The sequence below is a fragment of the Myxococcus sp. CA056 genome, assembly GCF_013336715.1.
In the GTDB taxonomy this organism is placed as follows: Bacteria; Myxococcota; Myxococcia; order Myxococcales; family Myxococcaceae; genus Myxococcus; species Myxococcus llanfairpwllgwyngyllgogerychwyrndrobwllllantysiliogogogochensis.
Genome location: NZ_JABUMT010000022.1, coordinates 55,917 through 164,413 on the forward strand (window position 1 = coordinate 55,917; position 108,497 = coordinate 164,413).

The window sequence follows — 108,497 nt, forward strand, 5'->3', positions numbered from 1 at the left end:
TTCTCGCGCATCTCCTCGCGCAGCCGGTTGAAGTCCAGGTTCAGACGGCTGGGGTCCACGCCCGAGCGCTGCAGCTGCTGCAGGGCGCCACGCAGCATGGAGTCCATGGCGCGCTCCACCATGGCGCGGGGGACCTCGAACGGATTGCGCTCCACGAGCACCTTCACCAGGGCCTCGCGCTCGTCGTTGTCCGCTTGCGAACGGCGCGCCTTCTCCATGTCGGTGCGCAGCTTGCCGCGCAGCTCCTCCATCGTCTGCGCGATGCCCGTCTCCTTGGCGAACTCGTCGTTGAGTTCGGGGCTGATCTCCTTCTTCAGCGCCTTGAGGGTGACGTGGAAGCGGCCCGTCTTCCCCTTCACCTCTTCCACCCGGTAGTCCGCGGGGAAGGCGTAGTCGATGTCCTTGGACTCGCCCACCTTGACGCCTTCCAGGGCGGCGATCTTCGACTCCACCAGCTCGCCGGGCTGCACCTGGACGGTGATGCCCTCGGCCTTGCTGCCGGTGAACGGCTGGCCGTCCACGGTGGCGTCATAGTCCACGGTGGCGTAGTCGCCGGAGGCCGCCGAGTCGCGGTCGGCCACGGGCTCCAGCCGGCTCAGCGACTGGCGCATGCGGTCCAGCTGCTCGTTGACCTGCTCGTCGGTGACGGCGGCGTCCGACTTCGTCAGGGGCAGCTCCGCGTACTCCTTCGCCTCGACCTTGGGCTTGACCTCCACCCGGGCCTCGAAGGTGAACGGGGCGTCGGCCTTGAGGCCCGCGTTGGTCACCTGCGGGCTGGCGACGACCTCCACGTTGTGCTCGCGCACGGCGTCCAGGTAGGCGGTCTGCACCACGCGCTGGATGACCTCGTCCTCGACCTGGTCCTTGAAGCGCTGCTCCAGGATGCGCCGGGGAACCTTGCCCTGGCGGAAGCCGGGCAGCTTCACCTGCTTACTCAGCGCGGAATAAGCGCGGTTCAGCTCTTCCGCCACGCGGGCGGACTCGACCTCGATGGAGAGCTTCTTCTCAACGGGAGAGAGCTCCTCGACCTGGACCTTCATACGGGCCTCGCTCGCCGCCGCCTCGGACAGTCGTCCCGAGCGGCGCCGGTTAAGTGGGACGTGCGCCTTTAGGGGATAGGCACGAACGGGTCAACGCGAAATGGGCGAGGAGGGACTCGAACCCTCACACCTTGCGGTACCAGATCCTAAGTCTGGCGCGTCTACCAGTTTCGCCACCCGCCCGGATGCGCCGCGTGCCGTGTTCCGTACATACCGCGAAACGTCCGCTGGACATCAGCATGCGGCGGCTGCGCGGAAAAACAAACGGGGCCTCTCCATTGCTGGAGAGACCCCGTAATGAGAGCGGAGGGAATCGAACCCACAACCTATGGATTAAGAGTCCATTGCTCTGCCAATTGAGCTACGCTCCCGGCACTGCGCTTGGCCCGTCGGCTGCGTGACGTCCAAGTGGCGGCGGTAACTATAGAAGGCCGGCCGCGCTGTCAAAAAGTATTTTCGTCCCCCCTGCATTACCACGCTGAGCGATCACCTCTCGGAGACGCCGAGTCCGGGTGACGCCGCGCCGCCCGCCCCACGGGCTGGCGCCACCGTGGGTCCTCGCGCGGATGAAACAGACTCCCAGCACCTCTGTTGAACGAGGCCACGTCGGGCCTTCCTTCCCAGTCCACCGGGACGGCGGGCACGCACGGCCCCCCATTCGGGATTCGCACGGGTGCACCGCCGAGGCACAGGCGGGCGGACGGAGGTCGTCCGCCCTTTTCGCGCAGGACGTATGCAGGAGACGACAGTGACGGAAGCCAACATGTCCCCGAAGGTGGAGGAAACGGGCTCAGCCCTCGGCAACTGGAGCCGGGAGCGCATGGAGCTGATTCGACGCACCATCTGCCCGCGGGGAATCAGCGAGGACGAGTTCGCCCTCTTCATCGAGCAGTGCAAGCGCAGCGGGTTGGACCCCCTCCTCAAGGAGGCCTTCTGCGTGGCCCGCCGGCAGAACATCGGCAACCGGGAGCGCCCCAACTGGGTGAACAAGTACGAGTTCCAGCCCTCCGAGGCCGGCATGCTCGCCCGAGCGGAGCGCTTTCCGGACTTCAAGGGCATCCAGGCGAGCGCGGTGTTCGCCGAGGACGATATCGTCGTGGACCAGGGCAAGGGCGAGGTCGTGCACCGCTTCAATCCGGCCAAGCGCAAGGGTGCGCTGGTGGGAGGCTGGTCTCGCGTGGTGCGCGACGGAAAGCTGCCCGTCGTGGTGTGGCTGGACTTCAGCGGGTACGTCCAGCAGACGCCGCTGTGGGCCAAGATTCCCACGACGATGATTGAAAAGTGCGCCCGGGTGGCGGCGCTGCGCAAGGCGTATCCCGAGGCCTTCGGGGGCTTGTACGTCCGCGAGGAGATGCCGGCGGACGACTTCGAGCCGGTGGCCACAAGCCACGCGGAGCCCCCGGGCGCCTACGAGGTGCTGGGCGCGCGTCCCGGCCCGGTGAAGGCGTCCTTCCCCACCCTGCCGGCCGCCGCGCCCGCCAAGGAGGAGAAGCCACAGAGGCTCGACGTCGACGTGCCACTGGCGCCCCTTCCCCCCAAGGAGTCGGCGAAGGCCGTGGAGGTGGATGCCGCTGAAGCACCCCACTCCGCCGAGCCGTCCGCGCCGCGCGCCAGCCTCAAGGCCAGCGCCGTGGTGGTGGCGTTCGGCCCGTACAAGGGGAAGACAGCCTCGGAGCTCTCCGACGAGGAGCTGAGCGAGAGCATCGAGCTGGCGAACGAGAAGCTGATGGAGCAGCCCCGAGCACGCTGGGCCAAGGCGATGCGAGACAACCTGCTCGCGCTGGAGGCGGAGACGGAGCTGCGCTGCCGGGTGCCCACCGCCGACAAGGGCAACGGCGCCTCGCACGGAGCCTGATCCGCACCCGGACGCGGTGAAGTCCTCCTCCGCCGGAAGAGCCTCGGCGGAGGACGGGCCACGCGGATCCACGGGTGCGAAGGGGCGGGCGTCTCTCCGGAGGCGCCGTTGCTCGGGCACGGATCATCGGAGGGACAGGGTACTGGAGCGCGCTCGGAGGGACTTGAACCCCCAACCCCTGGGTTCGAAGCCCAGTGCTCTATCCAGTTGAGCTACGAGCGCAGAGTACGGAAGGGAAAAACGTGGGCGGCCAACCGGGGTCGAACCGGCAACCTCTGGAGTCACAGTCCAGCGCTCTAACCAGTTGAGCTATGGCCGCCGTTCCGCAACGGCGTTTGAAGCGTGGCTTCCCTACCGTGGAAAGCCGGGCCAGTTCAAGGCCCAAATGTCACGGCAGCCAGGTTGGCGCCCCAAGCAGGACTCGAACCTGCGACCCCCGACTTAGAAGGTCGGTGCTCTATCCAGCTGAGCTATTGGAGCTGGCCGGGCCGCCTGCTTCCACTTCGCTACTTAAAGTCGGGGCGAGAGGATTCGAACCTCCGACCCCCTGCGCCCAAGGCAGGTGCGCTACCAGGCTGCGCTACGCCCCGAAAAGTAGAGTGCGGCATTGTTGAACCATCGCGGACGGACGCGCAAGGACAACGTGTCTGACCAGCTCGCTCAAGTGCCCGTGGTGAGCATCAGCAGCCTGGGCTTCATCTTCCGGAAGGCCGCGCCCCGGTGCGACACGGCGGACTTCTCCTCCGGGGTCAGCTCCGCCATCGTCCGGCCACTGTCCGGAAACATGAAGATGGGGTCATAGCCGAAGCCATGCGTCCCGCTCGGCGCGTGGCCGATGCGGCCCTCGCACCGCCCCTCCTCCACGTGCGTCCGGCCGTCCGGCCACGCCAGCGCCAGCGCGCAGCGGAACGACGCCGTGCGCTTCGCGTCGGGCACCCCGGTCAGCGCGGAGAGCAGCTTCTGGTACCGGGCCTTGTCATCCCCCAGCGCGTACCGGGCGGACAACACGCCGGGCTGGCCATCCAGCGCGTCCACGCAAAGTCCGGAGTCGTCCGCCAGCGCGGGCAGTCCCGTGGCCCGGGCATACTCCAGCGCCTTCTTCACCGCGTTGGCCTCGAAGGTGTCGCCGTCCTCCTCGGGCTCGGGGATGGGCGGCAGGTCCCCAAGCGACACCACCTCCACCGAGTCCCCCACCAGCTCCCGCAGCTCGCGCAGCTTTCCCTTGTTGGTGGTGGCGAAGAGGAGCTTCGACGTGCCCGTCGTCATTCGAGGGCCTTGGCCTGCGCGACGACGAGCTGCTGGATGGCGGCGAGCCCCCCGTCGAGCATCGCGTCCATCGTCTTGCGGTCGAAGAGCTGGTGCTCGGCGGTGCCCTGCACTTCCACCATGCGCCCGTCCCCCGTGGCCACGATGTTCAGGTCCACGTCCGCCTTCGAGTCCTCCTCGTAATCCAGGTCCACGCGCACCTCGCCCCCCACCACGCCCACGGACACCGCGGCCATGGGCGTCAGCTTGGGCGTCTTGGTGAGGGTGCCCGCCTTCTGCAGCGAGCGCAGCGCGAGTACCAGGGCCACGTAGGCGCCCGTAATCGAGGCGGTGCGCGTGCCGCCGTCCGCCTGAATCACGTCGCAGTCCAGCGTGAGGGTGCGCGTGCCCAGGGTGGTCAGGTCCACCGCGGCGCGCAGGGAGCGGCCGATGAGCCGCTGGATTTCCATGGTGCGGCCGGTCTGCTTGCCCTTGGCCGCCTCGCGGTGGCTGCGCGTGTGCGTGGCCCGGGGCAGCATGCCGTACTCGGCCGTCACCCAGCCGGTGCCCTTGCCCATGAGGTGCGGGGGAACGCGCTCCTCGGTGGAGCACGTGACGAGCACCTTGGTGTGGCCGAACTCCACCTGCACGGAGCCCTCCGCATAGCGGGACACTCCGGGGGTGATGATGACGGGGCGAAGGTCCAGCGCACCACGTTGGAAGGAACGCACGGCGAGCTCCTGGGGAAGTGAGGCGAGCGTCCCTTCTCTACCAGAGCCGCGCGGCGCGCGTGGCGTCCCCATCGCCCGCCTGTCCACTCAGGGGGAGACGGGGCCCGCCACCTGGGCGGGCCGGGCGGCGTCCCGCCGACGCGTCTCACGCAGGAAGGCGAGCACGCCCTCGCTGATCGCCTCGGCCAGCTTCTCCTGGTAGTCGTCCCGCCCCAGCCGCATGCCCTCCTCCGGATGGGAGATGTAGCCCACCTCGACGAGCACGGCGGGGCACTCCACGCCGGAGAGCACGAAGAAGGGCGCCTGTTGCACGCCCCGGTCCGCCGCGCGTGTGCGAGCCACCAGGCGGGGGTGGATGGCATAGGCCAGCCGGGAGGAATCCGAGTGCGCCTCCGTGCGGACCAGGTCCTCGAGGATGAGCGCCAGTGTCGAGTCGCCGCGTGCCACGCGGGACATGGGCGCCTCCGCGTTCTCCCGGTCCGCCACCGCGAGGGCCGCCTCACCCGAGGCACTGGCGGACAGGAAGTAGGTCTCCACGCCCTCGGTGCGCGCGCGCATGCGGGGCGTGGGCATGGAGTTGGCGTGGATGGAGATGAAGAGGTCCGCGCCGTGGTCGTTCGTCATCTCCACGCGCTCGGTGAGCGTCACCAGCGCGTCGCGCTCCCGCGTCAGGTAGACCTCTCCACCCGCCGCCTCCAGCTTCGAGCGAAGCCGGTGGGCAATCTGGAGCGCCACTTCCTTCTCGCGCAGCGCGCCCGGCCCCTTCGCGCCTTCCTTGATTCCACCGTGCCCCGGGTCGATGACGATGCGCGCGGGGCGCTCGCCGGCACCGGCGGTGACGGGGACGAGCCAGAGGAAGGCAACGAAGGCCAGGAGGGGGCGGGGGGACAGCGGCATGCCGGGGTGGAATGCTAGCGGAGCCCCACCCCGGGCGCGAAATCCCAGCCCGGCCCGGGTTCGGAAGCTCGGCGGTCCGGCGGTTCAGCCGATGACTTCGATTGCGGGGCGCCCCGCCCGGACTTCACCGATGAGGGCCGCATCCACGCCCGCCTTCTCCAGGGCCTTGAGGGCCTTGAGCGCGTCGCTCGCGGGCACGCTGGCCAGCAGCCCACCGTTGGTCTGCGCGTCGGCGAGCACCCACTGAATCGCCTCCGGCAACCCCTTGGGGAAGCGGACCTTCTTCTGGACGTGGGCCAGGTTGGACCGGGTGCCACCGGGCACCACCCCCGCCTCGGCCAGCGCGGGCACTTCGGCGATGAGGGGGATGCGCTCCAGGTCGATGGCCGCGCGCGCCTTCGCGCCCGTCATCATCTCCAACAGGTGGCCCAGGAGCCCGTAACCCGTCACGTCCGTGAGCGCGTTCACCTTGAACCTGCCGGACGCGAAGACCTCGCCCGCGGCGCGGTTCAGGGTGGTCATCACCGCGACCACGCGCTTCTGGAGCTGCTTCGAGGCGAGCCCGCGCTTGATGGCCGTGGTCGCGATGCCCGTGCCCAGCGGCTTGGTGAGCAGCAGCACGTCGCCCGGCTTCGCGCCCGCGTTGGTGAGGACCTTCTTCGGATCCACCACGCCGGTGACGGCCAGGCCGTACTTGGGCTCCGGGTCTCGAATGCTGTGGCCCCCGAGGATGGAGATGCCCGCCTCCTCCACCTTGGACTGGCCCCCCGCGAGAATCTTCGACAGCACGGACAGCGGGAGGCTGTCCGGGAAGCCGACGAGGTTGAGCGCGAACAGTGGCTTCGCCCCCATCGCGTAGATGTCCGACAGCGCGTTCGCCGCGGCGATGGCCCCGAACTGGAACGGGTCGTCCACCACCGGCGGGAAGAAGTCCACCGTCTCCACCACGGCGAGGCTGGGCGAGAGGCGGTAGACGGCCGCGTCGTCGTTCGTGTTGAAGCCCACCAGGGCCTGAGGGGCACGGGAGGATTTCAGTCCCCCCAGGATTTTCGACAGGTCCCCGGCCTTGAGCTTCGCCGCGCATCCCGCGCAGTGACTCAGCTCGGTGAGGCGCAGGCGCTTCACCGACTTCGCGTTCGCCACGGCGTGTTCCCCTTTTCGGACCCGCCCGGATGAGGGGCGGGCCAGGTGTCCGACTCAGATGATGCGCACGTACTCGCGCTTGAGGAGCTGTACCAGACCCTCCGCCGTGACGACATCATCCGCATCCGCGCGGTCCAGCACGCCCACCAGGGTGCCCTGGTTGATGACCAGTTGGAGCACGTCCAGGAGCTCTGGCGTCAGCTCCTTGAGCGGCGCCGCCAGCGGGACGACGAGCTGGAGCATCGCCTCCGGGGGCGGCAGGCTCGGCTGGAGGCGCTTGAGTTCGTCGAGCTGACGGAGCGCATCCATCAGCAGCGCCTCCGTGGACGAGTCCAGCTCCACCATGAACTCCTGGCTGTCCGCCGGACGCAGCTCGAAGTCGCCCTGCTCCCAGGTGATGATGCGGTTGAAGCTCTTCTGCGGCCCCAGGTTGTGGTTCTCGTTGATGACCGCGTAGTACACGCGACCCTGGCGCAGGTAGATCTTCCCCTCCTGGGCGCTGTTGACGACCAGCACGCCGTTCTTCTTGGAGGTGTGGAAGAGCTGGAGCAGGTCCGGCAGGGGGATTTCCTCAATCTTCCCCGTCATGGAGCTGCCCTTGGTGGTGGTCCGCGCGGCCTGGGCGGCGGCGGCCTCCTCCAGCTTCAGCTTGGCCATGCTCTCGTCCACGTTGGCGCCGTCAGCGCCCTGGTGCACGAGCTTGAGGATGGAGGTGCCAATGAGGATGCGGTCCCCCTCCTTGAGCCGGGCCTGCTTCACCTTCTCGCCGTTGACGAAGGTGCCGTTGGTCGAGCCGAGGTCCTCGATGGTGATCTTCCCATCCGAGAAGCTGATCTTCGCGTGCTTGCGAGAGACCATGTCCTCGACGAGCACCATGTCCAGCTCGCTGGAGCGGCCGATGACGATCTGCTTCTCCGCCTTCAGCGGGAACTCTCCGCCCTGGTACTTCCCGGAGATGAACTTCAGGGCATAGGTCTTCGTAATATCCATGGTCATCAACCCGCCTGCTCCACCTTGCCGGGGTCCTTCACCAGGTTGAGATACATCTGCGCGCTCTTGTTGTCCGGGCTGCGCGCCAGCACGTCCTCCCACACCTGCACCGCCTCCGCCCTGCGACCGGCGGAGTACAGCGCCACGCCGTACTGGATACGGCCTGGGATGAAGGATGGGTTCTGGGCGATGACCTGCTCGTACTCGGCGATGGCCGCCACGTTGTCACCCGCGTCGCGCAGGGCGTTGCCCAGCTTGAGGCGGATGTCCACGAACTGGGGACACAGGCCCAGCGCGCGACGGTACTCCTCGACGGCCTTCTGCCAGGCGCCGCTGGACGCGTACACGTCGCCAATCTCGCCGTACATGTTGGCGATCTTCTTCTCGACGTAGGGGTCCAACTCACCGGGGCCGGTCTTCTGCCGGGACAAGGCGGCCTGGTAGACCTCCTTCGCCTCGGCGTACTTCCCCATGTCGTTGTAGATGACCGCCAGGTTCAGCGCCGCTTCGGTGTACGCCGGATTCAGGTTCAGCGCGGACTCGAACGCCCGCTGCGCCCGGGCGAACTGGCCCTGGTCGTGGTAGATGATGCCGAGCATGTTGAATACGTCCGCGAACGTCGGATTCTGCTCGACGATTTTCGCGAGGTACTGCTCGGCCTGGGCGTACTGCTTCTTCTCGAAGTAGCCGCGCCCGAGGGTCAGTAGCTGCTTGAGGGGCTCTTCCATGACTCGGCCCGTCCTCGGGCCCTGCCTCCGACGCAGGTAGCCTACATGAGCCCGGGCGAAAACAAGAATTCATCACCGTGAAGCGTGAGCGACAGCGACCGTTGGCCCCGGGTGTCCACCGGCCTCGACGGGAGAGAGCCCTGCAGCCGCCAGTGCTCCGTGACGACCGCCTCCTCCCGCTCCAAACGGATGTACCACGCCTCCGCCCGATAGACGCGTCCTCGCATCATCTTCAGCTCTTCCCATTCGGGTCCCGCCACTCCGGGATTTCCCGGCACGGTCAGCCGACTCAGGGCCTCCGCGTTCGCCGTCTCGAGCGCGCGGCGCCGGGCCTCCAGCGCGGCCACCACGGCGACCAGTCGGGGGGCGGCGGAGGGCTCGGGTTCCCAGTCTCCATTCTTGAAGACGAAGGGCACGCGCTCCACGCCGGCCGTGCCCACCTGGGTAGGGCCCAGCGTCCCCTTGAAGTCGAGGGTGGCGAAGGCCTCCGCCCGCTTCGCACCGGGCTCCACCGTCACGGTGATGCGGGCGAAGTGGTGCTCCTGGGAGACGAGCGGCACGGCCGCGTGGGGGATGGGCAGGGAAAGCCCGTAGGCCTCGGTCTGCTTCAGGACGGTGATGACCTCCGCCTCGGGCCCCGCGGCGAAGCCCAGGAGCCGGGGGACGAGCACCGCGCAGGCGGCGAGCACCGCCAGTCCGGCGATGAACAGGCCGCCCAGGCGACTCCACTGCTGCGTCGTCCTCACGTGCCCAGCATGCGCTGGGCCTTCTCCGCGGCGGGAGTCCCGGGCAGGCGGCGCAGCACCTGGCGCAGCGTCTCCTCCGCGCGCTTCGGGTCATTCAGCTTCACGTACGCCTCATGCAGGTCGAAGAGCGCCTCCTCCTCGAAGGGCGTGCCCGGGTACTTGGTGAGCAGGGCCTCCAGTCGCTGGGCGACGGCCTTCCAGCGCTCGCGCTTCGTGTAGAAGCGGGCCACGTACAGCTCGTGCTCGGCCAGCCGCTTGCGCGCCTCGTCCGCATGCTTCTTGGCCTCCGGGGCGAACTCCGAATCGGGGTACTGGCGGAGGAACTCCTCCATGGTGGACAGCCCCGCGCGAATCTCCACCTGGTCCTTCTCCTCCGAGGGCGGGAGGGCGAAGAAGTCGGAGGGATACTCCTCCACGTGGGTGAGGGCGGAGCGGAAGGCGGCGTAGTCCACCTTGGCGTGGGTGGGGTGGAGCTTGATGAAGGACTGGTACTGGTCCCGGGCCTCCGGAAAGGCCTCGCGAGCGAAGTCCAGGTCCGCCAGTCGCAGCTCCGCTTCGCGCGCGGCCTCCTGGTAGGGGAACTTGGCGCGGACGTACTCGAAGTACTTCTGGGACTTGAGGAAGTCCTTGTTCTCCAGGGCCTCGCTGCCGAGTCGGAGGTTCTCCTCGGCGGTGACGGCGTAGTCAGGGTCTCCGCCCTGCGTGCCGGAGAGGGCGGCGCAACCGGAGGTGAGCAGCAGGACGGTGGTCAGGAAGGCGACGGCGGAACGCATCGGCGCCACGCTATTCGTCCGGCCCCGAGGGGTCCAGCGAAGGTTCTCCCAGGAGCTGATGGATGACGTCCTGGGAGAATCCACGACCCGACAGGAACCGTGCGGCGCGGGCCCACGCCTTCCCGTCGGGCGGGCGAGCCGACAGCCCCCGCTTCTCCAGGGCCGTGCGCGCGGCGGCCACCGCGTCGAACTCCACCGCGTCCCGGGCGGAGTCGAGCGCACCTTGGGCCTCGTCCTCGGACAACCCATGGGAGTGGAGGCGATGGAGGACGGCCGCGGGCCCCTTGCCGCCCTTCAGGAGGGAGGCGGCGCGCTCGCGGCCGAAGCGGGTGTCGTCGAGGTAACCCCAGCCCTGGAGCCGGGCGAGCGCGGCGGCGCGCACGGAGGACGGGAAGCCCTTTTTCTCCAGGGCCTGGAGCAGCTCGTGGCGGGTGCGGGCGCGGGCCGCCAGGAGCTTGAGGCCCGCATCCGTGGCGCGCTGGACGGCCTCCGGTCCTTCATCCTCCGAGAGCATGGCGGGATACGTAGCATGTGGTAACAGGCGCGGGCATGCACCCTGTCCTCGCCCGCTTCCTCACGGCCGATGTCGCGAAGGAGACGCTCCGCAAGCAGCAGGCGGGAGAGTCCCTCGCTCCGGAGGAGAAGTCCTTCACCGAGGCCGCCAAGGCTCACCCGCGCCAGGCCTCCATCCTCATGGACGTGGGAGGCCGCGTCCTGTCCTCGGATGCCCAGGCCGCGCTCGTGCTGCTGGCGGCCCATGCCTCGGCGCGCGCGCTGATGGAGGACGCGGAGCTGGCCGAGCCGGCTCGCAAGGCCCGCGAGGCGCTGGCCGAGGAAGGCGCCAGTGAGGAGGAGACGGACGCGTTCATCGCCTCCATCCTCCTGGAGGAAGCCTTCGGCTACGCGCAGGACGTGGATTCGTTCGACCGGGACTACGTGAAGGAGTCCCTGGGCGAAGTACCCGCGCTGGCGGGGCTCACCAAGGAAGCGGTGGACGCCCTCTTCCTTGGATTCGTGAAGGGCGCGCCGAACGACGGCGAGCGCAAGGTGCGGGAGACCATGGCCCGCGCGCTCTTCGACATCGCCTGGGAAGAAGGGCCCGCGCCCATCAACCCCGAACACATCGATTCACTCTTCGACGCGGAGATCGCCAACAAGCCCGAGGAGGAGCAGGAGGCCAAGGTGCACGCCACCGCGCAGTTGCTCCAGGTGCTCTCGCGTGAGGGACTCATGGGGCCGCTGCGCCTGTCGCGGCTGCGCGCCATGCTCGGTGAGGAAGACGCGTAGAGACGAAGCTCGCGGCTGAAGGGCCCGGGGCGACTGGAGGGGCGAGCCCCCTGCCCTGCCTCAACGTCAAGCGCTCGGACGGTCCTGGTCAACCGCTGAACCGGCCGAAGCCACCGCTCGGAGCGAGCCGGCCCCTCTGGACGATGCGGCTCCCGCTCCGCGCGACTCACGCAGGCGAACCGTCCAGTCGGCGGGTGCTGACGGGCTGCCGTGCGGGGCGACTCACTCAGGCCAGCGGGCCCATCCGTTCGATTGGATGGGCACCGCTGTCACATCAGAAGCGTTCGATCTGGAAGTCGTCGTCGCCGCCGGCCGCCGGTGCGGGCGCGGGGGCCGGAGCGGGAGGACGTGCAGCGGGCGCGGGGGCCGGTGGACGCGCGGCCTGGGCGGGCGCGGGCGGGCGGGCGGCGGCGGGAGCCATGGGCGGGCCCGGACGCTGGGCCTGGGCGGGCACCGGCGTGGGCGGTGAAGCCGGAGGCGGCGCGGCGGCTCCCGTGGGAGCCCCCTTCTGCGCGAAGGCGGCCGAGCCGGGAATCGGGCGGGCATCGCCGGGCTTCGCGTCGAAGTTGTCCCACTTCGAGTCGGACGTACCGCTGATGCCGGAGAAGCGCAGCGCGAAGTCGTCCGGGTTGGACGCCTGCCGGTGGGCCTCCTCGTAGGTGACGAGCCCCTGTCGCACCAGGCTCATCAACGACTGGTCGAAGGTCTGCATGCCGTAGGAGTCGGTGCCCTGGGCGATGGCGTCGTGAATCTCCTTCGTCCGGTCCTTGTCCTCGATGAGCTCGCGCACGCGCGCGGTGACGCGCAGCACCTCCACCGCGGCCACGCGGCCCTTGCCGTCCGCGCGCGGCACCAGACGCTGGCTGACCACGCCCTTGAGCACGCTCGCGAGCTGGATGCGCACCTGCTTCTGCTGGTGTGGAGGGAAGGCGGAGACAATGCGGTTGACCGTCTCGGTCGCGTCCAGCGTGTGCAGCGTCGACATGACGAGGTGGCCCGTCTCCGCCGCGTGCAGCGCCGTCTCGATGGTCTCGTGATCTCTCATTTCGCCCACGAGGATGACGTCCGGGTCCTGCCGCAGCGCGCTCTTGAGCGCCTGCGCGAAGCTCATCGTGTCCACGCCCACTTCGCGCTGATTCACGATGGAGCGCTTGTCCCGGATGAGGAACTCGATGGGGTCCTCAATCGTCATGATGTGGCTGGTCTCGTTGGCGTTGATGTGGTCGATCATCGCCGCCAACGTCGTGGACTTGCCCGAGCCCGTCGTCCCCGTCACCAGGACCAGGCCGCGCTCCTCACCACAAATCTTCGCCAGCACCTGGGGCAGCAGCAGGTCCTGCATGGTCATCACCTTGAACGGGATGACACGCAGCACCGCGCCCACCGTGCCGCGCTGCTGGAAGACGTTCACGCGGAAGCGGCCCAGGCCCGGCACGCCGTACGCCAGGTCCACCTCGTTGCTCGACTTGAACTTCTCCTTCTGGAACTCGTTCATGATGCCGAAGGCCATGCGCGCCACCTCCTCCGGAGGGAGGCGACGACCGTCCTTCAACGGCACCAGCGAGCCATCCACCCGGAACATGGGAGGCAGGCCTGCCTTGAGATGAATGTCGGAGGCACCGCCGCGCAGGGCGATCTGGAGAATCTCATTCAGTTCCATGGGCGCCTGGAATCGTAGCAGACGCCCCCGCGCCGAAGCGACCGAGGGAAATGGTGAGTCCCGGAAAACACCACGGCGGAGACCCTCGTGAGAGAGCCTCCGCCGCGGGAGACAACCGAGCAACCAACCTGAGCGGTTAGCGCTTGGAGAACTGGAACCGGCGACGCGCGCCCGGCTGACCGTACTTCTTGCGCTCGACCGCGCGAGCATCGCGGGTGAGGAAGCCGGCCTTCTTCAGCGCCGGACGGAACTCCGGGTTGAAGGCGCACAGGGCGCGAGCGATGCCGTGACGGATGGCACCGGCCTGACCGGAGAGACCGCCGCCGCGAACGTTCACGGTGACGTCGAGCTTCCCCTTCTGCTCGAGGATCTCGAGAGGCTGATTGAGCACCATCTTCGAGGTCTCACGACCGAAGTAGTCGTTGATCTCCCGACCGTTGATGGTGACCTGACCCGTGCCGGGACGGAGCCACACGCGGGCGGTGGCTTCCTTGCGGCGGCCGGTGGCGTAGAAACCGAGCTCTTGGTGAATGGGCATGGACGTTGTCTCCCTTACGCCTCGACCGCGAACGCGGCCGGCTTCTGGGCGGCGTGCGGGTGGGTGTCACCTGCGTAGACCTTCAGCTTCGTCATCATCTGCCGACCGAGCGCGTTGCGGGGCAACATGCGGCGCACGGCGTTGAGGATGACGTCCTCGGGGTGACGCTGGCGGAGCTTCTCCAGGTTGGTGATCTTCAAACCACCGGGGAAACCCGCACGGGAGTGCCGGTAGTAGAGCTTGTCCTGCTCCTTCGTTCCCGTCACCTTCACCTTTTCGGCGTTGATGACGATGACGTGGTCGCCCGTATCGATGGACGGCGTGTAGATGGCCTTGTGCTTACCCTTGAGCAGGGTGGCAATCTGGCTCGCCGCGCGGCCCAGCACCTTGTCGGACACGTCGATGACGTGCCACTGGCGCTTGATGTCCCCAGCCTTCGCGCTGTAGGTCTTCTGCGACATTTCTTGCACTCCAAACTTCTCGCGGCCGCCAGGTGCATGCCGGGGAACCGCTGAACGTGCCTAACCAACCGCAGGTCCGCCGTTGAAACTCCACGGAGGCCTGGAAAGGCCGACCCTCCTAGTCGGCATGGGGGATCAAGTCAAGGTTGGTGGGGCCTCGCCCCTGGAAAGCCTGTCTGCCGCCCCCACCCCACCCTACCGCCCAGGCACCCCACCGCCCCCCGGAGCCCCGGGCGCCGGCTTCTTGAAGCGCTCCTTGAGGTTCGCGAAGAAGTTCTTCTCCTCCGGCGTGGGGTCGCCTTGACGCGGCGCGTCCATGGCGACGTGCTCGGCGACCTCCGGAGGGAGGTCCTCCAGGAACCGGGAGGGCGTCCGGGGGGCTTCCTTGCCGCGCTTCACGCGGGTGACGGCGCGCGTGAGGTACAGCGTCTCCTTGGCGCGGGTGATGCCCACGTAGCAGAGGCGGCGCTCCTCCTCGAGGTTCTGCGCCTCGCCCTGCATGCCTCCGTGCGGCATCAGGTCCTCCTCCATGCCGATGAAGAAGACGAGCCGGTACTCCAGGCCCTTGGACGCGTGCACCGTCATCAGGGTGACGCGGCGGTTGGCGCCGGGCACGTCGTCATCCTCCTCCTGCTTCGTGTCCAGGCTGAGGCGGTTGAGGTACGTCAGGAGGCTGGCCTTGGGGCCCTCGCGCTTCTCGAAGCGCTCCAGCGAGCCGAGCACCCCATCCACGCCCTTGAGCTTCTTGTCCGCGCTGGTGGCGCTGGGCGCGTGGGCGCGCGTGGCCTCGCGAAAGCCAATCTCCTCCAGGAGCTTGCGCGTCACGGTGGCCAGCTGGCCGTGCTCGTACGCGGCGCGGTAGCGCTCCACCAGCTCCACGAACTCGCGGACCTTCTCGCCGGCGCCGGGGGGCAAATCCTCGTACTCGGTGGCCTTGCGCATCACCGTCCACAGGGTGACGCCCTCGGAGCGCGAGTGCCCGTGCAGCCGCTCCATCGTCACGTCGCCGATGCCCCGGGACGGGACGTTGACGATGCGCATCAGGGAGATTTCATCCAGCCGGTTCACGATGACCTTGAAGTACGCGATGACATCCTTCACCTCGCGCCGGTCGAAGAACTCGCTGCCGCCCACGACTTCGTAGGGGATGCCCTTCTCGCGCAGCATCTCCTCCACCGGGTGGGACTGGCCGTTGGTCCGGTAGAGCACCGCGATGTCGTCCTCGGGGACGCCCAGCGACACGTGCTTCTGGATTTCGTGCGCGACGAAGCGGGCCTCCTCCTCGTCATTGGGGCACGCGACGACCTTGACCTTGGGGCCGCCCTTGCGGTCGGTCCACATCTGCTTGGCCTTGCGCTCGGGGTTCTTCGCGATGACGGCGTTGGCCGCGTCCAGCACCATCTGCACGGAGCGGTAGTTCTGCTCCAGTCGCACCTCCTTCCCACCCGGGAAGAAGTGGTCGAAGTGGAGGATGTTGCGCACCTCCGCGCCGCGCCACGAGTAGATGCACTGGTCGTCGTCACCCACCGCGCACACGTTGCGCGACTCGCCGGCCATCAGCTTGAGCACGTCGAGCTGGGCCATGTTGGTGTCCTGGAACTCGTCCACCAGGAGGTAGCGGAAGCGGCGCGTGTACTTGACGTAGAGGTCCGAGTGCTCGCGCAACAGCCGCGCGGGCAACAGGAGCAGGTCATCGAAGTCCACCGAGCCCTGCGCCTTCAGCGCGAGCTGGTAGCCCGGGTACACCATGTGGGTGATGAGGTCGTAGTCATCACCGATGCCCTCCGGCTTGGGCTCCGGGGCCTTGCCGGAGTTCTTCGCCTTGGAGATGAGGTTGAGCACCTTGCGCGCGTCGAAGGCGCGGTCGTCGATGCGGTGCTCGCGCATGGCGCGGCGGATGATGGCCAGCTGATCACCCATGTCCGCGATGGCGAACTTCTTGGGCCACCCCAGGCGATGGATGTCCTCGCGGAGCATCTCCGCGCCGAAGGCGTGGAAGGTGCACACCAGCACGCCCTGCGCGCGCGGCCCGGCCATGTGGACCAGGCGCTCCTTCATCTCGGTCGCCGCCTTGTTGGTGAAGGTGACGGCGAGGATGTTGCGAGCCAGGATGTGGTCTGGTCGCTCGTTGAGCAGGTGGACGATGCGGTGGGTGATGACGCGAGTCTTGCCGCTGCCAGCACCCGCGAGAACCAGCAAGGGCCCCTGGAGGGTAACCACGGCCTCGCGCTGAGGAGGGTTGAGCTTCGAGAGGTCCATTGCGCGCGGGCCGGGGATACCCTTTGATTCGTCCGTGCGCGACAACTTTCTCCTCCGCCTCACCGCCGCCCTGCTCGCGCTCGCTCCAGGTGTCGGATGCCTGGACCGTGACGGCGCCTCACGCGAGGTGGAAGCCTCCGTGCCCGCCGCGAGCGCGCCCTGCGTGTACTTCAAGACGCTGGCCCCCTTCCTCCCAGAGACGCTGGAGGGGTTCACCGTCGCGCGCACCCAGGGCTCCACCGGCAAGTACGGCGAGGTGTCCGTCTCCGAGGCCGAGCGCCTGTTCACCCGAGGTGAGGGACGAGAGGTGAAGGTGCGCATCGTGGACACCACGATGGGCGAGAAGATTGGACAGGCCATCCGCGACGCGGCGGAGCGGGCCAAGGACCGGGCACCCAGCGACCCGGCGGCCCCCATCCACTGGAAGGACGCGGTGGGCTTCGTGAGGTACGACGCGGAGGAGTCGCTGGCGGAGGCCAACCTGCTGGTGGGCGACCGCTTCGTGGTGGCCGTCACCAGCCGGGGTTTCCCGGGTACGGTGGAGGTGCGGCGGGTGGCGCGTGGAATCGACCTGGCCGGGCTGGCCCGGCTTCAGTGAGCCCCGACAATGGGCAAGGAGTGTCCCGGGTGGTGAAGGAGAAAGGTACGCGGCCCGACGCAGTGGATCCGCTCGCCGCGGAGAAGGCCGCACGCGCGTTGGTGGCGACGCTCGGCAAGCGGGAGTTCCTGGAACAACTCCAGAAGCTCACCAAGAGCTTTGCGTCGGACCCCGGCAACCCCGGCTCCTACGCATGCGAGGGATGTCAGCGCTGCGCCAACTGCATGTTCTGCAAGGACTGCGACAGCTGCTTCCAGTGCACCCACTGCACGCGGTGCGAGCTGTGCAACAACTGCTCGCACTGCGTGGAGTGCAAGAGCTGTCACGCGTGCGCCTACTGCCTGCAGAGCGAGAACTGCACCACCAGCGCGTACCTGGTGCTCTGCCGCAACCTGCAGGACTGCAACTACTGCTTCGGCTGCGTGGGGCTGGCCAAGAAGGACTTCCACATCCTGAATGTCCCCTTCCCTCGAACCGAGTACTTCAAGGTCGTGGGCAAGCTGCGCAAGGAGCTGGGGCTGTCGTGAGCAGCCCCGTCGTCCCCGTGCGCGCGCGCTGCTAGAGGGCGCGCACGTAGAGGGCCTTGAGGTACTCCGTCTCCTGCAACCCACCGAGCACCGGGTGGTCCAGGCCCGCGCCCCGGCGCTCCAGAATCTGAATCGGGCGCTTGGCGTCCGCCGCGGCGCCGAGCAGCATCTCCTCGAAGCCCGCGCGGTCCAGCTTGCCGGAGCACGAGCAGGTGACGAGCAGTCCGTCCGGCTTCAAGCAGCGCAACGCGCGCAGGTTCAGCTCGTGGTAGGCGCGCAGCGCGGTCTCCAGGCCCTCGCGGCGCTTGGCGAGCCCCGGCGGGTCCAACACGATGGTGTCGAAGCGCCGGCTCTGTGAGTCGAAGCGCTTGAGCACATCGAAGGCGTTGGCGTTCTCCACGCTGACGTTCGTCCGGTTGTTGGCGCGGGCGTTTTCGCCGATGCGCGCCGCGGCCTTCTCGTCCTGCTCCACCGCGAGCACCGACTCGGAGTTGCGAGCCAGGGCCAGCGCGAAGCCACCGTGGTAGCTGAAGAGGTCCAGCGCCTCGCCGCGCGCCAGCTCTCCGGCGCGCAGGTGGTTGTCCACCTGGTCCAGGAAGGCGCCCGTCTTCATGTCGCCCAGCAGGTCCACTTCGAAGCGGTTGTCGCCCTCGTGGTACGTGAAGCGCGATTCGCCCTCGCCGTGCAGGAAGCGCGACTCGCGCGGAAGGCCCTCGAAGTCGCGGCCGGAGGCGTCGTCGCGGCACACCACGTGGGTGGCGCCGGTGAGTTCCACCAGCATCTTCGCCAGGGACTCCTTGCGGGCGTCCATGCCCTCGGAGAGCGTCTGGAGCGTCAGGCCCTTGCCGTAGCGGTCCACGAAGAGACCGGGCAGTTGGTCCGACTCACCATGCACCAGCCGCAGACCGTCGCGCCCGGACAGCGAGGACCTGCGCGCGAGCGCGGCCTCCAGGCGACGACGGAAGAAGAGGTCGTTCACCGGCTGCTCGCGAGGAGGCTTGCGCGTCAGCAGCCGCAGCGCCAGCGGGGAGCGCCGCGCATAGAGGGCCTGGCCAATGGGGTTGCCCTGCGAGTCCACCACCAGCACCACCGCGCCAGGGCCCGTCACGTCGGGCGGGGCGGCCAGCTCGGTGCGGTACAGCCAGGGGTTTCCGGTGCGCAGGGACTTCGCGCCCTTGGGAGTCGTACGTGCCACGGGAAGCGTTACGTTGATGGCCATTCGCGTCACTCCAGGCCGCGCGCGGCCAGTTCTTCATCGTCCTCCCCTCGCAGATGCCCGATTTCGTGCAGCAATGTCACGCGAATCTGCTCGTGCAGCTCCGCCGGCGTGCGCACGGCCCTCGCCAGGTTGCGTCGGTAGAGCACCACGGAGCGGCACGGTGTCTCCGTTCCGTCGCACGGCGCGCCCAGCGGCGGCCCTCTGAACAATCCAAGGATGGTGGGCGACAGCGGAGGCTGGTTGGCCAGCAAGTCACCCTCGGCGGGCAACTCCTCCGCGGTGACGGGCACGCCCTCCAGGTCACCCCGCATGTCCACGGGCAGCTCCGACACGGCCCGCGCCACGTCCAGGCGGAAGGCGTCCTCGCCAGGCAGGGGCGGCGTCGGGAAGTCCTCCGGCGCCAGGCTCCGGGCCTTGTCGAAGTGGACCTGCGCCTGCTTCCACTTCCCCTCTCGCTCCAGCAGCAAGCCCAGGTGCTGGTGCGCATGCGCGGCGCGCTCCGCGTCGGACACGAGCCCCTGGAAGGCCACCTTCGCCTCGGCGAAGCGACACAGCTCGAAGAGGGCCAGGGCCCGCTCGTAGAGCGCTTCCCTGCTGCCCGGCTCCCGGGCCAGGACGATGGCCGCGCGCGCCAGGGCCTCTTCCGACTGGCCCAGGTCGTTGAAGGCCATGGCCGCCACCAGCGCCAGATGCGGAATCAGCTCCGGAGGCGTGCCGGGCTGAGACAGGCCGCGCTCGGCGTAGAGCGTGCCCAGTTCGTCTCGCTCGCGCGTGGAGGGCAGCTGCACGGCATAGAGGTGCGCCGCGCCCAGCAGCGCATCCGAGTCCCCCGGGTCGATGGCGAGCGCCCGCGCGAAGGCGAGCTGGGCCTCGGGCTCGCGTCCCAGCGCGGCCAGCGCCACGCCGCGCTCGGCATGGGCCGCCGCGAGGTCCGGCTCCAGGGCCGCCGCCTGCGCCGCGCACGACAGCGCCTCCTCGAAGCGACCTCCGTCGTAGTACCCGCGCGCCGCGTCCAGCGGAGAGCTGCCCTGCGCGCGACACACCGCGAGCGGCTGCACGGGACGCGAGGCGACGTCGGCACCTTCCGCCGGGGAGGCATTGGCCGCCGGGGCCTTCACCGAGGACACCTCCGGCGGACCGGCGTCTCCCGTCTCCGGGGCCGAGGCGTTCCGCTTACACGCGGTGAGGAGAAGGCAGAGGGCGAGCAGACCGCGCCGCGACATGGGGCGTCAGGCTACGGCATCACCTCGTGGCCGGGAAGCGGGGACGTGCATGCTCGCTCGGCAGGCGGCATCCCCGCGCGCGCTCGGGTGAACTAGGGTGGGAGCCCCATGAGAGACTTGATTCTGGCGTCCACGTCCAGCGCCCGCCGAGCGCTGATGGACGGCCTGGGCCTGCCCTACCGCACCCATTCCCCAGGGGTGGACGAGACGGTGGCTCCCCACCTGTCCGCGAAGGAGGCGGTCCGGGAGCTGGCGGCCCGCAAGGCCCGCGCGGTCCACGCGCGCAACCCGGACGCCTGGGTGCTGGGCGCCGACCAGCTCGTCGAAGTCGCCGGCGAGACGCTCACCAAGCCCGACAACCGCGACGCCGCGCGCGGGCAACTGGGCAAGTTGCTGGGCCATACCCACGACATCCACACCGGCGTCTGCCTCGTGGGCCCCGGAGGCCACGTCAGCGAGGCCGTGGAGACCGCCCGACTCACCTTCCACGCCGTGACGCCCGACGAGTTGGAGCGCTACCTGGACCTGAACGAGTGGGAGGGCTGCTGCGGCAGCTACCGCGTGGAGGGCGCGGGACAGGCACTGCTGGCGCGACTGGAAGGAGACCGCGCCAACGTGCAGGGCCTGCCCATGGTGACGGTGGTGCGACTGCTGCGGCTGGCCGGCTTCTCGTTCTTCGAGCGCCGGTAGTCCGCCCCTCCGTCAGCCCGCGGTGGACAGCTCCGCGAGAATCTCCTGGTACGCGGCGCGGGCCTTGTCGGACTGGTCCGCCTTGAAGCTGGCCGCCGCCACCACCGGATGGCCGCCACCGCCGAACCGGCCGGCAATCGCGGACAGGTCGTGCTTGCGCAGCTCCGGCTTCCACGGGTTGGAGCCGAGCGACACCTTGGCGCGCGACGCGCCCTTGCCCACCCACAGCGTGTAGCGCGCATCCGGATAGAGCGCGTACGCGATGAACTTGTTGAGGCTGTCGACGCCCTCGTCCACCAGGTCGAAGAAGACGACGCCGCGCTCGTAGCGGGCCTTCGCGCGCACCAGCTCGATGTGGCCCTGGTGACGCGAGAGCAGCGGGGCCAGCGGCGTGGCGATGAGCGGCGAGGCGGCGAGCTCCGCGAGCGACTCCGACTGCATGCGCCGGATGACCTCGGGGATGAGCGCCGGGTCCTTGTTCGCCTCCAGCACCGTCATGATGCGCAGCGCGGGCTCCTCCAGCGCCACCGCCATCTGGGGCGACGGAAACTGGGCGCCGTCGATGATTTCGGCCCAGTGGATGAGGTCCGAGAGCGACGACGCATCCCAGCCGAAGCGCTCGTGCGCCACGTCCGCCAGGTACTTCGTGCAGCTCTTGCGGTGCCCGTCGTGGAACTTGCGCCCGCTGGTGTCCGCGCGGAAGTGCGCCTCGTCCCCCGGCTGCTGGAAGGCGGAGGCATGGTGGTCGAACCACCACGTCAGCCGCGCGTCCTGGCTGTAGCGGAAGTCGACAATGACGTTCTCCTCGCCAGTGAAGACCGCCGGGTCGATGCCCTCCGCGCCCGGCTTGTGATTCAGGCCCTGGTAGCCAAAGGCCGCGTCCGCGCGGACGCGCTCCCGATAGAAGCGGGAGAACACCGCGGCGCTCGCGGCACCGTCGAAGCAGTTGTCGTGGAAGAGGACCTGAACGTTCATGGCGGGCTGCCCTTTACTGCAACGCGAGTCCCTCGCCCACCGCCGCGAAGGCCGCGGCCCCCTGCGCATCGCCCGTCTGTACATCACCCGACCCGGCGGCGACGACGGCCAGCCCCACCAGTCGACCATCCGCCAGCAGCCCGCAGCCCAGCGTGCCTCGCGCCCCCGCCGACGTGTTCAGCGCGTAGAGCTGCGTGCGGCCTCCCAGCGCCGCGGGCGCGGGACGCGTCAACGGCGCATTCGACGCCCCCCCCAACGAGCGCAGCAGGCCCTGACACCCCGCCGCCAGCGACACACCCGGCGAGCGCTCCACCCACAAGAGACCGAAGCGTCCTCGCGCCACGTCGCCGAAGCCCACGCCACTGCCATTCAGCGTCGCCGTGGGCAGCACCAGGTGCGTGGAGAGCTGCTCGCGCGTCAGCCGCTCCCACCCCACGGGCAGCTCCAGCCGGTATCCCAGCTCGCTGCCGACCAGGAGCTGGCGGACGCCGCCACCGCCCCCCGGAGTCAGCGTCCCCGGAATGGCGAGGAGCGCCGACGACGCCAACGCCACGGCGAGTCCCAGCCCCAGGCCCACGTACCGCCGCGCGGCGCCGGGCTCGCCCAGCACCAGCGTCAGCGCCACCAGTCCCAGCGCGAAGTAGGCCACGTGCACCGGGGCCGTCGGCGCCGCGCGCGCAAGCCAGGCCGTGGCCAACAGCTGCACCACCAGCCCCGTCTGCGCGAGCCCCTTCGCGGGCCCCCGGTTGACCACCAGCACCAGCGCGAGCAATAGGTCCAGCGCCACCAGCCCGTACGTCCACGAGGGGTCCTGGAGCGAGCCCAACACGCCACCGGCTCGCAGGAACCACGCCGCCGCGCTCGCCCCCAGCACACCCGCCACGGGCCCTGGATGGGCGGACACCGCGCTCGTCACCAGGTCGCCACCGAACACCGTGGCGTCGTCGTCCACCGCGTCCCCCAACCTGTCCAGCCGCGTGCGGCCGACCTTCTTGTACGACTGGAGATGATCGAACGGCTCACCACAGGCGGGACAGGCCGTGGCACCCCGGGGAATGGGGCTATGACCGCAGCTCGGGCAGAGGGTCTGAGGCATGCGCCGGCGTATACCGCACTGAACACTCCGCCCACGAGAGCGCGACGCGCGTGTCAGCCTCACCCCGCAGTGCCAATTTTTCGACCAAAAGGGCGGGGCTCGAATGACACCTGAGTCATTCAAGACTGAGCACACTCGCAGTCCTTGCGGCTTCTGGCCGACTCTCGACTCTTGAACGAAACGTCGAGATTCCCGGGCTGGCTGAACGAAAAATCTCGACAGAACGAGGAATCGGTTCCGAACCCCGACGTTTACCGTGAGGTGGTGAACCTGGAACCCTGCTTCACTACAGGGAAATCCCGTAGAGCAGGTTACCTGCCAGGTGAGCCTTCGACTGGCACCTCGTCTGCATATGTCAGACCCCAGGTGTACTCACCCGCGCTGAACCGCGTGGTGGGAGGAGCACATGGCCAAGAGGACGACACGCAAGAGCGTCACGGTCCGCAGGCAGGGTCGCCGGGTGATGCCCGCGCTCCGGCGGACGGCTCAGCGGGCCCGGGTGGCCGCGGAGAGGGCCCAGCTCACCGTGGGGGAAGTCATCGCCGCGGCCTTCGACACGGCCGGTGGCGAACTCGGTGAGGCGCTGGAGGTGATGACCTCGCCGCAGATGGCGCGGGCCCTGGGGCGCCGCATCATCGTCGTAGGTTGAAGCACGACAGCATCCCAGGCTCCCTCGGGCCGCTCCCTCGACTCGGGACGCGGCCGGGAGCCCTGGGTGTCAGTCTCCCGCCAGCAGTTCGCTGGTGTAGTTCTGCTGGGTAGGCTCGCCCGCGAGCGCGCGTGAGAAGTCCTCGGCGTTGTTCGGGTGCACCAGGAAGGTGCCCGCGCGCGTCTCCAGGCGCACAGGCTCCACGTCCGGGTGCGGGTCAGCGGCCACGGTGCCACCGCCGCCATCGTCCAGTCGCGCGGTCGGCACGGTGGCACAGCCAGCGAACAGCAGGACACCGAGCGTCACGAGGCCAGTCTTCATCCGAGTCCTCCGGGGCACGGCCCCCACACATGCGGCGGACCGAGGGCCCCTGCCTATTCCGGTGACACCCCGAGCCGCAAGGCTCGACGCGTCGCACGCGAAGGACGGAAGGCCCTCGCCCCGGACACTCCACCGGAACGCGGGCCGAGCACGACTCGGACTACCGGGGCTGCCAGCGCGGCCGAGCAGTACTCGACGCGTCGCTCGCGAAGGACGGCAGGCCCGCGCCCCGGACACTTCACCGGAACGCGGGCCAAACACGACTCGGACTACCGGGGCTGCCAGCGCGGCCGGTGGTCGTCGCTGTCACCTGTCTGGAGCGTGTAGCCCGCCCTGGGATGGACGATGGCCGCGTTCACCGGAGCGCCGGTGGCGGGGTCGACCTGCTGGACGTTGAGCTGCCCCGCCTTGATGAAGGCAACGAAACGTCCGTCCGGAGAGAACGACGGGAGCGTGCCGTCATCCGCGAGCCGCACCTCGGTGCCCGTGGCGGTGCCATCCTGCGGATTGATTGCGCGCAGGAAGACGGCGTTGCCCGGTCGCGTCTGGCAGGGAGAAACGCCCCCGCCGCACAGCACGGCATCTCCCGTGGTGGGCTTGAAGTAGTACGCGCGCACGTACGCGGACCAGGTCCCATCCGGAGCCCAGATGGGACTGGCGATGAACGAGTCGATGGTGCCATCCGTGGACGTCTCCGTGGAGACATCCGCGATGAGCTGGGGCTGCCCACCCCCCGTCACGTTGAGCGAGTACAGCCGGAACAGCGGCACGGGGATGGCGTCCCCGGCGAACGTCACCATTTCGTTGTTCGGGTTGGACAGGAACAGGAGCTGGGAATTGACGTGGTTGTAGTGCGCCTGCTCCGCGGTGGCCCCCGAGTTGGCCAGGGGCGTCGGCGAGGCGCCGAGGCTCGAGGTCAACAGGCCCTCGCCCGTCACGTTGTAGACGAACGTCGTGCCATCCGGAGCCCAGTCCGGGAACGCGCCCGTCGTCGTGGCCTGCGATACCACGCTGCCCGCGGGGTCCGTCGACACCACGGAGATGCCCGAGCGGCTGCTGCCGTTCTGCCGCACCCAGGCGATGGAGCTGCTCGGCTCCCACTCCATGGAGCGGAAGCTCTCCGTGTTGCCCGAACCACCATCCGCGAGGACCAGGGCCTGCCCCTGAACGAGCGGAACATCGCGCACCGTCAGGTCACCCGCGACCTTCTCCGTGGACGTGTCCACGGCCCCCTGCGCGAACGATACCCGCGTGCCGCTCGGTGCCCAGCGCGGGTAGCGGCTGTCCGTATCCCCGTCCGACAACGCCGTCATGCCCGGCGTGTCGTAGCGCATGACGAGCGCCTTCGAGACACCCGCGTCGTCGCGCCCCGTCACTGCGACATGCTGCGCCTGACACGTCAGGGGTGTGCCCTCACAGCGCAAGCCCGCGATGCAATCCGCGGAGGCCGCGCAGCTCTCGCCCTTCCCCGCCGTGCCCTGGCCTCCACCATCCGCCGGGCCCGCATCCGGCACGCCCGCGTCAGGCTCTCCCGCATCCGGGACACCCGCATCCGGCTCTCCCGCGTCAGGCTCTCCCGCGTCCGGCTCGGGAGGAGCGGGAATGGGACGCTGCTCACATTCATTGTCGGCGGTGCAGACCCACTCCTGCCCCTCGGCGGGCTGGCCATTGTCCGCGCGACAATCGAACTGGTCGACGCACTCGTCAGCACACCCCGACGAGAGTACCCACAGCGCGCAACACAGCGCCCCGACGACTCGCTTGTCCATATTGCCCCTCCAAAAAAGAGGAGGGCGTATAGCCTCGGGAAAATGACCGCGATGGTTCCCCGGGGTGGGTTCCAGAAGCGTGTTCCTGATTGAACGGCGATGCCCCACGGCGTGATGAATGATCGACACCCACTGCCATCTCGATGCGACGCGATTCGATGAGGACCGAACCTTCGTGCTGGAGCGAGCCTGGGCCGCGGGCCTCCAAGGCATCCTCATCCCCGGCGTGGGCACGCATGACTGGGAACCCTTGCTGGCGCTGTCCCGGAACGAGCCCCGCATCCAGGTGGGCCTGGGCATCCACCCCCAGCTCCTGCCGGAGATGACGCCCGAGGAGGACGACGTGGCGCTGGAGTTGCTCGACGCGCTGTTGTCGAAGGGCGGCGCGGTGGCCGTGGGCGAGTGCGGACTGGATGGTCCGTCCCTTCCCGGCGCGCCGCTGGAGCGACAGGTGTCGGTGCTCCGGAGGCACCTGGCGCTCGCTCGCAAGCACCAGCTCCCCGTGTTGATGCATTGTCACCGACTCCATCCCGCGCTCATCGAACTGCTCAAGCAGGAGCAGATTCCGGAGGCGGGCCTGCTCATGCACAGCTACAGCGGCGGCGTGGAGCTGGCGCGCTTCTATCTCCAGAAGGGCTGCCACTTCTCCTTCGCGGGCCCGGTGACGTGGGCGGAGGCACGCAAGCCGCTGGATGCGCTGCGCGCCATTCCCCTGGAGCGACTGATGGCGGAGACGGACGCCCCGGACCAGGCGCCCACGCCCCACCGGGGGGGCCGCTCCGAGCCGGCCTACCTGCCCCACATCCTGGAGGGGATGGCCCGCGTCCGAGGGGAGCCCCTCGACGAGGTCGCCCAGCGGACGACCGAGAATGCCCGCAGGCTCTTCCGGGAAGGTTTTCCCCCCGCTTCGCGGTAGGCGAGCGGTCGCGTTATAGAGGACTCCCATGAACCCGCAGCCCCCACCGCCCGCCCCTCCCCAGCCCGAGACCCCGCCCGCCGCCACGACGGCCACGCCGAATGCGGCCACGGGCTCGCTCGCCAGGCCCTTCAAGCTGTCCCGGCGCTTCGACCGCACGGGCCGACTGCTGGGCGACACTGCGATGGAGCGGCTGGCCAACGCACGCGTGGTGGTGTTCGGATTGGGCGGCGTGGGCAGCTACGCGGCCGAGGGACTGGTGCGCAGTGGCATCGGCCACCTCACGCTGGTGGACCACGATGACGTGTGCGTCACCAACACCAACCGCCAGCTCCACGCGACGGTGAAGGCCGTGGGCAAGCCGAAGGCGGACCTGATGGCGCAGCGCTGCCGGGAGATCAACCCGGAGGCGAAGGTCGAAGCCGTGCGCGAGTTCTACCGCGAGGAAATCGCGGAGCAGATGCTCCAGGCCGGTCAGTACGACTTCGTCGTCGACGCCATCGACAACGTGAAGGCGAAGCTGCACCTCCTGCACCGCTGCGTGTCGCTGGGCATTCCCGTGGTCAGCTCCATGGGCGCCGCCGCGCGACTGGACCCCACCGCCATCCGCGTGGAGGACCTGTCCGAGACGCACATGGACCCGTTCGCCAAGGACATCCGCAAGCTGCTCAAGCGCAAGTACGGCGTGGAGACGGACCGGCACACCGGCATCACCGCCGTCTACTCCATCGAAGCGCGGCGCATGCCCGTGGCCCTCAACTACGACGACTCCACGGACGGCTTCCTCTGCGTGTGCCCGAACGACAACGACTTCCACACGTGCGACCACCGCACGCAGATTGACGGAAGCGTGTCCTTCGTCACGTCGTGCTTCGGGATGAACGCGGCCGGCGTCGTCGTGCGCCGGCTCGCCTCCACCCGCTGACGCCTCACGCCACCTGCTGGGACGAGGACTGCTGCGCCGTCACGGCGGCTTCTCGCCCGCAGGGACGACGGAAGACGCAACGCACGCACGGAGACAGGGACTCCGAGGTCGGAAAGGCGGACGCGTCCAGCGGCGTGTTCGTCGCCGGGTCCTTCAAGAGTGAGCGCATCTTCGCCACGCTCGTCTCGAAGTGCTGGTGGAAGGACGCCATGGCGCCCAGGTCCACCTGGACGTCCTGCTCCTTGCCCTCGTTGAGGTACACCAGCGACGCGCGCACCTTCTCCACCGGGAAGCGGTAGCGCTGCGACACGTAGAGCGCGTAGCCGAGCACCTGCTCGTCATAGCCATCGCGAGACTTGCCCGTCTTCCAGTCCACCACGACGGGCGTGCCGTCGGCGTCCACGAAGGCGAAGTCGGGGATGGCGAACACCTTCAGCCCGTTCAGCGTGAAGTGGGCGAAGTCGAAGCCCGCGTCGACCTCCAACCACTGCTCGGGCTTGAGGCTCTTGGCGATGACGGGCCAGCGCGACGTGAAGAACCACGCCAGCGCCGCGCGCACCGTCTCCCAGTTCTGCTTCCAGGCCTCGTCCGGCAGCACGTCGCCGTACTCGTGCTCGACGAGTCCGGTGAACGGCTTGCGGTACTTCTGCGACCAGTAGAGCTTCCCGCGCGAGTGCCGGAAGTCGTCCTGCATCACCTTGCGGGCCCGGGCCTCCACCGCGGCCGGGTCGACAGTGCGCCCCGCGCGCCAGTCCAGGAGCACGTCCTTGATCTGCTCGTGCACGATGCTGCCCGCCCAACTGAAGCGGTTGGCCAGCTTCTTGAGCACGTACAGCTCTCGCACGTCCTTCGGCGCGTCCGCCTCCCACCCGCCCCACGAGCGGTAGTAGTAGAAGTAGTAGGAGCGCAGGCATTCGGAGAACTTCTCGTGGCGGCTCTTGGACCAGGAGAAGTCGTTGCTGAGAGGGGGGCGCCGCATGGAGGCGGCGCATCCTAGGCGTTCGCTCGCTCCGCCAGAAGGGGAACAGGCAGGGAAACGAGCCCCCGGAGCGGGTTGAATGACAGTCCGGGTGCGCAACCCTGGGAGTATGGTCCCCGCCACCATGAAGAGCCAACCCTTCAAGGAGCGAGTCGTCCTCATCACAGGAGCGTCCAGCGGCATCGGCCGCGCGGCGGCTCGGGCCTACGCCGCTGCCGGGGCGCATGTCGTGCTCGCCGCCCGGCGACTGGAGCGACTGGAGGATGTGGCCCATGAAGTGGAGTCACTCGGCGTCAGGGCACTGTCCGTGCGGTGCGACGTGACGCGCAGCGAGGACGTGGAGCACCTCATGCGCGAGACACAGGCCGCCTTCGGTGGGCTGGACGTGCTGGTGAACAACGCGGGCCAGGGCTTGTACGGCCCCCTGGCGTCCATCAGCGAGGAGCAGCTTCGGCAGGTCTTCGAGCTGAACGTGTTCGCGCTGTGGCGGGTGACTCGCGCGGCGCTGCCACTGCTGCGCGGACGGCGCGGGGCCCAGGTGGTGAATGTCAGCTCCGTGCTCGGACATCGCGGGTTGCCGTTGCTGGGTGGGTACTGCGCGTCGAAGGCCGCGGTGAACGCGATGACGGAGTCGCTGCGCACGGAGCTGGCGACGGAGGGCATCCGCGTGCTGCTCGTGTCTCCGGGCTTTACCGAGAGCGAGTTCCGCGAGCACCGGTTGAACGCGGAGGGCTGGGCGCAGGAAGCCGTTCCGTTGAAGGCCATGTCGTCGGAGGAAGTCGCCCAATCGATGGTGCGCGCGAGCGTGCGAGGACGGCGCGACACCATCCTCACCCTCCCCGGACGCGTCATGGTACTGGCCAACCGATTCGTCCCCGGCCTGTTCGACCGTGTTGCCCACCGCATGGCCAACCCCGTGAAGAAAGACGCATGAGTCCCCGCAGTCGCCCCACGAAGCGCGCCGCAACACCGGACACCCAGACGCAGCTTGGAATGCTGGACTCGGGTGCGGCGCCCCCGGCCGAACCCACGACGGAGCAGGACCGGAACGTGGTCCGTCCGCGTCGAGGTCGTCCGCCGCGCAAGCCTGAAGCCGTGCCCGCACAGTCTTCAGTCCCCGTTGCCGCGATGACTCATGAGGCCACACCCGTGGAGCCTCCTCGCGCGAAGCGCGGTCGTCCACCGCGTACCGTCGTGTCGGCCCGTGTTCCCACGGTGACTCCGAGCACCGCGCACCTCGCCTCGGTCCGCGCCCCCCTGTTGGACTGGTACGACCGGAACAAGCGCGACCTGCCCTGGCGCCGCACGAAGGACCCGTATGCCATCTGGCTGAGCGAGGTCATGCTCCAGCAGACGCAGGTGGCCACCGTGATTCCCTACTGGGAGCGCTTCCTCGCGCGATTCCCCACGGTGCTCGCCCTGGCCGCCGCTCCGCTGGATGACGTTCTCTCCGGCTGGAAGGGCCTGGGCTACTACTCCCGCGCGCGCAACCTGCACCGCGCCGCGCAGGAAGTGGTGTCGCGCTTCGGCGGCAAGCTGCCCTCGACCGCGGCGGAGCTGCTCTCTCTCCCTGGCTTCGGCCGCTACACCTCCGGCGCGGTGGCCTCCATCGCCTTCGGAGAACAGGCTCCGCTCGTCGATGGCAACGTCGCGCGCGTGCTGTCCCGACTCTTCGAAGTGGAAGGTCTCCCCGGTGACCGCGAGCGAGAGGCCACGCTCTGGGAACTCGCCACCCTGCTGGTGAAGGGCGAGCGGCCCGGCGACTTCAACCAGGCGCTCATGGAGCACGGCGCCACGACGTGCCGCCCGGAGAACCCGCTGTGTCTGTTGTGCCCGGTGCGCACCGGCTGCGTCGCCTTCCGCAAGGGCCGCGTGGACGAGCTGCCACCCGCCAGGGTGCGCGCCGCGCCGAAGAAGCTGACGCTGGCCCTCGCCGTGTGGGCCCACGCGGACACCCTGTTGTTCGCTCGCCGCGCGGACTCCGGCCTCTTCGGGGGCCTGTGGGAACTCCCCGCCGCCGAGGTGGATGAGGACGCCACCGAAGCGGAAACCACACTCCGCCTCACTGGAGCGCTGGGCGCGGGCGTGAAGCTGGAGGCCATGCTGGGCACGGTGAAGCGGCAGCTCACCCATCGCGACCTCACGCTGCGCCTCTACCGGGTATCGGGGCCGCTGCGCCCCACCCGCTCGGCGGCATTCCAGGAACTGCGCTGGTGCACACCGTCTGAAGCGGCGACCCTCGGCATGAGCACCGCGATGCAGCGCGCGCTCGAAGCAGCGATGACCGCGCTGAAGTAGGGCCGTGCCTGCTCGCTCTGCCTCGCGAGTCACGTCAAATCCGCGTCACGCGCCCGCGCTGTCCACCGCGCGACACGGCGTCACTCGGCATGTTGCGTCGCCAACCCCCAACGCATCAGGTCGCTTTCGCGTGCACCTCTCGAGACTCAAGCTTCGCGCGCCCTTTCCCGGAGGCGCCTCGATGGCTCGCAACAACACACAAAAGTCGACCCCGCATACGGCGACGCAGCCCACGGAACACGCCAACGGGTCCAAGGCCTCACGCGGCCCCATTCCTCATGAGCAGATTGCCCGGCGCGCCTACGAAATCTATCTGGCACGAGGCGGCAACCACGGCAGTCACGAGCAGGACTGGCAGCAGGCCGAACGAGAGCTGAGGCTCGGCCGCCAGTAGACACTCCTCGCTCCGCGCCTTTTGGCGTGGAGCGTCCGACACCGGAGCGCGGACGGCCTCCGTGGCCGTCTTGCTCAGTGAGGAGGCGGCGAGTGCAACACGGGGCGCTCGGCTTCGAGCGCTCCACGCGACCTCCACCGTGCCGCCTTGCTCAGTGCGGAGGCGGCGCGTGCAGCACGGGGCGCTCGGCTTCGAGCGCGCCACGCAGCCTCCGCTGGGCCACCTTCAACTCGGAGAGGACGCGCTCCGCATCCACCACCGAGCGCATGGCCAGTCCGCACGCGGGCGTCAGCAGCACCGTCGACACGGCCCGAGGGAAGGTGAAGCCGCGCGGCAATGCGGCCTTCAACGAGGCCTCCACCGAATCCGCCAGCTCCGTCACCTCGTACGTCGACGCCAGGTCCGTGGGAATGATGCCCAGGCTCAGCGTCGCGCCAGAGTTCAGATAGCGCTCCAGCGCGTCACCCTCCTCCAGCATCGCATCCAGCGACAGCCGCACATCCAGCGACAACAGGTCCGGCTGCACGTCCAGCAGCGCGGCCCAGTCCGTGTTGCCACAGCAGTGCAGCCCCACCAGCGCGCCTTCACGCTGGAGCGCCACCACCAAGAGCCTCAGCTCCTGGAGCGCCAGCAGGTGACGAGGCTGGACGCGCTGGAAGGCATAGAGCCCGGGCTCATCCAGGAAGAACAGCGGCGTGGTGCCCGCGCGCCGCAGCGCCTTCACCATCGCCAGCGAGCGCGCCAGCACCAGTCGGAAAATCACCTGGTCCAGTCCGGGTACCTCCAGCGCGGACAGGCCCGAGTCCGTGCGCGCCACCGAGCGCACCGTGAACGGCCCCGCGAGCTGCGCCTTCGCGAACGCCAGCTTGCGATGCTCCACTTCCCACAAGAAGGGACGCCACGCACGGCACGCCTCGGGGGTGGGCTCGTACGCCTCCAGCGTCCCCGCCGCGAGGGCCGCGTCCAGCTTGGCCTCGAACTCGCCGCGCCCCTCCTCCCAGGCCTTCAGGTCCACCGTGCACAGGCCCTCCTCGTCAAAGCGCAGGCCCGGCAACCCCTCGAGCGCCGCCGGAATCATCAGCTCCGAGGGCTTGCCCACCGGAAGCTGCGGGAGGAACGGGATGTCCATCGACAGGGCGACCTGGAGCCCCAGCTCCACCTGCGTATGGGGCAGGCTTCCAATCCCCGTCGTGGCACAGGCGGGCAGCAACTGGACGGCTCGGCGGATGTTGGGCGCGCTCATGGCCGGCGAGTCTACCCGCTCCCTCCGCCAGCGGGGCACCTTGGGCTTCCCCAGGCGCCGGGCCTTCTCTGAACGAGACGACCTCATCCTTGCCAGGGGCCCCCTGGGGCGTCCCAAGGAGGAGGAATCCGACATGGTGCTTCCAATCTGGCGAGCAGGCGTGCTGCTGGCGACCTTGGGATGGGCTGCCCCCTCCCTCGCGAAGGACTCCCAGGTGCGCGAACAGCAGCAGCCAGCCCCCTTCTTCGGCGCCCCCGGCCTCACCGTCCGAGGCGGTGTCACGGCGTACACCGGTGACTTGGGCACGGAGACGGATGTGGGCACGTTCCTGGGGCTCCAGGCGGATGCGCAGCTGTTGCCCGCGGTGGGCCTGGAGCTGGGCTACGAGGGCTCCGCCAACGGCTTCGCGGACATCGACAACGCGACACTGTGGCGCCACAACCTGGGAGCGCTGGCCAAGGTGGGCCCCACCGTCCGGGAGAACTGGAAGCCCTTCCTCGGCGCGGGCGTGGGCGTCAGCTACCTGGACGCGACCTCCGAGGCCAACGCGCGCCAGTTCGACGACACCTTCCTGGCCGAGGTGCCGCTCACCGCCGGAGTCGAGTACCGCTACAACGGCGTGACGGCGGGCGCGCGTGCCACCTATCGCGTGTTCGCCGGCGGCGGAGACTTCGCCCCCGGCGCCGATGATGACGGCGACCTCTTCAGCGCCGGGCTCAGCCTGGGCGGCCGCTTCTGACGGACCGCCCGGGCCTCAAGCCACTTCCATTCGAGTCACGGGCGTCCAACGCCAGCGGGCGGTGCTGACCGCCGCCCTGGCGTCACGGCACCTTCCGCTCACGTCACGGAGAAGTACGACGCCTGCTGATGGTGGAAGACGAGGGCGGACACGGAGGCCTCCGGCTCCATCATGCAGCCGTCGGTGAGCTGCACGCCGATGTCCTCCGGTCGCAGCGCGGTGAAGAGCTTCGACTGGTCCTCCAGCCGGGGACACGCGGGGTAGCCGAATGAGTAGCGCTTGCCCGCGTACTCCGCGCGGAAGCGCTCCAGCATCGTCATGTCCGGCTTGTCCGGCGTGCCCCACATGCTGCGCAGCTGCGTGTGCAACAGCTCCGCGTAGCCCTCGGCCGTCTCCAGCGCGAGCGCCTGCACGGCGTGCATCTTCAGGAACTCGCCCTTGGCCTTCATGCCCTCGGACAGCTCGCGGATGCCAGAGCCCGCCGTCACCACGAACATCGCCACGTTGTCCGTGGGCACGCCGCGCTCCAGCGGGCGCAGGTAGTCGGCCAGGCACAGCCCTCCCTCGCGGTCCTGCCGCGGGAAGTCGAACGACGCCGCCTCCTTGCCGGTGCTCCCGTCGAAGAGCACCACCCGGTTGCCGTCGCTGCCCGCCTTGTAGAACTGGAACACCGCGCGCGCCTGCATCAACCCGCCGCGCAGCATGCCCTTGAGTTCTTCCACCGCCTCCTTCAGCGCCAGCGCCTTGCGCCCCTCCTCCGTCTTCGCCAGCTCCGCTTCCGCCGGAGTCCCCAACGCGCGCGACGACGTGCGCAGGCCCAGGTGCCGGCCGTACAGCATGACCGGGTTGATGAACTTCCAGATGTGGTCCAGCGGCGTGTTCGTCAGCACGTGCCGCTCCCAGTCCGGCGCCGAGGGCACCGTGTCCAGGATGCGAATCTCCGCGCTGCGCGCACGCGACGTCTGAGCCTCCACGCGAGGACGCTCCTTCACCTCTTGCGCCAGCTTCACGCGCCGCTCGGACAGCTCTCCGCGCAGCTTCTCGTGCGAGGACGGGTCCACAATCTGCTTCGCCAGGTCCAGACCGCTCATCGCGTCCTGCGCGTAGGCCACCGTGCCGCCGCCGTACGCCGGAGCGATGTTGCGGTCCACGAAGTTGCGGCTGAGCGCCGCGCCGCCCACCAGAATCGGCACGCTCACACCCGCGCGCTTCAAGTCCTCCGCCGTGGCCACCATCTGGTGCGCGCTCTTCACCAGCAGCCCCGACAGGCCGACGATGTCCGGCTTGTGCTCGCGCACCGCCTGCACCAGCTGCTCGGGCGGAACCTTGATGCCCAGGTTCACGACCTGGAAGCCGTTGTTGGCCAGGATGATTTCCACCAGGTTCTTCCCGATGTCGTGCACGTCACCCTTCACCGTGGCCAGGACAATCTTGCCGCGCATCGCCGCCTGGGCGGCGCTCATGTGCGGCTCCAGGAAGGTCACCGCCGCCTTCATCGACTCGGCGCTCTGGAGCACCTCCGCGACAATCAGCTCGTTGGCGGCGAAGAGCCGGCCCACCTCGTCCATGCCCTTCATCAACGGCCCGTTGATGATGTCCAGCGGCGCGTACTTCGCCATCGCCGCTTCCAGGTCCGCGAAGAGGCCGTCGCGCGAGCCCTCGATGATGTAGCGCTGGAGCCGCTCCTCCAGCGGCAGCGTGCTCACCTGCGCCTTGGGCGGCTTGCGCTCGCGGAAGTGCGCGGCGAACGGCGTCACCGGGTCCGTGCCCCGGTTGTAGAGCAGGTCCTCCGCCAGCTTGCGCTCTTCCTCGGGCAGCGACGCGTAGCGCTCCAGCTTCTCGGAGTTGACCAGCGCCATGTCCAGGCCCGCCTGGACGCAGTGGTACAGGAAGACGGAGTTGAGCACCTCGCGGCCCGCCGTCGGCAGACCGAAGGACACGTTGGAGATGCCCAGCACGGAGCGGCACTGCGGGAAGCGCTGCTTGATGAGCCGCACGCCCTCCACCGTCTCCACGCCGCTGCCCGTGTACTGCGCGTCACCGGAGGCGCACGGGAAGACGAGCGGGTCGAAGTACAGGTCCTCCGCCTTCATGCCGTACTTCTTCGTCAAGAGTTCGAACGAGCGCTCCGCGACCTCCAGCTTGCGCTGGCGCGTCACGGCCATGCCAATCTCGTCGATGCAGCCCACCACCAGCGCCGCGCCGAAGCGCCGCGCCAGCGGCACCACCTTCTCGAAGCGCTCCTCTCCGTCCTCCAGGTTGACGGAGTTGATGATGGCCTTGCCCTGGCTGTACGTCAGGGCCATCTCGATGACGCGCTCGTCGGTGGAGTCAATCATCAAGGGCACGCGCACCTTCTTGATGACCACCTCCAGGAACTCGCGCATGTCCTCCAGCTCTTCCCGGTCCGGGTTGGCCAGGCAGATGTCGATGATCTGCGCGCCCCGCTTCACCTGCGCGCGGGCAATCTCCGACGCGTCCTCCAACTGCCCCGCGACGATGAGCTCCTTGAACTTCTTGCTGCCGATGACGTTGGTGCGCTCGCCGACGATGACCGGCCGCATCTCGTCCGTCACTTCCAGGTAGTCCACGCCAGACAACGTGGAGCGGGGCTTGGGCGTGGACGCGCGCGGCTTCAGACCCTTCACCGCCTGGGACAGCGCGCGGATGTGGCCCTCCTGCGTGCCGCAACAGCCACCCACCACGTTGAGCCAGCCCTGCTCGCAGAAGCGCGTGAGCGAACGCGCGAGCATCTCCGGCGTCTCCAGGTAGTTTCCGTTCTCGTCCGGCAGGCCCGCGTTGGGCACGCACGACACCGGGAACGGGCTCAGCGCCGCCAGCGAGCGCAGGTGGTCCGTCATGAAGTCCGGACCCGTGGCGCAGTTGAGCCCCAGGTACAGCAACTCCACGTGCTCCAGCGACGTGGCCAGGCTCTCCACGCTCTGGCCCGCGAGCATGGTGCCCATGGGTTCAATCGTGCCGGACACCGCCACCGGCAGCGAGTAGCCCAGCTTGCGGAACGCGCGGTCGATGCCCAGGAGCGCCGCCTTCACGTTGCGCGTGTCCTGCGCCGTCTCCACCAGGAGATAGTCGGAGCCGCCGAGCGCGAGGCCCTCGGCCTGCACGGCGAAGTTCTCCACCAGCTCCTCGAAGGTGATGCCGCCCGTGACGCTGATGGCCTTGGTGGTGGGGCCCACCGAGCCCGCCACCCAGCGCATGCGCCCATCCTTCGCCTCGGCCTCGGCGGCGGCTTCACGTGCCAGTCGCGCGGAGGCCGCGTTGATTTCGAGCGCCTTGTGCCCCAGGCCGAACTCGTTGAGCACCACCGGCGTGCCGCCGAAGCTGTCGGTCTCCGTGACGTCCGCGCCCGCCGCGAAGTAGCGCGCGTGGATGTCCCGGATGATTTCCGGCCGGGTGAGGACCAGGTTCTCGTTGCAGCCCTCGAACTCGGCGCCGCCGAAGTCCGCGGCCTTGAGGTCCAGTTGCTGCAGCAGCGTGCCCATGGCGCCGTCGAGCACCAGCACGCGCTCACGCATCGCGGTGCGCAGGGCCTCCACGCGACGACCGTTCTCTCCAGAGGGGGGCGGAAGGGCAGTGGGACTCGTCATGATGGCTTCACTCCAGTCAGCAGAAAGACTCGAAAAGGGCTGGCACCCTCGCGGGCATGCGCCTCGCGGGTGAGCGACGCGAAACCCTGCTCGCGCAGCGCCGTCTCCAGCTGTGACGGCTCGAAGCCCAGGTGGCGGTGGCCCAGCCGCTCCACCACCCAACGCTCGTCATGCGGCATCAACTCCAGCAGCACCAGCCGGCCGCCCGGCTTGAGCAGCCGCGCCGCCTCCGCCAGCACACAGGCGGGGTCCTCCACGTGGTGGAGGCTCTGCGAAATCACCACCAGGTCCATCCGCCCCGACTGCAGCGACAGGTGCTGAAGGTCCTCGCACAGGAAGGTGACGTTGGCGGCGTGCTCATTGCCGGCCCGCTCGCGCGCCTGCTCCAGCGCCACGGCGTTCTGGTCGATGGCCCACACGTGCCGCGCCCACCGGGCGATGGCCACGCTCAAGACGCCCGTGCCACAGCCAAAGTCCGCCACGTCCAGGGGCGGCAACAGCGACGCCAGCGCGCCGGCCCACAGGAACCAGGACTGGCCCGGCTCCAGGAGTCGCTCGTTGAGCGCCTGCCGGTCCGCCCGCGCGCGCAGCAGGTCCATCAACCGCGCCGAGTCACCCGCCGCGTCCTCGGCCTCCCTCGCCAGTCGGATGAGGGGCCAGCGCGTGTCGTCCCCCTCCAAGGCCAGCGAGTAGTAGCTGAAGCCCGCCTGCCGCTCCTCGCGGATGAGCCCCAGCCCCTTGAGCTTCCCCAGGTGGTGCGACACCGACGACTGCGCCACGCCCACCAGCGACACCAGCTCCGTCACGTTCAGCGGAGCCTCCGCCACCAACCGGAGGATGCGCAGCCGCGTCGGGTCCCCGAGGGCCCGGAAGGATTGGGACAGGGCTTCCATATCGCCGCATCAACATACGTCGATGTCTCACTGGTGGCCAGCGGACTTTCGACGCACTGCGTGCTTCATGGCGGACAGTGGTAGATGTGGGACATGGCTTCTCCCTCCCTGCACCAGCTCCTTGAAGGCAAGCGGTTTGGCCTGGTCCTCTCCGCGGGCTACTTCGGCTTCTACGGGCACGCCGGCTTCCTCAAGGGGCTGACGAGTTCGGGGCTCAAGCCGCATGCGTACGCGGGGACGAGCGCGGGCGGCATGGTGGCGGCCTACGCGGCGGCGGGGATGCCGGTGCACGCCATCGAGGAGTTGGTGCTGCGCCAGACGCGCGCCAACTTCTGGGACCCGGATCCGATTGGCGCGGTGCTGAACGCGGACGCCAGCGGCCATGGGCTGACGGGGCTCCTCAAGGGAGAGCGCTTCCGGAGGCTGCTCGAGGACACGCTGGGCGCCAGGACGTTCGAGGACCTGCCGCACCCGCTGTTGCTCGTCGGCGCGAACCTCACGCTGGGCAGCCACGAGGTGTTCACCTCGGGAGAGCTGGCCCCGCGCGTCCACGCCACCTGTGCGTACCCGGGCCTGTTCCGCGCGGTGCCGCTGGAGGGCAACCTGTACTGGGACGGCGGCCTGGTGGACAAGGCGCCCGCGCTGTCGCTGCATGACAGCAACGTGGGGAAGGACTTGGACGCCATCCTCGTGCACTTCCTGCCCAGCAAGACGCGCAAGGTGGTGGGTGGCCCCATGGCGTACGCGCAGGGGCTCGCGGCGGGCTCGGCGGCGCTGCGCCGCGACCACTTCCGCCTCCAGCTCACCGTGCTGGAGGGGCGCAACATCCCCGTCTACGTCGTCGTCTCCAACCTGCCCCCGGTGACGCCCACCACCATGGAGCGCGGCTTCGACGCGTTGGACCAGGCGCGCCTGTCCGCCGCCGTCTCCCTGGCCCGGCCTCCCGTGCCGTTCGCCCAGGCGCAGTGGTGAGCGGCCCCTCGCGGGAGGGCGCTCACCTTCCGCCGTAGCGCCGGTGGTCCACCATCAGGCAGCGGTCCTGCACCACCTGGATGCCCGCGCGCGCCAGCTTCTCCGCCGCCGCGTCGTTGCGGATGCCGGACTGGAACCACACCGCCTTCGGCTTCTTGGCGATGAGGTCGTCCACGTGCGCGTCGATGTCCTGCGGCCGCCGGAAGACGTCCACCAGGTCCACCTCGCCCGGCACGTCCGCCACCCGGCGGAACACGGGCTTGCCGAGGATGTGCGTCACGTCCGGGTAGTAGACGGGCACGGGCACCACCTCCACGCCCGCGCTCGCCAGATAGTCCGGCACGTAGAAGGCGGGCTGACCCGAGTGCTGCTCCGTCTTCATCCCCAGCACCGCCACCCGCCGCGCGCTCTTCACCACGCGCTCCACGCCCGCTTCGTCCTTGATGAGGTTCTCTTCCCAGCTCATCGCGCCTCCTCTTGAAGCCCTTGTGCTCGCGACTCCATCGTCACCGTCCACGCCGCCCCGTCCACTGGCGCCTTCACCGTGAGCTCGCGACTCACTGGCACGAAGCGCCCATACGCCATCACCTGCTCACCCTGGCACGTCACGCCCGGCGTCAGCTCCGGCCGTCCCGCCTCTTCCCACGCATCCGTCAGCTCGTCCGGCGCGTCCTGAGGCACCGCGTCCAGGCACCGCAGGCTCAGCACCACCGCGTCACCGTACTCCGTGTCCCGAGTCCCCTGCACCGTGCGCTCCAGCACATAGGCCACCTGCTTGTCGCCCGCTGGCAGCGTGTCCACCGCCCAGGTGCGTTGTCCCTCCGACAGATGGCGCTGGAACAGGCCGCCGAACTTCGCCTCCCACTCGCGCCGCGTGCGCCCCTCCAGCGCCTCCGGCGCGAAGAAGCGCGCCAGTGGCTTCGCGTCCACGCCCGAAGGCACCGACTGCCGCACGGCCTCCGCCGCGGCCTCGGGAGACACCAGCTTCACGAACGTGCCGTCCGCCGCCAGTTGGAGTCGCAGCGCGAAGCGCAGGAGCACATCGTCCACCCAGCCCTCCACCTCCACCTCCACCCCGGCCCGCGACTGCTTGGCGTGCGTCACCGACTGAGTCAGCAACCAGCCGCCCTCGTTCGGCGTGAAGCGGGACTCGGTGGTCAGCTCCGCCTCCTCGCGCAGCACGGAGCCACCCTGCTCGACGACGCGGACGCCGCGCTGGGACTCGGTGAGGACCCGGTCGACGGGGGGCAGGAAGGACACGCGCACCCGGGGCTTCACCTCGGGCACGGGAACCCGCAGCGGGGACGGCTTCCGACAAGCGGACGTCAGGGACAACACGAGACAGCTCAACAGGAGACCTGGACGCATGCGCCCGCGAACGCTGGCAGAAACGGCCAGCGCCCGCGAGCGCTTCCTCACCGCGAGGGCCCGTGCCTCACGGGTGACGCGTGCTGCCGTCGGGCGCGTTCTCCACCAAATCCCGCCCGATGTTGCGCCTGTCCCGCCGCACACCGTCATCGTCGGGCAGCCCGCCGCGGGCGGAGCGCCTCGACGCCTCCGACAAGTCCCTCATCACGGCCTCGCGCGACGCGTACTCGGTACTCGGCAGGCACTTGAGGACGTTGATGATGCTCACGGGGGCCCCGCCATCCTCGGCGGACTCCACGAGCTCCTCCCGCGTCGACGGGTAGTCCACCGAGTCGATGTGAGGGGTGATGGAGAGCCCGGGGTCTTCCGCGGTTCCGAATGCCATCTGGCGCTGCCTTTCTGCCCGGCCCGCGAGGCCCGGGCGTGCGTCACTGGGTACGAGGAATCTGGTGACGGCGCTCGCGCCGGACCACCCGGCCATCCCCCTCCCCGCCCCTGCCCGGCCAGGGGGCCAGCCGCCCCGGCACCTCCCGAGGTAGAGTGCCGCCCGCCGCCCCTGTCGCCCGGAGCCCCATCCATGCCCGCCGCACCCCTGCTGCTCGCCTGGCTCGTGTTCGCCAGCACGCCGCCCACGCCAGCCGCCGCCCCCAAGAGCGTCTACTCCCTCGATGACGCCGCCTTCGTCGCCCAGGCCCAGGCCGACCTGGAGCAGTTGGAGCGGCACGCCCGTGGCCTGCGACGTCTCCAGGACGAGGTGAAGCAGTCGCGCGGCCTCTACCTCCAGAAGCAGAGCGAGCCGTACACGCCGGACCAGAAGCAGCGGCTGCTCACCACGTGGGCGGCCTTCTTCGACTACTTCGTCTCCACCGAGGTCATCCGTCAGCGCTACTGGGACTTCGTGAAGGTGCCCGCCCTCACCCAGCCCAAGAAGCACGCCTGGGGCTTCCTGCTCACCCACGGCGCGCTCACCACGGAGCTGGCCCACGGCCTCACCTACGCGGAGCTCACCGGAGGCCGCAAGCAGTTGGAAGTCCTCCTGGACGAGCCCGCCCCCGAGTTCGGCCTGCCCCCGCGCGCCTTCGCCCGCTTCAAGGAAAAGGTCATCCACGTGGGCACCACCACCCAGCTCTACACCGGTGACACGTACAAGGAGCAGCTGCGCCCGCTGCTGGTGAAGGCCGGCGCGCTGGACGGCCCCCGCGTGCCCTGGGTGATGCAGGAGATGAAGCTCAACAGCGAGGTGGCTCGGGGCCTTCTCGCCAAGCGCGGCGCCACGATTTTCGCCAAGGCCGCCACGGACCTCACCCAGGACTCCGCCCAGCGCGCCTTCTTCCCCGTCCAGCGCGCCGTGGCCGAGTGGATGGGCGACACGCGCGTGCACCGCTCCGGCCAGCCGCTCATCAGCCGCGAGCAGGTGCTGGGTGTGCTCAAGAAGATGGAGCCCGGCGACATCATGGTGGCGCGGCAGAACTGGTACCTCTCCAACATCGGCCTGCCGGGCTTCTGGCCGCACGCGGAGCTGTTTGTCGGCACCGCGCCGGAGATGGCCGCGTACTTCGACGAGGACGCGGACGTGAAGGCCTGGGTGGCCACGCTCCCCGGCAAGCCCGCGTCCTTCACCGCGCACCTGGCGCGCGCGTTCCCCGCCAAGTGGGCCGAGTACTCCGGCAAGGACTCCCACGGCGACCCCATCCGCATCATCGAGTCCATCAGCGAGGGCGTCAGCTTCACCGGCCTGGAGCACGGCATGCGCGTGGACTACCTGGGCGTCATGCGCCCGCGGCTGCCTCGCGTGGACAAGGCGCGCGCCATCCTCCGCGCCTTCGCGTACCAGGGCCGCCCGTACGACTTCGACTTCGACTTCTTCTCGGACCAGACGCTGGTGTGCACGGAGCTGGTGTGGAAGTCCTACGCGCCCTCGCAGGAGATGCGAGGCCTGGCGGTGCCCCTGGTGGACGTCGTCGGCCGGCGCACGCTGCCCGCCAACGAGCTGGTCCGCCTCTTCGACACCGAGCACGGACGCGACAACCGCCAGCTCGACTTCGTCGCCTTCCTGGACGGCCGGGAGGGCGAGGGGCTCGCGAAAGAGGCGGATGAGGCCGCTTTCCGTTACAGCTACCGCCGAGCCAAGTGGGACATCGCCCAGGAGTAGGCACGCACATGACGGAAGAAGTGGCCCAGGACATGCTGGAGCTGTCCGCCCAGCTCTTCGAGCGGATGATTTCGCAGCAACAGGCCAAGGTGCTGCGACTGGCCCGCGAGGCCGTCCCCAACCTCACCCCCGAGGAGCTTCGCAATCCCCACGACTTTCCCGAACTCAAGGAACACCCGACTTTCGAGTACGAGGACGGAATCCTGGCGGGGCTGATTTCGGCTCAAATGGGGCTGCGCGCGGAAATCAAGGGGAGGCTGCCCTATGCACCGCCCACCTTCTGACGCTCGGTTGCCTGCCTTTGCCGTCAAGCCCGGTGTGGGTTAGTGGTTGCGGCCGTGAGCATCCCCACAGGATTCAGCCCGCCGCTGGCCCGGGAACGGTTGGTGTCGGCGCTGGCCGCGGAGCCACCGCGTCTGGACCTGGCCGCGCTGGCCATCGCCACGCTGGACAGGCCGGAGCTGGATGCCCCCGCGTGTCTGCACGTCCTGGACGTCCTGGCGTGCCGGGTCCAGGTGGAGTCGGAGCGGCTCACCGACAAGGGCGAGGCGCTGGCATCGCTGCGAGCGCTGCGCCACGTGCTGTCGGACATCGAGGGCTTTCGCGGCAACGAGGACAACTACCACTCGCCCGAGAACAGCTTCCTGGACCAGGTGCTGGAGCGGAAGCTGGGGCTGCCGATAACGCTGTCCGTCGTCTATCTGGAAGTCGCGCGTCGGGCGGGCATCCCCCTGTACGGAGTGCCGTTTCCCGGACACTTCCTCGTCGCCCATGACGCGGGGGACCACAAGCTGGTGATGGACCCCTTCCACCACGGCGACATCCTCACCGAGCACGGCTGCGAGGAGCTGCTCAAGCGGGTGGCGCCGCAGCTCAAGTTCGACCGGGCCATGCTGGCGCCGGCGCCGGTGGAGTTGATTGCCTACCGCATGCTGTCCAACCTGCGGCGCGTGTACCTGGGCCGCGAGGACCGCGAGCGGGGGCTGGCGGTGGTGGACCTGCTGCTCCTGTTGGCGCCGGATCATCCCGGGGAGCTGCGCACGCGCGCGGCGCTGCTGGCCAACCTGGGGGCGTACCGCGCGGCGCTGCGCGACGTGGAGCGGTGCCTGGAGCTGTCGCCGGAGGCGCCAGACCGCGACCGCCTGGAGATGACGGCCCGCGAGCTGCGTGAGCGCGCCTCGCTGCTCAACTGAAAACCCCAAGGCCCTCGCCCGTGTCGGGGGGGGGCCGGAGCGTCAACCATGTCCCAGACGGTGAAGCCCTGGCGGCGCCTGCGCCTTGGGTTGGAGCACGACTATCAGGTGATGAAGGTCCGCGAGGACAAGTGGGCGGACCCGAGGACGGAGCAGGAGCATCCGCGCGTACGGGTGGTCTGCGCGGACTGGGTCAACGTCATCGCGGTGACGCCGGAGGACTCGCTCGTGCTGGTGCGGCAGTTCCGCTTCGGCGTCGGCGCGGACACGCTGGAACTCGCGGGAGGACTCGTCGAGGAAGGCGAGGACCCGGCCGTGGCGGCGGCGCGCGAGCTGGAGGAGGAGACGGGTTACGTCGCGGGCCGCGTGGTGCCGCTGGGCTGGATGCATCCCAATCCCGCGCTGCAGGACAACCGCTGCTTCATCTTCCTCGCGCGGGACTGCGTGAGGGCCCATGCGGGCCGGCAGGACGAGGCCGAGGACATCGCCGTGGAGCTGCACCCGCGCGCGGACGTGCCCCGGCTCATCCTGGAGGGACACATCACCCACTCGCTCGTGGTGGGGGCACTCTTCCTGGAGAAGCTGCGCGAGGACGCGGACAGGAAGCGGTAGCGCACGCTACCTGCGCTCGCAGCCACAGCCACACGCGTCGAAGAAGGGCGTCTCGCCCGGGGCGCAGACGAACATGATTTGACGGCAGCCCTTGGGGTCCTTGGAGATGGAGCGGCGGCCCGAGCCCCCTGGGGAGCAGCGTGAGTGGGCCCCCGCCGCGACGAGCGTGGGCGACTCCGGCGCATCGCCGTCCCCGTCCCCGGATGCGGGGCTGCAGCCCATGCCCATCATGAGCGCGAGGAGCCCCACGGTGGAGTGGGTCGTCCTGACGTTGAGCACCCTTGGACCTCCTCTACGGCCTCCCGCGCTTGCTGGGCGCATGGTGGCGAGAGTCCAATCTGGACGACCGCTCCGACAAGCGGGAGCCCCGGAGGGCACGAGTTCAGGGGAGGCCGTGCTCGGGAGCACACTGTCCACGTCCTGAAGCGGACACAGGGCAGCCCGCACGTGCCGCGCTTCACCGCGCGGGCATTGCGTCAGGCGGGTGGGCATGCGGCTCCACCTCGCGGCGTGAAGCGGCTCCCTCGCACGCCTCCAGGGCACGGAACGGGGAGGACGCGGGCCCGTGTCGCGCTCCCCTTCCCGCGCGCTCGCACGCGCGTCCGCGCTCAACCCTTCGCGCGCTTGCGTGGACGTGACGTGGCGGCACGGGTCGCCCCCGCGCCGTCCTTCGCCGAGCCCCGCTCCCAGGTCCCCGAGCGTCCCCCGGACTTGTGCTCGAGCTGGACGGCCTCCAGCACCATGCCCCGGTCCACGCTCTTGCACATGTCATAGACGGTGAGCGCCGCCGCGCACGCCGACGTCAGGGCCTCCATCTCCACGCCCGTACGGTCCACCGTCCGCACCGTCACGCGGACGGACAGCCCCTCCTTCACGGCGTCCAGCGTCACCTCGACTCCGGACAGGGCGATGGGGTGGCACAGCGGGATGAAGTCCGGGGTGCGCTTGGCGGCCATGATGCCGGCGAGCCTCGCCGCGGCGAGCACGTCCCCCTTCTCCACCTTCCCCGCGAGGATGCGCTCCCGCGTGGCGGGCAACATGCGCAAGCGCGCGGTGGCCACCGCCACGCGCTCCGTCTTCGGCTTCGCGCCGACATCGACCATCTTCACCGGCCCACCCCCTGGGCCACGGCCTGGAGCAGGTCATCCACCACGTCGTCCGGGTCCTCGAGTCCGACGGACACCCGGATGAGGCTCTCGCGAATCCCCGCCGCCTCGCGCTCCTCGGGCGTCAGGCGTCGCGCGCTGGCGCTGGCCGCGTGCATCACCAGCGTGCACACGTCCCCAAGCGACGGACCGGGTCGACCGACCTTGAGCGCCTCCAGGAAGCGCATGGCCTCGGGGCGGCCCGCGCCCCGGATTTCAAAGGACACCATGGGGCCGCCATCCTTGAGCACCTCGCGAGCCACCGCATGGTCCGGATGCGAGGCCAGCCCCGGGTAGATGACCCGCTCCAGCAGGGGCGACTCCGCAAGCCGCCGCGCCACGTGCGCCGCGTGTTCGGCATGGGCCTTCATCCGTACGGGCAAGGTGCGCAGGCCGCGCAGCGTGAGCCACGCCTCGAACGGACCCAGCACATCACCCGAGAGCACGCGCGCGGCGCGCAGCACGTCGATGCGCGAGCGAGCACCACTCACCGTGCCGCCCAGCGCGTCGCTGTGCCCGTTGAGCCACTTGCTGGTGGACTGCACCGCGTAGTCCGCGCCCAGCTCCAGCACGCGCTGCCCCATGGGCGAAGGGAACGTGGCGTCCACCGCGAAGGCCGCGCCCACGTCCCGGCACGCCTTCGCCAGCTCACGCAGGTCCGCCACGCGCAGCAGCGGATTGGTGATGCTCTCCGCCAGCACCAGGCGCGGCTTCAGCTCGCGGATGCGCGCCTGCGTCCCCGCGTCCGTCAGCTTCAGCGCATGCAGCTCCACGCCGAGCGCGGCACACAGCTTCTTGTAGAGCGCGCGCGTGACGCCGTAGCCGTCCGCCGGCATCACCAGCCTGTCGCCGGGCCGGAAGTCCTGGGCCTCGAAGAGCGAGCGAAGCGCGGCCATCCCACTGGCGTAGGCCACGCACGCCTCGGCGCCCTCCAACGCCGCCACGGCTTCTTCGAGCAGCGTGGTGTTCGGAGCACTGATGCGGGCGTAGGCGTAGTCCTTGCCGTCCAGCGCGCCGTCCAGGTCGTCGCTGCTGTCGAACCAGCTCACCGCGGACACGGAGATGGGGGGCGAGACGGGAACCGCCTTGCTGCCCTTCAGCCGCGTTCCGGCATGCACCGCCAGCGTCTTCTGCTTCGTGCTCATGAGAGTCCTGTTCCGCCCTTGCCCGGCTCGAAAAGAAGGCCGGTCCGCCATGGAGACGGACCGGCCTGGAGCATGCGTCACGCGGTGGTGAGCGGGCTACTCGCCCTGCTCAATCAGCCAGCGCTCCGCGTCGATGGCCGCCATGCAGCCGGTGCCGGCGGCGGTGATGGCCTGACGGTAGTAGCTGTCCTGCACGTCACCACAAGCGAACACGCCCGGGATGTTCGTGCGGGTGCTGCCCGCCACCGTCTTGAGGTAGCCGCCCTGGTGCGTCTCCAGGATGCCCTGGAACAGCTCCGTGTTCGGCGTGTGGCCAATGGCCACGAACAGGCCCGTGGCATTGAGCAGCTGGCTGTCGCCCGTCTTCAGATTGCGCACCACCGCGCCCGTCATTCCCTTCGCGTTGCCGGTGACTTCCTCCACCGCCGAGTTCCACAGGAAGGAAATCTTCGGGTTGTTGAGCGCGCGCTCCTGCATCACCTTCGACGCGCGCAGCGAGTCGCGACGGTGGACGAGGGTGACGTGCTTGACGATTTTCGCCAGGTACGTGGCCTCTTCCATCGCCGTGTCTCCACCGCCCACGACGAGTACTTCCTGGTTCTTGAAGAACGCGCCGTCACAGGTGGCACACGCGGACACGCCCCGGTTCTTGTAGATGTCCTCACCCTTGACGCTCAGCCACTTGGCCGTCGCGCCGGTGGAGATGATGACGGTCTCCGAGAGAACGCGGATGCCGCTCTCCCCTTCGATGACGAAGGGGCGCTTGCTGAAATCCACCTTCACCACGTTTTCCATGTGGATGACCGTGCCGAACCGCTCCGCCTGCTTCTGGAAGCGGTCCATCAGCTCCGGGCCGGTGATGGCCTCCGGGAAGCCCGGGTAGTTCTCCACGTCCGTGGTCACCATGAGCTGCCCGCCCGGCACGCGCTGGGGATGCTCCAGCGTGGGCCCACCAGCGAACACCATCGGTTCCAGGTTGGCGCGCGCGGCATAGATGGCCGCGGTGTAACCCGCCGGCCCCGAGCCGATGATGGTCACCTTGTTGATTTTCTCCTCCGCCACGGGTGGCTCCTCCCTCTTTCCGTTGAGGCCGCGAAGGTACCAGAGGCCCTCGGGCGCGTGATACGAAGCTGGCCTCATGGATGCCGAGCTCCTCAAGAAGGTTGCGCTGTTCGAGGGTTTGACCCAGGGCCAGCTCGCCAAGGTGGCGCAACTCGGCCACACCAGGGACTACCCGGCGGGCGCCTTCCTCTTCCGCGAGGGGGAGTCCGGCCAGGAAATGTTCGTCATTTCCAGCGGCAAGGTCCGCATCTCCAAGTCGGTGCCCGGCATCGGAGAGGAAGCGCTCGCCATCCTGGAAGCCGGCCAGTACTTCGGAGAGATGGCGGTTATCGAGGACTCTCCCCGCTCCGCGGACGCCATCGCCCACATCTCCTGCTCGGTGTGGGCCATCGAAAGGTCCAAGCTGGACCAGCTGATGTTCACCGACAAGGACCTGGCGTACGTACTGCTCTGGACGTTCGTCCGCACGCTGAGCGAGCGACTTCGCGAGACGAACGACAAAATCAAATCGTTCTTCGCCATCTCCCGCTTCTGAAAGCAGGCCCGCACCGCCCACCTCTCGCCGCCCGAGAGGGTCCGTGGTGTGCGGGTGACCGTCCGGGAGTCGAGCCCTGTCGAGCCAGACGGGATGGGTAGGCCCACCGCGCCCCAGGTAGCGACAGCGGGCACATGCCTTGCTCAAGCACCGCGCCGGGGAAGGTGGGCGGGATGGAGTGGAGCATGGGCGGGGCGTGGACGGGGAGCGGTGAAGTGGTGGGCGAGGAGTCGGTGGGGGCGCTCGCGCCCGGGGGCATGGAGCAGTCCCGGGAGCGGCTCTTCCGGTTGGGGGCACAGGCTCTCACCGACTCGGAGCTTCTGTGCGTCACGTGGGGTCTGGCACCGCGCTCGCGAGGCGGGCTGGAGGCGGCAGGGGCGCTGCTGAAGCGATGCGGAGGACTCAAGGCGCTCCTGCAGGCGGAGCCTGTGGAACTCCGCGGAGTGCCGGGCCTGGGGCCTCGGAGGGCCGCGCAGGTGCTCGCGGCGCTGGAGCTGGGCCGTCGCGCCCAGCGTTCACCGGAGCGGCGGCCCAAGCTGCGCACGCCCCGGGAGATTCACGCGTACCTCACGCCCGCGCTGGGCGCGCTGCGGCGGGAGGTCTTCCACGTGCTGTGCTTCAACGCGCGCAACGTGCTGGTGCATGACGCGCGGGTGGCGGAGGGCACGCTGAACACGTGCCCGGTGGACCCCCGGGAGGTGTTCGCCGCGGCGCTCGTCTCCCGTGCGACGGCCATCGTCCTGGCGCACAACCACCCTTCGGGGGACCCGGAGCCCAGCGTCCAGGACGTGGGGCTGACGCGGCACCTCGTCGCGGGGGCGAAGCTGCTCAACCTCAAGGTGCTGGACCACCTGGTGGTGGGAGACGGGGCCTTCGTGTCGATGCTGGAGCGGGGACTGCTCCCGGACGGGGAGTGGGAGTCGAAACGGGAATGGAACGTGGCGGGAGGAGATGGGTGATGGCGGGGTGCCTTGTGGGGATGGTGCAGGTGGAGCTGCTGGAGGACACGCGGGCACAGGTGGTGCGACTGGAGACCGGGCGGGCCTGCACGGTGGAGCGCGTGGAGCTGCCAGCGGACGCCCGTGAAGGGGACGTGGTGGTGGATGGGCGACGGGAGCCGGACGCGACAGCGCTGCGCGTGCTGGAGGTGGCGCTGAGGAGGGCCCGCCTGGCTGTCCCCGTGCCGCCGGGGCTCGAGCTGTGAGGGGCGGCGAGGCGCCGTTTCCGTTGACGGCCGGGCCAGGATGGTGAACATGCGAGCGATGCCGTTGGCCCTGCCCTACTTCGAGGAAGCTCAGCAGGGCCTGGTGCGCCACTTCGGACTGACGCAGTTTCGTCCCGGGCAGGCGGAGGTCATCTCCACCGTGCTGAGCGGGCGCAACACCGTGGTGGTGATGCCCACGGGCGCGGGCAAGAGCCTGTGCTACCAGCTCCCGGCCACGCTGCTGCCGGGGCTGACGCTGGTGGTGTCGCCGCTCATCGCGCTGATGAAGGACCAGGTGGAGCAGCTCACCGCGCGCGGCATCAGCGCCACGTTCATCAACTCCTCGCTGTCGGACCTGGAGCGGGCGGAGCGGATGCGCCGGCTGCGCGCGGGCGAGTACAAGCTCTTGTACGTGGCGCCCGAGCGCTTCCGGAGCGCGAGCTTCGTCCAGACGGTCCTCGACGTGGGCGTGGACCTGCTCGCCGTGGATGAGGCGCACTGCATCTCCCAGTGGGGGCACGACTTCCGGCCGGAGTACGCGCAGCTCGGCCAGGTGCGCAAGAAGCTGCGCCCACCGCGCACCGTGGCGCTCACTGCGACGGCGACGCCGGAAGTGCGCGCGGACATCGTCCGGGTGCTGCTGATGAAGGAGCCCCGCGAGTTCGCCATGGGGTTCGACCGGCCCAACCTGTTCCTGGGCAAGCAGGAAGTCGGCGGAGACACGGACCGTCACGAGGCCTGCGCGCGGCTGGCGGCGCTGGGAGGCAGCGGCATCATCTACTGCTCCACGCGCCGCGCGGCGGACGGCATCTTCGCGGAGCTGCATGGCCGGGGCCTGAAGGCGGTGCTGTACCACGCGGGCATGGAGGACGACGCGCGGAGGCGGGCGCAGGACACCTTCATGTCCACGAAGGACGCGGTGGCGGTGGCCACCAATGCGTTCGGCATGGGCATCGACAAGTCGGACATCCGCTTCGTCGCGCACGCCAACATCCCCAGGGCGGTGGAGGCGTACTACCAGGAGATCGGCCGAGCGGGCCGGGACGGCGGCGACGCGCGCGCGGTGCTGCTGTTCAACCACTCGGACGTGTACACCCAGGAGCGGCTCATCCAGGGCAGCCACCCGTCGGAGACGGTGCTCGCGGACGTGTGGGGCGTGCTCCAGTCGGTGGAGGAGTTCGAGCGGGGCGTGCACGTGCTGGCGGGGATGGTGAACGCCAGTGAGTTCGAGGTCTCCGCGGCGCTGCGCATCTTCGAGCGTGCCGGGAAGCTGGAGCGCGGGGGACGGGGTGAGGGAGAGCACGGGCTGACGCTGACGGAGAAGGCCCAGGCGGCGCACCCGCATGCGGCGGACGCGCAGCGGCTGTTGAAGTCCCTGCTGGAGACGTTTCCCCTCGGGCGGCTGGTCACCACGGAGCTGACCATCCTCGCGCGGCGCGTCGGTCTGTCGGTGGACGAGGCGCGCCACGCGCTGGGTCTGCTGGAGAAGTCGGGCGTGGTGAATGTGCGGCGGCCCTTCTCCGGTCGCTCCATCCGAGCGCTGGCGCGGCTGCCCTTCCGCGAACTGGGCATGGACCTGAGCCACGTCCGGGAGCAGGAGCGGCAGAACCTCCAGCTCCTGCGGCGGATGACGGACTACGCCTACGCGGACCGGGAGCAGCGCTGCCGGCGGCGCGCCGTCCTCCACTACTTCGGTCAGCAGGACGTGGAGGCCTCCTGCGGCAACTGCGACGTGTGCACACCCGCGAAGATGCCCGTGCTGCTCTCGAGCGGGCCGACCGCGTCCCGAGGCCGCACGTCGGCCTCGGCGCAACCGGTGCTGAACTACAGCGAGCTGGCCTCCACGGAGCTTCGTCGCTGGCGCAAGGAGCTGTCGAAGGACCTGGGCGTCGCGCCCTTCATCATCTTCAACGACGCCACGCTGCTCGGGCTGGCGGCGACGCTTCCCATCGACCGGGAGGCCTTCCTCACGGTGAAGGGCACGGGAGAGAGTCGCTGGGAGCGCTTCGGCCCCAAGGTCGTCGAAATCTGCCTGATGGCGCGCGCCGCGGGGCATGAGCCCCAGGCAGCCCCCCTGGCGGCGCCACGCAAGCCGCGCGTCCGGCGGGCCCTGGGTACGAACTGACGAAGAGCCCCGCGGCCGGTGCCCCCGTCTTCGCGACGGAAGAGGCTACGGGCCGTTGCCTCCGCCTCGGCGCATCCCTCGGGCGATGAGGTAGCGCAGGCTGCCCATGACGGTGCCGACCACCAGGGCGAGCAGGAAGATGACCGCCACTGTGGTGAGTCCGAAGATGAGGCGCACCCCGTACTCGGGAATGCGGCCGTTGAAGAAGGCCGTACGCAGCGGCTCCATGGCGCCGACCAGCTCCAGCGCACGCGCCGGCAGCGAGTCCAACGACAGTGACAGGCGCTGGAGGAACTTCGAGGGGAACAGGCGCAAGGCGCCCTCCACCACGACGCCCACCAGCAGGTAGAGCGCCGACAGCAGGAAGGCGTTGCCCCACATGATGCGCAGCAGCGGGGACTCGGGCCCGGGGCCAGAGGGAGGGTGGCGCACGCTAGCGAGCCGCTTTCTTCTTGAGGGACGGCAGCGCCTTCTTTACGCGCCCCGCCTCCTCGCTGCCACCCGCCAGCCGGAGAAAGGCTTCGTAGGACTCCACCGCCCGATTCAGCTCCGCCGACTCGCGCACCAGCACATCCGCCAGGGCCAGGTACGCGGGGCCGTCCGTGGGCTCCAGCTCCACGGCCTTCAGCAGCGACGCCTTCGCCACGGCCTCCTGCCGCTGCTTCAGGGCCACCAACCCCAGCGCCAGGTGAGAGCGGCTCTGGAACGGCGCCAGCCGCACCGCCTCCTCCGCCGCCGCCCGCGCGTCCTTCAACACGCCGGCCCCCAACAGTACGCGGGCCATGGCGGCCTGGGCGAAGGCCTTGTCCCAGACGGTGGGCGCACGCGAGGCCAGGTCCTCCAGCGTCCGCGCCGCCCCTCGGCCTCCGCCGGGGAGCTGCACGTAGAGTTCGCCCACCCGGCCACAGGTGGCGTCAGACCCCTCGCGCCGAGCCGCCGCGAAGGCCGCGTCCGCGTTGTCCACGTTGCCCTGCCGCAGGAAGGCGTGGGCAATCTCGCAGAAGGTGTCCGGGTCCTTCGGGTCCAGCTTGTTGGCACGCTCCAGGGCGGAGAAGCCACTCTTCGCGTCACCCGAGGCGAACAGGATTGCCGCGCGCAGCCGGTGCGCCTCCGCGTCGTCGGGCGCCAGCTTCGCCGAGCGACCCGCGGCCCCTTCCGCCTCCTTGCGGCGTCCGGCGTGGAAGAGGGCCAGCGCGAAGCCCTTGTGCGCGGCGGCGCTGCCGGGGTTGTCCAGCTGCCAGGCCTCGAACTGCTTGAGGGCCTCCGGAGTACGCCCCATCGCCAGCAGCGTGCGGCCCAGCGCGTCGCGCGACTCGCCGTGCGCGCCGTTGCGCTCCACCGCCTGCGTCAACGGCTTGAGGGCCATGTCTGGCAGGCCGCGAGATAGGAGCAGCCGCCCCAGCGAGCAGGAGGCCTCGTAGTCGCGCGGGTCCTTCTGCGCCTCCTCGAACTGGGCCTGCGCCTTGTCGAAGGCTCGCTCACGCCAGTACACCTGCCCCAGCGCCAGTCGCATGTCGTTGCGCGGGCGCTTGGAGGCGGCCAGCGCCTTCTCGAGCAGCTCGCGGGCCTGGGGCGCGTTGCCCTCCGCCGCATCCGCCAGGGCCAGGAGCGACACCGCCTCCGGAGGGTAGCGCTCGTTCACCCGCGTGCGCGCGAGCTCCGCGCGGGCTCGCTTCCAATCCCCGAGCCGTGCGTACGCAGCGCCTCGCACCAGGGACACCTTGCGGCCACTGTCGGCCTCCAGGCGCGTAAGCACGTCGCGCTCGCGGTCCCTGTCCAGCAGCGTGCGGCCCAACCCCTCACGGGCCTCGTCGCTCTTGGGTTGCAGCTTCAGGGCCGCCTCGTACGCGGCCTGCGCCGCATCCAGCTTCCCCGCGGCGCGACTGGCGGCCCCCAGCGCGAGCTGGAAGTCGAAGGCCAGCGCCCCCTGCGTGCCCTTCCCCAGCAACGTGCGCGCCTCGTCGTGCTTGCCCACGGCGGACAACAGCCGGCCGTGCACCAACTGCTGGCGCGACTTGAGGTCCGCCGGCAGCGCCTTGTCCTCCGCGAGCGGCGCCACATCCGCGAGCGAGGCGTCCAGCTCCTGCTCCAGCGCGAGCCGGGCCTCCGCCTGACCGATGCGCGCCACGGGGTGCTTGGGAGACTTGGTGCGCGCCTTCTCGAACATCTCGATGGCGTGCGGGAAGTCCTCCGACGCCAGGTAGTAGCCGCCCAGCGCCACCAGGGCCCGCACGTTGGCGGGCGAGGTCCGCAGCGCGCGGTCGAACCGCTCCAGCGCCTTCTTCTCGTCCTTCGACGCCAGGAGGATGCTCGCCGCGAGCGCCTGGGCCTCGGTGCTCTCGTCCATCGAGGTGAGCAGCGCGCGACGCGCCGGCTCCCGTCCCCGGTCATCCGCCACGAGGACATTGGTGGTGAGCACCAGTCCCGGCGCGGCCTCCTTCACGCCCGGCTTCTCCAGGGCCTCCAGCGCCTTGAGACGGTCCTCCGGAGACATGCCGTGGTCCGAGAAGAGGAGCGCATGCGTCCAGGCCGTGAGGGCCCAGGCGCGGCTGCTGCCCTCGTCCATCTCCAGGGCGCGCCCCAGTTGCTGCAACGCCCCATCCAGCGAGGCGCGCGTGTCCTGGGTGATGAGGTCCTCGGCCCGGGCCAGCGCCTCGTTCAGCGTCTGGCCACCAGTGGCCGCGCGAATCCGGAGGAAGCCGACGACGATGGTGATGAGCACCATCGCCAGCGCCGTCACTCCGGCGACCTTCACACCGTTGCGCTTGAGGAAGGACGTCTTCGCCGCCTCGCGCACCAGCTTCTGGCGCAGCTCCTTCTCGTAGGCGGCGGTGAGCGCTTCGGTGTCCTGCTTGGGCTGACCCGCCTTGGGTTTCGCGGCGCTCCCAGCGGCATCGGAGGCCTCCGGCAGGTCGTCGAGCAGCGAGCGCTTGGAGCCCGAGCCCCGCGTCGCGGGCTGCGCGCGAGCGACCACGGGATTCTGCGCGGTGGGGTCCGGCGGAGGCAGATCTCCGAGGAGTCCTCCCGAAGCGGCGGGAATCACCGGCTTCGCGGTGGTGAACTCGCTGGAGCGCAGCAGCACGTCGTCGTCGGAGTCGGCGGACGCGGCGGGAATCACCGGCTTCGCGGTGGTGAACTCGCTGGAGCGCAGCAGCACGTCGTCGTCGGAGTCGGCGGACGCGGTCCCCGCCTCACCCTCGCCCGTGGACGTCAGGTCGGCAGAAGCCCCCGCTGTGTCGGAGGCAGTCCCCCGCGCATCCTCGGGCAGGGGCTCGCTGCCCTCCCCCGTCGACGCGCCAGACAAGGGCTCCGAGCCCGACGGCCGAGGAGCGTCATCCTCATCCGACAACGACAGGTCCAGGCTCGGCAGCTCGGAACCGAGCGAGGGCAGCAGCACCGGCACGGGCCGGTCAATCAGCCCCAGGGACGACGACGCCGCGGACGCGGCCGGATGCTCACCCGAGCGGGTGCGAGCGCCCCCGGTGCTCGTCGCTGTGTCCCCGGAAGCTCCAGTGTCAGCAGTGGAGCCGGAGGCACTCACGTCCCCCGCCGAATCCGCGTCGCGCTCGGGAGCGGAGACGTCCTCCGTGCTCGCGCGCCCACCCGCCGCCGCGGCGCTCGCCAGGTCAGCGGCGGCACGGGCGCCCGCGTTCCTCGCGGCCCCGGGACCCGAAGCCGTCGCGGCCTTCGCGGTATCTCCGAGCGCGGCGGCCCGGAGCCTCGCGGCCGCCATCGGAGACGCGGCCACTGGCGCGGGCTCGGCGTCGTCGCCCTCGGCCTTCGCTTCTCCGTCGGACTCCCCTTCCGACGACGACGCGGTCTTCTCCAGCCCCATCAGGTCGGCGAAGACGGGGGCCGGTCCACCGGCCAGCGCCTGCTGGGCCTGCTCCAGCCACAGCTTCACGCGGCCGTCATTGGGTTGCAGTGCCACCGCCTTTCGCAACAGCGGCAGCGCCGAGCGGTACAGCCCGCGCTGGAGCAACACCTCGCCAATCAGGTTGTAGGCGTAGGGGTTGTCCTTCTCGATGGCGATGGCCCTGTCGAACTGCTCCATCGCCTCCGCGGGGCGGCCCAGGTGGATGAGCGCCTTGCCCCAGAGCACGCGTCCCACCGTCGAGGACGGATGGTGGGAGATGCCCTGTTCACACACCTCGATGGCGCGTGCCGCGTCCCCCTTTTCCAGCAGGGCCTTGGCCAGTTCGACGAAGACGGAAGATGTGGGGTCCTGCCGGAGGAGCTGCTCGTAACGCTCCACCATCGACTTGGCCATGTGGGCTTGCGACTCCGGTGCTCGGGCGGGGGAGCGGGACCATACCACCGTGCTCTCGTCCCGGGCGGCCACCGGATGCTACCGTTCCCCCTGTGAATCGCCTGCCTGCCCTGTTTCTCGCGCTCGCCCTGTCGGGATGCGCAACCGTATCCAAGAAATCCGACCTGGAAGAACTCAAGCCCACCGTGGACAAGTTCCACCAGCTCATCCGGTGGAAGGACTTCCGGAGCGCCTCCCGCCTCCTCGTCCCGGAGCGCCGCGCGGCGTTCTCACGCGCCCGCGTCGAGCTCCACGACGAGCGGGACCTCTCCATCACCGACTACGAAATCGAGGAGGTGCGGCTGGCCGAGGACGGGGCGCACGCCACGGTGCAGAGCCGCATCCAGTGGATGCGCCTGCCGTCCGCCTCGGAGAACACCGCCGTCGTCGTCTCGGAGTTCGTCTTCCGGGACGGCGTGTGGCTCCTGGAGCGGCAGGACGCGGGGCCCTTCGTGGACGAGCTGAAGGGCGCGCTGCCCTGAAAAGAAACCGCCCACCGACTCGGGGCCGGCCGAGGCGGTGGGCGCCGGGAACTCCCCAATGGAGCGCCCTACAAGAATCCGCCCATCGGCTCGGGGCCGGCCGAGTCGATGGGCGTCGGGAACTCCCCAATGGAGTGCCCTACAAGAATCCGCCCATCGGCTCGGGGCCGGCCGAGTCGATGGGCGTCGGGAGCTCCCCAATGGAGCGCCCTGACATGTGAGCGGGGCGACGGTGTTGTTCAGGCCCGCGTCGCCGCGCGGTGACGCCGGAACCTAGAGCAATGGCGATGCCACTCCGCGCACCGGGGGTGGCGTGCGGGGCCCTGCATTGGAGATTCAAGGGCTTGCACTCGCGGCCGCCCGACAATGAGGGGGGCAGGCCGTCGGGGTGCTGACACTCCTGTCAGAGGGTCCAGCCTCCGGCGTCGTGCCATGCACGACAACCGTGTCAGGGAACCCTCGGACTTTCCTTCCCTACTCGGCCTGCACCGCGCGGATGGTTTCCCGCATGGAGTAGTGAGGCTTCCAGGCCACGTCCTGCACCCAGCGGCTGCCGTCCACGGCGCACAGGAACTGGATGTGGTCCAGCTCCGGGGGCGGGAAGTTGGCGATGCGGTACTTGAAGAGCATGCCCAACAGGGGCCGGGCCAGGGGGTGCGGGACGGGGATGGGGGAGTTGCCCAGCTCGCGCATCACCGCGGACAGGGGCACCTCGCCGGGGCCGACGATGTTGTAGACGCCCTTGGGCTCCGGGCGGAGGGCCGCCACCATGGCGCGCGCGACGTCCTCCACGTGGATGAGCTGCACCATGGGGTCGAAGCCGGCCAGCATCCACGGGTGGCGCAGGCGCAGGTAGTTGGAGGGCGCGTTCTTGATGGTGGGCCCGACGATGTGGACGGGCCGCAGAATCACCGTCTCGATGTGCGGGTGCTTCCAGAAGAAGCCATGCGCGAGCATGTCCACTTCAATCAAGTCCCGCACGCCGGAGAAGCGGCTGGCCGCCATGAGCGGCGCGTCCTCGGTGAGGAAGTTGGAGTTGTCCGGGCTGGGTCCGTAGACGTTCGCCGAGGACAACACGACGACCTTCTTCACGCCGTACTTCGCGCAGTACTCCAACAGGCGCGTGGTGCCCACGACGTTGAAGGAGTGGTGCTCCTCCTCGCTCATCCGCGGGTCATGCATGATGCCCATGTGGATGACGGCGCGGACCTCGTTCTTGCGGAAGACGTCCTCCGCCTTCTTCTTGCGCAGGTCCAGCTCGTACATCTCCACGTCTTTCGGCCGGCCCACGAAGGGACGCCGGTCGATGCCGATGATGCGCTCGTGCTTGTGGAGGAGCTTGGCGAGGGTGCGGCCGAGGTTGCCGCTGATACCCGTGACGACGACGGCCGGTCTCATGGTGCGAGCCTCATAACACCGTCAGCTGGGGCGCGGGCGCTCACCAGAACACCCCGCGACGCTCCTTGAGTCCCTGGTGAAGCATGGACTGGATGGCCGCCTTCACGGTGCGGACCTTCTTGTCCAGCTCGCTGTCCTCGTCGTCCGGGCGTCCCGTGAAGTGCATCGGGTCGCCGTAGTACAGGCGGTACTTGGTGGGCAGCGGGAAGGGCAGGCCCGTGGGGGTGACGGGGAAGGACGGGAAGCCGAGCAGCTTCGCCACGGGCTTGAGGTCCATGAGCGCGGGGGCCTGTTCCTCGGCGCCGACGACGGCCACGGGGACAATGGGCGTGCGCGTCTCCAGCGCCAGGCGCATGAAGCCCAGGCCGAACTCCTGGAGCTGGTAGCGCTGGGGCCACAGCTTGTTGATGCCGCGCAGCCCTTCCGGGAACACGAGGATGGCCTCGTCGGACTCCAGGAGCCGCCGGCAGTTCTCCGGCGTGCCGACAATCTGGCCCATGCGCGCCATGAAGGTGGAGACGTACGGCAGGGACGGCACCCACTTCTCCACCATGCTGCGCATGGCGCGGGGCGGACTGGCCTCCAGCATCAGGGAGACGCCAATCATGGCGCCGTCCAGGGGGAGCTGGCCGGAGTGGTTGGACACCAGCAGCACGCGGCCGGCGGGGACCTTTTCGATGCCGTAGGTCTCCACGCGGAAGTAGTTGCGGTAGAGCCACAGGAAGGGCGCCACCGCCGACAGGCTGAAGTCGAGGTTGTAGCCGAACGGGTCGACCCCGTACTCGTTCTCAGGCCGAACCAGGGCCTGCATCCGCTCTTTCTGCTCGTCGTTGGCCAGGCGGTCGGTCCATTCGCGCAGGCCCTTCTTCACTCGGTCGCCGAGTCGCTCCAGCATATCCCTGGTTCTTTACACCACCGGCCCCCGTACCGGGAGTGGGGAAACCTTGCCGTGCCCATCCGGGATAACGTGAGGAGCCCACGCCCATGCGAATTCCTCCCCGCCCCGCGGCTTCCTCCCCGAAGGCCGCAGCTCCCGTCTCGGCGCCCGCCAGCAGCGCCAGGGCCTCCGCGTCCACCCTCCGACGCGCGCCCGGGCAGGCGGTGACGTTCAGCCAGGACTTCCATGCGCGGCTGGACCTGCCTCCGGCGCGCCTCGAGGAGAAGCTGGCGTTGATGCGCGAGCGTCCGTCGTCCTTCTTCCGGATGATGCCCGCCCTCTTCCACGCGGACCTGCGAGGCCCCTATTCCGCCGAGGCCCGACTGGTGGACCGCCCCGCGCCCCGAATCCCGGTGGTGGGTGACGCGCACGTGGGAAACCTCGGCAGCTTCCGGGGACCGGAAGGCAAACCGGTGTGGGGACTCAACGACTTCGACCAGGCCGGACGCGGCTCGCCGGAGGTGGACCTGACGCGCATGGCGACCAGCGCCGTGCTCACCGCGCGCGAGGCGGGGCTGTCTCCCAAGGAACAAGAGGTCGTCCTCCGGGCCTTCGCGGACGCATACTTCTCGACACTCGAGTCGCTCGCCGGAGGTGCGGAGAACCCCGGGGCGTTCCTCACCAAGAAGGAGGCCACCGGGGCGGTGGATGACCTCCTCGGTGACGCGAACGACACCTCGCGCGAAGCCCTGGTGAAGAAACATGCCCGGCTGGAGGGCCCTGACGCCGCGAGCTTCCGGACCTCGGACACGCTGAAGTCGGTCTCCCCCGCGAAGCAACGGGAGGTGCGGGCTGCCCTGGCCGACTCCCTGGCCACGCTGACGGGACGGCGGGACATCGCCCTGCCGCCGCGCGTGCTGGACGTGGCCCAGCGGCTGGACGCGGGCGGCAGCAGCTATGGGCTGGAGCGGTACTGGGTGCTGGCGCGCGCGGCGGACCCGAAGGCGCCTCCCGTGCTGCTGGAGCTGAAGGAACTGCTCGCCCCGAGCGTGGAGTCGCCTCCGCTTCCAGCGGACGGAAGCGCGGTGGTGGAGGCGCAGCGCCGGCTCTCCGGCCACGCCAACCCGCTCACCGGTGCCACACGCATGAGAGGGCGGGCCTTCCTGGTGCGCGAGCTGGAGCCGGAGAAGGCGAAGCTGGGAGACGGGGCGCTGACGGGAAAGAAGGACCTGGTCTCGGTCTTCACCCAGGTCGGTCAGGTCCTGGCTCGGGCCCACGGCGCCACGCCCGGGCAGGCGCGCGAGCTGCGGTCCTGGGTGGGCGACGACGCGGCACAGGCCACGGACCGGCTGTCGTCCTTCGCGCGTGCCTATGCCGACCAGGTGCGGGCGGATTGGAGTGCACTGCGTGACGGCACCTGAGCCCCGGTCCGCCACGAGTGGACGAATGCCCCCGTGGCCCCATGCCAGCCAGGGGTGACGTCGCCATGTCTCGCCCCGCATGCGCACGATGCTCGTCCTGCTGGGCCTGGCCTGGCTCTCCTCGGGGTGCGCCGTGACGGCCGCCGCGCTCGCCGCGTCGTCTCCACGGCTGGCGCCCGTGGAGCAGCGCGTGCCCGTACTGCTCGTCCATGGCATTGGCGACAACGCCAGCGCCTTCGACCTGCTGCGCCGCCGGCTGGAGCGCGAGGGCTGGCCCCATGTCCACGCCCTCTCCATGGTCCCCAACAACGGCAGTGAGGGGATTCCCGTGCTGGCCCGGCAGGTGGCCCGCGAGGCCGAGGCCCTGCGCGCACGCACCGGCGCCCGCCGCGTGGACGTGGTGGGCTTCAGCATGGGGGCGCTCGTCACGCGCTACTGGGTGCAGTTGCTCGGAGGGCGTCTGGTGGTGAGGCGCTTCGTCTCTATCTCCGGCCCTCATGCGGGCACGGGCCTGGCGTTCCTGGGACGGGGCAAGGGCGTGGCGCAGATGAGGCCCGGCAGCAGGCTCCTGCGGGCACTCCAGCAGGACCCTCGTCCCTGGGGCAGCACGGAGGTGCACAGCTTCTGGACGCCGTGGGATTTGACCATCCTCCCCGCCTCCAGCTCACGGCTTCCGGGGGCCAGCGAGCGCACCTTTCCCGTGCTGCTCCACCCGTGGATGCTCACCGACCCGCGCGTGCTGGACTCGGTGGTGGACGTGCTCGGCTCGCCCGCCGTGGCCAGGTGACGCTCACAGCGTGGCGGACAGCCGCCCGGCCGCGTCGCGCAGCGTGACGATGTCGCATTCGGACTTCAGCCAGCCGAAGATTTCACGCAGCCGCTCGAGCTTCCGCGTCGCGCTGACGCGCAGGTCCCGCTGCTGTCGGACCAGCTCGCCGGGAATCCCGTCCGTTGCGTCCAGCACGTCCACGCCGTGGAGTTCGAAGTTGAAGAACGCGTCGCGGCGGCAGGAGCGCCACGCACCTCGCAGGGTCCGCAGCGGCAGCGTGGTGGCGAAGGTGCCGATGAACGGGAAGCGCAGGGCGGGCGTCACCGCCATGGGCAGCTCCAGCACCGAGCCTGTGCCCCGTCGATAGGGCCGGGCCGGGTCCGGGCGGTACGGCACGCGGGGCGCGAGCAGCACGCGAGGCGTGTCGAGCACCGAGCGGGACGGGCGCCCCATCAGCGACAGTGCGCCCATCACCGCCGCCTTGGCCGCGTAGTACGGCGTGGCGGGAAACGCGGACGAGCCATACCGGTAGCCCAGCTCGACGGTGGCCGCGTAGAGGTCCGCGTTCAGTGTGTAGCCCGGAGCGCGGAAGCCCTCGGGCCGTGCGCCCGTGGCCGCGAGGATGGCCGCATCGGCGCGCCGCAGGTCCTCCAGGATGGCGGCGGGGCCCCGGCGCGTGAGGGCGTAGTCATGCGCGTGGCTGTGGCTGGCCACCTCGATGCCCGCTTCATGGGCCGCGCGCATACCCGAGGAGGCAATGGTGTCCGCCTCCAGGTCCTCGCCGATGGCGAAGAAGGTGCCCGGCGCGCCGAGCGTGTCGAGCAGCTCGCGGAAGCGAGGCACCGCCACGGCATGGACGAGGGAGCGGGCACGCGCATCCAGCAGCGACTCCGGCAGGCCGTGGATGCGGCAGTAGTGCGGCAGGGAGTCGAGGTCGACGGAGATGGACGCCAGCCTCACGGTGCGCGCCCTCCCCCGCTCACGTGCCGCGAATGCGGATGACGTAGAACAGCTTGCCCACGTTCTTGAGCACGTTGGGCACGCGCTTGAAGAGGTGGATGGACGGCTGGCGCTTCTCGTGGAGCTGGATGGGAATCTCCATCACCCTCAGCCCCTCGCGCCAGGCGCGGATGACGAACTCGCTGGCGAACACGTCCATGTCCACCACGCACTTTTGGATGACCGGGAGGAGCGCCTCGCGGCGGAATGCCTTGAGCCCGTGCGTGTCCGTGCCCTGGAAGCCCAGCGTCACCTTCAGGAGCTTGTTGTGCACCCGGGTGGCCGCGCGGCGGATGAGGGGGCGCTGGTCGCTGGCGCCCTTGGCCGCCTTGGAACCCACGACCATGTCCGCCTCGCCCCGCTCCAGGCGCGGCAGCGCCGCGTCGTAGAAGGTGACGTCACAGAGGTCGATTTCGTCACAGATGACGTAGGTGCCCCGGGCCATGCTGATGCCGGCCTTGAGGGCGACGCCGTAGTTGGGGCGCTCCGAATGGAACCAGCGCAGGCGCGGGTGCTTCGCGCACAGCTCGTCGAGGATGCGCGGCGTGGCGTCCCGGGAGCCGTTCTCCGCGAAGATGATTTCGTAGTCGAGTCCACGCGCATCCAACCCCTGGCGGAGCTCGTCCGCCGCCGAGGTGATGATGGACTCCTCGTTGTAGACAGGGATGACGACGGACAGGTGCGGTGCCATGGAATCAGGTCCGGACAGGCTGCGGTCCGGTCCGCCTAGCATGCCCCGCGCCACCCGTCGACAAGATGCGGCGCGGCGCGTCTCGACTTCGTCAGCCGTTCAGCGTCCGGGCACACGCCCGCCCGCCAAGGATGGCGTCCTCCATGGACGAGTACTCCCACTGTCCATAGCGGCCCGCCGTGAGGATGCCCGCGTGCTCCAGGAAACGGAGGATTTCCGCCTTCGCGGGCCCGTAAGCGTCGTCATAGAGGACGTAGGCGTGGGGAATCTCCCGGGCCTGGGCGAAGAGGACGTCGTCCGCGGAGTGGATCATCTGCGAGCGCAGCAGGTCCTCCACGGCGTACTTCTCCGCGGCGGCCGGGGACAGCTCGCCGTGGTGGCTGTACTCCACGTAGAACGTCGCGGTGTCCTTGGGGGCCAGCGCGTCGTACACCGCCGAGGGTGAGCCGATGCGGTACGTGTGGAACTCCGGCTCCGGCAGGTAGATCCAATGCCAGGGCTGCCGGTTGGCGCCCTTGGCGGCCACGGCGACGTAGGTGACCGTGGTGGCGCGCAGACGCTTCGCGGCGGCGACGACCTCGTCGGGCACTCCCGAGGCGCCCTGGGCCAGGAGCCGCACCAGGCCGGGCAGCGACACGGTGGACACCAGCCCCGAGTAGGACAGCGTCCTGCCGTCGGACAGCACGACCTTGCGCGCCTTCCAGTCGATGGAGGTGGGCTCGGTGCGGACGCTCAACTCGCCGCCCTTCAAGTCTCGCAGCATGGCGCGGGCCAGGCTCTCGATGCCGCCCTCGCGCGGGTAGACGAAGGACGCGTTGTAGCCCACCGCGTCGCTGCCCGCGCCGAGCGCTCCGTCCACCACTTCCTTGAGAGAGGGCCGGGGCACGAAGCGACCCACCCAGGCGGCGGACAGCTCACGGGGGTGCACCGTCCAGAGCTTCTGGTTGTAGGGCACCATGAAGTTCTTCGCGAAGCCCTCGCCCATGTAGCGGAGGATGAACTCCTCGAAGTCGCGAGGCTCCCGCTCACGCAGCGCTCGGCCCTTCTCGCCGTAGATGGCCTCCACGTACCCGACGAGGTTCTCCGCGACGACGTCCGGCGGCAGCCCGTGGGTGTTCACCTGGTACGGGAAGCGCGTGAAGACGCCGCGCGTGAAGATGCCCGCCTTGCGCTGGATGCGGACCATCTGCCCCGGCAGCCAGCGTGTGTTCACCAGTTCCTGGATTTCGGCGTCCCGCAGGTGGAGCCAGTGCCCGGTGGGGTCGAAATAACACCCATCGATGACCTCGGTCTTGATGAGGCCGCCGACCCGGTCTGACTTCTCGATGAGGAGCCAGGGCTTCTGGAGGAAATGGGCGGTGGAGAGACCCGCGAGCCCCGCTCCCAGGATGACGATGGGTTCCATACCGGGTCGGTCCTACCACCTCCTCCGGGTGAGGGGGAGCCGAACGCGCGGTGCCAGGGGCGCGAAATCTCAAGCCCCCTCGGCCGCCCGCCTGGGAGTAAAGGGGGGGACCGCTTCCACTGCGGGCTGGCGCGTTCTTTCCGGGCTGGAAACGCCTCTGGTAGCCTGCGCGCGCCGGTCCCGTCGAAGGAACCCCATGAAAGTCTCCTGCCCGTCTTGCCAGACGAATTACAACATCGATGACAAGCGGATCCCCCCGGGTGGCGCGAAGCTCAAGTGCGCCCGGTGCCAGACCACCTTCCCCATCAGACCCGAGGGAGTGAGCGCAGCGGCCCCTGCCGCGCCTGCTCCGTCGGCCGCAGCCATTCCGCTGCCCGGTGCGTCCGCGCCGAGCGCCGCCGCGATTCCCCTCCCCGGGGCCGCGCCGTCGGGCGCCATCGCGATTCCCCTCCCGGGCGCCGCGCCCTCCGGGGCCATCGCCCTGGGGCACGAGGCCATTCCCCTCCCGGGCGCCGCCCCACAGTCCGATGGCTTCGGCTACGACTCGGGTGCAATTCCGCTGCCCGGCGCCTCCGCTCCGCAAGACGACTTCGGCTACGACGCGGGCGCCATTCCGCTGCCCGGTGCCTCCGCTCCGCACGACGACTTCGCCTTCGACGCGGGCGCCATTCCGCTGCCCGGCGCCTCCGCGCCGCAGGATGATTTCGGCTACGACGCGGGCGCCATTCCGCTGCCCGGCGCCTCCGCGCCGCAGGATGACTTCGGCTACGACGCGGGCGCCATTCCACTGCCTGGTGCCTCCGCGCCTTTCGACTCCGGTGCCATCCCGCTGCCGGGTGTCGCGTCTTCGTCTGGCGCCATTCCCCTGCCGGGCGCGGTGGACGCGTTCAGCGAGGGCTTCGACGACGTGGAGCCGCCCGTCCGCCAGGACCGGGACGTGACGCGGGTCGTGGCCATTCCGATGCCCAACGCGGCGTTCCGCGAGCCGCCGCGGCCCGCGGCACCCCCTCCGCCCAAGGCGGGGCGCGAGTTCGACTTCTCGGACGACTCGCTGGCGCCGCCGGTGGACCTGGCCCACGGCTCCGTCGAAATGCCCGACGTGACGGGCACCGCGCGCGACTTCGACTTCTCCGACGACGCGCTTCCCGTGCCCGCGCAGCCTGAAGCGGATCCTTTCGCCTTCGACGTCGAGACCCCGAGCGGCGAAGCCACCGCCTTCGCGCTGCCGCCCACGCCCAACCCCGCGCATGCCGGCTACCCGGTCGAGGCGAACCCGTTCGCGCTGCCTCCGCCTCCCGCGTACGCGGAGGCGCCCATGACGGAGGACCCGTTCGCGCTGCCTCCTCCGCCGTTGGAAGCAGACCCCTTCGCGCTGCCTCCGCCTCCCGCGTATGCGCAGGCGCCGATGACGGAGGACCCCTTCGCGCTGCCGCCTCCGCCCTCGGGGGGACCGTCGTTCGACTTCGCCGAGCTGCCCGTGCCCGCGGGGGAGGACCCGTTCTCCGCGTCGCCGCCCACCGCGGGAGCGATGGACTTCTCGGACCTGCCGTCGCCCGCCGCGCCCGGGATGGACTTCTCCGACCTGCCGTCGCCAGCCGCGCAGCCGCAGGACCTGTCGTTCGACTTCGCCTCGCCCCCCTCGCCCGGGTTCAACGCGGATTTCGGTTCCGCGCCCGCGCCGGTGCCGGACTTCAGCCTCGACTTCGCCGAGCCCCCGCCTCCCGCCGCGCCTCCCGCGTCGTTCAACCCCTCGGTGGACTTCGGCGACGTGGACTTCGGGATGCCGCCGACTCCCGCGGCGTCGCCCGGCATCCCGGACTCGCTCGAGTTCGACCCCACCGCCAGGCCCGGTGACGACCTGGAAGCGGACCTCTCCGACCCGCTGCCGCCCCCGCCCAACGCGGGTCCGGCGGACGGCCTGGAGATGCTGTCCTTCATCGACGACGCCGCGAGCCGCGAGACGGGCCAGGCCGGCGCCAAGGTGCGCCGCTTCCACGTCCGCCGTCGCTCCGGCAAGGTGTTCGGCCCGTTCGACGAGGGCGTCGTCGTCAAGATGCTCGAGGACGGGCAGCTGCTCGGCAACGAGGACGTCTCCCTGGACTCGGAGTCGTGGTCGGCCATCGGCACCATCCCCACCTTCGCCTCCGCCATCCAGCGGCTGATGGAGGGCCCGTCCAAGGTCGTGGCCGCCGCGCCCGTCGCCACCGCGTCGGACTCCGAAGCCCCTCGCGCCGACCCGGGTGGAACGCAGGCGAACATGCGTCGCCTGGAGCAACTCTACGAAGGCCGCATGGCCGCGGTCTCCGTCGTGGACCGCAGTGGCGCCGATGCGAAGATCAAGAAGCGCATCCCCCTGTTCATCGCCGCCGGCGTGGCCGTGTTGATGCTGGGCATCGGCGTGGGCACGGAGTTCGGCACGCGCTACGGCGCCTTCGGTCGCCGGGCCATCTTCCCCGCGCGCGTCTCGGACGGCTCCCCCCAGGCGCAGCTCGTGAGCCAGGCGAGCCAGGCGCTCCTCCAGGACACCTTCGCCAGCTACAAGCAGGCGCACACCCTCTCCGCGCAGGCGCTCCAGGAGAAGGAGTATCCGGCGGTGCGCTCGCTGTGGTGCCAGTCCGTCTACTACCTGCAGCGCAAGTACGCCGCGGCCGACATGGCCGACATGAGCCGCTGCCGCGAGGCGATGGCGGACATCGCGCTGCTGGGCGAGAAGGACGTCGACGTCATCAAGGCGGCCGCGTCGCTCGCGCTCACCTCCCGACAGGCGGACGCGGCGCTGCCCCCGCTGCTGGACGCCTTCAGCCGCGAGGCGAACCAGGCGGACCTGGAGCTGGCCTTCCTCGTGGCCGAGGCCCAGGCGATGAAGCGCGACCAGAACAGCGCCATCGAGACGCTGAAGAAGGTGCTCGCCGCGGACCCCAAGTCCGCCAAGGCCCACCACGCGCTGGGCAACCTGCACCAGGCCGCGGGCCGTGCCGACGAGGCCGCCGCCTCGTACGCCGCCGCGCTCGAGGCCGACCGCAAGCACGCCGCCTCCGCCGTGGAACTCGCGGCCGTGCAGCTGCTGGTGCGCAAGGATGCCGAGAAGGGCACCCAGTCCGTGGAGGAGGCTCTCGCCGAGGACGTCCAGTCCGCGCTCGGTCCCGCGGAGCTCGCTCGCGCCCGGGGACTCAAGGGCGTGGCGCTCTTCCACCAGCACAAGCCCAAGGAGGCGGAGGCGGAGCTGAAGTCCGCCCTGGAGAAGGACCCTCAGTCCGACTTCCTCAAGGCGCAGCTGGCCCACGTGATGCGCGCCCAGCGCAACTACGAAGGCGCCCTGCCGCTGTACACGGCGCTGGCCTCAGAAGAGGGTGACAACCTGGAGTACGCCGACGGCCACATCACCTCGCTGGTGATGACCGGGAAGATGCAGGCCGCGCTGGAGGCGGTGCAGAAGGCCAGCGGGAGCTTCCCCAATGAGGCCCGCATCGCCTACCTCTACGGCCGCATCGAGGACGCCCTGGACAAGCTCTCCGAGGCGGAGGGCCACTACAAGCGCGCCATCGCCGCGGACGCCACCCTGGTGGAGGCCAACCTCTACCTGGGCCGCTTCTACCTGCGGCAGCGCCGCAACGCGGAGGCCCGCACCCAGTTGGAGCAGGCCGCCACCAAGGCCCCGGACCTCGCGGGCGTGCGCGCCGGTCTGGGTGAGCTGGCCCTGGCGGAGAACAACGCGCTGTTGGGCCAGCAGGAGTTCGAGCGCGCCGTGCAGCTCGACCCGAACCTCGCCGACGCCCACCTGGGCCTGTCGCGCGTGGCGCTGCTCAACAACGACTTGGAGAAGGCTCAGACGGAGGCCAACCGCGCCCTGGAGCTGGACCCCCACTTGCTGAAGGACGGCCGGCTGCAGCGCGGCATCGTGCTGTGGCGCCTGGGCAAGCTCGACGAGGCCGTGGCCGAACTGGAGAAGGCCAAGGCCGAGGACCCTCGCTCCACCACGATTCCCATCACCCTGGGCGCGGTGCTGCTGGAGCGTGGAGACCTGCCCGGCGCGGAGAGCAACCTGGGCCTCGCGCTGAGCAACGAGCCCTCCAACCACGAGGCGCTCTACTACCTGGCGCTCGTGAAGGCGAAGCGGATGGAGTTCACCCAGGCCATGGACGCCATGCGCAAGGCCGTGGAGCGCGCCCCCAAGCGCCCCGACTACCACTACGCCTACGGCGTCATCCTCCGCGACGCGAAGAACCTGCCGGACGCCATGCGCGAGTGGAACACCGCCGTGGACCTGGACCCGGCCAACGCCGACGCGCACGAGGCGCTCGGCCACGCCCACCTGGAGAACGGCGAGTTCGACGAGGCCATCTCCTCCTTCGAGGACAGCCTCAAGTCAGACCCGCGCCGGACCCGGGTGCTCGGCTCCATCGGCGACGCGTACTTCAACGCGGCCCGCTGGAACGACGCCATCAAGCGCTACCAGACGGCCCTCAAGGCGGACGCGAAGCTGACTCACGTCTACTACAAGGTCGCCCGCGCCTTCACCGAGCAGGCCCAGCACGCCAAGGCCATCGACTGGTACCGCAAGGCCTCCAGCGTCGAGCCGGAAAACCCGATGACCTACTACTACCTGGGCTTCGCCTATAAGGAGAAGAACAAGCGCCGGGAAGCCGTGCAGGCCTTCAAGGACTACCTCGTGAAGAAGCCGGACGCGACGGACAAGAAGGACATCGAGGAAGAGATCTACGACCTGCAGAACTAGCCGGCAGCCGACAGCCGGCCGTCCTTCCAGGGATGGCCGGCGTCAGGCCCCCGGCGGCCGGGGCGTCCGCCCTTGAGCACCCCGGGCGCGAGGAGTCTTGCTGACGCCCACCGAGGGTGACTACAAGGCGTCCCCCATGCTGGACCTCCGGAACGTTGCGCAGAACTTCGATGCGGTCGTCGCTCGCCTGAAGACGCGGGGCGGCAACCTGGATCTCGGCCCCTTCCAGGCGCTGTTCTCCGAGCGCGGGAAGCTGTTCGCCTCCATGGAGGCGCTGGCCGCGCGCCGCAACGCCGCCAACGAGGAGATGAAGAAGAAGGCGAAGGAGGACCCCAATGCGCTGGACGCACTGCGCGGCGACCTTCGCGCCGTCTCCCAGGACATCAAGGACAAGCAGAACCGCCTCAAGGAGGTGGAGGAGGAAATCGACCGCATCCTCTTGCTCATCCCCAACTTGCCGCACGAGTCCGTGCCCGTGGGTGCCAGCGCGGACGAGAACGTCCAGGTGAAGAGCTGGGGTGAGAAGCCGAACCTGCCCTTCACGCCGAAGCAGCACTTCGAGCTGGGGGAGAAGCTGGGCATGCTCGACTTCGAGCGCGCCGCGAAGGTCTCCGGCAGCCGCTTCACCTTCTACAAGGGCGCCCTGGCGAGGCTTGAGCGTGCGCTCGTCACGTTCATGATCGATGTGCACACCCAGAAGGGCTACACGGAGCTGCTTCCGCCCTATCTGGTGCTGCGCGAGACGATGATGGGGACGGGCCAGTTGCCCAAGTTCGAGGATGACGCCTTCAAGACGCTGGGCGACCCCGAGCGCTTCCTCATCCCCACCGCGGAAGTGCCCGTCACCAACTACCACGCGGACGAAATCCTCGAGGGCGAGTCGATGCCCATCCGCTACTGCGCCTTCAGCCCGTGCTTCCGCGCGGAGGCGGGCGCCGCCGGCAAGGACACTCGCGGCCTCATCCGCCAGCACCAGTTCCACAAGGTGGAGATGGTGAAGTTCGCCCAGCCCGACAAGAGCCTGGAAGAGTTGGAGTCGATGACGGACGACGCGTGCGACATCCTGCGCCGCCTGGGCCTGCACCACCGGGTGATGCTGCTGTGCACCGGAGACATGGGCTTCTCCGCCCGCAAGACGTACGACATCGAGGTCTGGCTGCCGGGGCAGAACGCGTACCGGGAGATTTCGTCCTGCTCGGACTGCGGCGACTTCCAGTCCCGCCGGGCGAAGATTCGCTTCCGGGCCCAGAAGGGGGACAAGCCGCAGCTCGTCCATACCCTGAACGGCAGCGGGCTCGCGGTGGGCCGCACTTCCATCGCCATCCTGGAGAACTACCAGCGGGACGACGGCACCGTCGCCATCCCGGAAGTGCTCTGGCCCTACATGGGCGGCATCAAGGAACTGAAGCCGCTCTAGAACTGTGATCATCCGCTTGCAACGGGCGCGGAATGAGGTAGAAGGGCGGCCCCACGGTCGACGTCGGTCCGAGGGACACCGCCGGCTGAAGTTGTTGTATGGAGGCGTGGCCGAGCGGTTGAAGGCAGCGGTCTTGAAAACCGCAGAGGGTGCAAGCTCTCCGTAGGTTCGAATCCTACCGCCTCCGAATTTGTGCTTGAATTTTGCGGTTCTTTGACAGAGAAGAGTTGGAGAGATGGCCGAGAGGCTGAAGGCACAGGTTTGCTAAACCTGCATACTCGAAAGGGTATCGAGGGTTCGAATCCCTCTCTCTCCGCCACCTGTTGTTGTAGCAGTGCGTGAAGATTTTGCTCCCTTAGCTCAGCTGGATAGAGCGTCGGACTACGAATCCGAAGGCCGGAGGTTCGAATCCTCCAGGGAGCGCTCCCTTCTTTTCACGCCGTCTCCATGAGTGACGACGAAGCTTTCATGCAGCAGGCGCTCGCGCTCGCGCGGGAAGCCGCGACACTCGGAGAGGTCCCCGTCGGTGCGGTAGCGGTCCATGATGGAAACATCATTGGAACGGGTTTCAACCGTCGCGAAGTGGACCGCAATCCCCTTGCCCATGCGGAAGTCCTCGCACTGGATGCCGCTCGCAGGCATCTGGGGGTCTGGAGGATGACGGGCGTCACGCTTTATGTGACGTTGGAACCGTGCGCGATGTGCGCCGGTGCGCTGGTGCAGTCCCGGGTGACGCGCCTCGTCTTTGGCGCCATGGACCCGAAGGCAGGTGCAGTCGGCTCTCTCTACAATCTGGCCGAAGAGCCTCGTCACAACCACCGGCTCCAGGTCACGAGTGGTATCCTGGCGGAAGACAGCCGGATTCTTCTAAAGTCGTTCTTCGAGCGCTTGCGCGCGAAACGACGCGACAATTGAATACTTGGAGAGCTGGCCGAGTGGTCGAAGGCACCTGACTCGAAATCAGGCATACCGGGAACGGTATCGTAGGTTCGAATCCTACGCTCTCCGCTCCAGACTTCTTGGAGAGGTGGCCGAGCGGTTGAAGGCGCACGCCTGGAACGCGTGTATATCTGAAAGGGTATCGTGGGTTCGAATCCCACCCTCTCCGTAGTTGTTGTTTCAGCAGTCGATGTCTACATCCTTTGTGGTCGGGACAACGTGGGGGCGCGAACCCCGCCAGGTCCGGAAGGAAGCAACGGTAGCGATCTACCGCGTGTGTCCCGGCCGTTCTGAAGAGCCAGTCTCCCGTTTCGGGGGTCTGGCTCTTCGCCTTTGCGGGCAAGAACACGAGGGGACGCCAGGCGCCTTGCTCACGCCCTCCCCTACCGAGCTTCTGACTCGGCTTCAGTCGCGGACGAGCAGCGTCTCTCGGCCAATGCGCTTCGCGATTCGGAAGCCCGCCGCCTGGATTTCAGGCAGGGCCCGGTCCTCGAAGGTGACAACGCGATTGAAGCGCCGCTCGCGCATGCCCTGCTGGAAGGCGCCGTCCCGGGGCCAGTCGCAGGTGAGCCAGGGAATCTCCTGGCCCAGGTAGAAGAAGCCGCCGGAGCCCCACAGCCCCTCGTTGACGATGACCAGCCCTGTCGCGCCTCCCATCCGGGTCGCCGCGACGATGGCGCGGAACTGGTCCGCGCGGAGATCATTGGGCGGGAAGAAGAACGCGGAAGCGAGCCCCGAGGCCAGCGCCACCGTGGCCAGCCCCCAGCGCACTGCCCCGTGGGCCCGCGAGGTGATGAAGGCGGCGATAACGGGGGCCGCGGCGAGGAGTCCCAACACCAGGGCCGGGTAGAGGAAGCGCTCCTCCTTGTGCGCGGTGGCCAGCAGCACCGCCAGGTAGATGCCCGCACACGTGAGCGGCAGGGACACGCCGGCCTTGCGCTTCAGGGCCCAGAGGCCCAGCGGCACGGCGGCCCAGCCCCAGAGGGGGACCGCCATCAACAGGGGCATCGCGTAGAAGCCCGGGGTCGCCGAGCCGAAACGGGCCGCCGCTTCTCCGGACAGGACGTTGAAGCGGACGTACTTGAAGAACGAATGGAAGGGGCTGCCCCAGGTGACGTGGTCCAGCAGACCCAGCCCCGCGGCCACCACGAGTCCCCCCAGGCAGGTGAAGGCCAGGAGCTTCCAGCGTCGGGCGGCCATCAACCAGAGCAGCGCCGCGACGACACAGATGGCGGACGGGTAGCGCGTGACAACGGCGAACCCCAGGGCCGCGCCACCGACGAGGCCCGCCCTGCCCTCGCGCTCGCGCCGGTCCAACGCCTCCATCGCCACCACGAGGAAGGACGTGGAGAACGACTCCGCCAGCGTGCGTCCGGCGAAGACGAGCACCGGTCCATAGAGGCCCAGCAACAGGACGGCCAGCCAGCCTCCCGCGGGGCCAGCTCGACGGGCGGAGAAGCGGTATGCGGCCCACAGGCTCCACGCATGCAGCGCGAGTTGGGGGACGGCCACCACCGCGCGATAGCCCTGGGGGTCGGTGATACCGAGCATCCGCGCCAGCTTGAGGAAGGCCGCCAGCACCCCAGGCACAGCCCAGTTGCGGATGCCATCGCGCCACTCCCACGCCAGCACGCCGTAGCCGTGGACGCGCCAGTAGGCGGGTTCCAGGGCCTGATAGACCTCGTCGGGATGGATGCGGCCCAGCTGCGTCACGGCGACGATGGCGGGCAGGAGCGCCACACCCGCGAGCGACAACCAGGTGAGGCGTGTGTGCTTCCGAGGCTCGGGACGATGAGCATCGGCCGGCGGGTTCTCGAGCGACACGGGGGCGGTGGGTGCGTCGGGCAGGGGTGCGGACACGGGCGGTGGGGACTCTCCCCGGCCCCGCGCCCGGGTGCAAGCCAGGTGACGTTTGTCCGGCAGGCCCTCGCTCGGGTAGGAACGCGGTTCCCTGAGGAGGAAGACACATGCCGGACGTCATCGTGGTGGGAGCGGGACATAACGGGCTCGTGACAGCGGCGATGCTCGCGCGCCGGGGCCTGTCAGTCACTGTCCTGGAGGACAAGGACGTCATTGGCGGAGCGTGCCGCACGGAGTACCCGTTCAAGAGCGCGCCGGGGCTTGGCGTGTCCACGGGCGCGTACCTCCTGGGCCTGATGCCGCCGGAGCTGTTGCGCGAGCTGGAGCTGGACCTGCCCCTCAAGCGGAGGGACCCGCACTACTTCCTGCCCACCACGGGCAAGCGATATCTCTTGTTCGGCTCGGACGAGCGCGAGCTGAAGCGCCAGTTCCTGGAGTTCTTCTCCCAGGAGGACTGGGAGGCCAACCAGGCGATGAACACGGAGCTGGGCGCGCTGCGCGACGACCTGGCCCCCTCGTGGCTCCTGCCTCCGCTCTCCATCGAGGAGACCGCCGAGCGCTACATCCGTCCCGCGCTGCGGCAGAACTTCATCCAGCTGTGTCGGGGCTCGGCGCGCCAGTACCTGGAGCGCTTCCGCTTCAAGTCCGACTTCGTGAAGGCGATGTACGCGGTGACGGACGCGTTCTCCGGGCTGGATGGCGGCTATGACACGCCGGGGACGGGGATGAACCTGCTCGTCCACAACATGTGCCGACTGCCCGGCAGCGGCGGCACGTGGATGATTGTCGGCGGCGGCATGGGCACCGTCACCCAGTCCATCGCCAACGTCGCGCGCAAGTACGGCGCCACCATCCGCACGGGCGCGAAGGTGACCTCCGTCCGCGTGGACGCGGGCGTGGTGAAGGGCGTGGTGCTGGAGAATGGCGAGGAATTGAGCGCCAACGTCGTCATCTCCAACGGCGACCCGTTCCGCACGCTGAAGCTGGTGGACTCGGCGGCGCTGCCGGCGGACTACCGCGCGAAGGTGAACGCGATGGCGGTGCCGGGCACCACGCTCAAGGTGAACCTGTGCCTGAAGGACCTGCCCAGGTTCACCTGTCTGCCCGAGGACAAGGGCCAGTTCGGTCCCACCATCCACCTGCTGCCGCAGGAGGACGACGTGCTCGGCGCGCTGGAGCGCTCGTACCGCGAGACGCAGGCGGGCAAGCTGTCGGAGTTCCCCTCCATCGAGTGGTACATCCACACCACCGTGGACCCCACGCTGCGCGACGCCGAGGGGCACCACAACTCCGCCCTCTTCGTGGAGTGGGTGCCCTACAAGCTGGAGGGCACCACGTGGGAGAAGGAGGAGTCGCGGTACGTGCAACATCTGCTCTCCATCTGCGACCGCTTCGCCCCGGGGACCAGTGACAAGGTGCAGGAGTACTTCGCTCTCACGCCCCCGAAAATCGAGAGTCACTTCGGAATCACGGGGGGCCACATCCACCATGTGGACAACAAGCGGGGCTTCACCGACCGGCTGCCCTACGAGACGCCGGTGCAGGGGCTCTATTTCTGCAGCGCGGGCTGTCACCCCGCCGGCAGCGTCATCGGCGCGGCCGGCCACAACGCCGCGGGCGTGGTCCTCAAGGCCCTGGGACGCTGAGTCCCAGCGCCTGGAGATGGATCCTCCGCGCCATCGTGTTTAGATGAAGGCCCCCATGAGCTACCTCGTCCTCGCGCGTAAATGGCGCCCGCAGAAGTTCGATGACATGACCGGACAGGAGCACGTCGTCCGGACCATCGCGAACGCCATCAAGATGGACCGGGTCGCTCATGCGTACCTGTTCTGCGGCCCTCGTGGTGTCGGCAAGACGACGGCCGCTCGACTGCTCGCCAAGGCCCTCAACTGTGAGAAGGGCCCCACGGCGACTCCGTGCGGCGAGTGCCGGGCGTGCATCGAAATCGCCAACGGCACCAGCGTGGACGTGGCGGAGATCGACGGTGCGTCCAACAACGGCGTCGAGAACGTCCGCGAGATTCGCGAGAACGCGAAGTACCTGCCGCAGCGAGACCGGCACAAGATCTACATCATCGACGAGGTCCACATGCTGTCCGGAGCGGCGTTCAACGCGCTGCTCAAGACGCTGGAGGAGCCGCCCGGTCACGTGAAGTTCATCTTCGCGACGACGGAGGCGCACAAGCTCCCGGACACGATTCTCTCGCGCTGCCAGCGTCACAACTTCCGCCGCATCTCCGCGGCGCGGATGCTCCAGCGGCTCCAGGAGATCTGCAAGGCGGAAGGCGCGGGCATCTCCGACCGTTCGCTGTCGCTCGTCGTGCGCCAGTCCGAGGGCGGCATGCGCGACGCGCTGAGCCTCCTGGACCAGGTGCTCGCCTCGTGTGGCGCCAGTCCGACGGATGAAGAAGTCGCCGAGGCCCTGGGCGCCATCGACCGGACGATGGTGCAGGACTTCGCCGAGGCGCTGGTGCGCAAGGACGCCAAGCGCATACTCGAGCGCGTGGAGGAGGTCTTCAACCGCGGGCTCGACTTGAAGCGGCTCGCGGAGGAGCTGGCGCTCCAGTTGCGCCACCTCTTCGTCACGAAGACGCTGGGCGAGGCGCCCGCCGAACTGGCTGAGTCCGAGCAGAAGGCGCTCATCGCGCTGGCGAAGGAAGCAGAGAGCGCGCAGCTCACCCGCCTGTTCGACGTGGTGCACGGCAGCGTCTGGGATGTGTCCCGTGCGGCGCAGCCAAGGCTCGCGTTGGAGATGGCGCTCCTGAAGGCCATCCAGTTGTCGCCGGGTGGATCCATTCCGGAGCTGCTGGCGCGGGTAGACCGGCTCGCCGCCGGACTTCCCCAGGGTGAGGGTGCCAACAAGACCAATGCTGGAGCGCCAGGAGGTCGCTCCAGCTCCACGAACTTTCGCGCCTGAGCCCCGCCAGGCTCCTCGTCCGGAAGTCTCCGCCCCGCCTCCCCCCACCTGGGAGGCTCGCGGTACAGCCTTTGATTCCGCTGCTTCGATAGCGCGTGCCCCTTCGGTACCGGCGCCCGCTGGAAGCGCGTCCGGGCCTCTCTCCGATGTCGATACTCGGATAGGGGGGGATGCGCCGTGGTCGACCCAGGGAGCACCTCGCGACACGGGCGCGGCTCGAGTCAGCGAGCACACCCAGGTTCCTCAAGCACCGCTCGGTGCAGGGCCCGCTCGATTCACCGAGTCGACGCAAGGGGGCCAGACGCCGCACTCGGACGGGACTCCTCCCGACGCCCACACCGCTCGCTACGCCGAGCCCGCACAGGCACCCTTCGCCCAGAGCGCTTCAAGCGACGCAAACACCACACGCTACGCTGTGGCCACACAAGGCTCACAGGCGCCCTTCGCCCAGGACGCTTCGCGCGACGCAATCCCCACTCGCTACGACGAGTCCGCACGGGGCTCGCAGGCCCCGAACGTCCAGGCAGCGCCGCGTGACTTCGGAGCCTCGCGCCACGACGAGTCCGCACAAGGCCCGCAGGCCCCAAACGTCCAGGCTGCGCCGCGTGACTTCGGAGCCTCGCGCTACGACGAGTCGGACTACGTGGCCGAGCCTCCAGATGACATCGAGCTGCCTCAGCACCCTGGCGGCGCATCAGACTCAGGCCTCTCGGGTGCCTGGAGCCCACCTCCGCCCCCCACCGTCGCGCCTCCCGTCGCCGCCACCGGCCCGGTGATCGCCGGCCTGCCGCCCTCCGCCGCGCGTCCCCTGTCCTTCCTGCGCAATGCCACGGGCGGGCAAACCAGCACGGAAGCCCCTCCTCGCCCCGGCGGCTTCGCCGTCGCCACGGGCGGGCAAACCAGCACGGAAGCCCCTCCTCGCCCCGGCGGCTTCGCAGTCGAGACTCCCCTGCCCTCGGGCCCCGTGCTGGACGGACTGCCACCCTCCGCCGCGCGTCCCCTGTCCTTCCTGCGCCAGGGCACCGCCACCCCGCCCTCCGTCGGGACCGCCCCCTCCGCGCCCGTGGGCTCGCCCGGACCTCACGCCGGAGCCACCCCGCTCTCTCGCACCACCGAGCCCGCGCCCAGTGTCCGCGTCATCAACGTCCGCAAGCCGGAAGCCCCACCGGGCCCGCCCGAGTCCGTGGCCGTCGACGACGAGGACTCGCGCTTCTACCCGGAGGAAGCCTCCCCGGGCGGCTGTGCCTCCGGCGAGTGCATCCCCGAACCCGAGCTTCCCGCCGCCGAGCCGGAGCCGGAGCCGCCTCCCGTGCTCGCCACCTCGCCCGCACCCGCGGGGGCACGAGGCCGCGACAACCCGAACCTTCCGCTGATTGAGCGCTGGCGCGCCGCGGTGGAGAGCGTCAAGGCCTCCTCCCTCCGGCACGGCACCGCGCTCGCCAACGGCCGTCTCGTGTCGATGAAGGCCGGAGAAATCATCCTCGGCTTCCTGCCCTCCGCCGGCCTGCACCGGATGACGGTGTCCGCCGCGGCGGGGAAGACCATCATCGACAAGCTCCTCGCCGAGCACTTCGGCCGAGCGGTGAAGCTCTCCTTCCAGGACGTGTCCGCCGACGACACGCGGGCCTCGCTCAGCATCGCCGAGCGTGACGCACAGAGCCGGGCCACCCACGAGAAGAACACCGAGAGCAAGGTGCGCAACCACGCCTCGGTCCGCGCCGTGCTCCTGAGGCTGGGTGGAGAAATCGAGCACATCCAGATCTACGAGCCCGAGCGCCCCGCCGCCGCCTCGCCCGCCGACGCTCCAATCGAAGCCCCCGACGACAGCGCCTGACTTTGTCCCCGCGCAACGGTAGGGTGCGCGCCACACTCCACGCCCGAGCGGACCCATGAAGGGTGCCGCTCCCCCGAGTACCGAGGAAGCACATGCCTGGCGTCGACCTGAACTACTTCATCCGGCAGGCGAACAAGCTGACGGAGAAGATTGAAGAGCGGAAGCAGCAGCTGGCCGAGGAGACCGTCGAGGCCACGGCTGGCGATGGCCGCGTCACCGTCGTGGCCAACGGCATCCAGGAGATCCGCAGCATCAAGATCAACAAGGAAGTCATCGACCCGAATGACACGTCGATGCTCGAGGACCTCATCATCGCCGCCGTGAATGGCGCCCTGGCGAGCAGCCGTCAGCACATGCAGCGCGAGCTGGCCAAAATCTCCGGCGGCATCAAGATCCCCGGCGTTACCTGATACCGGATGACGCCCGATCCGCTGAACCGCCTCGTCGCCCAGCTCGCGAAGCTGCCGGGCATTGGCGAAAAGACCGCCCAGCGCCTCGCGTTCCACATTCTGCGTGCTCCCGGTGAGTACGCCGCGGACCTGTCGCAGGCCATCCGAGAGGTGAAGGAGAAGGTGCACCTGTGCGTGCGCTGCTTCTCCCTCACCGACACGGAGACCTGTGGCTTCTGCCGCGACCACCGCCGTGACGACCGCGTGCTGTGCGTCGTGGAGACCTTCGCCGACCTGATGGCGCTGGAGCGCACCCGGGAGTTCAAGGGTCGCTACCACGTCCTGCACGGCGTGCTGTCTCCGCTCGAAGGCGTGGGCCCCGAGCAGCTTCGCATCAAGGAACTGCTGGAGCGCCTCAACGACAGCCGGGTGGAGGAGCTCATCCTCGCCACCAACCCGGACGTCGAGGGCGAGGCCACCGCGCTGTACCTGACGCGACTGCTCAAGCCCATGGGTCTGCGTGTCACCCGCATCGCCCAGGGCCTGCCCATGGGTGGTGATTTGGAGTTCGCCGACCAGGCCACACTGGCGAAGGCACTGTCCGCCCGCCGCGACCTCTGAGGCACCCCGCGGCGCCAAACACCGGCGCCGCGCTTCCTACCGGGTCAGCCGCCAGGCGAACGGCACCAGTACGTTGACCTCCTCGTCGCGATGCGCCGGGAAGCGCAGCCGCTGCGCCTGGGACTGGAGGCAGCGGCCCACCGCCGTCTCGGCCAGCGGTCCGCGCACGCCCGCACGCACGGCACCCGACGAGACGATGGAGAACTCCACCTGCACCTGCCCTTCGCTCGTCGGCAGGTCCGCGCGGTTCTTCTCGAAGCACGCGGTGATGCGCGAGCGCCCCTTCTCCACCACGCGGGTGATGTCCCCCACGCCCAGCGTCATGCGCTTCTTGGCCGGTGGCGCCTTCAGCGGCTTCTCGGCCACCTCGTCGTCGCCCTTGCCCGGCAGCGCCGCCTGGGCTCCCACGGCCGCTGGCGGATTACCTTCAGGGGTGGTCGGGACAGCCTCCGGCCCCTGCACGGTCGTCCCCACGGGCGCGGCCACCACCTCTGGCGGAGTGGGCACGGGGACCGGCTCAGGCTTCTGGACCTTCATGCTCACGTCATTCGCGGGAGCCGTGGGCACGTGAGCCGCCACCTCGCCACCCGACGACGCGGGCGCGACGAGCTGCCGGTATCCCACGAGCCCCACGCTCGCGAGCAGCAAGCCTCCCGCGAGGCCGACGACGAGCGGACGCCAGCCTCGGGAACGCGGGGCCTCGACGGGTGGAACGGAGGTCTCGGTGGCCGGCGTCTTCGTCGCGGCGGGCACCAGTCCCGATGACGACGCGGGGGAACGGGCCCCCCAGGCGCGCGCGGTGGCGACATCGGTGCTTCCGCCCACGGAGACCGGAGCGCCCACCACGTTCGTCCCCGTCTCCATCAACCCGGTGGCCTGCGTCACGACCCCCAGGGCCGCGGAGAGCGAGGCCAGCGTGGGGATGCGGGTGCGCTCGGTGAAGCGCTCCTCACCGAAATGGGAGCGGAGGAACGCGCTGAGCTGCGGCGTGCCGGCGGCGCTCAGGTGCTCGCCGAGGAAGGCCTCCAGGTCCTCGGCGAACGCCTCCGCCGTGGGGTGACGGTCTTCCGGAAACGGAGACATCGCCTTCAGGACGATGGCCTCCAGTTCGACGGGCAGGTCGGGCCGCAGCTCGCGCGGGCGCTTGAACTCGTTGTGCAAGAGCGCGTTGAGCACCGCGAGGTCGTTCTCTCGCGAGAAGGGCCGCACGTGCGTGAGCGCCTCGAACAGGCTGACGCCGAGCGCGAAGATGTCCGCGCGACGGTCCACCTCCCCGCCCTTCGCCTGCTCCGGCGCCATGTACATGTACTTGCCCTTCACGACGCCGGTGCGCGTGTTGGCGAGCCGCGACTCGGCCTTGGCGATGCCGAAGTCCAGCACCTTCACCTGCCCCTGATACGTCAGGTACAGGTTCGACGGAGAGACGTCGCGGTGGACCACGTTCTGCGGCTGCCCCATGTCATTCGTGAACTCGTGCGCGTAGTGCAGCCCTCGCGCCGAATCGATGAGCACCCGCAGTACAATCGGGAACGGCAGGTACTGCCGCCGACGACCGGCCAGCCGCAGCGTCGTGGAGAAGTCCTCGCCCGCGAGGTACTCCATGCAGATGTAGTAGCAGCCCTCGGTGAAGCCCAGCTCCTGAATCTGGACGATGTTGGGGTGCGTGAGCTTCGCCGCCAGCCGCGCCTCGTCCCGGAACATCTCCACGAAGTCAGGGATGCTCGACAGGTGCGGCAGCATCCGCTTGATGACGACGTTGCGCTCGAAGCCGTCCGCGCCCAGCAGCTTGGCGAGGAAGATCTCCGCCATGCCGCCCTCGGCCAGCTTGCGAACCAGCACGTAGGGCCCATACGGGCGCAGCAGCGGCGGCGGCGCGTCCTCGGAGCCAGGATGTGTCGTCTGGGTGGGTGACATCCTCAAGGCCCTCGCTGTCTCAGGGTGCGGACCGTATGAACATCCGGAGCACCGGGACGGGTCATCTTAAACACCAGCAACGGGGGCGCGCCCACTGGCTCCACCCAGGTATCGAAGCGGTGCTTGCCATCCAGGGAGACGGGACGTCCATTGATGGACAGGCGCGCATTCACGGGCGCCACGCCCGTGGTCCTCACCTTCGACGCGGCCCGCTGGCCGTTGCGCGGCTGCGACACCAGGAGCATCGGTACTGAGTTGTCGTACACCAGCTCGAGCTTGTTCATCCGTCCCCCCTTCAGTTGCTCGCCCGTCGCGGACAGCGGCGTGACGGACCAGAGGTAGCTGCCCTCTCCCAGCGCGCCCGCGTCCAGCGCCGCGCGAGCCTCCGTCACCGTGCGCTCGGCCACTGGCTTCTCCAGCGCGCCCACCCGATACACCGCCACCTTGTACCGCGCCGCCGACGCCTCCTCCGCATAGGTGAACGTCACCGACGGCGGCTTGTCTTGATAGAAGATGGTCGTTTTCTCCAGCCCCTCCGGCACCACGTTGCGCACGCGGTCCAGGTCTCCGCCGAGCCGCTCCGGGGCGAACGTCGCGCTGCCCTTCGCGAGGTCCTTGCCATCCTTGCCGCGCACCCGCCAGTACAGCAGGCCGCGCGCGGGAGCCGGGACGTTGACGAAGGACTGATACACCGTGCCGGACAGCAGGGGCCGCGTGAAGGCCTCGTCCGAGGCCACCTCCACCGTCACCTCCCCCTCCTTCTCCCAGCCAATGGCCACCTCGGGCATCCCCTGGTGGTAGACCTCCGTGCCGTCTCCCTCGCCGAGCAGCAGCGGCGCGGGTCCGAGCGCCTCGATGCGCGCCTCGCCCGTCTCGCCTGTCACCGTCGCTCGCTCTCCGGCACGCAGCGGCTGGCGCACGTCTCCGCGCACCAGCGTCACCCGCCCTGTGTGCGCATCGACCAGATAGCCCGTCGAGGTGCGCCGCACCGCCAGTCGCGACGCGCCGTCACCCTCCAGCGTGAGCCCGGGCAGCACCACGCGACTCTCGCGTCCCTGCGCGAGCTGGACGCCGAGCCCACCCTGGCGCAGGTCCATCCGGGCCTCGTCCCGCGTGCCCCCCTGCCCCGCGCCCTCCAGCACCATCTCCGCCGAGGGCCCCAGCGACAACTGCGAGGACGAGCCCTGCAGCATCAACTCCGCCGTGCCACTGCCGCGCGTGCGCACGCCGTCTCCCGGCGCCAGCACGTCGCCCTCCGTGCGCACCGGACGCCAACGCTTCGCGCCCTTGCCGCGCATCTCCGCGCGCCCCGAACCCAGTCGCACCGTCACCGGAATGGGTGAGAGTTCCACGAGCCGCGAGCCGCGCAGCAGCAGCTCCGCTCGCCCCGCCGACACCTCCACCGAGTCGCCCTCCGACGCGCGCAGCTGCTGGCCATCCTTGGACACGAACTCGATGGCGCCCAGCTTCACTTCCACGCGGCCGGAGTCCTTCGTCACCTGCACGCTCACCTCGCTGGGCTCGGAGCCCACGCGCGTGAGGCCGAAGGGCGTCAACAGTGTCAGCGACACCTTCTTGCCACTCGAGGGAGCGCCGGCCGGGCGCGCGGGGACTCGCGACAACACGATGCCGCGCTCCACTGTCAGCACCACGCTCCCGGCCTCTTCGCCCACGCCGACACGTGCGTCGGAGCCCACCTCCACCGAGCGCCCGTCCGCGAAGCGCATCGTCGCCGCGCCCGTCGCGCCCGTCTCCAGCGCGTCACCCGAGTACAGCGGGCCTTCCCGCGCGGGGACCTTCTTGCCCCCGCGCTCCACCAGCACCTCGCCGGACAGGCCCTCCAGGCGAGCCAGCTCCACGGAGGGTCCCGCGTCGGGCGAGGCCGGAACCTCCGCGACGGGGCTGGACAGAGTGGTCGCCTCTTCGTCGCAGGCCGTCGCGACGAGCAGGAGGACCAGGAGCCAGGGACGCGCGTTACTCACCGTTGAGGCCTCGGGATGAAATCGACATGGAAGAGGGGCTGCTCACCTTCTCGCAGCGAGGCAGCGAGCCTGGGAAGCGTGTCGCTCACCGCCGCTGCCTCGGGAAGAGGTCGACGTTGAAGATGGCCTGCTCTCCATCCTTCAAGGTGACGAGCTTGGATTGCGACAGGTAGCCGCGCGCGGAAATGGTGATGCGGTAGGTGCCACCGCGCACCTTGAAGGTGAACGCACCCTTCGCATCCGTGCGCGCCTTCACCTTCGCCTGCGGGATGAGCAGCGTGGCCGCGATGGGCTTTCCGCCCCGAGCACTGCGCACCTGGCCCGTGAGCGTCGCGGGCTCGCCCTTGCGCTCCGAGGCGAGCGGCACGGACAGCACCGTCTCCTGCCCCGCGATGATGATGGCCGCCTCTTCCGCCACCCGATAGCCCGGCGACTTCGCCACCACGGCCACGGGCCCTGGCGGCAGCGACTTCACCCACGCCTCGCCCCTCATGTCCGTGCGCACCTCCACGGCCCCCACCGTCAGCCGCACCCCCGGCAACGGCACCCCGTTGCCCGCGCTCACCACCGTCACCTTCAAGCCCCCCGTGGGAGGCGGCAGCTTGCGCGCGCGCACCGACAGCACCACGCGCCCACCGTCCTCCACCGTGACTCGACCCTCCGCGGGCTCGTAGCCATCCACGCTCACCCGAGCCACGACGTCACCTGGCGGCAGCTCCACGTTCTCCAGCGAGCCCTGCGCATCCGCCTCGCGCGGCGCACTCTCCACGCCTCCAGACACCAGCACCACCCGCGCTCCCGCCAGCGGCGCGCCCGACTCCGCGTCCAGCACCTGGAGCGACAGGCCCCCCGCCGGCACCCGCTCGGGAGGCAGCGGCTCCGATACCCGGGACTCGGGAGCGTCATTCCAGGTCAGCTCCAGCGCCGCGCCCACCCGACGCATGCGCTGCTCGGACCGAGTCCCATCCGCGAGCGTCACCGTGTCCTGCACGTGCTGGAAGTCCACGAGCAGCGTGCCGGACCAGCGCTGCGTGCCCGTCAGCGGGAACAGGAGCGCGCCACCCGCGGCGAAACCCTTCGCCTCCGCCTTCGCCCCGGCCGAGTCACGAACCGCCAACGACACCGGCACCTCACCCCTCGCCTCCACCTCCAACCGGGTGAACAGCGGCAGCCGCAGGCTCCCGCTCACCAGCGCCGCGTGCCGCACCCCTCGCGACAGCACCGGCTCTGCGGACGCACCGAAGTGCGGCAGCTGCGCATACCCATAGCCCGCGCCCACCTCCGCCCGCACCAGCCCCAACCAGGTGCGCACCTTGGGACCCACCGACGCCCGCAAAAGGCTGCCCCCGGTGATCCGCAAGGAACCCTCCTTCAGGTCGAAGCCCTCGCGCTGCACCGCCGCCCACCCACCCAGCCAGGAACCCGCCCAGACCGAGCCCACCGCCGCCAGATCATTCGGGGTGAAGCCGTCGTAGGTGAGCCCAGGCCCTACATCCGCCTGGGCACCATTGCGGAGGGCCACGCCGTAGCGCAGGCGCAGCGAGGCTCGCTCGCGCACCTCCTCCGCCCGGACGGACGGGGAGCTGACCAGCACCAACAGCAAGGGCGCCAGACGCGCCAGGATGGGGGCAAGGGGGCGTGGGGGCGTCAAAGCCCGGCGGAGTATAGAGAAAGCCGCGAACACGCCCAAACCGGCGTCATCCGGGGACCCAGAAAGACGCTTGACGAGGACCCCCTGGGTGGCGGGGGCAGCGGACGAGCCGCGTTCTCACCGGGAGGAACGGATGGCTTCTTGCTGGAGTGGAGGGGCTTTGCTAAGCATCCTCACGGTCGGTAGCGCCTCGTCTAACCTCCGGGATTCACTCCAGAAACAATCGGGGTGTTGCCGTGAGACGGGCGAGCGAACGCTGAGGAGCGCATACGCCCATGGGCACGCAACTGGTGATGTACGAAGAGGAGTTCACCAAGATCAACGCCGTTTGCGACCGGCTCACCAAGGACGCGAACGCGAAGGTGGTGTTCCTCGTCGACAAGAACGGGCAACTCATCTCCTCGGCCGGGCAGACGCAGAACATCGACACCACGTCCCTGGCCTCGCTGACGGCCGGCAACGTGGCGGCGATGGGCGGACTCGCCAAGCTGATCGGTGAGAACGAGTTCCCCAACCAGTTCCATGAGGGGGCGAAGGACTCGCTCTACATGACCATCGTCGGCAGCCGGGTCGTGCTGGTCGTCATCTTCGACAACCGCACCAGCCTCGGCCTCGTCCGCCTGCGCATCAAGAAGGCCAGCGACGAGCTGACGAAGATCTTCGAGAGTCTGGTGAAGAAGACGGACAGCCCGGGTGCCGGGTCGCCGTTCGCCGAGATCTCCGACGACGATATCGACAACCTCTTCAGCGAGTAACCCGGGAAGCCATGTCCTTCATCAACTACTCATCCCGCGAAATCAACTGCAAGATTGTCTATTACGGGCCGGGTCTCTGCGGGAAGACGACCAACCTCCAGTACATCTACAACAAGACGGCGGCCGAGACGAAGGGCAAGCTCATCTCCCTCTCCACCGAGACGGACCGCACGCTCTTCTTCGACTTCCTGCCGCTGTCGCTCGGTGAGATCCGCGGCTTCAAGACGCGCTTCCACCTCTACACGGTGCCCGGCCAGGTGTTCTACGACGCCAGCCGCAAGCTCATCCTCAAGGGCGTGGACGGCGTCGTGTTCGTGGCCGACAGTCAGATCGAGCGCATGGAGGCGAACATGGAGTCGATTGAAAACCTCCGTGTGAACCTGGCCGAGCAGGGCTACGACCTGAACAAGATTCCGTACGTCCTCCAGTACAACAAGCGCGACCTGCCCAACGCGGTGACGCCGGAGGAGATGCGCAAGGCCATCAACCCGCGCAACATCCCCGAGTATCAGGCCGTGGCGCCCACGGGCGTGGGCGTGTTCGACACGCTCAAGGCCGTGGCGAAGCTGGTGCTCACGGAGCTGAAGAAAGGCGGCTGAGCCGGGAGCAGCCGGGCAGTCAACTCCCGTACCGCGGGTGAGAAGACGCCTCGCGGCCAAGGGTGTTACAACCTGCTGCCGACGGGCCGGGCCGTCCGCCTCCTGAGGTCGCACAGTGCGTGTCGCAGCCGCCACCCTCCGCCTCCTCGCGCTCGTGAGCGCCACCCTCTGTGGGGCGGCGCTCGCGCAGGAGCCGCGCCCCACGGCGCCCGCCGCCGCCTCGAGCACCGAGGCGCCTCCCGTGGCCCCTTCCGAAGGCGACAGCACCGCGGATGAAGCCTTCAACACGCGGGTGAAGACGCTGGAGGAGCAGGTCGTCGACCTGAAGGAGAAGATCTACCGCTCCAAGGCCCGACTCCTGTTGCTCCAGGAGACGGTGCTGGGCGGAGACGTCACCACCGGGGCTCGCGCGCTCATCGTCCACAAGAACGAGATGGGCAGCTCCTTCATCCTGGAGTCGGTGACATACGCGCTGGATGGCGCGCCCATCTTCACGCAGGTCGACATCCAGGGCGAAGAGCTGAGCAAGCGCGAGCAGTTCGAGGTCTTCAACGGGCGCATCGTCCCGGGGCAGCACCAGCTCGCGGTGCGGCTCGTCTACCGGGGCGGCGGCTTCGGCGTGTTCAGCTACCTGGAGGGCTACAAGTTCAAGGTGCAATCCAGCTACACCTTCAACGCGGAGCCAGGAAAGGTGTCCACGGTGCGCGTGGTGGGCTACGAGCAGGGCGGCCTCACGCTGGACATGAAGGACCGGCCCGCGGTGCGCTACGACATCGAGCTGTCGCGCGACACGGCGCCGCGCATCGACGGCGAAGCGGGCGGAAGCCCTCCGGCCGCCACCTCCACTGAAGCGCGGTAGGGGTCCGCCGGTGAACGTGTCGCTTCGCGCTCTCGCCCTCGCGCTCAGCCTCGTGGGGGGCGCCTCCGCCTTTGCCGCCGAGACTCCCCCGCCGCCTCCGACTCCCCAGGAGCTGGAGCAGCGCCTGTCCTCCGTGGAGCAGCAGCTCCAGGTCGCCGAGGAGAGCCTGCGCTTCGTCGAGACACAGTACAGCCAGCGCCCGGAGCCCGATGAAGAGCAGGCCCGCTCGCGGCGCTACTCCGACGCGGAAATCCAGTACCTGCTCGGCGACTGGAGCGCGGCCTCCGTCCACTTCTACGACCTGGTGAGCGACCCGGCGTTCCGGAGCCACCCGCGCTACGCGGACGCGCTCTACTTCCTCGCGGATGCGCTGTACCAGCAGAAGAACGACATCGGCGCGCGGCTCTACCTGCGCGAGCTGTTGTCGCAACCCACGCCGACCGCGCGCCACCGTGACGCGCTCACGCGCTACCTGGCCATCTCCGGACGGTTGAACCTGTTTGACGACGTCGAGACCTACGTCGAGCAGGCGCGCACGTTGTTCGGCGGCCAGCTTCCGCCCGACGTGCAGTACGTCCAGGCGAAGTGGCTCTTCCGCCGCACCGACCTGCCCGCCGCCGAGCGAATCGCCCGTGCGCGCTCGGCCTTCTCGCCGCTGGCCCAGGCCCATGGCGGCCCGTATCAGCTCCAGGCCGGCTACCACATGGCGGTGCTGTCGATGCAGGCCGGCGAGCTGCCCCTGGCCATCCTCCAGTTCCAGCAGCTCCTCACGCCCCTGTCGAACGAGGGAGGCTCCGCGCCCGCCGCGACGCCGGGCAAGCCCGTCACCCGCTCGACGGCGGACACGGACACGCGGCGCATCCGCGAGCTGTCGCTGATGTCGCTGGGACGGCTCCTGTACGAAGCAGGCCGCTTCGACGAGGCGTTGGACCGCTACGGCCAGGTGTCGCAGGACAGCGAGTCCTTTCCGGAGTCGCTCTACGAAATCGCGTGGACGCAGGTGCGCAAGGGCAACCACCAGGAGGCGAAGAACGCCGTCGACATCCTGTTGCTCGTCGCCCCCGACTCGCGGCTCGCGCCCGACGCGAAGCTCCTCCAGGGACACCTGCTCCAGAAGCTCAAGCGGTACGACGAGGCCATCGCCTCCTACGACGAGCTCATCGGCACCTTCCGCCCCGTGCGCGAGAAGGTGGACGCCCTCTTGAACGCCAACCGGGACCCCGTCGCGTACTTCGAGCGGCTCCTGGCGCGCACGGACACCGTCCCGGACGTGCGCACGCTGTTGCCGCCCCTGGCCCTGAAGTACGCCTCCACCGAGCGCGAGGTAAGCCGCGCGGTGAAGATGGTGGGCGACATCGACACCGGGAAGAAGGGCGCCGTCGACGCACGCGAGCTGGCGGCCCGCATCCTTCGCGCGCTGGACTCGCGGAAGCTGGAGACCTTCCCGGAGCTGCAAGAGGGCTTCACGCGCGCGGACGCGGTGGAGACGGCCGTTACGCACGCCGAGTCGACGCTGGTGGAAGTGGAGGGACTCGCGCTGGAGCCGTCGCTCACCTCGCAGGAGCGGGACCGACTCGCGCCCCTGCGCCGCGAGCGCGATGCGCTGGCCGCCCGCTTCGCCACGCTCCCCACCACCCAGAAGGGGCTGGAGGAGCGGCTGCGCCGCATGCAGACCCGGGTGGACGCGGTGGACCGCGAGGCCTTCCGGCTGGGCACGGAGATTCAGGGACTGCACGCCATCGCCTCGGCGGTGCGCAAGTGGGTGGATGACACGCGGCTGCTTCGCCAGACGCCACCCGACGAGGAACAAGAGTTCCTGGTGCAGCTCCAGGCCGAGGTCCAGACGTTGAATGATCTCCAGTTGGAGCTGGACCGGACGCGCGGGCGGCTCGCGGATGAGCGCAACAGCGCGGCGGCGTCCCTCTCCGGGGAACAGGCCATTCGTGGCCGCTACGCGGCGGCGCTGCGCTCCGAGCACGAGGTGCTCAGTGAAGCGGAGCGTCGACAGTCTCCCACTGCGGTGCTGACGCACTCGCATCAGGTGCGGGAGCGAGGCGAGGCGCTGCGCAAGCGCGTGGCGGAGGCCCAGGCCGCGCTGCGGACCCAGGTGGACCAGCGAGGACAGCGCATCCGCGCGAAGGTGCTGGCCGAGCAGCACTTGCTGGAGCGCTACGAGGCCGAGGTCGCCGCGGTGTCCGGCAACGCGAAGCAGTTGGTGGGCCGCATCGCCTACGACAGCATCCGGCGCGTGCGTCGGCAGTTCTACGACCTGGTGCTCAAGGCGGACGTGGGCGTGGTGGACGTGGCCTTCACCGAGAAGCAGGACAAGACGACGAACATCCAGAAGGTGTCCGCGCAGAAGGCCGAGGCGCTGCGCGCGCTGGACGCCGACTTCCGTGACGTGCTGTCGGAGGAGGGACGGTGATGCGGCGCGTGCTCGCGGTGCTGCTCTCCGTGGCCTCGCTGCCCGCCGCCGCCCAGGCGCCGGACACCGCCGCGCAAGTCCCCTCCCCCGCCCAGGCGGAGAGTCCCTCCGGGACACCGGCCGCGGGCTACCTGACGGGCCTGGGCCGCACGCCCGAGGAAGAGGCGCTGCTCCAGGACGTCAGCCGCGCCCTGCGCACGTATGACGAGGAGTCTCGCGAGTTCAGCCGCGAGGTGCAGCTCCTGATGGAGCGCAAGTACGAGCAGAAGCGCGACTCGCTCGCGTCCTCGTACGAGAAGGTCATCCGGGACTTCGAGGCCCAGGAGCGCAAGGAGCGGATGGAGGCCATCGTCCGCTTCGAGGAGTTCCTCCGCCGCTACCCGCAGGAGCCGCGCTACACGCCGGACGTGATGTTCCGTCTGGCGGAGCTCTATTACGAGCGCTCGCAGGACGAGCATCAGCTGGCGATGAAGGAGTACCGAGACCGGCTGGAGGCCCACGACAAGAACCCCGACTCGGCCTTCCCCGTGGAGCCGAAGAAGGACTACGGGGACTCCATCGCGCTGTACCGCCGGCTCTTGAAGGACTACCCCACCTACCGCCTCAACGACGGCGCCTGGTACCTGTTGGGCTACTGCCTGGAAGAGCAGGAGCAGGTCGACGAGAGCTTCCGCACCTACCAGCAGCTCATCGCCCGCTATCCGCGAAGCCGCTTCGCCACCGAGGCGTGGGTCCGCATCGGCGAGTACTGGTTCGACAACTACAAGGACCCGCAGGCCCTGCCCCGCTCCGCGCAGGCCTTCGAGGCCGCCGCCCGCGACACGCTGCATCCGCTCTACGACAAGGCCCTCTACAAGCTGGGCTGGACGTACTACCGGATGGACCGCTTCGACGAAGCGGTGGAGTCCTTCCTCACGCTGGTGGACTTCTACGAAGCCCAGCGCGTCGCGAAGGGCGAGGCCGAGGCTGGCGGAGACCTGCGCGACGAGGCCCTCCAGTACGTGGCCATCTCGCTGGCGGACGAGACGTGGGGCGGACTGCCTCGCGCCCAGGCCCTCTTCGCGAAGCGTGGCCCCAAGCCCTACGAGGCGGACGTCTACCGCCGGCTGGGCAACGTCTACTTCGACCAGACGAACCACCCCGCAGCCATCGCGGCCTATCAGCGCGTGCTCCAGCAGGAACCCATGGCGCCGGACGCGCCGGAGCTCCAGCAGCGCATCGCCCTGGCCTACGAGCGAGACCGGCTGCTCGCGGAGTCCTTCACGGAGTCGGAGCGGCTCGCCAGCCTCTATCAACCCGGCACGGCCTGGTACGCGAAGAACCAGGGAGACCCCGACGCGCTCTCGCGAGCCAACACGCTCGTCGAGAAGAGCCTCTATACGAGCGCCACCTTCCACCACCAGCAGGCGCTGGTGTTCAAGAAGGAGGGCAAGTTCGAGCAGGCCAGCACGGGCTTCGCCACCGCCGCGCGCGCCTACGGCACGTACCTGGAGCGCTTCCCGCGCAGCAAGAGCGCGGGCGAGATGCGCTTCTATTACGCGGAGTGCCTCTACTTCTCCTTCCAGTTCGCCGAGGCCGCGAAGAGCTACGAGTTGGTGCGCGACACCGGCGTGAGCGAGAAGCACCGCGACGAGGCGGCGCACAGCGCGGTGCTCGCCTGGCAGCAGCTGCTCGCGAAGGACATCCAGTCCGGCAAGACGCCGGAACTCAAGCCGCTGCGCTCCACCGAGCGGCCCGAGGGCTCGGCGGTGAAGCCCGTGCCACTGACGCCCACCGAGCAGAAGCTGGTGTCGGCCTCCGACAAGTACGTGGCGCTCCTGCCGCGCGACGCGAAGGCCGCGGGCATCGCCTACAAGGCCGCGGAGCTGTACTACGCGCACGACGACTTCCCCGAGGCCCGCAAGCGCTTCGAGCGCATCATCCAGACGTGGCCCAAGAGCGAGGTGGCCCGCTACGCCACCAACCTCACCGTCGAGACGTTCCTCATCGACAAGGACTGGCGCAGCGTGGAGGAGGTCAGCGCGAGGCTGGCCAGCAACACGCAGGTCATCGACCCGACCAGCGACCTCCACAAGCAACTGGTGAAGTTCAAGCTCGCGGGCCGCTTCAAGCTCGCGGACCAGCTCCTGGCCGAGGGCAAGCACGAGGAGGCCGCGCGCAAGTACATCCAGCTCGTCGACGAGGAGCCCCGGCACGAGTTCGCGGACAAGGCCCTCAACAACGCCGCCGTCGCGCACGAGAACACCCGGCGCTTCGACTCCGCGATGAAGCTCTACGAGCGCATCTATCGCGAGTACCCGTCCTCCCCGCTCGCGGACGCGGCGCTGTTCCGCGTGGCGGTGAACGCGGAGAAGTCCTACGACTTCGACAAGGCCGTCGTCAGCTACCAGAAGCTGGTGAAGGACTACCCCGCGTCGAAGGACCGGGAGGCGGCGCTCTTCAACACCGGTCGACTACTCGAAGGCCAGCAGCGCTACGCGGAGTCCGCGGCGACGTTCCTGCGCTACGCGGAGCTGTTCCCCGCCGCCGAGGACGCGCCGAAGAACCAGTACCGCGCGGCCATCCTGCTGGAGAAGCAGGGCGACCCTCGCGGAGAGGTCCGCGCGCTCCAGGAGTTCGTGCGCAAGTTCGCCAACAAGCCCGGCCAGGTGGAGCTGGTGGTGGACGCGCACCGACGCATGGGTGACGCGCACCAGAAGCTCGGCGACGAGAAGGAAGCCCAGCGCGCGTACACCCAGGCGGCGAGCGAGTTCGACCGACGCAAGCTCAAGCCGGACACCCATCCCCTCGCGGCGAACGCGGCGGCGTATGGACGCTTCCAGTTGGCGGAGGCGGAGCTGCAAAGGTTCGACAAGCTGAAGATTGGCGGCTGGGGCAAGGCCCTGGTGCGCAGCTTCGCGGTGAAGCGCGCGGCGGTGAAGACGGTGAAGGACGCATACTCGCGCGTCTATCCGTACAAGCAGCTCGAATGGTCCCTCGCGGCGGCCTACCGCTCCGGCTACGCGCTGGAGCGCTTCGCCAACACCATCATCGAAACGCCCGTGCCGCCCGACGTGAAGCGGCTGGGTGAGGACGCGGTGGTGACGTACCAGGACCTGCTCGCGCAGAACACGGCGGAGCTGGAGGACGCGGCGGTGGAGAGCTACGCCGTCGCCCTGGCGGAGGCTCGCAAGAATCGCGTCTCCAACGAGTGGACGCGGCGCACGCTGGAGTCCCTCAACCGCTTCCGGCCCAAGGAGTACCCGGTGCTCAAGGAGCCCAAGCAGGCGCTCGCGTCCGACGCCGCTTATCCGGACGGGCTCATTGGCAGCGTGAGCGGGCCCGCCCGCCCCGCGTCGGCGGACGAGAGCCGCATCACCGGGGGAGCCAAGCCGTGAGCTTCTCTCCACGCACGCCGGGGGCCTCCGCCCTCACCGCGCTGTTCCTGTCCTCGGGCCTGTGGCTGTCCGCGTGTGCCTCCGGCCCGGAGACGCGCCCCACAGCCAAGGCACCCGTCGAGGCAACAGCCGACGCGGACTCGAAGGCCGCGCCCGTCCCCACCGTCGTCGCGCCTCCGCCCCGCAGCGCGGCGCAGGACTTCGAGCAGGCCGTGGCGATTGCGCGGGCCGGCGAGCTGACGGCGGCGGAGACGGCGCTACGCGCGCTGGTGACGCAGAACCCGAAGCTCGACTACGCGTGGACGAACCTCGGCATCGTCCAGGAGCGGCTGGGGCGGCACGAGGACGCGGAGCGCTCGTATCGTCAGGCGCTCGCGGTGGCTCCCGAGCAGGAGTCCGCGTGGGACTGCCTTGCGCGCCTGTACGGACGCACGGGCCGCTCCGCGGCGCTGGAGACGGAGCTGCGCGGGTTGGTGGAGACGAAGCAGGACTCGGCGCCACTGCACACGGCGCTGGCCATCACCCTGCTCCAGCAGAAGAAGCTGGGGCCCGCGGCCACCGAGGCGAAGCAGGCCCTCAAGTTCGATGAGCGGCACACTCGCGCCATGCAGGTGCTCGCGCAGGTGTACTACCGCGAGGGCAAACACGAGCTGGCGCGCATGGTGCTGGAGAACGCGCGGGACATCGCGCCCGGCGACGCGGCCACACGCAATGCGCTGGGGCTGGTGTACCTGGCGCTGAAGGTGGGCCCGCAGGCCCTGGAGGAGTTCAAGGAGGCCGCGAAGCTCCGGCCCGACTTCGCCGAGGCACGCAACAACTTCGGCGCGCTGCTCAACGAGGCCCAGGACTACCCGGCCGCCGTCACCGAGCTCGAAGCGGCGGTGAGAGCCGCTCCCGACTTCGCCGCCGCGCGCCTCAACCTGGGCAATGCCTACCGGGGACAGGGGGAGTTCGAGCGCGCCAAGGCCGAGTACGAGCAGGTGCTCGTGCTGCTCCCCGGTCAGCCCGACCCGTTCTTCAACCTCGCCATCCTGTTCCTCGACGTGGAGCCCCCGGGGGTCGACCCCATCCAGCGGTACAAGACGGCCCTCACCTACTTCGAGCGCTACGAAGCCCAGGGCGGTCGCGACAACCGCATCCCCCAGTACACGAAGGACGCGCGCAAGAGCATCGAGCGCGAGGAGCGCCGCCTGGAGCGCGAGCGCAAGGACCAGCTCCGCAAGGCCGCGGAGCAGGAGAAGGCCCAGCGCGAGCAGGCGAAACAGGCCGCCGAGAACAACGCGCCGACCACCGCCCCACCCGCGCAGGCCGCCCCCGCGGACAAGGGAACGGCCTCCACTTCGACGCCGCCCGTGCAGGGCGCATCCGCTCCGGCCAGCCCACCCGAGCAGACCGATCCATCAGGCTCCGAGAACCCCGGAGCAGTGCCCACTCCGCCGGCCCCCACCCCAGCACCTTCCGCGCACGTCGGAGCACCCTCGGAGGGAACTCCGCCCCCCGCGCCGGTGTCCCAGCCCGAGCCCGCTTCCGGCACCGCGCCCTCGAAGAGCGGCTCGGGTAAGCTGGCCACCGACAAGAACTAGGACCGCCATGCGCGCCACCTTCGCCCTCTTCGTGCTCCTCACCGCCGCGCCCGTGCTCGCACAGGACGCTGGCAAGTCCGCCGCGCCCGGCACTGGCGGAGCCGCGTCGAGCAGCGAAGCGGCGCCCGCGAAGAAGGCGCCTCGCAAGGTCATCCGCCTGGACGCGCTCACCGTCGAGGGCCGCATCCAGAAGCCCCAGGCTTTCTACATCCTCCCCCGCTCCAACCTGAGCTTCGACGACCTCAACCGCACGGAGAGCTTCGTGCCCAAGGTCGAGAAGAGCGTCGAGCAGGAGCCCTTCTAGGCCATGGCCGCCCCGTCACCTTCCAAGCTGCTCCGCGTCGGCCTCATCCAGAACGGCCAGATTGTCGAAGAGCACCACGTCCGGCGCGAGAGCGTCACCATCGGCCATGACGCGCGCAACACCATCGTCCTGCCCGCCTCGGACGACAGGCCCGCGCGCTTCAGCGTGTTCGAGAACCAGGGCCACCAGTTCCTGCTCGTCATCAACGAGTTCATGAAGGGTCGCGTCAACCTCGGCTCCTCCGACGTGGACTTCGACGCCCTGCGCTCCCAGGGGCTCGCCTCGCGCCGGGGCGACCTCTACGTCCTCCCCCTCCAGGAGACCGCGCGCGGCAAGGTGGAGCTGGGCGACGCCACCCTCTTCTTCCAGTTCGTCGCGCCCAAGGCCGAGGAAGCGCGTCCGGTGATGCCCTCGGACATCCGCGTCAGCCGCTGGAAGACGATGGACCGCGTCTTCTTCGGCATCCTCGCCGCCTCGCTGCTCGTCCACTTCTCCGGCGCCGCCATCATCCTCTCCGCGGAGGCCCCCAAGGAGCAGGAGCTGGCGTTGGATCAGCTCGATGACCGCTTCGTGCGCGCCATCATCCCCCAGCGCCCCATCGAGACCGCGAAGCCCGCCACGCCGGGCCCCGCAGAGACGCCGAAGGAAGACGTCAAGCCCCCCGAGCCGAAGGACGGCGCGGACAAGCCCGCGTCGGAGAAGCCCGCGGCCGCCGCCGCCGAGCGCCACGCGGAGATGGTGAAGAAGGTCTCCGACAAGGGCCTGTTGAAGATGCTCGGCTCCAAGGGCTCCGGCACCGGCGCGTTCCAGGACGTGCTGGGCAGCGCCAGCGGTGGCAGCGACATCGTCGCCGCGCTCCAGGGCGCTGGCGGCGTGGGCGTGGCCAACGAGGCCTCCGTCGGCAAGGGCAACGGCCCGCGCGGCGGTGGCACCGGCACCGTGACGGGCATCGGCGAGCTGGGCACCCAGGGCGGCGGCAAGGTGGACCTGGGCACGAAGAAGGAAGTCGAAGTGAAGGGCCGCGTGCAGGACGCGACGCCGGACGTCGACAGCTCCGACGTGGACCGCGACGCGCTCGCCCGCTACGTCCGCGCGCGCAAGGGCGCCATCCAGAGCTGCTACGAGAAGGAGCTCAAGCGAAACCCCAACCTCAAGGGCAAGGTGGTGGTGCGCTTCTCCATCACCCCGTCCGGCCGAGTGGGGGACTTCGAAATCGACGAGAACACCCTCGGCAGCGAGGCGGTGGCCAGTTGCATCCGCGCCGCCATCCGCGGCTGGGTGTTCCCGTTCAAACCCGAGTCCGCCGCCACCGTTTCCTACCCCTTCGTCTTCTCGCCGACGGGGTAGGCTCCGGCGCCGGTGTACCCAGCGCGGGCTCCGAGGGGACCATGGAGAAGCTGGCCGTCATCGCCGCCTCACCGCTGTTCGAGATGCTCTCTCCCGTGGAGCTGGACCGTCTGGCGGAGCTGGCCCGGACGCGCCACTGCGTCCCCGGCGAGGTCATCTTCCATGAAGGGGATTTGGGCGACAGCCTCTTCCTCGTCGTCGAAGGCCAGGTGGAAGTGGCCCGGAACGGCACGGATGGGTTGCCGCGCACCCTGGCCGTGCTGTCACCTCCCGAGTTCTTCGGGGAGATGGGCCTCATCGACAAGGACTACCGCTCCGCCACCGTGCGCGCGCGAACGCAGGCCCACCTGCTCCAGCTCACCGCTGGGGACTTGCGCGCCTTCCGCAACGAGTACGCCGACGGCTTCACCTTCGTCGTCGTCAATATCGCCCGAAGCCTGGCTGCTCGACTGCGTGAGGCCAATGCCCGCCTCTCCAGTAACCACTGAATAACTGGGGGTTCGTCGCGTTGACACCCCACCCCCCGCCTTCTACGCTTTGTTGCAATGGGAAGGGCCGGGAGAGCCGAGAGGCGTATGCGCACTGTCGGAATGGTCGCTGTGATCGTCGCCACGGGCGTGGCCGTCGCGCAGGGACCGGTGCCCTCGCCCCGGTCACCCGCCGCCACCACCACGCTGGAGAAGGCGAGTGAAGTGCCTGACTCGCAGAAGCTGGAGCGCAGCACCCAGGCCTTGAGTGTCATGCGAGACGTGCTTCGCCAGGTGCTCGGCAAGGTGGAAGAAGCGCGCCGCACCAAGGACGTGGTGAAGCTCAACTGCGCCAACGAGAAGCTCACGCAAATCAAGGGCCTGCTGCGCATCTCCGAGCAGGCGGACGTGTCGCTCCAGGAGTCCCTCACCCGGCGCGAGGTCTCCACCAGCGAGCACGAATACACCAAGGTGATGATCGCCCGGCAGAAGGTCGGCCAGCTGCGCTCGGAGGCCGAGGAGTGCATCGGTCAGCTCGCCTTCCGCACCGACGAGAACCTCTTCATCGAGGTGGAGGAGCCGGAGAACCTGCCTGGCGGTGACCCCACGCGCCCGCCTCCTCCCGACGACATCCTCGTGCGCCCGCCTCCCGCGAGCCCCATCAACTAGTCCCGTGCGCCCTCCGGCCCTCCGGGCGAGTCCAAGTCCCGTGTCGAACAATTCTTCGGCCCCTGAAATCGCGCGTGCTATGACGCCCCAGGCCGTCCGCATGAAAGGTGGGAGTGAGTACGCCCTCTCCCTGGGAAGCCACTGCGAGCCATGACGCTGAGAGGGACATTCTGGGGCACGGTCTGCGGGCTGGCGCTGATGGCGCCTGTCACCGTGGCCATGGCTCAGGACGGCATCTCCGCGCCGCCCACGGGTGGCAACGGCTTCAAGGTCGGCAACGGCCGGCTGCATCCGTACTTCGAGCTGGAGACGCGCCTGGACAGCGGCGTGGGCTACTTCGGCCGCGAGGGCCAGGAGTTCCCCGGTGGCGTGTCGCCGGACCTGTCGGGTGAGCTGGCGATGCACTTCCGGCCGGGCTTCCGGCTGGACATCCCCTCTCCCCGGCTGGCGTTCAACCTCAACGCCAACCTGGACTACGTGCTCTTCACGGGCCTGATGACGCAGGGCTCGAACGCGGCCTCGCACATGGAGGGCGCAGCGGACCTGCTGGCGCGCATCAACCCGGAGGCGCCGCTGTCGCTGGAGCTGTCGGACCAGTTCACGCGCTCGGACCGGACGCGCACGGCGGCCATCGGCGCGGGCATCCTCAGCCTCTACAACGAGGCCAAGGTGAAGGCCCCGTGGCGGCCGGGTGGCGGCGCGGTGGAGGTGACTCCGGGCGTGGCCTACGCGGTGGAGTTCTTCGAGCCGCTGGGCGCTTCGGCGCCGGCGGACTGCGGCGAAGGCGTGTGCGACCCCGTCGGCGCGGACCGCTTCAACTACGGCAACCTGCACCTGGGCCTGGAGAGCCGCTGGCGCTTCCTGCCGAAGACGGCGCTGGTGCTCGACACCGGCGTGGACGTGCGCCGCTACTTCAACGACGGGGGCCCCAACGCCACGCTTTTGCGCGCGTTGATCGGCGTGGCGGGCCTCGTGTCGCCCAAGGTCGCGGTGACAGCGAAGGTGGGCTGGGGGCAGAACTTCGGGGAGGCGGGCGGCGGGACGGTGCTCGGCCAGCTCGACGGCACCTACCTGTTCAGCCCCACGCTGACGTTCAAGGGCGGCTACCTGCGCATGCTGGAGCCGGTGGCGGCCTACGGCATGTTCCGGGACGACCGGGTCTCCGCCGAGGCGCGCGCGTTGCTGGGCGGCAAGCTGACCTTGCACGCAATGGGCATGGTCGACTTCCTGAGCTTCTCCGGCAACCGCGGCGACACGGTGGTGACGGTGGACGCGGGGCCCGAGTACCAGTTCCGTCCGTGGCTCACCGGCGCCGCGGGCTACATGCTGAGCAACCGCTCGTCCTCCGTGGATGGCGGCGGCCTGAACTACACGCGCCACGAGGGGTATGCTCGCCTCTCGGTGACGTACTGAGCCCCCGCCGCGCCGGGGAAGCTTCCCCGCCCACGAGGTCTCCTCCCGGATGAGAACGCTCCGCCTCTGTCTCGCCCTGCTCCTGTCGGGAGCGCTGTCCGCGTGCTTCGGCTCGGCGCAGCGTCCTCCGCCCCCCACGCCCACGCCAGCGGCCGAGGCGGGTGAGGCCCGCTCCGGCGGCGGCACGCTGGGGCCCGGGGATGTGGTGGAGGTGCGTGTCTTCCAGGAGCCCGAGCACTCCGGGACGTGGCGCCTGTCACCCGAGGGCACCATCGACTACCCGCTGTGCGGCAAGGTGCCGCTGCGCGGGACGACCCCCAGCACCGCGGCGGACACGCTGCGCGAGTGCCTTGCGCGCTACGTGCGCCGGCCGCAGGTGTCGGTGCTGATCCGCGAGTACAACTCGCACAAGGTCTTCGTCTTCGGCGAAGTGCAGAAGCCCGGCACCTTCCCGGTGGATGGAGAGATGTCCATCGTCCAGGCGATTACCCTCGCGGGCGGCTTCACCAAGCTGGCGGCGAAGAACAACACGCTGGTGACGCGCGTGGTGGACGGCCTGGAGCGGAAGATTCGAGTGCCCGTCGAGGACATCGGCGTGGGGCGCGAGAAGAACTTCATGCTCCAGCCCGGCGACATCGTCTTCGTGCCGGAGAGCTTCTTCTAGGGGCGCGGTGTCCAGCCCAGCTCGTCGATGAAGTGCCGGGCCTCGGAGAGCAGCACCGGAGCCAGCGCGGGCGCGGAGGCGATGACGTCACCGCGCATCACGCTGAACGGTGCGCCCGTGACATGGCGGATGACGCCTCCGGCCTCCTCCACGAGCAGCGAGCCCGCGGCGATATCCCAGGGCTTGAGGCCGAACTCGAAGAAGCCATCGAAGCGACCTGCGGCCACATAGGCCAGGTCCATGGCCGCGCTGCCCGTGCGACGCATGCCCTGAGCGCGCAGGACGAAGCGGGTGAAGAGGCCCACCGGCCCCTCCGGCTTCTCGCGGACGTCGTAGGGAAAGCCCGTGCACAACAGCGCCCTGTCCAGCCTGTCCACGGTGCTGGCGCGCAGCGGGCGGCCATTGAGCGTGGCGCCCTCCCCTCGCGCGGCGGAGAACAGCTCATCCAGCATCGGGTCATACACGGCGCCGGCCAGCACGCCGCCAGGGCCCTCCACGGCGACGCTGACGCAGAAGTGCGGCACGCGGTGGGCGTAGTTGGTGGTGCCGTCGAGCGGATCCACCAGCCAGCGCAGGCCATCCGTGCCCGCCGTCGCGCCGCTCTCCTCCGCGAGGATGGCGTGGGTGGGGTGACGCTCGCGCAGGAAGGCGAGCAGCGCCTCCTCCGACGCGCGGTCCGCGTCCGTCACCAGGTCGATGCCACCCTTGAGCTCGATGATGCGCTCGCCCGGGAAGCGGTCGGCGAGGATGCGGCCCGCGAGCCGAGCCCCCTCCTCCGCGGTGCGGCGCAGCTCGGCGGGAGTCTCCGGGGCGGTGTCAGCCATGACGTCTCCTGGGCGGGCTACGGCGCGGGCTCGGCCAGCAGCGCTTCGATTTCCGACTGGTACTTGGTGAGGAACTCCTCGTTGAAGCCCTCGTGGACGTGGCGCACCACGCCGCGCTTGTCGATGAAGTACGTCGTGGGCATGCCGCGCACCTTCAGCGTGCGCTCGGCCACGCGGGCGTTCTCGTCAACGAGGACGGGCAGGCCCACCTTCACTTCCTTCAGGAACGGCTCAATCGCGCGCGCGTCCTCGTCCACGTTGAGCGCGTAGACCTTGAGGCCCTTGGCGCCGTACTCGCGCACGAGGTTCTCGTAGAAGGGCAGCGCGTCCCGACAGGGCTCGCACCAGGTGGCCCACACGTCGACCAGCACCACGCTGCCCCTGTCGCTCACGAGGTCATACAGCTCGCCACCGGGGTAGCGCTTCACCTGGAAGACGAGCGGCTGCGTGGCGGAGACCTGCGTGCCCTGCTCCTCGGGGCCCCCGGGCACGGCGGGCGTGAGGGGCGGCATCGTGCTGCTGCGAGCACAGCCCGTGATGGACAGGACACCCAGGAGGACGGTGAGCGGGAGGCGCATGTCAGGCAGTCTCCCCCGAGCGGGCCTTCAAGGCCACGAGCAGCTTCTCGATGAACCCACCGAAGGCGCCGTTGCTCATCACGAGCAGCACGTCACCGGGGCGAGACTCGCGCGCCACCAGGTCCACCATGGCCTGCACGTCGGTGGAGCCCTCGGCCGCGATTCCCTGGGCCTGGAGGTCCGCCACCAGCTTGCGCACGTCGAGCTCCTCGCCGACGGGCACCTTGTCATGCCGCTCGGGCACCTTGAGGCTGGCGCGGGCCGCGCCGGTGAAGGCGTGGGCGTAGTCCTCCTGGTGGATGTTGCGGCGGCTGGTGTTGGAGCGGGGCTCGAAGATGGCCCACAGCCGACGCTCCGGGTAGCGATGGTGGATGGCGTCGATGGTCTCTCGCACGGCCGTCGGGTGGTGCGCGAAGTCGTCCACCACGAGGATTCCATTCGGCTCGCCGCGAGGCTCCTGCCGCCGCTTCACGCCCCGGAACGTGGACAGGCCCTTGGCGATTTCGTCGAAGGACAGGCCCAGCCCGCGCGCGGCGGCGATGACACTCAGCGCGTTCTCCACGTTGTGCAGGCCGCCCATGGGCAGCTCCACCGTGCCGAGCACCGTGCCGCGCTCCACCACCTGGAAGCGCGCGCCGTTGGCACCGAAGGAGACCTCGCGAGGGACGTAGTCCGCGTCCGCACCCTCCTTCGCGACGTACGTGACGACGCGGCCCTGGCAGCCCTCGCGCGCGAGCTTCACGGCGTTGGGGTACGCGGCGCAGACGATGAGCTGCCCGTCCGCGGGGATGAGCCGGACGAACTTCTCGAACGTCGCCTCGTAGTGGGGCAAGTCGCGGAAGATGTCCGCGTGGTCGAACTCCACGCTGGTGAGGATGGCGGTGCGTGGGCGGTAGTGGAGGAACTTGGAGCCCTTGTCCCAGTAGGCGGTGTCGTACTCGTCGCCCTCGACGACGAAGTGCGGGCCTTTGCCGACGCGGTAGTTGCCCGAGTAGTTCTGGGTGACGCCGCCCACGAGGAAGGACGGGTCCTTGCCGGCCTCGACGAGGACGTGGGCCATCATGGAGGACGTCGTCGTCTTGCCGTGGGTGCCGGCGACGACGACGGAGTGCGAGCGGGCGAGGAAGAGCGAGCCCAGGGCGGCGGGGAAGCTCATCTGCTTGATGCCGCGCTCGCGGACGGCGGTGGCCTCGGGATTCACGCGGCGGATGACGTTGCCGATGATGACAAGGTCCGGCTTCGCGTCGTCCAGGTTCTCCGGGCGGTAGGGCGAGGCGGCGGGGATGCCCCACGCCTTGAGCATGTCGCTCATCGGTGGGTAGACATTCTCGTCGCTGCCGGTGACTTCGTAGCCGGCGGCCTTGAGCATTCCAGCGAAGGAGCCCATGCCGGTGCCCGCCACGCCCACCAGGTGGACGCGGCGGACGCTGCCGGGCTCGAGGGTGTCGAGGACGTTACCGTTGTCGTCAGCCATGCGTTCCCTGCGAGATGGCGGTGAGGCCGAGCGCCTCCACGACGAAGTCATGGAAGACGGGTCGGAAGTCGCGGATGCGCAGCTCCTGGCGGCCGAGCGCCACGCGGTTGGTGACAAGCGCCACCACCAGCGAGCGACGCAGGTCCACCCAGAGACTCGTTCCGGTGAAGCCCAGGTGCCCGACGGCGCCCGGAGGTGAGTCGCCCACGAAGCGGCCCGCGCTGGATCCCACTTGGGACGGTGAGTCGAAGCCCATGGAGCGCGTGCTGCCTTGCACGAGCGCATCCGTGGCGAGCGCGCGGTGCCAGAGCGGGGCTGGCGCAATCACGGGGCTCGTCCCCGCGCAGCCATCGAGCACGGCCTGACCGAAGCGGGCCACGTCCACGGCGGTGCCGAAGAGGCCCGCGTGTCCGGCGACGCCGTCCATCACCCAGGCGTTGTCGTCATCGACTTCACCGGGACGCGTGGGTTGAGTGGGCACGTCCTTCCACAGCGACTCCTGACCGGGCGCGGGCTCGCGGGGGCGCGTGGCGCCGGTGGGTGCGGGCATGGCGTCGGCGGGGAAGTCGGTGAGCCGGTGGAAGCGGGCGGAGAGGCCGAGCGGCTCGGCGACATGGCGGGAGAAGAGCGTGTCGAGCGGGGCGCTGGCGGCGCGGGAGAGAATCTCGCCGAGGAGGATGAAGCCCACGTCGCTGTAAGCGGTGCGAGTGCGAGGCGCGGCGGCGAGCGGCGTGGAGGCGGCGGCCTGGAGGACCTCGTCGCGGACGCGGGAGCGCGCGGCGGAGGGACAGGTGGCGTCGAGCAGCTCGGGGTGGGCGGTGAGTGCCTGGGCGAAGAACGGGACGAAGGGAGGCAGGCCGGAGCGGTGGTAGAGCAGATCCGCGACGGTGGCGCCCGCGTCGCCGACGGGCGAGCCAGGAAAGTAGCGGGACACGAGGGTATCGGGCCCCACCTTGCCTTCGGTCCACAGTCGGAGGAACAGGGCGGTGGTGCTGAGGACCTTCGTGAGCGAGGCGAGGTCGAAGCGCGTGTCGCCAGAGACTTTTCCCGCGACGCCGCCGAAGACCTGGACGCCCCGGTGGAGGACGACGGCCTGGGCGGCGGGGAAGACGCCGATGCCCACGGCCTCGTCGAGCAGTGTCTGGAGGACGGCGATGGGGTGTTGTTCAGGAGGGGCGCTCATGCGCGCACGGCTCCTTCGAGGAATGTGAGCCGGGCCGAGTCCGCGTCCAGGCGGACATGCGTGCCGAGAGCCACGGGGTAGTTGAGGGCACCGTGGCCGATGGGGAAGCCCGCCGCGCAGGGGACGCCCGACTCGCGAGCGAGGTCTCTGAGGACGTCGCCGCTGGTGTAGTCGGTGCCCCGCTCCTCGCAGGCGGTGAAGTCGCCGAGGACGATGCCGCGCACGCGGGAGAAGACGCCGGCGAGGCGCAGCTGGGTCCACATGCGGTCGAGGCGGTAGGGGCGCTCGGTGACGTCCTCGAGGAGGAGCACGGCGCCCTCGAGGGGCGGCAGGTACGGGGTGCCCAGGAGGGTGGCGAAGACGGAGAGGTTGCCGCCGACGAGGTGGCCCTCGGCGGTGCCGGGGACGTAGGTGGCGGTGCCTGTCAGGGGGGGCGGAGCCTCGGGGGACTCGAGGAGGCGGAAGAAGTAGTCGCGGACCTCGGGAGGCTGCTTGCCGAGCTGGGTGAGGACGGGCCCGTGGATGGAGACCCGGCCGAGGACCTGGAGGGCGGCGTGGACGGAGGTGAGGTCGGAGAAGCCGGTGAAGAGGCTCGGCGCGGCGTCGGCGAGGGGAAGGCGCGGGAGGAGCCGGGCGCTGCCGTAGCCACCGCGGGCGCAGAAGATGGCGCGGGCGGAGGAGTCGAGCAGGGCGTGGGAGAGCTCTTCGGCGCGGCGCGAGTCGTCGCCGGCGAGGTAGCGGTAAGCGGAGCCGAGGTCGGGGCGGAGGACCGGGGAGTAGCGCTCGGCGATGACGGCGAGGCCGACGTCGAAGAGGGGGCGGTCGAAGGGCCCGGAGGGAGCGACGACGTGGACGGTGTCGCGGGGGCGGAGCGGGAGGGGCTTGAGCCAACGCACGGGCGCTTCATAGCACCGGGGGGACGGCGGGCATCCGGATTCGAGCCGGGAGCGTTGAGTACTCCCGGACGTCGGAACACGGACACTGCGGTCGCTCGAAGCCCCCTCCCCTACCCGGCCGAGCGCTCCAGGACGGCAGCGAAGAACGCGTCGGTGCCGTGGCTGTGAGGGGCGACGAAGAGGAAGCCGTCGCGAAGACAGGCGTCGGAGAGCCACCCCGCGCCGGGACGGATGAGGCGATAGTCGGGCCGAGCCGCGAGGAAGGCGGAGACGACGTCCTCGTTCTCGGCGCGGTTCACGGTGCAGGTGGCGTAGACGAGCCGTCCGCCCGGGCGCACCAGGTCCGCGCCGCGCTGGAGGATGTCGAGCTGGAGCGGTGGGAAGTGGGCAAGGGCGTCGGGGGTGATGCGAAAGCGTTGGTCAGGGCCGCGGCGGAGGGAGCCCAACTCCGAGCAGGGAGCGTCCACGAGGACGCGGTCGGCGCCGAGGCCCGGGGTGGGAGGGGTCCGGAGGACGTGGACGCGGGTGAGGCCGGCGCGGGAGGAGCGCTGGAGGAGTCGGTCGAGCCTCTCCGGGTCCGGGTCATGGGCGAAGAGGCGGCCGGAGTCGCGCATCGCGGCGCCGAGCTGGAGCGTCTTGCCCCCGGCGCCCGCGCACAGGTCGACCACGGTTTCGCCGGGGAGGGCCTCCAGGAGGAGGCCGAGGAGCTGGCTGCCCTCGTCCTGGACCTCGAAGCGGCCTTCCTGGAGGGAGGGCAGCGCGTAGAGGTTGGGCCGGGGCCCGTCGATGTGGAGGGCGAGCGGGCTCCAAGGGCCCGGGTGGGTGGAGACGCCCTCGGAGCGGAGGCGCTCGGCGAGTTCCTCGCGGGAGGAGCGGAGTGGATTGACCCGGAGGGTGATGGGCCCGGGGACGTTGAGGTGGGCGCAGAAGGCGTCGGCGTCGGGGCCGAGTTCACGGGAGAAGTGGTCAGCGAGCCAATCCGGGAGGGAGTAGCGGAGGGCGAGCGAGGGGGGCGGCGAGGGGTTCAGGGTGGGGACGCCCTCCCCTACCCCGGCGAGCGAGGCGGCCTCGGGAGCGGGGACGTGGGCGAGGCCATGGAGGAAGGCGAAGAGGAGGAGCGGGGGTGGAGCGTCGTCCTGGTCGAGGAGGAAGGCGAGGCGGCGGCGCCAGAGGCCGACGTTGAAGATGGCTTCCTTGAGGGCCTGGCGCTGGTCGCGGGAGAGGGAGCGATGAGCACGGAGGGTCCGATCCACGACGCGCTCAGCGGGGGAGCCGGCGAGCACGAGGGAGATGGCCTCGGATGAAACGGAGGCGAGCCCATCGAGGGCGGACCAGGGTGGCCCCTGGAGCCGGGAGAGCGGATCAAACGGGACAGTTGACAGAGGGGGCTCCGTTCTCTAGAAAGCGCGTCATCGCTGCGGCGCCGTTACCACAGCGAGGACATATTCCCCGATAGCTCAGCCGGTAGAGCGGGTGACTGTTAATCACTAGGTCCGAGGTTCGAGTCCTCGTCGGGGAGCTGAAGAACGAAGGCCCTGCCAGTTTCTGGCGGGGCCTTTTTGTTTTTCTCGGGCCTCTCGATGAAAATCGCGGGGCCTTCGTGACGAAGCCCCTGAGTCCCAAGTGATTCTGCCTCGCGGTGCTGCAGAGGGCGCTCTCGGCTCTCCGCTCCGCAGACCGAGGAGACACCTTCCCTGACATAGGGGCGGCGTGGCTTTACCGCTGCCGTGGCGGTGCGTTCGCGTTGTCCATGTCCGAGACGATCAGCCACGGCCCACCGGGTGCACGACGCAGGGTGAGGGTGAATTTTCCCGTGTCGTCGGCTCTGTTGCCATAACCGTATGCGCCGATGATGTAGCCGCTCGTGCCTTCGGTGGCAAACGCGAGCGCACGTAGCTGCAATAGACCGCCTCCTTGCCCCTCATAGGCGGCCCGGATGGCCGCACGACCACGGACAGGCGGGCGATTGCTCTGGAGTACGAACCCATCCTCCGCGAACAGCGAGGCCAGTGCGGCCGCGTCGCCTGCGCGCCATGCACGCTCGTAGTCGCGCAGCACGCGGTCCAGCGCAGGTGGCAATGCGACATCGGGAAGTCGTGCGGATGCGGCAGGAGCTGGGGTGCTCTGAGCCAGAAGCGGCGCAGTCAACAGCATCGAGCCGAGGACGACGAATGGAAGGCTCATGGACCTCGATCACGGGCGGGTGGTGGGTGTGGCGCCGAATGAGTATTGGAGCGAACACCATAGAACTGGTCTCGAAATTGAGCGAGCAAGTCTGGGAGCGGAAGCTGGGGAGCTCATCGACATGAGAGGGATGGACATGCTCGAAGCTGACCGGTGGACCTGACCGACGAACAGTTGGAGCTGATTGAGCCGCTTCTTCTCGTTAGGAAGCCGAAGAGGGACGACCGGCCTGGGCGGAGCGTTCTCCCTCCCGAAGGAGAGCTGAGCGGGTGAATGGTCCAGCAGCAACGGGCGGGACGGCGTGGACCAAGAGGCGAGGCAGGAGCTGCCAAGCGCGCCCGCCGACACGCGCCCTTGCTGCTTCTGCTCCCGCCCCACTTCTCCACGAGGGGCGCGTACGCCCAATCTTCCCCTGGGGAGCCCGAGGCGACGTCTCCAGTGACCTACGGCGATACCTGTTCTCCATCCACACGGTGATCGCTGACCTCGAGCACGAGCGTGCACCAGAGAAAGTTGCCTGCGGCAAGAAGATGTCGAAGGGGACCGAGGATGACGTGGCGGTGTCGCTCCATAAAGGCAGCAACTTGGCGGAGCTGAGTAATGGTCGGCAGGGCAACGCCAACGCCCGTGCCTACCCAAAAATTCGGGCGCTGCGGGACGAGCGCGCCAAAGCCACATTCAGCAGTCTGTCAATGCGAGGGAGCGAGGCACGCGAAGGGCGTCATCAGCTCGGCATGTCTGCCGAGGCGACATCTTCCCTGGTACAGGGAGATCCTTGGACCGCACCCTCTACCGGCTGCACTACCAGGTGGAGTGCTTCTGCCACGACCTCAGGCGCTTTCGCGCCGCCGCCACCCGTTACGACAAGACGGCGACCTGTTACCTCGCCGTCCTGCACGTCGCGTCCATGCTTCTCTGGCTGCATTAATCAGGGACAGCCCCTAATCCACCCACTTTTCCATTCGGTGCCTGCTTAGGAGATGACTGCCAGCCTACCGTGCCAAAAGCACGTGGACGCGGCTCCAACTGGGGCCGTACCTGTAGAGCAGGGCAATGTCGTCACGGCCATCGCCATCGGCGTCGCCGCTGACCATACGGCCCGTGACGGCGTCTGCGCTGTAGCCGCCGTCACTGCCCCACCAGCCGAGATCGCCCTGGTACTGAAACGAGGCCCCCTTCGAGAGCAAGACATGCGCACGGCTCGAGGCCGCCCCGTACCTGTAGAGCAGGGCAATGTCGTCGCGGCCATCACCATTGAAGTCACCGCTGACCATGCGGCCCGTGACGGCGTCCGGGCTGTAGCCTCCGTCACTGCCCCACCAGCCGAGATCGCCCTGGTACTGAAACGAGGCCCCCTTCGAGAGCAAGACATGCACGCGGCTCGAGGCCGCTCCGTACCTGTAGAGCAGGGCAATGTCGTCGCGGCCATCGCCATTGAAGTCACCGCTGACCATGCGGCCCGTGACGGCGTCCGGGCTGTAACCACCGTCACTGCCCCACCAGCCGAGATCGCCCTGGTACTGAAACGAGGCCCCCTTCGAGAGCAAGACATGCACGCGGCTCGAGGCCGCCCCGTACCTGTAGAGCAGGGCAATGTCGTCGCGGCCATCGCCATTGAAGTCACCGCTGACCATGCGGCCCGTGACGGCGTCTGCGCTGTAGCCGCCGTTACTGCCCCACCAGCCGAGATCGCCCTGGTACTGGAACGAGGCCCCTGTCGAGAGCAGGACATGCACACGGCTCGAGGCGGCGCCGTACCCGTAGAGAAGGGCGATGTCGTCACGGCCATCGCCATTGAAGTCACCGCTGACCATGCGGCCCGTGACGGCGTCTGCGCTGTAGCCGCCGTTACTGCCCCACCAGCCGAGATCGCCCTGGTACTGAAACGAGGCCCCCTTCGAGAGCAGGACGTGCACGCGGCTCGAGGCCGCCCCGTACCTGTAGAGCAGGGCAATGTCGTCACGGCCATCGCCATTGAAGTCACCGCTGACCATGCGGCCTGTGACGGCGTCCGGACTGTAGCCGCCGTTACTGCCCCACCAGCCGAGATCGCCCTGGTATTGGAACCGCGTGGCGAAGGAAGTCGCGTACAGCGCCCCGTTAGTGCCGCCAGTTTCAGGCATCTCATGTGTCACAGCCGGGGCCGCCTCGGCGTCCCGACCGACGTAGACCATTCCTTCGACTTCCTGCGTCTCATCGGGCAGCTCGGCGCACCCGGGCACAAGGGCAATACATCCTACAGCAAGCACGACACCTCTCATAAACATGAATACTCCTTGCAGGCGCTCCTCCCACGCGCGTGAGATCGTGGAGACCTCAACGGAACGGCGTCCCGCCCGCCACGCGTGCAACGGATCCCTGGCTGAGGAACGTCGGACGCTGGAGATACTCTGATCTCACTCGCGTCGGAATTGTCCCTGCGTCGGGGGAAATTTATGGTGCCGTACGCCCCTAACGCAGAAATCTGCGGGGTGATTGTCCGGCTAACGGTCAACACTCCAGTACACTCTGGCGGAGCTCATCGCACGGGGGGCAACACTTCGCATGTTTGAGCAGAGTCACACCGTTTACGATGTGTTTGGGCCATCCGCGACTCAACTGGACTATTTCACCAGAGAGTCCGTCCACAACAAGCTGGTGGACAACCTGTCCCGTGGCTCGTACTTGGTCATTTACGGCTGCACCTACTAGAAACCCGGTTGCAGCAGCATTGGGTGGCAAGGCCACATTCGGCATTGCGTCAAGGCGAGTGAGCGAGGCGCTGAGTCCGTAGAGTTCCTGGGCGGGCGAAGGTACGCGACCGACGGCCGGCGTCCTGAACCGGGGTGGATTCGCCGGTTCACTCCGGCATGCGACGACCCAATCCGGATGAGTGGAAGCAGTTGGTGGAAGAGTTCAAGGCGAGCGGGCTGACTCAGAAGGAGTTCGCGGACAGGCACGAGGTCTCGCTCAGCGCCTTCCAGTACAAGCTGTACAAGAAGCCGAGGTCCACGCTGGGACGGAGGTCCGAATCGACAGGCAGACCACGGGCGATTTTCCTTCCCGTGGAGGTGGTCGCGTCCCCCGTGCCACGGACGCGGGAAGGGCTGATGCTCGAGGTGGCGCTGACGCGAGGAGTGCTCCTGCGTTTCCCGGAGGGCACGCAGGCGGAGTACCTCGCGCATCTCGTGGCGGTGCTCGGCTGATGCTGCTGTTGCCCCGGGCGGTGCGAATCCTTCTGGCACGTGAGCCGGTGGACATGCGTAACAGCATCGATGGGTTGGCGGCGATAGTGCGCGCGGAGTGGAAGGAGAGTCTCTACGCCGGCCACCTCTTCGTCTTCGTCTCGCGGCGCGGGGACAAGGTGAAGATTCTCTCCT

The 108,497-nt window shown here is 69.3% G+C and carries 97 protein-coding genes, 12 tRNA genes and 1 other RNA gene (1 of these 110 only partly in view); 54 read left to right on the forward strand and 56 right to left on the reverse strand.

The annotated features are described in order from the left end of the window. The 3 genes from tig to HUA76_RS42560 all read right to left on the reverse strand — a co-directional run. Positions 1-1,040, reverse strand: the 5' portion of a protein-coding gene (tig, locus tag HUA76_RS42550) for a trigger factor (protein ID WP_174458560.1). It extends 238 nt beyond the left edge of the window; the window shows 1,040 of its 1,278 coding nt (coding positions 1-1,040); the start codon lies at positions 1,038-1,040; its stop codon lies off the left edge, out of view. Between the two features lie 101 nt (positions 1,041-1,141). Next, positions 1,142-1,223 (reverse strand) — tRNA-Leu (locus tag HUA76_RS42555). A gap of 115 nt (positions 1,224-1,338) precedes the next feature. Continuing rightward, positions 1,339-1,411 (reverse strand) — tRNA-Lys (locus HUA76_RS42560). A gap of 392 nt (positions 1,412-1,803) precedes the next feature. Here HUA76_RS42560 and bet point away from each other — a divergent pair. Then, the gene (gene bet / locus HUA76_RS42565) at positions 1,804-2,895 is read left to right on the forward strand and encodes a phage recombination protein Bet (protein ID WP_174464177.1); all 1,092 of its coding nucleotides are present in this window, start codon (positions 1,804-1,806) and stop codon (positions 2,893-2,895) included. Between the two features lie 148 nt (positions 2,896-3,043). On the opposite strand, the gene HUA76_RS42570 is transcribed toward bet, so the two are convergent. The 13 genes from HUA76_RS42570 to HUA76_RS42630 form a co-directional block, all read right to left on the reverse strand. Further along, a tRNA-Arg gene (locus HUA76_RS42570) sits at positions 3,044-3,117 on the reverse strand. 23 nt (positions 3,118-3,140) lie between these two features. Then, positions 3,141-3,214: transfer RNA gene (locus HUA76_RS42575), tRNA-His, on the reverse strand. An 84-nt stretch (positions 3,215-3,298) separates the two neighbouring features. After that, positions 3,299-3,375 (reverse strand) — tRNA-Arg (locus HUA76_RS42580). 36 nt (positions 3,376-3,411) lie between these two features. Next, positions 3,412-3,485 (reverse strand) — tRNA-Pro (locus HUA76_RS42585). A gap of 70 nt (positions 3,486-3,555) precedes the next feature. Then, on the reverse strand, positions 3,556-4,161 hold the full coding sequence (locus tag HUA76_RS42590; protein WP_174464178.1) for an XTP/dITP diphosphatase: 606 nt from the start codon (positions 4,159-4,161) through the stop codon (positions 3,556-3,558). Beyond that, positions 4,158-4,871 carry a ribonuclease PH gene (rph, locus tag HUA76_RS42595; RefSeq protein WP_141642439.1) on the reverse strand — a complete coding sequence of 238 codons (714 nt, stop codon included), beginning with the start codon at positions 4,869-4,871 and terminating at the stop codon, positions 4,158-4,160. The genes HUA76_RS42590 and rph overlap by 4 nt, the downstream gene beginning before the upstream one ends. A gap of 87 nt (positions 4,872-4,958) precedes the next feature. Next, positions 4,959-5,768, reverse strand: a complete 810-nt coding sequence (locus HUA76_RS42600) for an N-acetylmuramoyl-L-alanine amidase (RefSeq protein WP_174458558.1) — start codon at positions 5,766-5,768, stop codon at positions 4,959-4,961. An 84-nt stretch (positions 5,769-5,852) separates the two neighbouring features. Beyond that, a complete protein-coding gene (gene selD / locus HUA76_RS42605) occupies positions 5,853-6,893 on the reverse strand; it encodes a selenide, water dikinase SelD (protein WP_371823613.1) in 1,041 nt (346 codons plus the stop codon). Positions 6,894-6,965: 72 nt separating this feature from the next. Then, on the reverse strand, positions 6,966-7,901 hold the full coding sequence (locus HUA76_RS42610; protein ID WP_174458602.1) for an FHA domain-containing protein: 936 nt from the start codon (positions 7,899-7,901) through the stop codon (positions 6,966-6,968). 5 nt (positions 7,902-7,906) lie between these two features. Next, entirely contained in the window at positions 7,907-8,629 is a 723-nt protein-coding gene (locus tag HUA76_RS42615; protein ID WP_141642442.1) for a lipopolysaccharide assembly protein LapB, read from the reverse strand. A 41-nt stretch (positions 8,630-8,670) separates the two neighbouring features. Then, positions 8,671-9,375 carry a hypothetical protein gene (locus HUA76_RS42620; RefSeq protein ID WP_174458556.1) on the reverse strand — a complete coding sequence of 235 codons (705 nt, stop codon included), beginning with the start codon at positions 9,373-9,375 and terminating at the stop codon, positions 8,671-8,673. After that, positions 9,372-10,148 carry an outer membrane protein assembly factor BamD gene (locus HUA76_RS42625; protein WP_174458555.1) on the reverse strand — a complete coding sequence of 259 codons (777 nt, stop codon included), beginning with the start codon at positions 10,146-10,148 and terminating at the stop codon, positions 9,372-9,374. Before HUA76_RS42625 ends, HUA76_RS42620 begins: the two co-directional genes overlap by 4 nt. 10 nt (positions 10,149-10,158) lie before the next feature. Next, positions 10,159-10,662 (reverse strand): regulatory protein RecX, encoded by a 504-nt coding sequence (locus tag HUA76_RS42630; protein WP_141642445.1) that lies wholly within the window; start codon positions 10,660-10,662, stop codon positions 10,159-10,161. A gap of 35 nt (positions 10,663-10,697) precedes the next feature. On the opposite strand from HUA76_RS42630, the gene HUA76_RS42635 reads away from it, so the two are divergent. Next, on the forward strand, positions 10,698-11,435 hold the full coding sequence (locus tag HUA76_RS42635; RefSeq protein ID WP_141642446.1) for a hypothetical protein: 738 nt from the start codon (positions 10,698-10,700) through the stop codon (positions 11,433-11,435). A 274-nt stretch (positions 11,436-11,709) separates the two neighbouring features. Here HUA76_RS42635 and HUA76_RS42640 read toward each other — a convergent pair whose 3' ends face one another. The 4 genes from HUA76_RS42640 to HUA76_RS42655 all read right to left on the reverse strand — a co-directional run bounded on the left by HUA76_RS42640 (position 11,710) and on the right by HUA76_RS42655 (position 16,353). Then, positions 11,710-13,095, reverse strand: a complete 1,386-nt coding sequence (locus tag HUA76_RS42640) for a type IV pilus twitching motility protein PilT (RefSeq protein WP_174464180.1) — start codon at positions 13,093-13,095, stop codon at positions 11,710-11,712. 136 nt (positions 13,096-13,231) lie between these two features. Continuing rightward, positions 13,232-13,633, reverse strand: a complete 402-nt coding sequence (gene rpsI, locus HUA76_RS42645) for a 30S ribosomal protein S9 (RefSeq protein ID WP_046712181.1) — start codon at positions 13,631-13,633, stop codon at positions 13,232-13,234. A gap of 14 nt (positions 13,634-13,647) precedes the next feature. Next, positions 13,648-14,094, reverse strand: coding sequence for a 50S ribosomal protein L13 (gene rplM / locus HUA76_RS42650; protein WP_141649452.1), 447 nt, complete (start codon positions 14,092-14,094; stop codon positions 13,648-13,650). A 195-nt stretch (positions 14,095-14,289) separates the two neighbouring features. Next, positions 14,290-16,353: a UvrD-helicase domain-containing protein gene (locus tag HUA76_RS42655; protein ID WP_174464181.1), complete on the reverse strand. Its 2,064-nt coding sequence runs from the start codon at positions 16,351-16,353 to the stop codon at positions 14,290-14,292. A 34-nt stretch (positions 16,354-16,387) separates the two neighbouring features. Here HUA76_RS42655 and HUA76_RS42660 point away from each other — a divergent pair, with 34 nt between their 5' ends. Both HUA76_RS42660 and HUA76_RS42665 read left to right on the forward strand, forming a co-directional pair. Continuing rightward, a complete protein-coding gene (locus HUA76_RS42660; RefSeq protein ID WP_246137789.1) occupies positions 16,388-16,951 on the forward strand; it encodes a hypothetical protein in 564 nt (187 codons plus the stop codon). 29 nt (positions 16,952-16,980) lie between these two features. Further along, on the forward strand, positions 16,981-17,478 hold the full coding sequence (locus tag HUA76_RS42665; protein ID WP_174458550.1) for a caib/baif family protein: 498 nt from the start codon (positions 16,981-16,983) through the stop codon (positions 17,476-17,478). Between the two features lie 31 nt (positions 17,479-17,509). On the opposite strand, the gene HUA76_RS42670 is transcribed toward HUA76_RS42665, so the two are convergent. After that, positions 17,510-18,697, reverse strand: a complete 1,188-nt coding sequence (locus HUA76_RS42670) for a class I SAM-dependent rRNA methyltransferase (protein ID WP_174458549.1) — start codon at positions 18,695-18,697, stop codon at positions 17,510-17,512. 5 nt (positions 18,698-18,702) lie between these two features. Further along, complete coding sequence (locus HUA76_RS42675) at positions 18,703-19,920, reverse strand: metallopeptidase family protein (protein WP_174464182.1); 1,218 nt, start codon at positions 19,918-19,920, stop codon at positions 18,703-18,705. A 108-nt stretch (positions 19,921-20,028) separates the two neighbouring features. Here HUA76_RS42675 and HUA76_RS42680 point away from each other — a divergent pair, with 108 nt between their 5' ends. After that, complete coding sequence (locus HUA76_RS42680; RefSeq protein ID WP_174464183.1) at positions 20,029-20,610, forward strand: nucleoside triphosphate pyrophosphatase; 582 nt, start codon at positions 20,029-20,031, stop codon at positions 20,608-20,610. Positions 20,611-20,622: 12 nt separating this feature from the next. Here HUA76_RS42680 and HUA76_RS42685 read toward each other — a convergent pair whose 3' ends face one another. Continuing rightward, the gene (locus HUA76_RS42685; RefSeq protein ID WP_141648508.1) at positions 20,623-21,585 is read right to left on the reverse strand and encodes a DHH family phosphoesterase; all 963 of its coding nucleotides are present in this window, start codon (positions 21,583-21,585) and stop codon (positions 20,623-20,625) included. Positions 21,586-21,598: 13 nt separating this feature from the next. Further along, on the reverse strand, positions 21,599-22,681 hold the full coding sequence (locus HUA76_RS42690; protein WP_174458547.1) for a zinc ribbon domain-containing protein: 1,083 nt from the start codon (positions 22,679-22,681) through the stop codon (positions 21,599-21,601). A 406-nt stretch (positions 22,682-23,087) separates the two neighbouring features. Here HUA76_RS42690 and HUA76_RS42695 point away from each other — a divergent pair, with 406 nt between their 5' ends. Next, complete coding sequence (locus HUA76_RS42695; protein ID WP_141648506.1) at positions 23,088-23,330, forward strand: hypothetical protein; 243 nt, start codon at positions 23,088-23,090, stop codon at positions 23,328-23,330. 69 nt (positions 23,331-23,399) lie between these two features. On the opposite strand, the gene HUA76_RS42700 is transcribed toward HUA76_RS42695, so the two are convergent. Beyond that, positions 23,400-23,651 (reverse strand): hypothetical protein, encoded by a 252-nt coding sequence (locus HUA76_RS42700; protein ID WP_141648505.1) that lies wholly within the window; start codon positions 23,649-23,651, stop codon positions 23,400-23,402. A 269-nt stretch (positions 23,652-23,920) separates the two neighbouring features. Continuing rightward, complete coding sequence (locus HUA76_RS42705) at positions 23,921-25,420, reverse strand: PD40 domain-containing protein (RefSeq protein ID WP_174458546.1); 1,500 nt, start codon at positions 25,418-25,420, stop codon at positions 23,921-23,923. Between the two features lie 118 nt (positions 25,421-25,538). Here HUA76_RS42705 and HUA76_RS42710 point away from each other — a divergent pair, with 118 nt between their 5' ends. Further along, positions 25,539-26,336 (forward strand): TatD family hydrolase, encoded by a 798-nt coding sequence (locus HUA76_RS42710; protein ID WP_174458545.1) that lies wholly within the window; start codon positions 25,539-25,541, stop codon positions 26,334-26,336. A 28-nt stretch (positions 26,337-26,364) separates the two neighbouring features. Further along, the gene (locus tag HUA76_RS42715) at positions 26,365-27,261 is read left to right on the forward strand and encodes a ThiF family adenylyltransferase (protein WP_174458544.1); all 897 of its coding nucleotides are present in this window, start codon (positions 26,365-26,367) and stop codon (positions 27,259-27,261) included. A gap of 4 nt (positions 27,262-27,265) precedes the next feature. On the opposite strand, the gene HUA76_RS42720 is transcribed toward HUA76_RS42715, so the two are convergent. Further along, a complete protein-coding gene (locus tag HUA76_RS42720; RefSeq protein WP_141648125.1) occupies positions 27,266-28,240 on the reverse strand; it encodes a PD-(D/E)XK nuclease family protein in 975 nt (324 codons plus the stop codon). 109 nt (positions 28,241-28,349) lie between these two features. Between HUA76_RS42720 and HUA76_RS42725 the strand changes: the two genes are divergently transcribed. From HUA76_RS42725 to HUA76_RS42735, 3 genes are all read left to right on the forward strand, one after another. Continuing rightward, positions 28,350-29,174 (forward strand): SDR family oxidoreductase, encoded by an 825-nt coding sequence (locus HUA76_RS42725; RefSeq protein WP_174458543.1) that lies wholly within the window; start codon positions 28,350-28,352, stop codon positions 29,172-29,174. Positions 29,175-29,368: 194 nt separating this feature from the next. Continuing rightward, entirely contained in the window at positions 29,369-30,538 is a 1,170-nt protein-coding gene (gene mutY, locus HUA76_RS42730) for an A/G-specific adenine glycosylase (RefSeq protein WP_217440919.1), read from the forward strand. Between the two features lie 181 nt (positions 30,539-30,719). Beyond that, on the forward strand, positions 30,720-30,932 hold the full coding sequence (locus HUA76_RS42735; protein WP_141648123.1) for a DUF2934 domain-containing protein: 213 nt from the start codon (positions 30,720-30,722) through the stop codon (positions 30,930-30,932). Between the two features lie 151 nt (positions 30,933-31,083). Here HUA76_RS42735 and HUA76_RS42740 read toward each other — a convergent pair whose 3' ends face one another. Next, positions 31,084-32,175: a hypothetical protein gene (locus HUA76_RS42740; protein ID WP_174464184.1), complete on the reverse strand. Its 1,092-nt coding sequence runs from the start codon at positions 32,173-32,175 to the stop codon at positions 31,084-31,086. Between the two features lie 133 nt (positions 32,176-32,308). Here HUA76_RS42740 and HUA76_RS42745 point away from each other — a divergent pair, with 133 nt between their 5' ends. After that, a complete protein-coding gene (locus HUA76_RS42745) occupies positions 32,309-32,914 on the forward strand; it encodes an outer membrane beta-barrel protein (RefSeq protein WP_174458542.1) in 606 nt (201 codons plus the stop codon). Positions 32,915-33,012: 98 nt separating this feature from the next. Here the strand turns inward: HUA76_RS42745 and metH are convergent, their stop codons facing one another. Next, on the reverse strand, positions 33,013-36,522 hold the full coding sequence (gene metH, locus HUA76_RS42750) for a methionine synthase (RefSeq protein ID WP_174464185.1): 3,510 nt from the start codon (positions 36,520-36,522) through the stop codon (positions 33,013-33,015). Next, on the reverse strand, positions 36,519-37,415 hold the full coding sequence (locus HUA76_RS42755) for a metalloregulator ArsR/SmtB family transcription factor (protein ID WP_174464186.1): 897 nt from the start codon (positions 37,413-37,415) through the stop codon (positions 36,519-36,521). Before HUA76_RS42755 ends, metH begins: the two co-directional genes overlap by 4 nt. Before the next feature lie 84 nt (positions 37,416-37,499). Between HUA76_RS42755 and HUA76_RS42760 the strand changes: the two genes are divergently transcribed. Beyond that, a complete protein-coding gene (locus HUA76_RS42760) occupies positions 37,500-38,387 on the forward strand; it encodes a patatin-like phospholipase family protein (RefSeq protein ID WP_371745700.1) in 888 nt (295 codons plus the stop codon). Between the two features lie 22 nt (positions 38,388-38,409). On the opposite strand, the gene HUA76_RS42765 is transcribed toward HUA76_RS42760, so the two are convergent. From HUA76_RS42765 to HUA76_RS42775, 3 genes are all read right to left on the reverse strand, one after another. Further along, positions 38,410-38,853, reverse strand: coding sequence for a CoA-binding protein (locus HUA76_RS42765; protein WP_141648117.1), 444 nt, complete (start codon positions 38,851-38,853; stop codon positions 38,410-38,412). Beyond that, on the reverse strand, positions 38,850-39,755 hold the full coding sequence (locus HUA76_RS42770; protein WP_174458538.1) for a hypothetical protein: 906 nt from the start codon (positions 39,753-39,755) through the stop codon (positions 38,850-38,852). Before HUA76_RS42770 ends, HUA76_RS42765 begins: the two co-directional genes overlap by 4 nt. 67 nt (positions 39,756-39,822) lie before the next feature. Then, positions 39,823-40,140 (reverse strand): DUF2795 domain-containing protein, encoded by a 318-nt coding sequence (locus HUA76_RS42775; RefSeq protein ID WP_141648115.1) that lies wholly within the window; start codon positions 40,138-40,140, stop codon positions 39,823-39,825. A gap of 192 nt (positions 40,141-40,332) precedes the next feature. Here HUA76_RS42775 and HUA76_RS42780 point away from each other — a divergent pair, with 192 nt between their 5' ends. From HUA76_RS42780 to HUA76_RS42795, 4 genes are all read left to right on the forward strand, one after another. Next, a complete protein-coding gene (locus HUA76_RS42780; protein ID WP_174458537.1) occupies positions 40,333-41,907 on the forward strand; it encodes a YiiX/YebB-like N1pC/P60 family cysteine hydrolase in 1,575 nt (524 codons plus the stop codon). A gap of 8 nt (positions 41,908-41,915) precedes the next feature. Next, a complete protein-coding gene (locus tag HUA76_RS42785) occupies positions 41,916-42,191 on the forward strand; it encodes a hypothetical protein (protein WP_141649139.1) in 276 nt (91 codons plus the stop codon). Positions 42,192-42,275: 84 nt separating this feature from the next. After that, a complete protein-coding gene (locus tag HUA76_RS42790; RefSeq protein ID WP_141649142.1) occupies positions 42,276-43,100 on the forward strand; it encodes a SirB1 family protein in 825 nt (274 codons plus the stop codon). Positions 43,101-43,148: 48 nt separating this feature from the next. Beyond that, a complete protein-coding gene (locus HUA76_RS42795; RefSeq protein ID WP_141649138.1) occupies positions 43,149-43,712 on the forward strand; it encodes an NUDIX hydrolase in 564 nt (187 codons plus the stop codon). Positions 43,713-43,718: 6 nt separating this feature from the next. Here the strand turns inward: HUA76_RS42795 and HUA76_RS42800 are convergent, their stop codons facing one another. From HUA76_RS42800 to trxB, 4 genes are all read right to left on the reverse strand, one after another. Further along, positions 43,719-43,991 (reverse strand): hypothetical protein, encoded by a 273-nt coding sequence (locus HUA76_RS42800; RefSeq protein WP_371823608.1) that lies wholly within the window; start codon positions 43,989-43,991, stop codon positions 43,719-43,721. 329 nt (positions 43,992-44,320) lie between these two features. Beyond that, positions 44,321-44,821: a cyclic pyranopterin monophosphate synthase MoaC gene (gene moaC / locus HUA76_RS42805; RefSeq protein WP_371823609.1), complete on the reverse strand. Its 501-nt coding sequence runs from the start codon at positions 44,819-44,821 to the stop codon at positions 44,321-44,323. Then, positions 44,818-46,002, reverse strand: a complete 1,185-nt coding sequence (locus HUA76_RS42810; protein WP_174464187.1) for a PLP-dependent aspartate aminotransferase family protein — start codon at positions 46,000-46,002, stop codon at positions 44,818-44,820. Before HUA76_RS42810 ends, moaC begins: the two co-directional genes overlap by 4 nt. 96 nt (positions 46,003-46,098) lie before the next feature. Continuing rightward, on the reverse strand, positions 46,099-47,064 hold the full coding sequence (trxB, locus tag HUA76_RS42815; protein WP_141649140.1) for a thioredoxin-disulfide reductase: 966 nt from the start codon (positions 47,062-47,064) through the stop codon (positions 46,099-46,101). Between the two features lie 76 nt (positions 47,065-47,140). On the opposite strand from trxB, the gene HUA76_RS42820 reads away from it, so the two are divergent. From HUA76_RS42820 to HUA76_RS42835, 4 genes are all read left to right on the forward strand, one after another. After that, positions 47,141-47,599, forward strand: a complete 459-nt coding sequence (locus tag HUA76_RS42820; RefSeq protein ID WP_141649135.1) for a cyclic nucleotide-binding domain-containing protein — start codon at positions 47,141-47,143, stop codon at positions 47,597-47,599. Between the two features lie 173 nt (positions 47,600-47,772). Further along, positions 47,773-48,558 (forward strand): DNA repair protein RadC, encoded by a 786-nt coding sequence (gene radC, locus HUA76_RS42825; RefSeq protein ID WP_174458598.1) that lies wholly within the window; start codon positions 47,773-47,775, stop codon positions 48,556-48,558. After that, entirely contained in the window at positions 48,558-48,803 is a 246-nt protein-coding gene (locus tag HUA76_RS42830; protein WP_141648994.1) for a DUF3006 domain-containing protein, read from the forward strand. The genes radC and HUA76_RS42830 overlap by 1 nt, the downstream gene beginning before the upstream one ends. 40 nt (positions 48,804-48,843) lie before the next feature. Further along, positions 48,844-50,928 (forward strand): ATP-dependent DNA helicase RecQ, encoded by a 2,085-nt coding sequence (locus HUA76_RS42835; protein WP_174464188.1) that lies wholly within the window; start codon positions 48,844-48,846, stop codon positions 50,926-50,928. A gap of 45 nt (positions 50,929-50,973) precedes the next feature. Here HUA76_RS42835 and HUA76_RS42840 read toward each other — a convergent pair whose 3' ends face one another. Further along, positions 50,974-51,309 (reverse strand): hypothetical protein, encoded by a 336-nt coding sequence (locus HUA76_RS42840; protein WP_141648995.1) that lies wholly within the window; start codon positions 51,307-51,309, stop codon positions 50,974-50,976. A 52-nt stretch (positions 51,310-51,361) separates the two neighbouring features. Beyond that, positions 51,362-55,198, reverse strand: coding sequence for a tetratricopeptide repeat protein (locus HUA76_RS42845; RefSeq protein ID WP_174464189.1), 3,837 nt, complete (start codon positions 55,196-55,198; stop codon positions 51,362-51,364). A 92-nt stretch (positions 55,199-55,290) separates the two neighbouring features. Here HUA76_RS42845 and HUA76_RS42850 point away from each other — a divergent pair, with 92 nt between their 5' ends. Next, positions 55,291-55,719 carry a hypothetical protein gene (locus HUA76_RS42850; RefSeq protein WP_174458533.1) on the forward strand — a complete coding sequence of 143 codons (429 nt, stop codon included), beginning with the start codon at positions 55,291-55,293 and terminating at the stop codon, positions 55,717-55,719. Between the two features lie 474 nt (positions 55,720-56,193). Here HUA76_RS42850 and HUA76_RS42855 read toward each other — a convergent pair whose 3' ends face one another. Together HUA76_RS42855 and HUA76_RS42860 are read right to left on the reverse strand one after the other, a co-directional pair. Further along, positions 56,194-57,117: an SDR family oxidoreductase gene (locus HUA76_RS42855; protein ID WP_174458532.1), complete on the reverse strand. Its 924-nt coding sequence runs from the start codon at positions 57,115-57,117 to the stop codon at positions 56,194-56,196. Positions 57,118-57,157: 40 nt separating this feature from the next. Then, positions 57,158-58,012 (reverse strand): lysophospholipid acyltransferase family protein, encoded by an 855-nt coding sequence (locus HUA76_RS42860; RefSeq protein ID WP_141647253.1) that lies wholly within the window; start codon positions 58,010-58,012, stop codon positions 57,158-57,160. A gap of 89 nt (positions 58,013-58,101) precedes the next feature. Here HUA76_RS42860 and HUA76_RS42865 point away from each other — a divergent pair, with 89 nt between their 5' ends. Then, positions 58,102-59,415, forward strand: coding sequence for a DUF2252 family protein (locus HUA76_RS42865; protein ID WP_174464190.1), 1,314 nt, complete (start codon positions 58,102-58,104; stop codon positions 59,413-59,415). Positions 59,416-59,494: 79 nt separating this feature from the next. Continuing rightward, a complete protein-coding gene (locus tag HUA76_RS42870) occupies positions 59,495-60,202 on the forward strand; it encodes a triacylglycerol lipase (RefSeq protein ID WP_254614859.1) in 708 nt (235 codons plus the stop codon). Between the two features lie 3 nt (positions 60,203-60,205). On the opposite strand, the gene HUA76_RS42875 is transcribed toward HUA76_RS42870, so the two are convergent. The 3 genes from HUA76_RS42875 to HUA76_RS42885 form a co-directional block, all read right to left on the reverse strand. After that, positions 60,206-61,144: a polysaccharide deacetylase family protein gene (locus tag HUA76_RS42875; RefSeq protein ID WP_174464191.1), complete on the reverse strand. Its 939-nt coding sequence runs from the start codon at positions 61,142-61,144 to the stop codon at positions 60,206-60,208. A 19-nt stretch (positions 61,145-61,163) separates the two neighbouring features. Further along, entirely contained in the window at positions 61,164-61,874 is a 711-nt protein-coding gene (locus HUA76_RS42880) for a glycosyltransferase family 2 protein (protein ID WP_141647250.1), read from the reverse strand. A gap of 91 nt (positions 61,875-61,965) precedes the next feature. Further along, positions 61,966-63,279, reverse strand: coding sequence for an NAD(P)/FAD-dependent oxidoreductase (locus HUA76_RS42885; RefSeq protein WP_141647249.1), 1,314 nt, complete (start codon positions 63,277-63,279; stop codon positions 61,966-61,968). A gap of 196 nt (positions 63,280-63,475) precedes the next feature. On the opposite strand from HUA76_RS42885, the gene HUA76_RS42890 reads away from it, so the two are divergent. The 9 genes from HUA76_RS42890 to ffs all read left to right on the forward strand — a co-directional run bounded on the left by HUA76_RS42890 (position 63,476) and on the right by ffs (position 70,665). Further along, entirely contained in the window at positions 63,476-68,014 is a 4,539-nt protein-coding gene (locus tag HUA76_RS42890; protein ID WP_174464192.1) for a tetratricopeptide repeat protein, read from the forward strand. A gap of 136 nt (positions 68,015-68,150) precedes the next feature. Then, positions 68,151-69,431, forward strand: a complete 1,281-nt coding sequence (gene serS, locus HUA76_RS42895) for a serine--tRNA ligase (RefSeq protein WP_174464216.1) — start codon at positions 68,151-68,153, stop codon at positions 69,429-69,431. A gap of 100 nt (positions 69,432-69,531) precedes the next feature. Next, a tRNA-Ser gene (locus HUA76_RS42900) sits at positions 69,532-69,618 on the forward strand. Between the two features lie 42 nt (positions 69,619-69,660). Then, positions 69,661-69,750: transfer RNA gene (locus HUA76_RS42905), tRNA-Ser, on the forward strand. 30 nt (positions 69,751-69,780) lie between these two features. Next, positions 69,781-69,854, forward strand: a tRNA-Arg gene (locus HUA76_RS42910). Positions 69,855-69,878: 24 nt separating this feature from the next. Beyond that, a complete protein-coding gene (tadA, locus tag HUA76_RS42915) occupies positions 69,879-70,346 on the forward strand; it encodes a tRNA adenosine(34) deaminase TadA (RefSeq protein ID WP_174458527.1) in 468 nt (155 codons plus the stop codon). A 6-nt stretch (positions 70,347-70,352) separates the two neighbouring features. Then, a tRNA-Ser gene (locus HUA76_RS42920) sits at positions 70,353-70,439 on the forward strand. A 13-nt stretch (positions 70,440-70,452) separates the two neighbouring features. Continuing rightward, positions 70,453-70,539 (forward strand) — tRNA-Ser (locus HUA76_RS42925). A 33-nt stretch (positions 70,540-70,572) separates the two neighbouring features. Beyond that, an RNA gene (ffs, locus tag HUA76_RS42930) (signal recognition particle sRNA small type) lies at positions 70,573-70,665 on the forward strand. A gap of 110 nt (positions 70,666-70,775) precedes the next feature. Here ffs and HUA76_RS42935 read toward each other — a convergent pair. Then, a complete protein-coding gene (locus HUA76_RS42935; RefSeq protein ID WP_174464193.1) occupies positions 70,776-72,230 on the reverse strand; it encodes a glycosyltransferase family 39 protein in 1,455 nt (484 codons plus the stop codon). A 107-nt stretch (positions 72,231-72,337) separates the two neighbouring features. Here HUA76_RS42935 and HUA76_RS42940 point away from each other — a divergent pair, with 107 nt between their 5' ends. From HUA76_RS42940 to recR, 5 genes are all read left to right on the forward strand, one after another. Further along, positions 72,338-73,876: an NAD(P)/FAD-dependent oxidoreductase gene (locus tag HUA76_RS42940; protein WP_174464194.1), complete on the forward strand. Its 1,539-nt coding sequence runs from the start codon at positions 72,338-72,340 to the stop codon at positions 73,874-73,876. A gap of 55 nt (positions 73,877-73,931) precedes the next feature. Further along, complete coding sequence (dnaX, locus tag HUA76_RS42945) at positions 73,932-75,146, forward strand: DNA polymerase III subunit gamma/tau (RefSeq protein ID WP_141647245.1); 1,215 nt, start codon at positions 73,932-73,934, stop codon at positions 75,144-75,146. Positions 75,147-75,561: 415 nt separating this feature from the next. Further along, positions 75,562-76,980, forward strand: coding sequence for a DNA polymerase III subunit gamma/tau (locus tag HUA76_RS45020; RefSeq protein WP_371823610.1), 1,419 nt, complete (start codon positions 75,562-75,564; stop codon positions 76,978-76,980). 92 nt (positions 76,981-77,072) lie between these two features. Beyond that, positions 77,073-77,390, forward strand: coding sequence for a YbaB/EbfC family nucleoid-associated protein (locus HUA76_RS42955; protein ID WP_141649168.1), 318 nt, complete (start codon positions 77,073-77,075; stop codon positions 77,388-77,390). 6 nt (positions 77,391-77,396) lie between these two features. Beyond that, positions 77,397-77,990, forward strand: a complete 594-nt coding sequence (gene recR, locus HUA76_RS42960; RefSeq protein WP_141649169.1) for a recombination mediator RecR — start codon at positions 77,397-77,399, stop codon at positions 77,988-77,990. Positions 77,991-78,026: 36 nt separating this feature from the next. Here the strand turns inward: recR and HUA76_RS42965 are convergent, their stop codons facing one another. From HUA76_RS42965 to HUA76_RS46355, 3 genes are all read right to left on the reverse strand, one after another. Further along, positions 78,027-79,904 carry a protein kinase gene (locus HUA76_RS42965; protein ID WP_174458524.1) on the reverse strand — a complete coding sequence of 626 codons (1,878 nt, stop codon included), beginning with the start codon at positions 79,902-79,904 and terminating at the stop codon, positions 78,027-78,029. Positions 79,905-79,906: 2 nt separating this feature from the next. Beyond that, positions 79,907-81,886 (reverse strand): FecR domain-containing protein, encoded by a 1,980-nt coding sequence (locus HUA76_RS42970; protein WP_174464195.1) that lies wholly within the window; start codon positions 81,884-81,886, stop codon positions 79,907-79,909. 85 nt (positions 81,887-81,971) lie between these two features. Beyond that, entirely contained in the window at positions 81,972-83,537 is a 1,566-nt protein-coding gene (locus tag HUA76_RS46355) for a collagen binding domain-containing protein (RefSeq protein WP_174464196.1), read from the reverse strand. Positions 83,538-83,812: 275 nt separating this feature from the next. Here HUA76_RS46355 and mglB point away from each other — a divergent pair, with 275 nt between their 5' ends. The 12 genes from mglB (at position 83,813) to HUA76_RS43035 (ending at position 97,999) form a co-directional block, all read left to right on the forward strand. Further along, positions 83,813-84,292 carry a gliding-motility regulator GTPase-activating protein MglB gene (mglB, locus tag HUA76_RS42980; protein ID WP_002637270.1) on the forward strand — a complete coding sequence of 160 codons (480 nt, stop codon included), beginning with the start codon at positions 83,813-83,815 and terminating at the stop codon, positions 84,290-84,292. An 11-nt stretch (positions 84,293-84,303) separates the two neighbouring features. Then, positions 84,304-84,891, forward strand: coding sequence for a gliding-motility regulator Ras-like GTPase MglA (mglA, locus tag HUA76_RS42985; protein ID WP_141648177.1), 588 nt, complete (start codon positions 84,304-84,306; stop codon positions 84,889-84,891). Positions 84,892-85,006: 115 nt separating this feature from the next. Then, the gene (locus tag HUA76_RS42990) at positions 85,007-85,750 is read left to right on the forward strand and encodes a dihydrolipoamide acetyltransferase (RefSeq protein ID WP_174458521.1); all 744 of its coding nucleotides are present in this window, start codon (positions 85,007-85,009) and stop codon (positions 85,748-85,750) included. Between the two features lie 16 nt (positions 85,751-85,766). Next, positions 85,767-88,175: a tetratricopeptide repeat protein gene (locus tag HUA76_RS42995; RefSeq protein ID WP_371823611.1), complete on the forward strand. Its 2,409-nt coding sequence runs from the start codon at positions 85,767-85,769 to the stop codon at positions 88,173-88,175. After that, complete coding sequence (locus HUA76_RS43000) at positions 88,175-91,552, forward strand: tetratricopeptide repeat protein (RefSeq protein WP_174464198.1); 3,378 nt, start codon at positions 88,175-88,177, stop codon at positions 91,550-91,552. The genes HUA76_RS42995 and HUA76_RS43000 overlap by 1 nt, the downstream gene beginning before the upstream one ends. Then, a complete protein-coding gene (locus tag HUA76_RS45940; RefSeq protein ID WP_174464199.1) occupies positions 91,549-93,135 on the forward strand; it encodes a tetratricopeptide repeat protein in 1,587 nt (528 codons plus the stop codon). Before HUA76_RS43000 ends, HUA76_RS45940 begins: the two co-directional genes overlap by 4 nt. Positions 93,136-93,142: 7 nt before the next feature. Continuing rightward, a complete protein-coding gene (locus HUA76_RS43010; RefSeq protein WP_174464200.1) occupies positions 93,143-93,439 on the forward strand; it encodes a hypothetical protein in 297 nt (98 codons plus the stop codon). 3 nt (positions 93,440-93,442) lie between these two features. After that, a complete protein-coding gene (locus HUA76_RS43015; protein WP_174464201.1) occupies positions 93,443-94,786 on the forward strand; it encodes an AgmX/PglI C-terminal domain-containing protein in 1,344 nt (447 codons plus the stop codon). Between the two features lie 41 nt (positions 94,787-94,827). Then, a complete protein-coding gene (locus HUA76_RS43020) occupies positions 94,828-95,274 on the forward strand; it encodes a cyclic nucleotide-binding domain-containing protein (RefSeq protein WP_174458516.1) in 447 nt (148 codons plus the stop codon). A 102-nt stretch (positions 95,275-95,376) separates the two neighbouring features. Beyond that, positions 95,377-95,922: a hypothetical protein gene (locus HUA76_RS43025; protein ID WP_254614861.1), complete on the forward strand. Its 546-nt coding sequence runs from the start codon at positions 95,377-95,379 to the stop codon at positions 95,920-95,922. A 150-nt stretch (positions 95,923-96,072) separates the two neighbouring features. After that, positions 96,073-97,335: a hypothetical protein gene (locus HUA76_RS43030; protein ID WP_174464202.1), complete on the forward strand. Its 1,263-nt coding sequence runs from the start codon at positions 96,073-96,075 to the stop codon at positions 97,333-97,335. Positions 97,336-97,384: 49 nt separating this feature from the next. After that, positions 97,385-97,999, forward strand: coding sequence for a polysaccharide biosynthesis/export family protein (locus HUA76_RS43035; RefSeq protein WP_174458513.1), 615 nt, complete (start codon positions 97,385-97,387; stop codon positions 97,997-97,999). Here HUA76_RS43035 and HUA76_RS43040 read toward each other — a convergent pair. The 6 genes from HUA76_RS43040 to HUA76_RS43065 all read right to left on the reverse strand — a co-directional run bounded on the left by HUA76_RS43040 (position 97,996) and on the right by HUA76_RS43065 (position 104,207). Further along, positions 97,996-98,823, reverse strand: coding sequence for an inositol monophosphatase family protein (locus HUA76_RS43040; protein ID WP_174464203.1), 828 nt, complete (start codon positions 98,821-98,823; stop codon positions 97,996-97,998). The two genes, HUA76_RS43035 and HUA76_RS43040, sit on opposite strands and share 4 nt — an antisense overlap. Positions 98,824-98,840: 17 nt before the next feature. Beyond that, entirely contained in the window at positions 98,841-99,401 is a 561-nt protein-coding gene (locus HUA76_RS43045) for a TlpA disulfide reductase family protein (protein WP_174464204.1), read from the reverse strand. A 1-nt stretch (position 99,402) separates the two neighbouring features. Further along, positions 99,403-100,875, reverse strand: coding sequence for a UDP-N-acetylmuramate:L-alanyl-gamma-D-glutamyl-meso-diaminopimelate ligase (mpl, locus tag HUA76_RS43050; RefSeq protein WP_174464205.1), 1,473 nt, complete (start codon positions 100,873-100,875; stop codon positions 99,403-99,405). Beyond that, the gene (locus HUA76_RS43055) at positions 100,868-102,058 is read right to left on the reverse strand and encodes a serine hydrolase (RefSeq protein ID WP_174464206.1); all 1,191 of its coding nucleotides are present in this window, start codon (positions 102,056-102,058) and stop codon (positions 100,868-100,870) included. Before HUA76_RS43055 ends, mpl begins: the two co-directional genes overlap by 8 nt. Beyond that, complete coding sequence (locus HUA76_RS43060; RefSeq protein ID WP_174464207.1) at positions 102,055-102,954, reverse strand: LD-carboxypeptidase; 900 nt, start codon at positions 102,952-102,954, stop codon at positions 102,055-102,057. The genes HUA76_RS43055 and HUA76_RS43060 overlap by 4 nt, the downstream gene beginning before the upstream one ends. Positions 102,955-103,064: 110 nt before the next feature. Beyond that, a complete protein-coding gene (locus HUA76_RS43065; RefSeq protein ID WP_371823612.1) occupies positions 103,065-104,207 on the reverse strand; it encodes an RsmB/NOP family class I SAM-dependent RNA methyltransferase in 1,143 nt (380 codons plus the stop codon). A 193-nt stretch (positions 104,208-104,400) separates the two neighbouring features. Here HUA76_RS43065 and HUA76_RS43070 point away from each other — a divergent pair. Then, a tRNA-Asn gene (locus tag HUA76_RS43070) sits at positions 104,401-104,473 on the forward strand. A 197-nt stretch (positions 104,474-104,670) separates the two neighbouring features. On the opposite strand, the gene HUA76_RS43075 is transcribed toward HUA76_RS43070, so the two are convergent. Further along, the gene (locus tag HUA76_RS43075; protein WP_217440909.1) at positions 104,671-105,138 is read right to left on the reverse strand and encodes an SgcJ/EcaC family oxidoreductase; all 468 of its coding nucleotides are present in this window, start codon (positions 105,136-105,138) and stop codon (positions 104,671-104,673) included. A gap of 775 nt (positions 105,139-105,913) precedes the next feature. Here HUA76_RS43075 and HUA76_RS43080 point away from each other — a divergent pair. After that, entirely contained in the window at positions 105,914-106,066 is a 153-nt protein-coding gene (locus HUA76_RS43080; RefSeq protein WP_174464208.1) for a hypothetical protein, read from the forward strand. Between the two features lie 64 nt (positions 106,067-106,130). Here the strand turns inward: HUA76_RS43080 and HUA76_RS43085 are convergent, their stop codons facing one another. Next, a complete protein-coding gene (locus HUA76_RS43085; RefSeq protein WP_174464209.1) occupies positions 106,131-107,312 on the reverse strand; it encodes a VCBS repeat-containing protein in 1,182 nt (393 codons plus the stop codon). A 675-nt stretch (positions 107,313-107,987) separates the two neighbouring features. On the opposite strand from HUA76_RS43085, the gene HUA76_RS43090 reads away from it, so the two are divergent. Continuing rightward, positions 107,988-108,323 (forward strand): IS66 family insertion sequence element accessory protein TnpB, encoded by a 336-nt coding sequence (locus HUA76_RS43090; protein ID WP_174464210.1) that lies wholly within the window; start codon positions 107,988-107,990, stop codon positions 108,321-108,323. Further along, positions 108,323-108,497 (forward strand): IS66 family insertion sequence element accessory protein TnpB (gene tnpB, locus HUA76_RS46655; protein ID WP_217440930.1); only part of this gene is annotated, 175 nt, incomplete at its 3' end. The genes HUA76_RS43090 and tnpB, both read left to right, overlap by 1 nt.

What these genes read in the sequence shown, in the direction of transcription:
- bet (WP_174464177.1), top strand. Translation starts at nt 1,804, where the DNA reads ATGTCCCCGAAGGTGGAGGAAACGGGCTCAGCCCTCGGCAACTGGAGC.
- HUA76_RS42590 (WP_174464178.1), bottom strand. Translation starts at nt 4,161, where the DNA reads ATGACGACGGGCACGTCGAAGCTCCTCTTCGCCACCACCAACAAGGGA.
- HUA76_RS42600 (WP_174458558.1), bottom strand. Translation starts at nt 5,768, where the DNA reads ATGCCGCTGTCCCCCCGCCCCCTCCTGGCCTTCGTTGCCTTCCTCTGG.
- HUA76_RS42610 (WP_174458602.1), bottom strand. Translation starts at nt 7,901, where the DNA reads ATGGATATTACGAAGACCTATGCCCTGAAGTTCATCTCCGGGAAGTAC.
- HUA76_RS42615 (WP_141642442.1), bottom strand. Translation starts at nt 8,629, where the DNA reads ATGGAAGAGCCCCTCAAGCAGCTACTGACCCTCGGGCGCGGCTACTTC.
- HUA76_RS42625 (WP_174458555.1), bottom strand. Translation starts at nt 10,148, where the DNA reads ATGCGTTCCGCCGTCGCCTTCCTGACCACCGTCCTGCTGCTCACCTCC.
- HUA76_RS42630 (WP_141642445.1), bottom strand. Translation starts at nt 10,662, where the DNA reads ATGCTCTCGGAGGATGAAGGACCGGAGGCCGTCCAGCGCGCCACGGAT.
- HUA76_RS42635 (WP_141642446.1), top strand. Translation starts at nt 10,698, where the DNA reads ATGCACCCTGTCCTCGCCCGCTTCCTCACGGCCGATGTCGCGAAGGAG.
- HUA76_RS42640 (WP_174464180.1), bottom strand. Translation starts at nt 13,095, where the DNA reads ATGGAACTGAATGAGATTCTCCAGATCGCCCTGCGCGGCGGTGCCTCC.
- rpsI (WP_046712181.1), bottom strand. Translation starts at nt 13,633, where the DNA reads ATGCCCATTCACCAAGAGCTCGGTTTCTACGCCACCGGCCGCCGCAAG.
- rplM (WP_141649452.1), bottom strand. Translation starts at nt 14,094, where the DNA reads ATGTCGCAGAAGACCTACAGCGCGAAGGCTGGGGACATCAAGCGCCAG.
- HUA76_RS42655 (WP_174464181.1), bottom strand. Translation starts at nt 16,353, where the DNA reads ATGGACCTCTCGAAGCTCAACCCTCCTCAGCGCGAGGCCGTGGTTACC.
- HUA76_RS42670 (WP_174458549.1), bottom strand. Translation starts at nt 18,697, where the DNA reads ATGGCCATCAACGTAACGCTTCCCGTGGCACGTACGACTCCCAAGGGC.
- HUA76_RS42675 (WP_174464182.1), bottom strand. Translation starts at nt 19,920, where the DNA reads ATGTCGCGGCGCGGTCTGCTCGCCCTCTGCCTTCTCCTCACCGCGTGT.
- HUA76_RS42680 (WP_174464183.1), top strand. Translation starts at nt 20,029, where the DNA reads ATGAGAGACTTGATTCTGGCGTCCACGTCCAGCGCCCGCCGAGCGCTG.
- HUA76_RS42685 (WP_141648508.1), bottom strand. Translation starts at nt 21,585, where the DNA reads ATGAACGTTCAGGTCCTCTTCCACGACAACTGCTTCGACGGTGCCGCG.
- HUA76_RS42690 (WP_174458547.1), bottom strand. Translation starts at nt 22,681, where the DNA reads ATGCCTCAGACCCTCTGCCCGAGCTGCGGTCATAGCCCCATTCCCCGG.
- HUA76_RS42695 (WP_141648506.1), top strand. Translation starts at nt 23,088, where the DNA reads ATGGCCAAGAGGACGACACGCAAGAGCGTCACGGTCCGCAGGCAGGGT.
- HUA76_RS42700 (WP_141648505.1), bottom strand. Translation starts at nt 23,651, where the DNA reads ATGAAGACTGGCCTCGTGACGCTCGGTGTCCTGCTGTTCGCTGGCTGT.
- HUA76_RS42705 (WP_174458546.1), bottom strand. Translation starts at nt 25,420, where the DNA reads ATGGACAAGCGAGTCGTCGGGGCGCTGTGTTGCGCGCTGTGGGTACTC.
- HUA76_RS42710 (WP_174458545.1), top strand. Translation starts at nt 25,539, where the DNA reads ATGATCGACACCCACTGCCATCTCGATGCGACGCGATTCGATGAGGAC.
- HUA76_RS42715 (WP_174458544.1), top strand. Translation starts at nt 26,365, where the DNA reads ATGAACCCGCAGCCCCCACCGCCCGCCCCTCCCCAGCCCGAGACCCCG.
- HUA76_RS42720 (WP_141648125.1), bottom strand. Translation starts at nt 28,240, where the DNA reads ATGCGGCGCCCCCCTCTCAGCAACGACTTCTCCTGGTCCAAGAGCCGC.
- HUA76_RS42725 (WP_174458543.1), top strand. Translation starts at nt 28,350, where the DNA reads ATGGTCCCCGCCACCATGAAGAGCCAACCCTTCAAGGAGCGAGTCGTC.
- mutY (WP_217440919.1), top strand. Translation starts at nt 29,369, where the DNA reads ATGACTCATGAGGCCACACCCGTGGAGCCTCCTCGCGCGAAGCGCGGT.
- HUA76_RS42735 (WP_141648123.1), top strand. Translation starts at nt 30,720, where the DNA reads ATGGCTCGCAACAACACACAAAAGTCGACCCCGCATACGGCGACGCAG.
- HUA76_RS42740 (WP_174464184.1), bottom strand. Translation starts at nt 32,175, where the DNA reads ATGAGCGCGCCCAACATCCGCCGAGCCGTCCAGTTGCTGCCCGCCTGT.
- HUA76_RS42745 (WP_174458542.1), top strand. Translation starts at nt 32,309, where the DNA reads ATGGTGCTTCCAATCTGGCGAGCAGGCGTGCTGCTGGCGACCTTGGGA.
- metH (WP_174464185.1), bottom strand. Translation starts at nt 36,522, where the DNA reads ATGACGAGTCCCACTGCCCTTCCGCCCCCCTCTGGAGAGAACGGTCGT.
- HUA76_RS42755 (WP_174464186.1), bottom strand. Translation starts at nt 37,415, where the DNA reads ATGGAAGCCCTGTCCCAATCCTTCCGGGCCCTCGGGGACCCGACGCGG.
- HUA76_RS42760 (WP_371745700.1), top strand. Translation starts at nt 37,500, where the DNA reads ATGTGGGACATGGCTTCTCCCTCCCTGCACCAGCTCCTTGAAGGCAAG.
- HUA76_RS42765 (WP_141648117.1), bottom strand. Translation starts at nt 38,853, where the DNA reads ATGAGCTGGGAAGAGAACCTCATCAAGGACGAAGCGGGCGTGGAGCGC.
- HUA76_RS42770 (WP_174458538.1), bottom strand. Translation starts at nt 39,755, where the DNA reads ATGCGTCCAGGTCTCCTGTTGAGCTGTCTCGTGTTGTCCCTGACGTCC.
- HUA76_RS42775 (WP_141648115.1), bottom strand. Translation starts at nt 40,140, where the DNA reads ATGGCATTCGGAACCGCGGAAGACCCCGGGCTCTCCATCACCCCTCAC.
- HUA76_RS42780 (WP_174458537.1), top strand. Translation starts at nt 40,333, where the DNA reads ATGCCCGCCGCACCCCTGCTGCTCGCCTGGCTCGTGTTCGCCAGCACG.
- HUA76_RS42785 (WP_141649139.1), top strand. Translation starts at nt 41,916, where the DNA reads ATGACGGAAGAAGTGGCCCAGGACATGCTGGAGCTGTCCGCCCAGCTC.
- HUA76_RS42795 (WP_141649138.1), top strand. Translation starts at nt 43,149, where the DNA reads ATGTCCCAGACGGTGAAGCCCTGGCGGCGCCTGCGCCTTGGGTTGGAG.
- HUA76_RS42810 (WP_174464187.1), bottom strand. Translation starts at nt 46,002, where the DNA reads ATGAGCACGAAGCAGAAGACGCTGGCGGTGCATGCCGGAACGCGGCTG.
- HUA76_RS42820 (WP_141649135.1), top strand. Translation starts at nt 47,141, where the DNA reads ATGGATGCCGAGCTCCTCAAGAAGGTTGCGCTGTTCGAGGGTTTGACC.
- radC (WP_174458598.1), top strand. Translation starts at nt 47,773, where the DNA reads ATGGAGTGGAGCATGGGCGGGGCGTGGACGGGGAGCGGTGAAGTGGTG.
- HUA76_RS42830 (WP_141648994.1), top strand. Translation starts at nt 48,558, where the DNA reads ATGGCGGGGTGCCTTGTGGGGATGGTGCAGGTGGAGCTGCTGGAGGAC.
- HUA76_RS42835 (WP_174464188.1), top strand. Translation starts at nt 48,844, where the DNA reads ATGGTGAACATGCGAGCGATGCCGTTGGCCCTGCCCTACTTCGAGGAA.
- HUA76_RS42840 (WP_141648995.1), bottom strand. Translation starts at nt 51,309, where the DNA reads ATGTGGGGCAACGCCTTCCTGCTGTCGGCGCTCTACCTGCTGGTGGGC.
- HUA76_RS42845 (WP_174464189.1), bottom strand. Translation starts at nt 55,198, where the DNA reads ATGGCCAAGTCGATGGTGGAGCGTTACGAGCAGCTCCTCCGGCAGGAC.
- HUA76_RS42855 (WP_174458532.1), bottom strand. Translation starts at nt 57,117, where the DNA reads ATGAGACCGGCCGTCGTCGTCACGGGTATCAGCGGCAACCTCGGCCGC.
- HUA76_RS42860 (WP_141647253.1), bottom strand. Translation starts at nt 58,012, where the DNA reads ATGCTGGAGCGACTCGGCGACCGAGTGAAGAAGGGCCTGCGCGAATGG.
- HUA76_RS42865 (WP_174464190.1), top strand. Translation starts at nt 58,102, where the DNA reads ATGCGAATTCCTCCCCGCCCCGCGGCTTCCTCCCCGAAGGCCGCAGCT.
- HUA76_RS42870 (WP_254614859.1), top strand. Translation starts at nt 59,495, where the DNA reads ATGCGCACGATGCTCGTCCTGCTGGGCCTGGCCTGGCTCTCCTCGGGG.
- HUA76_RS42880 (WP_141647250.1), bottom strand. Translation starts at nt 61,874, where the DNA reads ATGGCACCGCACCTGTCCGTCGTCATCCCTGTCTACAACGAGGAGTCC.
- HUA76_RS42885 (WP_141647249.1), bottom strand. Translation starts at nt 63,279, where the DNA reads ATGGAACCCATCGTCATCCTGGGAGCGGGGCTCGCGGGTCTCTCCACC.
- HUA76_RS42890 (WP_174464192.1), top strand. Translation starts at nt 63,476, where the DNA reads ATGAAAGTCTCCTGCCCGTCTTGCCAGACGAATTACAACATCGATGAC.
- serS (WP_174464216.1), top strand. Translation starts at nt 68,151, where the DNA reads ATGCTGGACCTCCGGAACGTTGCGCAGAACTTCGATGCGGTCGTCGCT.
- tadA (WP_174458527.1), top strand. Translation starts at nt 69,879, where the DNA reads ATGAGTGACGACGAAGCTTTCATGCAGCAGGCGCTCGCGCTCGCGCGG.
- HUA76_RS42940 (WP_174464194.1), top strand. Translation starts at nt 72,338, where the DNA reads ATGCCGGACGTCATCGTGGTGGGAGCGGGACATAACGGGCTCGTGACA.
- dnaX (WP_141647245.1), top strand. Translation starts at nt 73,932, where the DNA reads ATGAGCTACCTCGTCCTCGCGCGTAAATGGCGCCCGCAGAAGTTCGAT.
- HUA76_RS42955 (WP_141649168.1), top strand. Translation starts at nt 77,073, where the DNA reads ATGCCTGGCGTCGACCTGAACTACTTCATCCGGCAGGCGAACAAGCTG.
- recR (WP_141649169.1), top strand. Translation starts at nt 77,397, where the DNA reads ATGACGCCCGATCCGCTGAACCGCCTCGTCGCCCAGCTCGCGAAGCTG.
- HUA76_RS42965 (WP_174458524.1), bottom strand. Translation starts at nt 79,904, where the DNA reads ATGTCACCCACCCAGACGACACATCCTGGCTCCGAGGACGCGCCGCCG.
- mglB (WP_002637270.1), top strand. Translation starts at nt 83,813, where the DNA reads ATGGGCACGCAACTGGTGATGTACGAAGAGGAGTTCACCAAGATCAAC.
- mglA (WP_141648177.1), top strand. Translation starts at nt 84,304, where the DNA reads ATGTCCTTCATCAACTACTCATCCCGCGAAATCAACTGCAAGATTGTC.
- HUA76_RS43000 (WP_174464198.1), top strand. Translation starts at nt 88,175, where the DNA reads ATGCGGCGCGTGCTCGCGGTGCTGCTCTCCGTGGCCTCGCTGCCCGCC.
- HUA76_RS43010 (WP_174464200.1), top strand. Translation starts at nt 93,143, where the DNA reads ATGCGCGCCACCTTCGCCCTCTTCGTGCTCCTCACCGCCGCGCCCGTG.
- HUA76_RS43015 (WP_174464201.1), top strand. Translation starts at nt 93,443, where the DNA reads ATGGCCGCCCCGTCACCTTCCAAGCTGCTCCGCGTCGGCCTCATCCAG.
- HUA76_RS43020 (WP_174458516.1), top strand. Translation starts at nt 94,828, where the DNA reads ATGGAGAAGCTGGCCGTCATCGCCGCCTCACCGCTGTTCGAGATGCTC.
- HUA76_RS43025 (WP_254614861.1), top strand. Translation starts at nt 95,377, where the DNA reads ATGGTCGCTGTGATCGTCGCCACGGGCGTGGCCGTCGCGCAGGGACCG.
- HUA76_RS43030 (WP_174464202.1), top strand. Translation starts at nt 96,073, where the DNA reads ATGACGCTGAGAGGGACATTCTGGGGCACGGTCTGCGGGCTGGCGCTG.
- HUA76_RS43035 (WP_174458513.1), top strand. Translation starts at nt 97,385, where the DNA reads ATGAGAACGCTCCGCCTCTGTCTCGCCCTGCTCCTGTCGGGAGCGCTG.
- HUA76_RS43040 (WP_174464203.1), bottom strand. Translation starts at nt 98,823, where the DNA reads ATGGCTGACACCGCCCCGGAGACTCCCGCCGAGCTGCGCCGCACCGCG.
- HUA76_RS43045 (WP_174464204.1), bottom strand. Translation starts at nt 99,401, where the DNA reads ATGCGCCTCCCGCTCACCGTCCTCCTGGGTGTCCTGTCCATCACGGGC.
- mpl (WP_174464205.1), bottom strand. Translation starts at nt 100,875, where the DNA reads ATGGCTGACGACAACGGTAACGTCCTCGACACCCTCGAGCCCGGCAGC.
- HUA76_RS43055 (WP_174464206.1), bottom strand. Translation starts at nt 102,058, where the DNA reads ATGAGCGCCCCTCCTGAACAACACCCCATCGCCGTCCTCCAGACACTG.
- HUA76_RS43075 (WP_217440909.1), bottom strand. Translation starts at nt 105,138, where the DNA reads ATGAGCCTTCCATTCGTCGTCCTCGGCTCGATGCTGTTGACTGCGCCG.
- HUA76_RS43085 (WP_174464209.1), bottom strand. Translation starts at nt 107,312, where the DNA reads ATGGTCTACGTCGGTCGGGACGCCGAGGCGGCCCCGGCTGTGACACAT.
- HUA76_RS43090 (WP_174464210.1), top strand. Translation starts at nt 107,988, where the DNA reads ATGCGACGACCCAATCCGGATGAGTGGAAGCAGTTGGTGGAAGAGTTC.